Origin of the sequence: Pantoea sp. ARC270, assembly GCF_003236725.1 — a bacterium.
Taxonomy (GTDB): Bacteria; Pseudomonadota; Gammaproteobacteria; order Enterobacterales; family Enterobacteriaceae; genus Pantoea; species Pantoea anthophila.
On sequence record NZ_PUGA01000001.1, the window covers coordinates 170364 to 284373 of the forward strand.

Annotated in this window: 109 protein-coding genes and 1 riboswitch (2 of these 110 only partly in view); of the genes, 57 read left to right on the forward strand and 52 right to left on the reverse strand. The window is 55.9% G+C overall.

Going from position 1 to position 114010, the window contains the following annotated elements:
* A protein-coding gene (locus tag CKF42_RS00805) for a hypothetical protein (RefSeq protein WP_111207213.1) crosses the window boundary here: on the reverse strand, positions 1 to 267 show its 5' portion. Its footprint begins 72 nt before the window's first position; the window shows 267 of its 339 coding nt (coding positions 1–267); it begins with the start codon at positions 265 to 267; its stop codon lies off the left edge, out of view.
* A gap of 90 nt (positions 268 to 357) precedes the next feature.
* Between CKF42_RS00805 and zigA the strand changes: the two genes are divergently transcribed.
* On the forward strand, positions 358 to 1587 hold the full coding sequence (gene zigA / locus CKF42_RS00810) for a zinc metallochaperone GTPase ZigA (RefSeq protein ID WP_111207214.1): 1230 nt from the start codon (positions 358 to 360) through the stop codon (positions 1585 to 1587).
* Positions 1588 to 1680: 93 nt separating this feature from the next.
* Complete coding sequence (locus CKF42_RS00815) at positions 1681 to 2859, forward strand: FAD-binding oxidoreductase (RefSeq protein ID WP_111207215.1); 1179 nt, start codon at positions 1681 to 1683, stop codon at positions 2857 to 2859.
* Positions 2860 to 2862: 3 nt separating this feature from the next.
* Here the strand turns inward: CKF42_RS00815 and CKF42_RS00820 are convergent, their stop codons facing one another.
* Positions 2863 to 4233, reverse strand: coding sequence for an aldehyde dehydrogenase family protein (locus CKF42_RS00820; protein WP_111207216.1), 1371 nt, complete (start codon positions 4231 to 4233; stop codon positions 2863 to 2865).
* Positions 4234 to 4690: 457 nt separating this feature from the next.
* Between CKF42_RS00820 and CKF42_RS00825 the strand changes: the two genes are divergently transcribed.
* From CKF42_RS00825 to CKF42_RS00845, 5 genes are all read left to right on the forward strand, one after another.
* Complete coding sequence (locus CKF42_RS00825) at positions 4691 to 5620, forward strand: RepB family plasmid replication initiator protein (RefSeq protein WP_009092744.1); 930 nt, start codon at positions 4691 to 4693, stop codon at positions 5618 to 5620.
* 1526 nt (positions 5621 to 7146) lie between these two features.
* On the forward strand, positions 7147 to 8346 hold the full coding sequence (locus tag CKF42_RS00830; RefSeq protein ID WP_009092746.1) for an AAA family ATPase: 1200 nt from the start codon (positions 7147 to 7149) through the stop codon (positions 8344 to 8346).
* Between the two features lie 7 nt (positions 8347 to 8353).
* Positions 8354 to 9325: a ParB family protein gene (locus CKF42_RS00835; protein ID WP_111207217.1), complete on the forward strand. Its 972-nt coding sequence runs from the start codon at positions 8354 to 8356 to the stop codon at positions 9323 to 9325.
* Positions 9326 to 10554: 1229 nt separating this feature from the next.
* Positions 10555 to 12003 (forward strand): sugar porter family MFS transporter, encoded by a 1449-nt coding sequence (locus CKF42_RS00840; RefSeq protein WP_009092748.1) that lies wholly within the window; start codon positions 10555 to 10557, stop codon positions 12001 to 12003.
* Positions 12004 to 12479: 476 nt separating this feature from the next.
* Positions 12480 to 13979, forward strand: a complete 1500-nt coding sequence (locus tag CKF42_RS00845; RefSeq protein ID WP_111207218.1) for a carboxylesterase — start codon at positions 12480 to 12482, stop codon at positions 13977 to 13979.
* A 40-nt stretch (positions 13980 to 14019) separates the two neighbouring features.
* Here the strand turns inward: CKF42_RS00845 and CKF42_RS00850 are convergent, their stop codons facing one another.
* The 3 genes from CKF42_RS00850 to CKF42_RS00860 form a co-directional block, all read right to left on the reverse strand.
* A complete protein-coding gene (locus CKF42_RS00850; RefSeq protein WP_111207219.1) occupies positions 14020 to 14874 on the reverse strand; it encodes an aldo/keto reductase family oxidoreductase in 855 nt (284 codons plus the stop codon).
* Positions 14875 to 14934: 60 nt separating this feature from the next.
* Complete coding sequence (locus CKF42_RS00855) at positions 14935 to 19467, reverse strand: ATP-dependent helicase (RefSeq protein ID WP_111207318.1); 4533 nt, start codon at positions 19465 to 19467, stop codon at positions 14935 to 14937.
* 110 nt (positions 19468 to 19577) lie between these two features.
* Positions 19578 to 20771: an MFS transporter gene (locus tag CKF42_RS00860; protein WP_111207220.1), complete on the reverse strand. Its 1194-nt coding sequence runs from the start codon at positions 20769 to 20771 to the stop codon at positions 19578 to 19580.
* 214 nt (positions 20772 to 20985) lie between these two features.
* On the opposite strand from CKF42_RS00860, the gene CKF42_RS00865 reads away from it, so the two are divergent.
* Positions 20986 to 21378, forward strand: a complete 393-nt coding sequence (locus CKF42_RS00865) for a VOC family protein (RefSeq protein ID WP_111207221.1) — start codon at positions 20986 to 20988, stop codon at positions 21376 to 21378.
* Between the two features lie 68 nt (positions 21379 to 21446).
* Here CKF42_RS00865 and CKF42_RS00870 read toward each other — a convergent pair whose 3' ends face one another.
* Positions 21447 to 22064, reverse strand: a complete 618-nt coding sequence (locus tag CKF42_RS00870) for a pyridoxamine 5'-phosphate oxidase family protein (RefSeq protein ID WP_111207222.1) — start codon at positions 22062 to 22064, stop codon at positions 21447 to 21449.
* A 272-nt stretch (positions 22065 to 22336) separates the two neighbouring features.
* Here CKF42_RS00870 and CKF42_RS00875 point away from each other — a divergent pair, with 272 nt between their 5' ends.
* Both CKF42_RS00875 and CKF42_RS00880 read left to right on the forward strand, forming a co-directional pair.
* Positions 22337 to 22900 carry a GNAT family N-acetyltransferase gene (locus CKF42_RS00875; protein ID WP_111207223.1) on the forward strand — a complete coding sequence of 188 codons (564 nt, stop codon included), beginning with the start codon at positions 22337 to 22339 and terminating at the stop codon, positions 22898 to 22900.
* Positions 22901 to 22998: 98 nt separating this feature from the next.
* Complete coding sequence (locus CKF42_RS00880; protein ID WP_111207224.1) at positions 22999 to 23544, forward strand: TetR/AcrR family transcriptional regulator; 546 nt, start codon at positions 22999 to 23001, stop codon at positions 23542 to 23544.
* Between the two features lie 7 nt (positions 23545 to 23551).
* Here the strand turns inward: CKF42_RS00880 and CKF42_RS00885 are convergent, their stop codons facing one another.
* On the reverse strand, positions 23552 to 24433 hold the full coding sequence (locus CKF42_RS00885) for a LysR substrate-binding domain-containing protein (protein WP_058957262.1): 882 nt from the start codon (positions 24431 to 24433) through the stop codon (positions 23552 to 23554).
* Positions 24434 to 24529: 96 nt separating this feature from the next.
* On the opposite strand from CKF42_RS00885, the gene CKF42_RS00890 reads away from it, so the two are divergent.
* The 3 genes from CKF42_RS00890 to CKF42_RS00900 are packed head-to-tail and all read left to right on the forward strand — an operon-like array spanning position 24530 to position 25751.
* Positions 24530 to 24835: a carboxymuconolactone decarboxylase family protein gene (locus CKF42_RS00890; protein ID WP_046102826.1), complete on the forward strand. Its 306-nt coding sequence runs from the start codon at positions 24530 to 24532 to the stop codon at positions 24833 to 24835.
* Positions 24835 to 25227 (forward strand): tautomerase family protein, encoded by a 393-nt coding sequence (locus CKF42_RS00895; RefSeq protein WP_111207225.1) that lies wholly within the window; start codon positions 24835 to 24837, stop codon positions 25225 to 25227. Before CKF42_RS00890 ends, CKF42_RS00895 begins: the two co-directional genes overlap by 1 nt.
* The gene (locus CKF42_RS00900; RefSeq protein ID WP_111207226.1) at positions 25224 to 25751 is read left to right on the forward strand and encodes a DUF4865 family protein; all 528 of its coding nucleotides are present in this window, start codon (positions 25224 to 25226) and stop codon (positions 25749 to 25751) included. Before CKF42_RS00895 ends, CKF42_RS00900 begins: the two co-directional genes overlap by 4 nt.
* Before the next feature lie 13 nt (positions 25752 to 25764).
* Here the strand turns inward: CKF42_RS00900 and CKF42_RS00905 are convergent, their stop codons facing one another.
* Complete coding sequence (locus tag CKF42_RS00905; RefSeq protein ID WP_111207227.1) at positions 25765 to 26085, reverse strand: hypothetical protein; 321 nt, start codon at positions 26083 to 26085, stop codon at positions 25765 to 25767.
* Positions 26086 to 26270: 185 nt separating this feature from the next.
* Here CKF42_RS00905 and CKF42_RS00910 point away from each other — a divergent pair, with 185 nt between their 5' ends.
* The 3 genes from CKF42_RS00910 to CKF42_RS00920 all read left to right on the forward strand — a co-directional run bounded on the left by CKF42_RS00910 (position 26271) and on the right by CKF42_RS00920 (position 28239).
* On the forward strand, positions 26271 to 26963 hold the full coding sequence (locus tag CKF42_RS00910; RefSeq protein ID WP_111207228.1) for an aspartate/glutamate racemase family protein: 693 nt from the start codon (positions 26271 to 26273) through the stop codon (positions 26961 to 26963).
* A gap of 18 nt (positions 26964 to 26981) precedes the next feature.
* Complete coding sequence (locus CKF42_RS00915; protein WP_058957266.1) at positions 26982 to 27311, forward strand: DHCW motif cupin fold protein; 330 nt, start codon at positions 26982 to 26984, stop codon at positions 27309 to 27311.
* 187 nt (positions 27312 to 27498) lie between these two features.
* On the forward strand, positions 27499 to 28239 hold the full coding sequence (locus tag CKF42_RS00920; protein ID WP_009092765.1) for a YoaK family protein: 741 nt from the start codon (positions 27499 to 27501) through the stop codon (positions 28237 to 28239).
* Between the two features lie 46 nt (positions 28240 to 28285).
* On the opposite strand, the gene CKF42_RS00925 is transcribed toward CKF42_RS00920, so the two are convergent.
* Entirely contained in the window at positions 28286 to 29011 is a 726-nt protein-coding gene (locus tag CKF42_RS00925; protein ID WP_111207229.1) for an SDR family oxidoreductase, read from the reverse strand.
* Between the two features lie 99 nt (positions 29012 to 29110).
* Between CKF42_RS00925 and CKF42_RS00930 the strand changes: the two genes are divergently transcribed.
* Positions 29111 to 30022, forward strand: coding sequence for a LysR family transcriptional regulator (locus CKF42_RS00930; RefSeq protein ID WP_111207230.1), 912 nt, complete (start codon positions 29111 to 29113; stop codon positions 30020 to 30022).
* A 23-nt stretch (positions 30023 to 30045) separates the two neighbouring features.
* Here the strand turns inward: CKF42_RS00930 and CKF42_RS00935 are convergent, their stop codons facing one another.
* Positions 30046 to 31062, reverse strand: coding sequence for a substrate-binding domain-containing protein (locus tag CKF42_RS00935; RefSeq protein WP_111207319.1), 1017 nt, complete (start codon positions 31060 to 31062; stop codon positions 30046 to 30048).
* A 367-nt stretch (positions 31063 to 31429) separates the two neighbouring features.
* Here CKF42_RS00935 and CKF42_RS00940 point away from each other — a divergent pair, with 367 nt between their 5' ends.
* Positions 31430 to 31624, forward strand: coding sequence for a hypothetical protein (locus CKF42_RS00940; RefSeq protein WP_009092769.1), 195 nt, complete (start codon positions 31430 to 31432; stop codon positions 31622 to 31624).
* A 423-nt stretch (positions 31625 to 32047) separates the two neighbouring features.
* Here the strand turns inward: CKF42_RS00940 and CKF42_RS00945 are convergent, their stop codons facing one another.
* The 4 genes from CKF42_RS00945 to CKF42_RS00960 form a co-directional block, all read right to left on the reverse strand.
* Positions 32048 to 32302 (reverse strand): biofilm/acid-resistance regulator YmgB/AriR, encoded by a 255-nt coding sequence (locus tag CKF42_RS00945; protein WP_009092770.1) that lies wholly within the window; start codon positions 32300 to 32302, stop codon positions 32048 to 32050.
* Positions 32303 to 32464: 162 nt separating this feature from the next.
* Positions 32465 to 32761, reverse strand: coding sequence for a hypothetical protein (locus tag CKF42_RS00950; protein WP_009092771.1), 297 nt, complete (start codon positions 32759 to 32761; stop codon positions 32465 to 32467).
* Between the two features lie 176 nt (positions 32762 to 32937).
* Complete coding sequence (gene ycgZ / locus CKF42_RS00955; RefSeq protein ID WP_009092772.1) at positions 32938 to 33183, reverse strand: regulatory protein YcgZ; 246 nt, start codon at positions 33181 to 33183, stop codon at positions 32938 to 32940.
* 245 nt (positions 33184 to 33428) lie between these two features.
* Positions 33429 to 33722 carry a hypothetical protein gene (locus CKF42_RS00960; protein WP_111207231.1) on the reverse strand — a complete coding sequence of 98 codons (294 nt, stop codon included), beginning with the start codon at positions 33720 to 33722 and terminating at the stop codon, positions 33429 to 33431.
* 458 nt (positions 33723 to 34180) lie between these two features.
* On the opposite strand from CKF42_RS00960, the gene CKF42_RS00965 reads away from it, so the two are divergent.
* From CKF42_RS00965 to CKF42_RS00980, 4 genes are read left to right on the forward strand one after another with little or no spacing between them, the layout of a single operon-like run.
* On the forward strand, positions 34181 to 35095 hold the full coding sequence (locus tag CKF42_RS00965) for a metal ABC transporter substrate-binding protein (protein ID WP_111207232.1): 915 nt from the start codon (positions 34181 to 34183) through the stop codon (positions 35093 to 35095).
* Positions 35092 to 35907 (forward strand): manganese/iron ABC transporter ATP-binding protein, encoded by an 816-nt coding sequence (locus CKF42_RS00970; protein ID WP_111207233.1) that lies wholly within the window; start codon positions 35092 to 35094, stop codon positions 35905 to 35907. Before CKF42_RS00965 ends, CKF42_RS00970 begins: the two co-directional genes overlap by 4 nt.
* Positions 35908 to 35909: 2 nt before the next feature.
* Complete coding sequence (sitC, locus tag CKF42_RS00975) at positions 35910 to 36770, forward strand: iron/manganese ABC transporter permease subunit SitC (protein ID WP_111207234.1); 861 nt, start codon at positions 35910 to 35912, stop codon at positions 36768 to 36770.
* The gene (locus CKF42_RS00980; RefSeq protein WP_111207235.1) at positions 36770 to 37630 is read left to right on the forward strand and encodes a metal ABC transporter permease; all 861 of its coding nucleotides are present in this window, start codon (positions 36770 to 36772) and stop codon (positions 37628 to 37630) included. Before sitC ends, CKF42_RS00980 begins: the two co-directional genes overlap by 1 nt.
* A gap of 132 nt (positions 37631 to 37762) precedes the next feature.
* Here the strand turns inward: CKF42_RS00980 and CKF42_RS00985 are convergent, their stop codons facing one another.
* The 4 genes from CKF42_RS00985 to CKF42_RS01000 all read right to left on the reverse strand — a co-directional run bounded on the left by CKF42_RS00985 (position 37763) and on the right by CKF42_RS01000 (position 42485).
* Positions 37763 to 39061 (reverse strand): cytochrome c, encoded by a 1299-nt coding sequence (locus CKF42_RS00985; protein WP_111207236.1) that lies wholly within the window; start codon positions 39059 to 39061, stop codon positions 37763 to 37765.
* A gap of 12 nt (positions 39062 to 39073) precedes the next feature.
* Positions 39074 to 40849, reverse strand: a complete 1776-nt coding sequence (locus CKF42_RS00990) for a GMC family oxidoreductase (protein ID WP_111207237.1) — start codon at positions 40847 to 40849, stop codon at positions 39074 to 39076.
* Positions 40846 to 41550, reverse strand: a complete 705-nt coding sequence (locus CKF42_RS00995) for a gluconate 2-dehydrogenase subunit 3 family protein (RefSeq protein ID WP_111207238.1) — start codon at positions 41548 to 41550, stop codon at positions 40846 to 40848. The genes CKF42_RS00990 and CKF42_RS00995 overlap by 4 nt, the downstream gene beginning before the upstream one ends.
* A gap of 479 nt (positions 41551 to 42029) precedes the next feature.
* A complete protein-coding gene (locus CKF42_RS01000) occupies positions 42030 to 42485 on the reverse strand; it encodes a VOC family protein (RefSeq protein WP_111207239.1) in 456 nt (151 codons plus the stop codon).
* 412 nt (positions 42486 to 42897) lie between these two features.
* Here CKF42_RS01000 and CKF42_RS01005 point away from each other — a divergent pair, with 412 nt between their 5' ends.
* The gene (locus CKF42_RS01005; protein ID WP_233501008.1) at positions 42898 to 44052 is read left to right on the forward strand and encodes an MFS transporter; all 1155 of its coding nucleotides are present in this window, start codon (positions 42898 to 42900) and stop codon (positions 44050 to 44052) included.
* Between the two features lie 180 nt (positions 44053 to 44232).
* Here CKF42_RS01005 and CKF42_RS01010 read toward each other — a convergent pair whose 3' ends face one another.
* A complete protein-coding gene (locus tag CKF42_RS01010; protein ID WP_111207241.1) occupies positions 44233 to 44496 on the reverse strand; it encodes a hypothetical protein in 264 nt (87 codons plus the stop codon).
* A gap of 260 nt (positions 44497 to 44756) precedes the next feature.
* On the opposite strand from CKF42_RS01010, the gene CKF42_RS01015 reads away from it, so the two are divergent.
* Positions 44757 to 45269: a GNAT family N-acetyltransferase gene (locus CKF42_RS01015; protein ID WP_111207242.1), complete on the forward strand. Its 513-nt coding sequence runs from the start codon at positions 44757 to 44759 to the stop codon at positions 45267 to 45269.
* A gap of 395 nt (positions 45270 to 45664) precedes the next feature.
* Here the strand turns inward: CKF42_RS01015 and CKF42_RS01020 are convergent, their stop codons facing one another.
* On the reverse strand, positions 45665 to 46690 hold the full coding sequence (locus CKF42_RS01020) for an alpha/beta hydrolase (protein WP_111207243.1): 1026 nt from the start codon (positions 46688 to 46690) through the stop codon (positions 45665 to 45667).
* Between the two features lie 344 nt (positions 46691 to 47034).
* Between CKF42_RS01020 and CKF42_RS01025 the strand changes: the two genes are divergently transcribed.
* Positions 47035 to 47673, forward strand: a complete 639-nt coding sequence (locus tag CKF42_RS01025; RefSeq protein WP_111207244.1) for a LysE family translocator — start codon at positions 47035 to 47037, stop codon at positions 47671 to 47673.
* Here CKF42_RS01025 and CKF42_RS01030 read toward each other — a convergent pair.
* Both CKF42_RS01030 and CKF42_RS21455 read right to left on the reverse strand, forming a co-directional pair.
* Positions 47644 to 48462 (reverse strand): AraC family transcriptional regulator, encoded by an 819-nt coding sequence (locus CKF42_RS01030; protein ID WP_111207245.1) that lies wholly within the window; start codon positions 48460 to 48462, stop codon positions 47644 to 47646. The two genes, CKF42_RS01025 and CKF42_RS01030, sit on opposite strands and share 30 nt — an antisense overlap.
* Positions 48463 to 48729: 267 nt before the next feature.
* Positions 48730 to 48882: a hypothetical protein gene (locus tag CKF42_RS21455; RefSeq protein WP_158526764.1), complete on the reverse strand. Its 153-nt coding sequence runs from the start codon at positions 48880 to 48882 to the stop codon at positions 48730 to 48732.
* Positions 48883 to 49047: 165 nt separating this feature from the next.
* On the opposite strand from CKF42_RS21455, the gene CKF42_RS01035 reads away from it, so the two are divergent.
* From CKF42_RS01035 to CKF42_RS01050, 4 genes are all read left to right on the forward strand, one after another.
* On the forward strand, positions 49048 to 49368 hold the full coding sequence (locus tag CKF42_RS01035; RefSeq protein WP_046102799.1) for a transcriptional regulator: 321 nt from the start codon (positions 49048 to 49050) through the stop codon (positions 49366 to 49368).
* A 43-nt stretch (positions 49369 to 49411) separates the two neighbouring features.
* Complete coding sequence (locus tag CKF42_RS01040) at positions 49412 to 50701, forward strand: arsenic transporter (RefSeq protein ID WP_111207246.1); 1290 nt, start codon at positions 49412 to 49414, stop codon at positions 50699 to 50701.
* Positions 50702 to 50713: 12 nt separating this feature from the next.
* Positions 50714 to 51139, forward strand: coding sequence for a glutaredoxin-dependent arsenate reductase (gene arsC / locus CKF42_RS01045; protein ID WP_111207247.1), 426 nt, complete (start codon positions 50714 to 50716; stop codon positions 51137 to 51139).
* Between the two features lie 160 nt (positions 51140 to 51299).
* Positions 51300 to 51833 carry an N-acetyltransferase gene (locus CKF42_RS01050; RefSeq protein WP_111207248.1) on the forward strand — a complete coding sequence of 178 codons (534 nt, stop codon included), beginning with the start codon at positions 51300 to 51302 and terminating at the stop codon, positions 51831 to 51833.
* Positions 51834 to 51973: 140 nt separating this feature from the next.
* On the opposite strand, the gene CKF42_RS01055 is transcribed toward CKF42_RS01050, so the two are convergent.
* The 7 genes from CKF42_RS01055 to CKF42_RS01085 form a co-directional block, all read right to left on the reverse strand.
* Positions 51974 to 52270: a hypothetical protein gene (locus CKF42_RS01055; protein WP_046102796.1), complete on the reverse strand. Its 297-nt coding sequence runs from the start codon at positions 52268 to 52270 to the stop codon at positions 51974 to 51976.
* Between the two features lie 302 nt (positions 52271 to 52572).
* Positions 52573 to 52986: a hypothetical protein gene (locus CKF42_RS01060; protein ID WP_233501009.1), complete on the reverse strand. Its 414-nt coding sequence runs from the start codon at positions 52984 to 52986 to the stop codon at positions 52573 to 52575.
* 568 nt (positions 52987 to 53554) lie between these two features.
* Entirely contained in the window at positions 53555 to 54979 is a 1425-nt protein-coding gene (locus CKF42_RS01065; protein WP_111207320.1) for a trehalose-6-phosphate synthase, read from the reverse strand.
* A gap of 118 nt (positions 54980 to 55097) precedes the next feature.
* The gene (locus tag CKF42_RS01070) at positions 55098 to 55646 is read right to left on the reverse strand and encodes a GNAT family N-acetyltransferase (RefSeq protein ID WP_111207250.1); all 549 of its coding nucleotides are present in this window, start codon (positions 55644 to 55646) and stop codon (positions 55098 to 55100) included.
* A 180-nt stretch (positions 55647 to 55826) separates the two neighbouring features.
* The gene (locus CKF42_RS01075) at positions 55827 to 56513 is read right to left on the reverse strand and encodes an anti-sigma factor domain-containing protein (protein ID WP_111207251.1); all 687 of its coding nucleotides are present in this window, start codon (positions 56511 to 56513) and stop codon (positions 55827 to 55829) included.
* Entirely contained in the window at positions 56510 to 57058 is a 549-nt protein-coding gene (locus CKF42_RS01080) for a sigma-70 family RNA polymerase sigma factor (protein WP_111207252.1), read from the reverse strand. The genes CKF42_RS01075 and CKF42_RS01080 overlap by 4 nt, the downstream gene beginning before the upstream one ends.
* A gap of 61 nt (positions 57059 to 57119) precedes the next feature.
* On the reverse strand, positions 57120 to 57680 hold the full coding sequence (locus CKF42_RS01085; protein ID WP_111207253.1) for a fasciclin domain-containing protein: 561 nt from the start codon (positions 57678 to 57680) through the stop codon (positions 57120 to 57122).
* Positions 57681 to 58238: 558 nt separating this feature from the next.
* On the opposite strand from CKF42_RS01085, the gene CKF42_RS01090 reads away from it, so the two are divergent.
* From CKF42_RS01090 to CKF42_RS01110, 5 genes are all read left to right on the forward strand, one after another.
* Positions 58239 to 58703 carry a (2Fe-2S)-binding protein gene (locus tag CKF42_RS01090; RefSeq protein ID WP_009092803.1) on the forward strand — a complete coding sequence of 155 codons (465 nt, stop codon included), beginning with the start codon at positions 58239 to 58241 and terminating at the stop codon, positions 58701 to 58703.
* Complete coding sequence (locus tag CKF42_RS01095; protein ID WP_111207254.1) at positions 58700 to 59692, forward strand: xanthine dehydrogenase family protein subunit M; 993 nt, start codon at positions 58700 to 58702, stop codon at positions 59690 to 59692. Before CKF42_RS01090 ends, CKF42_RS01095 begins: the two co-directional genes overlap by 4 nt.
* Positions 59689 to 62073: a xanthine dehydrogenase family protein molybdopterin-binding subunit gene (locus CKF42_RS01100; protein WP_111207255.1), complete on the forward strand. Its 2385-nt coding sequence runs from the start codon at positions 59689 to 59691 to the stop codon at positions 62071 to 62073. Before CKF42_RS01095 ends, CKF42_RS01100 begins: the two co-directional genes overlap by 4 nt.
* Positions 62074 to 62164: 91 nt before the next feature.
* On the forward strand, positions 62165 to 62731 hold the full coding sequence (locus CKF42_RS01105) for an NTP transferase domain-containing protein (protein WP_111207256.1): 567 nt from the start codon (positions 62165 to 62167) through the stop codon (positions 62729 to 62731).
* Positions 62728 to 63711 (forward strand): XdhC family protein, encoded by a 984-nt coding sequence (locus CKF42_RS01110; protein WP_111207257.1) that lies wholly within the window; start codon positions 62728 to 62730, stop codon positions 63709 to 63711. Before CKF42_RS01105 ends, CKF42_RS01110 begins: the two co-directional genes overlap by 4 nt.
* Here the strand turns inward: CKF42_RS01110 and CKF42_RS01115 are convergent.
* Both CKF42_RS01115 and CKF42_RS01120 read right to left on the reverse strand, forming a co-directional pair.
* Positions 63700 to 64839 (reverse strand): ABC transporter substrate-binding protein, encoded by a 1140-nt coding sequence (locus CKF42_RS01115; protein WP_111207258.1) that lies wholly within the window; start codon positions 64837 to 64839, stop codon positions 63700 to 63702. The genes CKF42_RS01110 and CKF42_RS01115 overlap by 12 nt on opposite strands.
* Positions 64826 to 66949 carry a TonB-dependent siderophore receptor gene (locus CKF42_RS01120; RefSeq protein ID WP_111207259.1) on the reverse strand — a complete coding sequence of 708 codons (2124 nt, stop codon included), beginning with the start codon at positions 66947 to 66949 and terminating at the stop codon, positions 64826 to 64828. Before CKF42_RS01120 ends, CKF42_RS01115 begins: the two co-directional genes overlap by 14 nt.
* Positions 66950 to 67419: 470 nt before the next feature.
* Between CKF42_RS01120 and CKF42_RS01125 the strand changes: the two genes are divergently transcribed.
* Positions 67420 to 68310 carry a MurR/RpiR family transcriptional regulator gene (locus tag CKF42_RS01125; RefSeq protein ID WP_111207260.1) on the forward strand — a complete coding sequence of 297 codons (891 nt, stop codon included), beginning with the start codon at positions 67420 to 67422 and terminating at the stop codon, positions 68308 to 68310.
* A gap of 176 nt (positions 68311 to 68486) precedes the next feature.
* A complete protein-coding gene (locus tag CKF42_RS01130; protein WP_111207261.1) occupies positions 68487 to 70460 on the forward strand; it encodes an autotransporter outer membrane beta-barrel domain-containing protein in 1974 nt (657 codons plus the stop codon).
* 96 nt (positions 70461 to 70556) lie between these two features.
* Here the strand turns inward: CKF42_RS01130 and sfnG are convergent, their stop codons facing one another.
* Positions 70557 to 71645: a dimethylsulfone monooxygenase SfnG gene (gene sfnG / locus CKF42_RS01135; protein ID WP_111207262.1), complete on the reverse strand. Its 1089-nt coding sequence runs from the start codon at positions 71643 to 71645 to the stop codon at positions 70557 to 70559.
* Between the two features lie 268 nt (positions 71646 to 71913).
* Here sfnG and CKF42_RS01140 point away from each other — a divergent pair, with 268 nt between their 5' ends.
* Both CKF42_RS01140 and rluF read left to right on the forward strand, forming a co-directional pair.
* Positions 71914 to 72384: a GNAT family N-acetyltransferase gene (locus CKF42_RS01140; protein WP_111207263.1), complete on the forward strand. Its 471-nt coding sequence runs from the start codon at positions 71914 to 71916 to the stop codon at positions 72382 to 72384.
* A gap of 93 nt (positions 72385 to 72477) precedes the next feature.
* A complete protein-coding gene (gene rluF, locus CKF42_RS01145; RefSeq protein ID WP_111207264.1) occupies positions 72478 to 73356 on the forward strand; it encodes a 23S rRNA pseudouridine(2604) synthase RluF in 879 nt (292 codons plus the stop codon).
* Positions 73357 to 73416: 60 nt separating this feature from the next.
* Here the strand turns inward: rluF and CKF42_RS01150 are convergent, their stop codons facing one another.
* Entirely contained in the window at positions 73417 to 74469 is a 1053-nt protein-coding gene (locus CKF42_RS01150) for an SDR family oxidoreductase (protein WP_111207265.1), read from the reverse strand.
* A 103-nt stretch (positions 74470 to 74572) separates the two neighbouring features.
* Here CKF42_RS01150 and CKF42_RS01155 point away from each other — a divergent pair, with 103 nt between their 5' ends.
* From CKF42_RS01155 to CKF42_RS01170, 3 genes are all read left to right on the forward strand, one after another.
* A complete protein-coding gene (locus tag CKF42_RS01155; RefSeq protein WP_111207266.1) occupies positions 74573 to 75481 on the forward strand; it encodes a LysR family transcriptional regulator in 909 nt (302 codons plus the stop codon).
* 214 nt (positions 75482 to 75695) lie between these two features.
* A complete protein-coding gene (locus CKF42_RS01165) occupies positions 75696 to 76010 on the forward strand; it encodes a DNA-binding transcriptional regulator (protein WP_046102778.1) in 315 nt (104 codons plus the stop codon).
* Between the two features lie 203 nt (positions 76011 to 76213).
* Positions 76214 to 76885, forward strand: coding sequence for a hypothetical protein (locus CKF42_RS01170; RefSeq protein WP_111207267.1), 672 nt, complete (start codon positions 76214 to 76216; stop codon positions 76883 to 76885).
* Positions 76886 to 76937: 52 nt separating this feature from the next.
* On the opposite strand, the gene CKF42_RS01175 is transcribed toward CKF42_RS01170, so the two are convergent.
* A complete protein-coding gene (locus tag CKF42_RS01175; protein WP_111207268.1) occupies positions 76938 to 77789 on the reverse strand; it encodes a Vmh family MBL fold metallo-hydrolase in 852 nt (283 codons plus the stop codon).
* Between the two features lie 144 nt (positions 77790 to 77933).
* On the opposite strand from CKF42_RS01175, the gene CKF42_RS01180 reads away from it, so the two are divergent.
* The 3 genes from CKF42_RS01180 to CKF42_RS01190 all read left to right on the forward strand — a co-directional run bounded on the left by CKF42_RS01180 (position 77934) and on the right by CKF42_RS01190 (position 79939).
* Positions 77934 to 78818 carry a LysR family transcriptional regulator gene (locus CKF42_RS01180; protein ID WP_111207269.1) on the forward strand — a complete coding sequence of 295 codons (885 nt, stop codon included), beginning with the start codon at positions 77934 to 77936 and terminating at the stop codon, positions 78816 to 78818.
* Positions 78819 to 78851: 33 nt separating this feature from the next.
* The gene (locus CKF42_RS01185; protein WP_111207270.1) at positions 78852 to 79271 is read left to right on the forward strand and encodes a VOC family protein; all 420 of its coding nucleotides are present in this window, start codon (positions 78852 to 78854) and stop codon (positions 79269 to 79271) included.
* A 365-nt stretch (positions 79272 to 79636) separates the two neighbouring features.
* Positions 79637 to 79939, forward strand: coding sequence for a type 1 fimbrial protein (locus CKF42_RS01190; protein ID WP_111207271.1), 303 nt, complete (start codon positions 79637 to 79639; stop codon positions 79937 to 79939).
* Positions 79940 to 80217: 278 nt separating this feature from the next.
* On the opposite strand, the gene gabP is transcribed toward CKF42_RS01190, so the two are convergent.
* The gene (gabP, locus tag CKF42_RS01195; RefSeq protein WP_369974591.1) at positions 80218 to 81627 is read right to left on the reverse strand and encodes a GABA permease; all 1410 of its coding nucleotides are present in this window, start codon (positions 81625 to 81627) and stop codon (positions 80218 to 80220) included.
* An 84-nt stretch (positions 81628 to 81711) separates the two neighbouring features.
* Positions 81712 to 82998, reverse strand: coding sequence for a 4-aminobutyrate--2-oxoglutarate transaminase (gene gabT, locus CKF42_RS01200; RefSeq protein ID WP_111207273.1), 1287 nt, complete (start codon positions 82996 to 82998; stop codon positions 81712 to 81714).
* Positions 82999 to 83108: 110 nt separating this feature from the next.
* Here gabT and CKF42_RS01205 point away from each other — a divergent pair, with 110 nt between their 5' ends.
* Together CKF42_RS01205 and CKF42_RS01210 are read left to right on the forward strand one after the other, a co-directional pair.
* The gene (locus CKF42_RS01205; RefSeq protein ID WP_181161937.1) at positions 83109 to 84599 is read left to right on the forward strand and encodes a PLP-dependent aminotransferase family protein; all 1491 of its coding nucleotides are present in this window, start codon (positions 83109 to 83111) and stop codon (positions 84597 to 84599) included.
* Positions 84600 to 84639: 40 nt separating this feature from the next.
* Positions 84640 to 86016 carry a glycoside hydrolase family 10 protein gene (locus tag CKF42_RS01210; RefSeq protein WP_185185191.1) on the forward strand — a complete coding sequence of 459 codons (1377 nt, stop codon included), beginning with the start codon at positions 84640 to 84642 and terminating at the stop codon, positions 86014 to 86016.
* A gap of 287 nt (positions 86017 to 86303) precedes the next feature.
* Here CKF42_RS01210 and CKF42_RS01215 read toward each other — a convergent pair whose 3' ends face one another.
* Together CKF42_RS01215 and CKF42_RS01225 are read right to left on the reverse strand one after the other, a co-directional pair.
* Positions 86304 to 86783 carry a type VI secretion system tube protein Hcp gene (locus CKF42_RS01215; RefSeq protein ID WP_111207274.1) on the reverse strand — a complete coding sequence of 160 codons (480 nt, stop codon included), beginning with the start codon at positions 86781 to 86783 and terminating at the stop codon, positions 86304 to 86306.
* 233 nt (positions 86784 to 87016) lie between these two features.
* Positions 87017 to 87706 (reverse strand): hypothetical protein, encoded by a 690-nt coding sequence (locus CKF42_RS01225; protein ID WP_111207275.1) that lies wholly within the window; start codon positions 87704 to 87706, stop codon positions 87017 to 87019.
* Between the two features lie 353 nt (positions 87707 to 88059).
* On the opposite strand from CKF42_RS01225, the gene CKF42_RS01230 reads away from it, so the two are divergent.
* On the forward strand, positions 88060 to 88800 hold the full coding sequence (locus CKF42_RS01230) for a nitroreductase family protein (RefSeq protein WP_111207276.1): 741 nt from the start codon (positions 88060 to 88062) through the stop codon (positions 88798 to 88800).
* A 165-nt stretch (positions 88801 to 88965) separates the two neighbouring features.
* Positions 88966 to 90168 (forward strand): MFS transporter, encoded by a 1203-nt coding sequence (locus tag CKF42_RS01235; protein WP_009092830.1) that lies wholly within the window; start codon positions 88966 to 88968, stop codon positions 90166 to 90168.
* A gap of 62 nt (positions 90169 to 90230) precedes the next feature.
* Here the strand turns inward: CKF42_RS01235 and CKF42_RS01240 are convergent, their stop codons facing one another.
* Positions 90231 to 90446, reverse strand: coding sequence for a YdgH/BhsA/McbA-like domain containing protein (locus tag CKF42_RS01240; protein ID WP_009092831.1), 216 nt, complete (start codon positions 90444 to 90446; stop codon positions 90231 to 90233).
* Positions 90447 to 90812: 366 nt separating this feature from the next.
* On the opposite strand from CKF42_RS01240, the gene CKF42_RS01245 reads away from it, so the two are divergent.
* Positions 90813 to 91493, forward strand: coding sequence for a type 1 glutamine amidotransferase domain-containing protein (locus CKF42_RS01245; RefSeq protein WP_058957080.1), 681 nt, complete (start codon positions 90813 to 90815; stop codon positions 91491 to 91493).
* A gap of 917 nt (positions 91494 to 92410) precedes the next feature.
* The gene (locus CKF42_RS01250; protein ID WP_009092833.1) at positions 92411 to 92935 is read left to right on the forward strand and encodes a phenolic acid decarboxylase; all 525 of its coding nucleotides are present in this window, start codon (positions 92411 to 92413) and stop codon (positions 92933 to 92935) included.
* 76 nt (positions 92936 to 93011) lie between these two features.
* Here the strand turns inward: CKF42_RS01250 and clcA are convergent, their stop codons facing one another.
* Positions 93012 to 94400, reverse strand: a complete 1389-nt coding sequence (clcA, locus tag CKF42_RS01255) for a H(+)/Cl(-) exchange transporter ClcA (RefSeq protein WP_046102766.1) — start codon at positions 94398 to 94400, stop codon at positions 93012 to 93014.
* Between the two features lie 257 nt (positions 94401 to 94657).
* On the opposite strand from clcA, the gene CKF42_RS01260 reads away from it, so the two are divergent.
* Positions 94658 to 95884, forward strand: coding sequence for an FAD-dependent oxidoreductase (locus CKF42_RS01260; protein ID WP_111207277.1), 1227 nt, complete (start codon positions 94658 to 94660; stop codon positions 95882 to 95884).
* Between the two features lie 146 nt (positions 95885 to 96030).
* The gene (locus tag CKF42_RS01265; RefSeq protein WP_111207278.1) at positions 96031 to 97803 is read left to right on the forward strand and encodes an EAL domain-containing protein; all 1773 of its coding nucleotides are present in this window, start codon (positions 96031 to 96033) and stop codon (positions 97801 to 97803) included.
* 36 nt (positions 97804 to 97839) lie between these two features.
* Here the strand turns inward: CKF42_RS01265 and CKF42_RS01270 are convergent, their stop codons facing one another.
* From CKF42_RS01270 to ascF, 6 genes are all read right to left on the reverse strand, one after another.
* A complete protein-coding gene (locus CKF42_RS01270) occupies positions 97840 to 98775 on the reverse strand; it encodes an ABC transporter substrate-binding protein (RefSeq protein ID WP_111207279.1) in 936 nt (311 codons plus the stop codon).
* Positions 98776 to 98800: 25 nt separating this feature from the next.
* Entirely contained in the window at positions 98801 to 99559 is a 759-nt protein-coding gene (locus tag CKF42_RS01275) for an ABC transporter permease (RefSeq protein WP_111207280.1), read from the reverse strand.
* Positions 99556 to 100296, reverse strand: a complete 741-nt coding sequence (locus CKF42_RS01280; protein WP_058957086.1) for an ABC transporter ATP-binding protein — start codon at positions 100294 to 100296, stop codon at positions 99556 to 99558. The genes CKF42_RS01275 and CKF42_RS01280 overlap by 4 nt, the downstream gene beginning before the upstream one ends.
* Positions 100293 to 100994, reverse strand: coding sequence for a thiaminase II (gene tenA / locus CKF42_RS01285; RefSeq protein WP_111207281.1), 702 nt, complete (start codon positions 100992 to 100994; stop codon positions 100293 to 100295). The genes CKF42_RS01280 and tenA overlap by 4 nt, the downstream gene beginning before the upstream one ends.
* A gap of 70 nt (positions 100995 to 101064) precedes the next feature.
* Positions 101065 to 101167, reverse strand: a riboswitch (TPP riboswitch).
* 106 nt (positions 101168 to 101273) lie between these two features.
* Complete coding sequence (locus CKF42_RS01290) at positions 101274 to 102704, reverse strand: 6-phospho-beta-glucosidase (protein ID WP_111207282.1); 1431 nt, start codon at positions 102702 to 102704, stop codon at positions 101274 to 101276.
* 36 nt (positions 102705 to 102740) lie between these two features.
* Positions 102741 to 104186, reverse strand: coding sequence for a PTS cellobiose/arbutin/salicin transporter subunit IIBC (gene ascF, locus CKF42_RS01295; protein WP_111207283.1), 1446 nt, complete (start codon positions 104184 to 104186; stop codon positions 102741 to 102743).
* Positions 104187 to 104442: 256 nt separating this feature from the next.
* Here ascF and CKF42_RS01300 point away from each other — a divergent pair, with 256 nt between their 5' ends.
* A complete protein-coding gene (locus CKF42_RS01300; protein ID WP_111207284.1) occupies positions 104443 to 105459 on the forward strand; it encodes a LacI family DNA-binding transcriptional regulator in 1017 nt (338 codons plus the stop codon).
* Here CKF42_RS01300 and CKF42_RS01305 read toward each other — a convergent pair.
* The gene (locus tag CKF42_RS01305; protein ID WP_111207285.1) at positions 105456 to 106205 is read right to left on the reverse strand and encodes a DNA-binding transcriptional regulator YciT; all 750 of its coding nucleotides are present in this window, start codon (positions 106203 to 106205) and stop codon (positions 105456 to 105458) included. The genes CKF42_RS01300 and CKF42_RS01305 overlap by 4 nt on opposite strands.
* 74 nt (positions 106206 to 106279) lie before the next feature.
* Positions 106280 to 107542 carry a DUF1479 domain-containing protein gene (locus tag CKF42_RS01310; protein ID WP_111207286.1) on the reverse strand — a complete coding sequence of 421 codons (1263 nt, stop codon included), beginning with the start codon at positions 107540 to 107542 and terminating at the stop codon, positions 106280 to 106282.
* A gap of 253 nt (positions 107543 to 107795) precedes the next feature.
* Here CKF42_RS01310 and CKF42_RS01315 point away from each other — a divergent pair, with 253 nt between their 5' ends.
* The gene (locus CKF42_RS01315; protein ID WP_146239912.1) at positions 107796 to 108617 is read left to right on the forward strand and encodes a Cof-type HAD-IIB family hydrolase; all 822 of its coding nucleotides are present in this window, start codon (positions 107796 to 107798) and stop codon (positions 108615 to 108617) included.
* 35 nt (positions 108618 to 108652) lie between these two features.
* On the opposite strand, the gene CKF42_RS01320 is transcribed toward CKF42_RS01315, so the two are convergent.
* Positions 108653 to 109039, reverse strand: a complete 387-nt coding sequence (locus CKF42_RS01320) for a helix-turn-helix domain-containing protein (RefSeq protein ID WP_111207288.1) — start codon at positions 109037 to 109039, stop codon at positions 108653 to 108655.
* Positions 109040 to 109150: 111 nt separating this feature from the next.
* On the opposite strand from CKF42_RS01320, the gene CKF42_RS01325 reads away from it, so the two are divergent.
* Positions 109151 to 110200 (forward strand): NAD(P)-dependent alcohol dehydrogenase, encoded by a 1050-nt coding sequence (locus tag CKF42_RS01325; protein ID WP_111207289.1) that lies wholly within the window; start codon positions 109151 to 109153, stop codon positions 110198 to 110200.
* A gap of 199 nt (positions 110201 to 110399) precedes the next feature.
* On the opposite strand, the gene CKF42_RS01330 is transcribed toward CKF42_RS01325, so the two are convergent.
* A complete protein-coding gene (locus tag CKF42_RS01330) occupies positions 110400 to 111083 on the reverse strand; it encodes a hypothetical protein (protein WP_058957095.1) in 684 nt (227 codons plus the stop codon).
* A 178-nt stretch (positions 111084 to 111261) separates the two neighbouring features.
* Entirely contained in the window at positions 111262 to 111486 is a 225-nt protein-coding gene (locus tag CKF42_RS01335) for a hypothetical protein (protein WP_009092851.1), read from the reverse strand.
* A gap of 214 nt (positions 111487 to 111700) precedes the next feature.
* On the opposite strand from CKF42_RS01335, the gene CKF42_RS01340 reads away from it, so the two are divergent.
* Both CKF42_RS01340 and CKF42_RS01345 read left to right on the forward strand, forming a co-directional pair.
* Entirely contained in the window at positions 111701 to 112006 is a 306-nt protein-coding gene (locus tag CKF42_RS01340) for a hypothetical protein (protein ID WP_009092853.1), read from the forward strand.
* A 174-nt stretch (positions 112007 to 112180) separates the two neighbouring features.
* Positions 112181 to 113272 carry a diguanylate cyclase gene (locus tag CKF42_RS01345; protein WP_111207290.1) on the forward strand — a complete coding sequence of 364 codons (1092 nt, stop codon included), beginning with the start codon at positions 112181 to 112183 and terminating at the stop codon, positions 113270 to 113272.
* Positions 113273 to 113309: 37 nt separating this feature from the next.
* Here CKF42_RS01345 and map read toward each other — a convergent pair whose 3' ends face one another.
* Positions 113310 to 114010, reverse strand: partial view of a type I methionyl aminopeptidase gene (map, locus tag CKF42_RS01350; protein ID WP_009092855.1) — the 3' portion only. Its footprint extends 85 nt past the window's final position; the window shows 701 of its 786 coding nt (coding positions 86–786); the start codon falls outside the window, past its right edge; it ends in the stop codon at positions 113310 to 113312.

Here is a 114010-nt window from a genome sequence, read left to right on the forward strand (position 1 = left end):
CGTGATGGCCGGATAGTGCTCACGCATCCCCGCCAGCAGCACCGCATCCGGCCACTCTGCCTCCTTTCCCAGTGCGGCGGCGACATCGGATAACCGCAGGGTATCTATCCGCGTCACCCACACCACCACCGAGTCCGCCGCATTCTGCTGATTGACCAGCCTCAGCGGACCGGTGACGATCTCGCCCTCCTGCCAGCGCACCGTCGAGGTTTTTTCGCCACGCCTGACTTCAGGCATCAGACGCGGAACGAGCGTGAGTTGTTGCATGACGTCTCCTTTTTTTGCGTCCCGGTTGAAAACAGCGCCATAAATGTTATGTTATAACATATCTATTGGTCACTCGTTACAGGTAATACTATGCCACTTTCCAACCTGACATCAGAAGATCCGCGTCTCCCCGTTGCGGTTCTCTCCGGCTTTCTCGGTGCCGGTAAAACCACCCTGCTTAACCATATTCTCAACAACCGGGAAGGACGCCGCATCGCGGTCATCGTCAATGATATGTCTGAAGTGAATATTGACGCGGCCCTGGTGCGTAACGGCGGTGCGCAGCTGTCGCGCACCGATGAAAAACTGGTTGAAATGAGTAACGGCTGCATCTGCTGCACGCTGCGTGAAGATCTGCTGGTAGAGGTAAAAAGGCTGGCTCAGGCGGGACGTTTTGACCATCTTGTGATTGAATCCACCGGTATTTCGGAGCCGCTGCCCGTGGCGGAAACCTTTACGTTCGAGGATGAAGAGGGCGAAAGCCTCTCCGCCTATGCCCGGCTGGACAGTATGATCACCGTAGTGGATGGCTTTAACTTCCTGCGCGACTACCGTTCGGTGGACGATCTGCAGTCGCGCGGCGAGTCGCTGGGCGCGCAGGATGAGCGCGCGGTGGTGGATTTGCTGGTGGATCAGATCGAGTTCTGTGATCTGCTGGTGCTGAACAAAACGGATCTGCTCAGCCCGGCGGAGCTGCATCAGCTGCAGGGCATGCTGCGGGCCCTCAATCCCCATGCCCGCATCGTAAACAGCGAATTCGGGCAGGTTCCGCTGGCGACGCTGCTCAGCACCGGCCGGTTCGATTTCGACCGGGCCGCGCAGGCTCCCGGCTGGCTGCAGACGCTGCGCGGTGAGCATCAGCCGGAATCAGAAGAGTACGGTATTCGCAGTTTTGCCTGGCGCGCCCGTCGTCCTTTTCATCCGGCGCGCTTCTGGCAGGTGGTCAATCACCAGCTGGAGGGCGTGATCCGCTCTAAAGGGTATTTCTGGCTCGCCAGCCGGCCGGGTTATGCGGCGCTCTGGTCACAGGCGGGCGCGGTAGCGCGCCAGGGTTACGCCGGACGCTGGTGGGCCAGCGTGCCACGATCCGACTGGCCGCAGGATGCTGACACCCTTAACTTCATTGCTGAACAGTGGCAGGAAGGCGCCGGGGATGCACGTCAGGAGCTGGTCTTTATCGGTATTGAGATGGACGAGACACATATACGGGACGCGCTGGAACAGGCGCTGCTGACCCCTGAGGAGATGGCGATGGGACCGGAGCTGTGGGTCACCCTGCCCGATCCGGTGCCCGCCTGGTTTGATGAGGTGACGGCCTGACAGGAGAGTTGACGGCACTTCCAGGCTCCGTAATAGTGGACTGATCCGGCGGGCGACCCTCGCCCGCCGATCTTCATTCCGGGGAAGCCAACTATGCCACAACGTATTGCCGTTATCGGTGCCGGCGTGCTGGGTTTAGCCGTTGCGCAGTCGCTCTCCTGCCGCGGCGCGCAGGTGACGGTCTTTGATAAAAACCTTCCCGGCTGCGGCACCAGCCAGATCAGCTATGCCTGGGTTAACGCCAACGGCAAAGATCCCGCCCGTTACCATGAGCTTAATGCCGCTGCGATTGACGAACACAAGCGCTGGCAGGCTGCACACCCGTCATCGCCACAGTGGCTGCTGGAAACCGGTACGCTGGAGTGGGCGAGCGATGAAGCCACTCAGCGTCAGCTGGAGCAGCGAGCCGCGAAACTCTCTGCCCTGCACTATCCCGTCGAAACCCGCGATCGTGCCGCGCTGCTGAGCGCACTGCCGGAGCTTCGACTCGATCCCCGCGTTCAGCAGGGATGGTTTTTTCCTTCGGAATGCCTGCTCTATCCGAGCCTGTTTATCGCCTCTCTGATAGCCGACCTGCGGGCCAGTGGTGGCCAGCTGGTCTGCAACAATGAGGTGACCACGCTGACCGAATCAGACCGTGATGTTCAGCTGACCCTGGCCAGCGGTGAAACCTGGCAGGGGGATCAGCTGGTGCTGGCCTGCGGCCGCTGGGCCCCGGAACTGATGAGCCAGTGCGGGCTGCAACTGGCGATGACCGATGCGAACCGGGCCGATCCTGTTGCCTGCAGTTTTCTGGCACAGACGCAGCCGTTACCTGTCTCGCTCAACTGCAATCTGATTACGCCGGAACTGAATGTGCGCCCGGATGGTGCGGGTCGTCTGATGCTGCAGGCACTGGATCTGGATCAGCACGCCGATCCGGCCCGTCCGGCTTCTCCTGATGGGCTGATTGGAAAAGAGATGCTGCGACGCCTGCAGCGGCTTTTCAGGCAGTGTGAGGGCGCGAGGATTGAGCGGATAGAAACGGGACAGCGGTCGCGGCCGTCCGATGGACTGCCTGCGCTGGGGTATATCAGTGATGCTTCACGTGTCTACCTGATGGTCAGCCATAGCGGGATGACCCTTGCCCCGTTGCTGGGCAGACTGGTGGCAGAGGCGATGCTGAGCGGAACAGCTTCACCGATGCTGAGTGCTTTTGCTCCGCATCGGCTGCTGCGTCCGCTCAGAGCGGGTTCCAGACCCGCACCTGCCTATCTTCCGGCTGCACAGTAACGCTTAGCGGCGATTCTTCCACACGGTCTGGACGTTACAGAACTCATGTACGCCGAAATGTGACAGTTCACGGCCGTAGCCGCTTTTTTTCACGCCGCCGATGGTGACACGCGGATCGGATGCGCCGTTGCCATTCACAAAGACGGCCCCGACTTCCAGCTGCAGCGCCAGCTGATCGGCGATCGCTTCGTTACCGCTCCAGACGGTGGCGCTGAGGCCAAAGTCGCTGTCGTTGGCGATCTCCAGTGCATGTTGTGGATCGCGTGCGACCGCAATGGCGGCGACGGGGCCGAACAGCTCCTCTCTGAAAGCGGTCATGGCAGGCGTAACATCGGCAAGAATAGTCGGAGCATAATAATTCCCCTCCCCTGCTACCTTCTCGCCGCCCAGTACCAGACGGGCGCCTTCACGCAGTGTCGCCTTAACCTGACCATCCAGTTCATCGCGCAGATCGGCGCGTGCCATCGGGCCCAGGAACGTCTTTTCGTCCAGGGGATCGCCCATCGTCAGGGCCTGCACGGCTGCGGTGAAGCGTTTTTCAAACGCTTCTGCGATTGGCGCTTCCACAATAAAGCGCTTGGCAGCCATACAGACCTGTCCGGTGTTCTGGAAACGTCCGATGACGGCTGATTTCACGGCTTCATCAAGATCGGCGTCTGCCAGTACGATGAAGGGATCGGATCCGCCCAGTTCCAGCACGGTCTTTTTCAGTGCTGCGCCCGCCTGTGCGGCAATGGCGGCACCTGCCCGAACGCTGCCAGTCACCGCAACAGCGGCAATCCGGTCATCCTTGATGGCGACGGAGACCCCATCATTGTCGACGTTAATCAGGTTAAAGCCACCAGCAGGCAGATCGGTTGCTTCAAAGAGTTCCGCCATCAGCGTGGCGCTTCCCATGACGTTTGGCGCGTGTTTCAGCAGGTAGGTGTTCCCGGCCAGCAGCATGCTTACTGCACCGCGCAGAACCTGCCACAGCGGGAAATTCCACGGCATCACCGCCAGGATGACGCCCAGAGGTCGAAACCGCTGCCAGGCATCAGCAACCTGCGTTGGCTGATCGGCCAGCATGGCCGGGCCATGTTCAGCATACCAGTCGCATAAGTTTGCGCATTTCAGAACCTCTGCGCGCGCCTGGGCAATCGGTTTGCCCATCTCCAGGGTAATGGTGCGGGAGAGATCGTTTTCCCGCAGTCGGATCTGTTCGCCCAGCTGACGCAGGACACGAACGCGATCGTCCATGCTGCTGCGCTGCCACAGGGCAAAGGCAGAGGCGCTTTTTGTCAGTGCCTGTTCAAGTTCTGCAGGGCTCTGAAGAGGATAACGAGCCAGAATTTCGCCGGTTGCCGGATTGCGTGAGAGTACATATTCAGTCATGGTGCCCTTTCCTTATTCTTTCAGTGATGAAAAGACGATACGCGCTGAAGTTGATGATGAAAAATGAATAATAGTGAGGAAGTTGTTTATTTTTCGAGAATGCAGGTGGCAGGATTGCTGCGAACTGGCTTCCGGCGCGAAATGTGCAGAGAGACGAGATGCAGCCTGAACGCTTCTGAAGCATAAGCGAATGAGGAAGTTATCCACTTATACAGTGACCCGATCCTAAAAAACGATCCTTAATAGATCATATAGAGATCCTAAGAGATCCCCGATCGTCGCAGGCCGCACCCACCAAGGGCTGAAAGGGTGATCGCGTTCACTATAATCAGTAAAGTGTTCACTGTAATCAGTACTTTATTCACTGTACCAGGTAGCATGTTCACTGTAAACAGTGCTAATGTTCACTGTAGTCAGAAAACGATCCCTTTCATCCACAGAATGAAGATCCTACGCCATGGCAGATAAAGACAATGAAAACAAAGCGTTGCTAGAACCTTTTCTGTCAGTGACCAAAAACAGTGGTGAAGTTATTCAGCTTCATCCCAACAAGAATAATACCGTTCAGCCGGTCGCCTTAATGCGTCTGGGACTGTTCGTGCCGACCCTGAAATCGACGGCACGCGGTAAATCCGGTGCGATGGCCTCAACGGATGCGACTAAAGAGCTGAAGAACCTGACGCTGGTGAAAGCCGAAGGGTACGAAAAGATTACCATTACCGGCGCGCGGCTGGATATGGATAACGATTTCAAAACCTGGGCGGGCATCATTCAGTCGTTCTCCCGCTATCCCACCAAAGGCGATACCGTCACACTCCCCTTTATCGACTTTGTGAAGATGTGCGGCATTCCCTCGGCAAACTCTTCAGCCGCACTGCGTAAGCGCCTGGACGCGTCGTTACGCCGTATCGCGACCAATACCCTCTCCTTTGAAGGCAATGGCAAGGCGTATCACACCCACCTTGTTCAGTCTGCTTATTACGATCGCGAAAAAGATATCGTGCGTATTCAGGCTGACCCAAAGCTGTTCGAACTCTATAACTTTGACCATAAAGTCCTGCTTCAGCTGCGCGCGATATCCCGTCTGAAGCGCAAGGAGTCTGCTCAGGCGCTCTATACCTTCCTGGAGAGTCTGCCCACCAATCCTGCCCCTATCTCACTGGCACGCCTGCGCATGCGCCTGAATCTGGGCTCCAAGACCACGACGCAGAACCACGTGGTACGACGTGCGATGGAGCAGCTGAAAGAGATTGGTTATCTGGACTATTCAGAAGTAAAGCGTGGTCGCTCAGTCTTTTTCATTATCCACAGCCGTACGCCAAAGCTGGATGGCATCAGCAATCTGGAGAGTATCGACTCCCTGGATGACATCGAATTTGATGACTAACGGCTCGCGTTCACTGTAATCAGCAGACCGCGTGGCAGTGTCACTTTCCCGCTGCCTTTGGGAAGCGAGCCTATCCTGACCATTCACTGTAATCAGTCACCCCCACCCATTCACTGTATTCAGCAACGTTCACTGTAATCAGTAGCCTTTTACCTCTCAGAACGATAACAGCGATAATCCTTTTCCTGCAGAAGCTACCGTTTCAAGGCTTTAAACGAAAGTGTGTACTCACATACATTTCTCGTCATCTTCTCTGCGCTGACATTTACTGATTACAGTGAACGTTCCGGGCCGTCCTCTTATCCCCTGTTGCAGATTACAGTGAATGCAGCAATCTCTCCCTGCTTTAAAGCAGCGTGATGATGATGCACCGGTTCAGCGCGCTATGATCCTCTGCCGCCAGGGTCAGAACAGCGGGGTTGCGTTACTGATTACAGTGAACAGCTACAGGCTAAGGCTGTCGTCATACAGGGTTACGGATTGCTGCGTGACCGCTACTGATTACAGTGAATGTTTCTGACGCCTGCCTGAAACCTGCATGCTGATCAGGAGATGATCTTAAGCGTTGTACTGACTACAGTGAATGTTGTACTGATTACAGTGAATGCCTGGCCGTTAACGAACAATTGCTGCTCCTGTTTGCTGATTACAGTGAACGTTAGCAGGGAATCAGAGATACCCTGCAGGACGTTGTCAGTTACTGCGTCAGGCAGGGCGCTGATTAATCCTTACAGCGGCCAAACCGGATCGCGCAGAATTGACACTTTTTGCTGATTACAGTGAACGTCAGCCTGGACTTTGTTCACTTACCGACTACAGTGAATAGTAGCCCACAGTAGGCGCGACTGATTACAGTGAACGTTACCAGCCACACGCAGTTAGCTATCCGCCGCTGAAGTGACAGTTTCACCTTTTATCTGCTGTTCCGCGTCAGGTTTACCCTCCGTAAAGAAGGTCAGCAGACTATTGCTGATTACAGTGAATCTTTGCCCTGCCCTCTCTGCCTGACATGGCCTATAACCTCCCTTTGCTGATTACAGTGAACATCAGACAGGCCATCGTCAGCAAACTGAACGCTACTGATTACAGTGAACGTTTTGCTTTGTGCTGGCTGAGCCACGAAGCGACTCTTACCTCTGGATGCAGATATCTGCAGGTTGCACAATTCTGATCTGGCGCGCCATCCTGCCGATCGCTACCGGCATTGTGATTAGGCTGCTGCTGATTACAGTGAATGTTTTCCGCTTATCTTCCTGTGCCTGCTGTTTTTACCTCTTGTCTGTCATTGCAATCATCCACTGCTTACCCTCAATCGGTTCACTCATTACAGTGAACGTTATGCTGATTACAGTGAATGTTCCGGTTCTGAGCGCGCGATATCGTTCCGCTCTGCAGCAATAGTGTGATGAAGCTCACTATAACCCGTGCTGTTACATAAAAACGCAGATTGTGTTGAGAGGATAATTTATTGCCTCATGTGCAGGATTTCTGTATAAAGTCGTAAATCCTACATATCTGGAGCAACTATGGCTAACGACGACAAGCAGGTGATGAAAGTTGCACAGCGTTCAGAACGCATGCTGCTCAGCCTCACCGAGCAGATTCAGGCGCAGAAGCAGGAACTGCATGAAAATACCTATTATCAGGTCTACGCCAAGGCGGCGTTAGCCAAGTTGCCTAAACTGACCCGAGCCAGCGTCGATTATGCCGTTAATGAGATGGAAGAGAGTGGCTATCAGTTTGATAAACGCGCCGCAGGGACGTCTGTTAAGTACGCCATGTCGATCCAGAATATTATCGATATTTATCATCATCGTGGCGTGCCAAAGTATCGCGACCGCCATGGTGAAGCCTACACCCTCTTTGTCGGCAATCTGAAGGGCGGCGTTTCCAAAACCGTTTCTACCGTCTCCCTTGCGCACGCGCTGCGCGCCCACCCCCATCTGCTGTTTGAAGACTTGCGTATCCTGGTTATTGACCTCGATCCGCAGTCCTCAGCCACGATGTTTCTGAACCACGAGCGCTCAGTAGGGCTGGTGGAGGCGACGGCTGCTCAGGCGATGCTGCAGAATGTCTCGCGGGATGAGCTGGTTAATGAATTTATCGTTCCTTCAATCATTCCCGGTGTAGATGTGCTGCCAGCCTCGATTGACGATGCCTTTATCGCTTCGCGCTGGGATGAGCTCTGCGCTGAGCATCTGCCACAGCAGAACGTTCATGCCGTGCTGTATGACAACGTTATCGCTAAGCTGAAAAAAGATTATGACTTCATCTTTGTCGACAGCGGGCCGCATCTGGATGCGTTTCTGAAGAACGCCATCGCAGCTTCTGACCTGCTGATGACGCCGGTTCCTCCGGCCCAGGTTGACTTCCACTCAACGCTTAAGTATCTGACTCGCCTGCCAGAGCTGATCGCGATTATTGAAGATTCCGGCGCAACCTGCCGCTTACAGGGCAACATCGGCTTTATGTCCAAGCTCTCAAATAAAGCAGACCATAAACTCTGCCACAGCCTGGCAAAAGAGATTTTTGGTGGCGATATGCTTGATGCAGCCCTTCCCCGCCTGGATGGTTTCGAACGTTGTGGTGAATCCTTTGATACGGTCATTTCCGCGAACCCGTCGACCTACGTTGGCAGCAGCGAAGCCCTGAAAAATGCGCGCTCCGCCGCAGAGGATTTTGCAAAAGCCGTATTCGACCGTATCGAATTTATTCGCCTGAACTGAGGTTTGTATGAGCGCAAAAAGAATTACGATTGGCAGAACCTTCAGCCAGACACCACTGGAAAATGATGCACCTGACAGCCAGCACAGCCAGACTTTCGTGCTGGCCACCGGCAAGCGCGCGCAGTTTCGTTTTGAACGCATTGCCGCAGGCGATGTTGAAAGCAAAACCTTTGTCACGATGGAAACCAACGGACGCGATCAGGCAGGACTGACACCGGATTCCCTGCGTGACATTATCCGCACCATCAAACTGCAGCAGTTTTTCCCTGCGATTGGTGTGATGCGTGACGGACGCATTGAGATCCTTGACGGCTCACGTCGCCGTGCCGCTGCGCTTTACTGCAAGACCGGTCTGGATGTCCTGATAACCGAATCGCCTGTCACCGCCGATGAGGCGCGCAGACTGGCGCAGGATATTCAGACGGCCCGGGAGCATAACCTGCGTGAAGTGGGGATGCGTCTGCTGACGCTGAAGGATGGCGGATTATCACAAAAAGAGATTGCCGAAAATCAGGGGCTGTCTCAGGCAAAAGTCACGCGTGCGCTTCAGGCTGCCAGCGTCCCTGCCGATCTGATTTCCCTATTCCCTAATCATGCTGAACTCACTTATCCGGACTATAAAGCGTTATTACAGGCAGCGGAGAAGCTGAACGAGTCAGGACAAAGCACAGAGGCGCTGATTGAAGCCATCTCGATGGAAATTGATGTGGTGTGCGCCCGCGAAGGTCTGGCGGAGGATGAGATTAAAAATCACATCCTGCGTCTGATTCGTCAGGGGAGCCAGACGCTGATCAAGGAACCGGAAAAAGATAAAACGCACTCAGTGGCGCTCTGGTCATTTGCTGACAAAGATCGCTTTGCCCGCAAAAAGGTGCGTGGCCGGATGTTCAGCTATGAGTTTAACCGTCAGTCGAAAGAGTTGCAGGAAGAACTGGATAAAGTCATCGCCGAGACGCTAAAAAAATATCTCAACCGCTGAGTTCATGCTTTTCTCATCAGCCAGCCTTCAGGGCTGGCTTTTTTTATTAGGGTTATCCCTGCATACGCCGTCTGACAGACGACTTAAAGCCGAATTTCAGGCTGAAATCGCCATGATTTCAGCGTGTGGATAATGATTAACCTGTTGAATAGAATATATTTATTCATGAATTATCTGCTTTCAACCGTCATGAAATCGCCACGTCATCAGCCCTTTTAACGCACGCTTCGTCGCCGCCCGGTTTACGCTGAGGGCATAACCTCGCCTTTCTCTGCTTTACCTTCTTATTGCGCTGGATCGTGCCTCCTGGTCAGCGTAACGGCATACTGCTGTCGCTAAGGTGCTTCATTAGTGACCAGCCCCGCCAGACTGATTTTAAGTCGTCGTGCCTTAGCTCAGAATTATTCAGCGCTGCCCGGCGGACTTTAAGTAAAAGTGCGCATGTCTGCGTGGTGACTTTGACCTTAACCCGTTGTATTTAAAATTTATGTACTGAGAATTTCAGCCTGAAATCGCCATTTGCGCCACTACCCCGTCACCAGCGTGGTGTTTACAAATGAACAGAAAGGAGGAGAAACCAAGCCTGTCTGCTTCATAGCCGGGTGAAGGTCAGCCAGTATGAAAAGATACTCAGAAAATATCCCTCAGTTATCCACAGAAAAAGTGGATAACTTTTTTCTCCGGCAATAAGCCTGCTACTGTTTACAGTGAATCGGGAAGTCATCGGTTCCGGGTACTGCACCGACAGACTTTACGCCCTGCTTCCCACGGCTGTCCCTTTGCACTTACCACCACACTTCGCCCCTGGCCACTGGCATCGATAAGGTAGCGCAATCATCAGAGCTGTTTATAACGATAGTGCGTCGATATTCCACCTGCACTGTCCACTGCAATCAGTAAAAGGCCATTAAGCTGTCATCCCAGGTTGTCAGGATAAGATCGGAAAATGCACATTTCAGCCAGCCAGCCAGCCAGCCAGCCAGCTGACGCGGTATCCGCCGGACAGCATCACCACCAGCGATGTCATCACACCGGCAGAGGGTTAGTCAGTCAGTGCGACTATCACGCTGATTAACCTGTTTAAAAGTCGCGCTTTATAAAAAGTGCCTTGCCAGAGCTAACTCCAGAATACCGTCTACACTTCTTTACACAATTGGTGTGAATGTTCCATTTCTGGTCCGTATGAAATTTAATCAGGCGGGCCGCTTAACTTTTATGACAGGGATATGATGAGTATTAATACTTCAGACTCGGGTGATACAGGCGACCACGCGCCAGCCGATACGGTTCGCCAGCGTATTTTTCTGGTGGTGCTGGTGGCGACGATGGGTGCACTGGCTTTTGGTTACGACACCGGGATTATCTCAGGTGCATTACCTTATATGACGTCCCCGCCTGCTCAGGGCGGGCTGGGGCTTAACTCCTTCACCGAAGGACTGGTCGCCTCTTCGCTGGTGTTCGGGGCCGCGATCGGTTCTTTCCTCAGTGGTTTCTTCTCTGACCGCTTTGGCCGCCGTATTACGTTACGCTCACTGGCAGTGATTTTCGTGCTGGGTTCACTGGGAACTGCGCTGGCACCTTCGGTCAACGTCATGGTGGCAATGCGCTTCCTGCTGGGGATCGCTGTCGGCGGTGGCTCGTCGACTGTGCCGGTGTTTATCGCCGAGATTGCCGGACCGCGCCTGCGTGCGCCACTGGTCAGCCGTAACGAGCTGATGATCGTGACCGGGCAGCTGGTCGCCTACGTTGCCAGTACGCTGCTGAGCTATCTGCTGCATGATGAGCACCTGTGGCGTTATATGCTGGCGATTGCGATGGTACCGGGGCTTCTGCTGTTTATCGGCACCTTCTTTGTGCCTGCATCACCACACTGGCTGGTGGCGGAAGGTCGACTGAAAGAGGCGAAAAAGATCCTGAAGTACCTGCGCGAGACGCCGCGTGAGGTGCGCCATGAGATGGCGCAGATGAAGAAGCAGGCGAGGGCGGCAGAGCGGGGTCCGGACGCGAAAACCCTGATCCGCGAGAAATGGGTCATCCGGCTGATGATCATCGGCGTCGGTCTGGGCTTCGTCGCGCAGTTCACCGGCGTCAACGGGTTTATGTACTACACGCCTATTATCCTGAAGTCGACCGGTCTGGGCACCAGTGCCTCGATCGCTGCCACCATCGGTAATGGCGTGGTATCGGTACTGGCCACCTTTGTCGGCATCTGGGCTATCAGTCGCTTCCCGCGTCGCACCATGCTGATCACCGGTCTTTGCCTGGTTGTCACCGCGCAGATTCTGCTGGGGAGCGTGCTGACCTTTATGAGCACCAGCCTGATGCAGAGTTATCTGGCGCTGGCCTGTATTCTGCTGTTCCTGTTCTGCATGCAGATGTGCATCTCGCCGGTCTACTGGCTGATGATGTCGGAGCTGTTCCCGATGCAGCTGCGCGGCGTCCTGACGGGCGGGGCAGTGTCACTTCAGTGGATTTTCAATGCGGTAGTCGCGTTTGGCTTCCCGCCGATCATGGAATATGCCGGCAGCACCACCTTCTTTATCTTTGCTGCGATTAACGTCGGATCGCTTATCTTCGTGATGGCGATGGTGCCGGAAACGCGCGGAAAGAGTCTGGAAGAGATCGAATCACACATGAAAGAGAAGTTTGGCGAAAAGCAGAAAGCGGCTGAAGCCTGATAATCCCATCCCCGGATTCGGCACTCGCGCCGAATCCGGTTTTCCTCTCCGCATTCCCCTCAATCTGTCTTTTTCTTCCTCCGGCTGATGCGTCATCAGAATAAACGTTCACTGTAATCAGCTCAGAGGTGTGGTCTTTTTTTATACCGCTCTGGCGATTTCAGGCTGAAATCGCCAGAAAACAACGCATTACACTCCCGGTAGTTATTACAGAAACGGTCAGTCAGATGAAGCATGACCGCAGACAAAGATTGCCTGAGGCGCTGCGCTATACTCCCTTGTCATCTGCTCTGTATACCAAACCTAAGGGGTTCACCGTGCGGAGGGCTCAGAAAACGCTGCTGTTCTGGCTCGCTTTTATTCAGAGAGTCTCAGGTGCTGAACGGGCCGTTTACTCATACTCCCGGCCATCACAGTAACGGCAATGTGCCGTTCGCAGGGTTCGCTGTACATTCTGATTTTTCTGGAAAGGAACTATGACCCGGAAGCTGAAAACCATTTCCCGCAGGCTATGGCATGTCATCCTGGTGGCTGGGGGGCTGATACTTCTGTTACTGATTTTTCGTATCTATGAAGCAGAACGCGGACCTGAGCTACAGCGCTGGCATACCTGGGTTCCGCATGAGCTGACCGTTGAAGCGCTCGATAAGGCGAGCTATGCCGACTATCTCAGGGCAGAGAACCGGCTGTTCGATGAGATGAAGCAGCAGGTCACTGATCGGCTCAGCGATGATGAGAAAACCCCGCTCAACCGCTACTTTGCCGACAGCATGATCTATCCGGGCCATTTTGCTCAGGACTGGAACCGCTCCTATATTCTGCACCCGACCGGCAAACCCCGTGGAAGCGTTGTCCTGTTGCATGGGCTGACCGACAGTCCCTATAGCCTGCGGCACGTTGCAGAAGTGTATCGTCAGCAGGGCTATGTGGCGGTCGCGATAAGGTTACCGGGTCACGGTACGGTGCCCGCAGGGCTGACCGATGTTGACTGGCAGGACTGGATGGCTGCGACACGTCTGGCAGTAAGAGAGGCGACGCGGCTCGCAGGCTCGCAGACACCTCTGCATCTGGTGGGATTCTCGAACGGCGGGGCGCTGGCTGTAAAATATGCCCTCGACAGCCAGAATGATCCCACGCTGCGTCAGCCGCAGCAGCTGATTCTGTTATCGCCGATGATCGGCGTAACCCGTTTTGCCCGCTTCGCGGGCATGGCCGGTCTGCCCTCTGTATTGCCGGCCTTTTCGAAAACGGCCTGGCTGAACATCGTGCCGGAGTTTAACCCGTTTAAATATAACTCCTTCCCGATACACGCAGCCCGCCAGACCTGGCTGCTGACGCAGGCGCTGCAGAAGGAGATTCAGCAGAATGCCCGTGACCAGCGATTGTCAGATTTCCCGCCGGTGCTGACCTTTCAGTCCGTGATGGACTCGACCGTGAGTACGCCTTCGGTCATCCGATCGCTCTATCACTACCTGCCGGAAAATGGCAGTGAGCTGGTGCTGTTTGATATCAATCAGGCGGTCAGCGTCAGTCCGTTATTCCGCCGCTCCTCTTACACCGCGGTCAGTCAGCTGTTGCCAGAGGCGCGTCGGGATTACGCCACGACCCTCTTCACCAACGCATCACCCACCTCGCTCAAAATGGTGACCCGAAGCGTGCCTGCGGGAGAGACTAAGGAGAAGAGGGCGCCGCTGGCGATCGACTATCCTGCCGGCCTCTACTCTCTGTCACATGTCGCTATTCCGTTTCCGGCGGAGGATGGGCTTTATGGCAGTGCGCCTGAAAGGAAAAATGAATTCGGTATCAGTTTTGGCACGCTGTCGCTGCGCGGTGAGAGTGCCGTGCTGATCGTGGGGCTGGACTCGATTATGCGCGCGACCTCTAACCCGTTCTATCCTTACATGATCGCGCGCATCACGCATCACATTGACTGCAGTGACAGGCCCCCACTGGCAGCCTGCCTCAGTGACTTCTGAATGCAGCATCACAACCGGCCTGCAGCGTGCAGGCCGGGATTTATAGTGTGTTCAGTTTTGCCATCACCTCGTCTGACAGCACCAGGCTGCGGCTGGCGAGGTTCTCCTGCAGATGCGCGGGGGAGGAGGTGCCCGGTATCAGCAGAATATTGGGCGAACGTCGCAGCAGCCAGGCCAGGGCGACCTGCATAGGGGTGGCGTTCAGGGACGCAGCCACCTCATTAAGTTGCTCCGACTGCAGGGGAGAAAAACCGCCCAGCGGGAAGAAAGGCACCCAGGCGATGCCCTGCTGAGCAAGCTGATCCACCAGCTCATCATCCTGCCGATGCGCGAGGTTATACATGTTCTGTACGCAGACAATCGGCGTCATCGCCCTGGCCTCTGCGATCTGCGTAGCCGTGACATTACTCAGACCGATGTGGCGAATCAGCCCGCGTGCCTGCAACGCCAGCAGTGCCTCCAGTTGAGGGGCCAGAGAGCCCTCTTTGGGTTTAGCCGGATGCAGCATGCTGCGAAGATTCACCACCTCAAGAACGTCCAGGCCCAGGTGGCGGAGATTATCTTCTACGGCCTGGGTCAGCGCCTCCGGCTCCATCGCCGCCTGCCAGCCGCCTCTTGCATCACGACGTGCCCCCACTTTGGTGACAATACAGAGATCTTCCGGATAGGGATGGAGCGCCTTCCTGATTAATTTGTTGGTTTCGTGCGGACCATAAAAATCGCTGGTGTCGATATGGTTGACGCCAGCTTCAATGGCGTCACGTAAAACCTGTATCGCGCGCGCTTCATCTTTAACCGGGCCAAACACGTCAGGCCCGGCCAGTTGCATAGCGCCATAGCCAAGACGGTTAACTTCGCGATCGCCTAACTTGAAAGTCATGGTGGTATCTGACATGAAAACCTCCTGCGTGGATGTCGATTAAGTGTAATGGTGATTCAGCGATCCGGCAGGTGTTCAGCTATACCAGCTGAGACCCTGTGGCACCCGCGAAAAACCGGCGTGGCGTAAAGCGTTAAGCAGGGGAGACTGGGTTACCGGTTTGCCATCTGCCCGCTCCAGCGTAAACATGGATGAATTTTCCCGTTTCAGCGCCGCACCCAGTGCCGCCACCGCCGCCTGTTGCCGTGCGGGATCGTCAGTAAAGGTCAGTAACTCTTTACCGCCGGGGGGCAGGTAGAGCAGCAGTGCGCCACCGGCAATCACCACGCGTCCGCCCGGACGACGGGTGGGGCGTGTACCGCTGCCATGAACCGGCCAGCTCAGCATCGCGCCAAACGGATTAGCCGGATCGGGTGCTGCCAGTACGACGGCGTCAGCCTCAGCGAGCGGGTTCTCTGCCAGTTTGCGCAGTCGTTCAATCGTCTGCTGATCGGCAAACTGTGCACCGCCCGCACCGTCGACAAAACGTCCGCGTAACAGCCGACCGGCATCTTCCATACTGCGCAATACCGGCTGCAGAGCCGGAAACCCTCCCGGGATCTGTTCAGCAACCGCGCTGCCGCGGGTGATCACGCCATAACGGTCAAGCAGGTTCTCCGCCAGCGACAGGGCCAGTCGGGCAGGCGCAACCGGCTGACGCGGGAGCCGCGACCAGCGTCCGGCCAGAGTGTTGACCGCCGGTCTGCGGGCTGTCAGCGCGCCAGGTGTAAAGCGCTGGCCAAAACGCGTGCGCAGGGTACGTGCCGGACGCGCACGGGATGCACCCGGTGTCGTGAGCAGGCCCCGCACCGCAATCCAGCTGTCTGCGGTGACATAACCCTGCCACACCAGTTGCCACAGCGCCTCACAGAGGCTGTCAGACGGCAACTCTGCCTCCCCCTGCTGCGCCATGATCTCGTGAACGAACCAGGCGCCACCCCGGCTGAGTGCGTCAATAACCTGCTGCTGCAGCGGCGTGACAGGCTGGGTGGTGTCAATGACCGGCAGCGTCTCCGCGGCACATTCAGTCAGGTGCAGCGAGATCAGCCCATCGTTGTGGCCCAGCGCCTTATGACCACACCAGATCACCTCGCCACGGCTGAGCAGTTCATCAAGCATGGCGGGTTGATAGTCGGCCACTCTGGCGCGCAGGATCTGCGACTCCCAGAGCGAGGCGGGTAACGGCACGCCAGCGAGCTGCTCAATGACCCGTAACACGCCCTCGGCACCCTGCTGCTCCTGACGCCGTTCATTCAGCACGCCGTGGCGCTCAAGCAACAGAGTGACCCAGACAGCGGGCGGAACAGGGCGCGTGGCTTCACGTGCTGATTGCAGTGAACGCAGTCGCAGTCGCGAGAAGATATCGGCGGCGACCCACGCCGGTTCCGACTCGCCTGCTGCCGATCCCATATTTAGCAGGCTGCCCTGCTGAAGCAGGGTCAGCAGTACCTCATTCACCACGGCGACACCCAGACCATAGCGGGCTGCCAGCGACCGGGCGGTGAACAGCGTATGGGTGCGTGCATACTGGCCAATCAGATCATGCAGCGGGGCGGCGGGTGGTAACAGAAATGTTGCTGGCAGGTCATCAGGTAACGCTACCGCCAGCGCATCGCGCAGCCGGGCAGCATCTTCAATGACGGCCCAGCGATCTTCACCCGCGATGATGACCGGAATAATACGCCGCGCAGCCGCAAACTGCGTTAACGCCCCGGTGACCTGCTGTGCATCCCCGCTGAAGCGTGCCCGTACCTCCGTTACGGAGAGCGGACCAAGATCGCGCAGCAGATCGATGATGCCTTCGGCGTGCTGTGCCTGATAGCGGGGATCACGGCGCTGTAACGCCTGTTCAACCCCGACGATGACAGCGGGTTCCAGCAGGTCACGCTTGCGGGTCTGGCCAAGCAGTTCACCCAGCAGGTTGCTGTCGAGTGACAGCAGAGAGGCACGACGTTCCGCCTGAGGGGCATCGCTGGCATAGATAAATTCAGCGACATAACCAAACAGCAGCGGAGCGGCGAAAGGGGAGGGCTGTCCGGTGGTGACTTCGCTGAACTGCACCTCGCCCTGCGCAATCTGCTCCATTAAATGGTGCAGGGCAGGCAGGTCATAAACATCCTGCAGACATTCGCGTGCGGTCTCGATCAGGATCGGAAAGTCGTCATGCGCGCTGGCAACCGCCAGCAACTGACCGGCGCGCAGCCGCTGCTGCCAGAGCGGGGAACGCTTGCCCGGATTGCGCCTGGGCAGCAGTAGCGCGCGCGAGGCACACTCACGAAAGCGGGCGGCGAACAGCGCAGAGTGACCCACACTCTCTGTAACGATCTGCGTGAGCCTGTCACTATCGAAGACAAAGAGTTCCGCGCCCGGTGGCTCCTCCTCGCTGGCGGGGAAGCGGGCGACGATGCCATCATCGCTGGCCGCCACAGAGGCATCTATGCCCATCCGGTGCTCAATACGTGCGGCAATGGCCAGTGCCCAGGGAGCATTGACCCGCTTTCCCCACGGGGAATGGAGAATGACCCGCCAGTCACCCAGTTCATCACGGCAGCGTTCGATCAGCAGCGTACGGTCGTCCGGGATGACGCCGGTTGCGGTGCGTTGATCAGCCAGCAGGGCCAGCAGATTGGTCACTGCATGGGGATTCAAGCCCAGCGACAGCAGCTGTTTCTCCGCCTCAGCCGGGGAGACGTTATTCAGCTGGCGCAGAAACAGCCCGAGACTGGCTCCGGCATCGGCCGACCGGCCAACCCCTTCTCCCCGCCAGAAGGGCAAACGAGCCTGACGGCCCGGAGCAGGCACCACCACCACCTGGTCGTGCGTGATCTGCTGAATCCGCCAGGAGGAGGCGCCCAGGGTGATGATGTCATTGATGCGCGACTCATACACCATCTCTTCATCCAGCTCCCCGACGCGACGCGAGCCAGCCTGCTCTTCGCCTTCCGGCAGCATCACGCTGAACATGCCGCGATCGGGAATGGTGCCGCCACTGGTCACGGCCAGATGCTGAGCGCCGGGACGCGCGCTCAGCAGACCGCTCTCACGATCCCAGATCAGCTGGGGTCGTAGCTGCGCGAAACCCTCCGAGGGATATTTCCCGGCCAGCATATCCAGCGTGGCGTCAAACAGGCGGCGCGACAGCCCGCGAAACGGGTCGGCCCGGCAGACGAGGCAGTACCATGCATCAACCTGAAGGGAGTCCATGGCAACGGCTGCCAGCGTCTGCTGCGCCAGAATATCCAGCGGATTAGAGGGAGGGCTAAGCGCATCGAGCTGGCCGGCACGCATCGACTGTAAGGTGACAGCGGCATCCAGCAGATCGTGTCGCGTCCGGGGAAACAGGATGCCGGTTGACATGCCGCCAACCTGATGTCCGGCTCGCCCCACGCGCTGCAGAGCGCTGGCGACCGAGAGCGGAGCGCCTACCTGAATCACCAGATCCACCGGCCCCATATCGATGCCAAGTTCAAGGCTGGAGGTGGCGACCACGCAGCGCAGGCTGCCCTGCTTGAGTGCCGATTCGATCCCGGCGCGCTGCTCTTTGGAAACGGAACCGTGATGCGAGCGGGCGATAGGGTCAGCACGGCTGTCGCTGCTTGCGGTATCCGGATCTTCCGCCGCCGCCTGCCTTTCAAAAAAACGCGCATTGAGACGGGCAGTAAGTTTTTCAGCCAGCCCTCGCGAATTAACAAACACCAGCGTGGCGCGGTGGGCCATCACCTGCTGCAGAATGCGTGCTTCGATATGCGGCCAGATCGATCCGCTGGCTGACGGCGTTTCGCCGCTGAGGTCGCTGTCACTGGCGATGTCCGTCATATCTGGCACCGGCACCTCGATAGTCAGGTGCAGGGTGCGATCGGAGGAGGGGTTAACCACCTGGACGGGCTGGCAGCCACCCAGGAATGCAGCGATACGCTCAACCGGCCGCACCGTGGCGGAGAGTCCCACGCGCTGAGCGGGCCGCGGCAGCAGTGCATCCAGCCGCTCCAGACTCAGGGCGAGCTGAGAGCCGCGCTTCGAACCCGCTACAGCATGCACTTCATCAACAATAACCGTGGTGACACCCTGCAGCGTCGTGCGCGCTTTTGAGGTCAGCATCAGAAACAGCGATTCAGGGGTGGTGATCAGAATATCGGGTGGGCGGCGCAGCAGCCGGGCGCGCTCTGCAGCCGGCGTATCGCCGGAACGCATTCCGACAGTCAGGGTGATCGCGGGCTCATTCTGCGCCTGCCGCTCAGCACAGACACCGGCAAGCGGAAGCGTCAGGTTGCGCTGCACATCCGCCGCCAGCGCTTTGACCGGCGAAATGTAGAGCACGCGGGTCGTGGTTTCACGTGAGGGGGCGGGCTGCTCTGCCCGGAGCTGAAACAGGGCATCAATGGCGGTCAGAAAGGCGGCCAGCGTTTTTCCTGAGCCGGTAGGGGCAATCACCAGCGCATGCGCTCCGCTGGCGATGGCCTGCCATGCCGCCTGCTGTACCGGGGTTGGGGCTTTAAAGGCGGCAGAAAACCAGCGCCGGGTAGCAGGGGAAAAGCGGTCCAGGACCGGAAGGGATTGGGATTTCGGCATCATTCTCACGGTATCGCACAGCAACTGCACCAGACATTAATGCGTTGAGTGTAAGTGAAAATCGCCGATTGTGGATGACGCGGCTGCTAACCGGCCGCGTCATCCAGGGATCAGGAACCGGCAGCGCCCGCCAGCGCACGGCCTCTTACTGCCAGCAGCGACACCATCGCCAGCACCAGGATGGTCATCCCGTAGCACCAGGCCGTCCGGGTCAGTCCGAGATGCGGCGCGACAATACCGGCGGCAATTGCGGGCAGGGCAAACGCGAGATAACTTTTGATCAGAAAGGCGGAGAAGAGGCCCGCGCGTTCATGACTTTCCGCTAACTGCATGATGATTTTCAGCACGTTAGCGAAAATTGAACCAAACCCCTGGCCCGCAAGGGCGGTGCCGATATAAAGCCAGGCCACGCTATGCAGCGAAAGGCCGGTCAGCGTCACGCTCACGCCGGTCATCAGCATCAGCGTCCCGATGACCAGTGCGCGGGCGGGCGGTAGCGGACGAAAGAGAAAGACCGCTGCCGTTGCGCTCAGCATCAGCGTCGCAACAACCGATCCGCCGATGAAGGGCGAGGTGAGTCCGGTAGCGTTTGCCACCATCGTGGGCATCAGAGAGAGGTAGAAACCGCCGAGCATCCAGGTGGCGATATTCACCGGTGCCACTTTTAACAACGGGCCGAGCGCACGGCGCGGTATGCTGACCTGAGGGCGCAGAGCGGCCAGCACGCCCGGCTGAGGCGAAATGGTTTCAGGGATAAGCGGCAGCAGTGCCATGGCAATCAGCATCAGTAACAACAGGAGTGCGTACAGCGTTACGGTAGGATAGGGGGCCAGACTCACCAGAATGCCGCCCGCGAGGGTGCCCAGCGTCATCCCCAGAAAGGCGGTAAACGAGTTGAGCAGCGGCCCGCGTGTTTTGGTGGCATCCAGCAGGCTGGCACCGAATGTCGGTAACGCAACTCCCGTAGCAAACCCCTGCACCAGACGGGCTGCAATCAGGGTTGTCGCCGACCCGGCGGTCATAAAGATCACCAGGGCAATGGCGTTGAGCGCCAGCGCCAGCAACATCAGCGGACGTCGCCCGGTATAGTCGGACACTTTCCCTACCGTCAGTAGCGCCGCCAGCAGCGCGAAAGCATAGGCACCAAAAATCAGCGTCAGCATCGTCGGCGTCAGGTGAAAAAGCGTCCGGTAAAGGGGATAGAGCGGTGTGGGCGCACTGCTGGTGGCGGAGATCAGCGCGGCGCTGGTAAAGCTGAAGATCGTGGTGCGGGTTGCGGCCTGAGGCGTCAGAGCGTGGGTCATAATAAGTCCCTTAATGCAAAATATTAGCTTTAAAAGAGGTATGCGCTTGCTCAGGGCTTAATGCAATATCTTTGCTTTAACGAATCCTGCTGTCTGAATGACGCGCCTCTCCGGCGCGTTGACCATCTGACGCTGAGACGGCCAGAGGCGGGTGAAATGTCATTAAAACAGACTGAGTAAGAATCTAAGAAATCGGGTTTGAGGAGGCCTGAAGATGAAAATAGCGGAGATCGATCATATCCATTTGTACGTTGAAGATATTGCACAGGCCGTACAGTGGTATAACGCGGTGCTGGGCTTTTCACGCGATGTTTCACTCGGTTTCTGGGCTGAACAGGGTGGGCCGCGGGTTATCAGGAATAACAGAGCATCACTCTCTCTCTTCCTCAGAACCACCCAGCCTCCCGGCCATACGGTCGCGTTCAGCGTGGCCGCCCCGGCGTTCAGCACGCTGATTCCCGTCCTGAGAGAGAACAGCATCCCGTTCAGCATCAGTGACCATGAGGTGTCGATGTCGGTCTATTTCAACGACCCCAGCGAAAATAAGATTGAAGTCACCTCTTACGACTACAGCCAGGCAAAGAGCATTCTGGCGCGCTTCGCCTGACGCTAGCTTTTCCTGCTCTCAGCAATGAGCCTGCTGATCCCTGAAAAGCGATCGGCAGGCACAAAGGATCAATAGAGCGAATTCTTCAGGCGTTCTGGCAGCGCTTTGTCATAAGCGTCACCATCAATTTCCGCAATCTGCCGGAGAATGGAGCCGGTGCTTGGCAGGCTCTGCCGCGGGATCTGCGTTGTCACATCCCAGAGTCCGGCGCGGAGAATCGCCCGGCTGCACTGAAAGAAAACAGTGTCGACGGCGATACGCAGCACCGTTTTTGGCAGCTGGTTGTTGACGGCAAAACGTTCCAGCAGCACCGGATCGGTGCTGATTGCGGCAGTGCCGTTTACCCGCAACGTCTCGCCAATACCGGGGACCAGAAACAGCAGCGCCACCCGATTGTCATGCAGAATGTTGCGCAGACTGTCGATGCGGTTGTTGCCGCGCCTGTCTGGCAGCAGAAGTGTTCTGTCATCCTCAATGTCGATAAAGCCGGCCGGATCGCCGCGCGGTGACACATCCAGCCCGTCAGGTCCCGATGTGGCCAGGGCAACAAACGGCGAAGCGTCGATAAACGGACGATAGGCGGGGTGGATATGATCCGTCACCTTAGCGATCGACGGCCGGGCTACCGTGCCGTAAAGACGTTCAAGTTCAGTAAGTTCAGTAATGACGCTGCTCTGTTCCGTCATGTGGCTCCATCCTCCTCATCAGTCAGAATGTCCATGATGCCGTGGCGACACGCCAACGTCCGGGCGCGTCAGATGAAACAGAAATTTAACACTAATAACCGCAGCGTCAGAACAGCTATGTTGTCATTTGTGATACCGGCCCGTCTGTAAAGCGCTGAAGGCACTCCGCTGCTCTCTCCAGAGAGGAGGCTGACCTGCGCGGTGTTGGTTACCAAAGACATTGCTGATATAAAAGTAAGCCGCGGCGTATTCCGTCCCCACAAGGAGCAAAAATGTATTGGGAATCAGAGCGGTTGCTCTACAGATTTACCCGCCAGGAAGATATTGACGACCTCTTCAGAATCTACAGCGACCCTGAAACACACAGATTTAATCCGCGCGGCCCGTGGCCCGACAGATCTTGTGCTCTGCAGTCCATGGAGCGCATCCTGCAGGGGTATCGGGAACAGGGGTTTGGCGACTGGACGATATTTGAAAAAGCGAACCCGGAAAAAATTATCGGCTTTGGCGGCGTCTTCAGAAGCCAGTTCGATGGCCGTCAGACCAATAATCTCGGCTATCGTTTTGAGCCAGCCGCCTGGGGAAAAGGTTATGCCACCGAACTCTCCCGCCGGGCCATACGTTATGGCTTTGAAGAAGCTGAACTCAGCGTCATTACGGGTGTGGTGCGCGAAAATCATCTCGCTTCGCGACGGGTGCTGGAGAAGGCCGGATTAACCTTCCTGAAAAAGGTCAACGATCTGGAGGGCTTCTCGCCGAGCCTGATGTTTACCCTGACCCGCAGCGACTGGCTCAGAGCAGGCAACGCGCCTTCCTCTCCCGGTAGCACGCTTTAACGCCTGTAAAATTTCAGATGCGGTACACTGCGACAATCCGTTAATGCAATTTCGTTGCTTTAATTTTACATCTGAAGCTGATGAGACAGGAGGAAAAGATGGCGAGGGAGATGGTCCGACAGGGCGGGCGCAGTGCGCGTATTCAGGCGGAAGTGCACAACACCGTGAACCGGCTGCTTGAGACGCTTGACCGCTCCGAGATTACGGTGCCGATGATAGCCGAACAGGCAGGCGTGACGCCCTCTACGATTTACCGGCGCTGGGGCGACCTGACGCAGCTGCTGGCCGACGTGGCGGTGGCGCGGATGCGGCCCATTGCTGAACCGGAAGATACCGGGTCGATGACCGGCGATCTTACCCTGTTTATCCAGCAGTATGCGGAAGAGATGTCGTCAAAAGTCGGCCGCGACATGCTGGCCGACGTGATGAACAGTCATGCGGAGGAGGCCAGCCAGAAATGTTGCGGGTTTACCTATCAGCATCTTGAAACCCTGCACAACCGTGCTGTTGCGCGTGGCGAAGCGGGCTTTGACATCGATCGCGTCATGGATGTGGTGGTGGCGCCCGTCATGTACCATATTCTGTTCGGCGATCGCGACGTCTCTGCGGAGTACTGTGCTTCCCTGATTACGCGGGCATTCTGACGGCGGGTCAGCGCTGAACAAACGGCAGAGCAGCTTCAGCGATCAGCTGCTGCAACAGCGTGCGCGCCGGATCTTCGCCCCGATCTGCGCGGGCGAGCGCGATGCCCAGCGTGCCAGGCGGGGGCAGCCGCTGTGATTCCGTCACCAGCCTGTCGGGCATACCGGCGCGGGTGCGGAGCGTCACGCCAAGACCGGCCTGCAACGCTGCCCAGATCCCGCTAAGACTGTGACTGGTAAATACCACCCGCCACGGAATAGCGGCTGCGTCCAGCGCGTCGATGGCTCGCGAACGCATCACACACGGCGCATCAAACACCACCAGCGGCAAAGGCTCGCCGCGCTGTAACATGCCCGCCAGGTCAACGTCCGGATGGTAAATCCAGGCTAAAGGACACTGACCGATCAGCGGCGTGCCAGCCTGCGGTTCCGCCTGCCAGAGCAGGGCAAGATCCAGTTCATGACGCGCCAGCGCCGTAAGCAGTGGCAGATTTCTGTCGACGCGGGCGGTCAGCATCACCTCCGGGTGCTGCCGGTTAAAGGCGCCCAGAATCGCAGGCATCAGCGCCTCGCCAAAATCCTCCTGCATACCGATGCGTATTTCACCCTGCAATGCTTCGCCTCGCACGGCCCGCAAGGTTTCATCATTCAGTGACAGCAGGCGTCTGGCGTAGCTCATCAGCTGCTCACCGCTGCGGGTCAGCTGCAGGTGTCGCCCTTTTTTCATCACCAGTGCTGTTCCGCATTGCTGCTCCAGTTTTTTAAGCTGTGCGCTGATGGCGGACGTCGAACGGCACAGGTGCTGCGCCGCGGAGGCAAAACTGCCTGCGTCAATGCCCGCCACGAAACTGCGCAGCGCATCCATATCGAGACACTCGGGCACTTTATTCATGACTGTCCTGTTAACGTGGATGGTAGGTGCGGATTAATTTGATTTTCAGGATGATATCCTCAGGCGACACTCTCGCTGACAACACAGGAGAGCGCAATGAAAAATTCACTGGATCGGGAAACCCTGGCGCAGCGCGCGCCAAAACTGGCTGAACTGACGCAGCAGGTGCTGTTTGGGGATATCTGGCAGCGCGGCGTGCTGTCTCCGCGAGAGCGCAGCCTGCTGACGCTGGCCACACTGACGGCGCTGGGACGTGTGCAGCAGTTGCCCTGGCACCTCGATTTCGCCCGGCAAAACGGGCTGTCGCAGGAGGAACTGATTGAGAGCTTCACCCATCTGGCCTTTTATGCCGGCTGGCCCGCCGCGGTTACCGCCCTGAGCTATCTGGAGGAGAATGCCTGATGCCATTTACCCGGATTACCTTAGGTGAAAGTTACAGCGACACCGCGCTGAAGCAACTCTCCATCCTCCTTCAGCAGGCGCTGGTTGCAGAATTTGATGTGCCTGAACGTGACTGCTTTCAGGTGACAGAAAGGCTACCGGCCAGTCAGCGGGTCTTTGACCGGCACTACCTGAGCGGCGGGCGGAGTGACAGGTTTGTGCTGTTTCAGGTGTTGGCGGGCAGGCCACGCACCCGGCATCAGAAGCAGGGCTTTTATCGCGCGCTCTGCATGGCGCTTCAGGCGGAGATGGCCATCGACCCTGACGATGTGATGATCATTCTTCAGTTCAACAGCACCGAGGAGTGGAGCTTTAGCGGTGGCCGGATGCTGGCAGAGGAGGAGGCGCGATGATTGCGATGCACTACCGGTTTACCCTGCCAGCGGATTATGACATGGCGATCATCAAAGAGCGCATCAGACAGAATGGCGCCCGGCTGGAGGGATTTCCGGGGCTGGTGGCAAAGGCGTTTCTTTACAGCTGTCAGAGTGAAGGCACGCTGCATGAAAATCGCTATGCACCGCTCTATTTCTGGCAGGAGGCCAGTGCGATGCAGCGCTTCCTGCAAAGTCCCGGTTTTGCCACTCTGGTCAGTGACTTTGGCTGGCCGATCATCGAAAGCTGGCTGGCGTTAGAGGGGCACTCTGTGGTCAGGCATCTGACCGACGCGCGGTTTATGACGCTGAAGCGCTGGACGATCGCTCCCCACTCCGACCTGGCGGCACTGCCGGACAGGGAGGGCTTCAATGCCTGGGACATCAGCCGCTGGCAGGGCGTGGAGATCTCGGCCCGCGTTCAGCCACCAGCAGACGGGCAGGAGAGCTATCGCATTGGCTATCTCGCACGCGGTGCTGCCGCGGCAGAGATGTTGCTTTAGCGAGAAAGAGCGATCAGCGCTTTAATAATTCCTGACAGGCCGCGCTGTCTTCTGCGGCGCGCTGTTTTGCATCAGGCGTCAGCTGCTGCCAGCGACCGATCACGCTGCTGCCCAGCGCGGGTTTATAACTGTTTTTCTGCAGCGCATAGTCAGAATTACCGCCCTCGATTACCTTTTGCATCTGCGGCGCCAGCTGCTGTTCATCTTGATGACTGATGGCGCAGAACACGGCGATGTAATAGGCCGTCTCTTCATCACTCTCATGCGGCATCAGCCACCAGGCCGCGGCGGCCAGAATCAGCAGGAGGGGAAGAATGAATTTGAGTTTTGTCATGTCAGTCACGCGTTAGGTGAAAATCAGTCTGCCGGATAGGGCAGGACGCAGGCCGCGTATCCTGCCACAAAGTCTGCGCACGGGTCACGCCGTTTGGCAGAATTTATGCCTGGCCTGCTGATTATGATTGCTGAACCCCGCCGATCTGGCATGCTGAGAATTCATCCCTGAATCTGGAGAGCATCGTGAAAGTCATCGGTCTGTTAGGCGGTATGTCGTGGGAATCTACGGCGCTCTATTACCGCATACTCAATCAGCAGGTTAAAGAACGGCTGGGCGGCCTGCACTCGGCAGAGCTGGTGCTCTACAGCGTTGATTTTCAGCGCATTGAGCAGCTGCAGGCGGCGGGAGAATGGCAGCAGGCGGGTGAGATACTGGCCAACGCGGCGCGCAATCTGGAACGGGCCGGTGCGCAATTCATCGTACTCTGTACCAACACCATGCATAAAGTGGCCGCGCAAATCAGTGCGGCAACAACGATACCGCTGCTCCATATCGCCGACGCCACGGGACGCCGTATCCGGCAGGCGGGATTAAGTAAAGTCGGTTTACTGGCGACACGATTCACCATGGAGCAGGCGTTCTATCGCGGGCGGCTTCAGGAACAATTCGATCTGACGGTGATCACGCCGGATGAAGAGGATCGTCACTTTGTACATGAGGTCATTTACCACGAGCTCTGTCTGGGCGAGATCAATCCCGCTTCGCGTCGCCGTTACAGAGAGATCATGGCGCGGCTGGTCGGGCAGGGGGCGGAGGCCATTATTCTGGGCTGTACTGAAATCACCCTGCTGGTGGATGCCACCGATGCCAGCGTCCCGTTGTTCGATACTACGCTCATCCACGCCGAAGAGGCGGTCATTCAGGCACTGGCCTGACGTCAGAAAGGAAAACAGATGAAAATTGAAAATCTGCCCTTTGGTCTGACGCAGTGGGATCAGATTGAAGAGACGGTCCATCCCGGCGAGCAGGGGCATGCGACCTGGCGAACCGTGAAGTTCAACGATATCCGGGTGCGGATGGTGGACTATTCACCGGGCTATGTCGCCGATCACTGGTGCACCAAAGGCCATATTCTGCTCTGCCTGTCGGGTGAGCTGCACACCGAACTGGCCGATGGTCGCCGTTTCGTTCTGACGCCGGGTGTCAGTTATCAGGTGGCAGATGACGCTGAACCGCACCGTTCCTTTACGTCAGCTGGCGCGCAGCTCTTTATCGTAGACTGAGAATGCGCTCCGGTGTTTCATCGCGTCGTTGACACTTTTAAAAGTAAACTGAATCTGCTTTATAAAAATCAGCAAAATTAATGGCTTATTTCATCAGAGTTATCTGGTTCTGACAGGAATTATTCGTATCAGGCTGTATGCTTTAGGTTTTATGGATTTATTGCAATCACCTGATGTGGGGTAGCCTGTGCTGATAAAAAAGAAGAAAGTGCGTTCGCATACCGAAGATCGACTGCTGGCGCTGGTGCTTGCCACCACCGCCGGTATCCTTAATGCCATGGCGCTGGGGGCGTTTGGGTTTTTCCCCTCGCACATGAGCGGCAACACCTCGCAGATCTCTGCCGAAGTTACCACCAGCGATCTCCACACCATGCTGTTTCTGATGGCACTGATTATTGCCTTCGTTTTTGGCTGTACCGTTGCGCGGCTGGCAGTGGTGGTGGGGCATAAATACCGGTTACGCACTATTTTCTGTCTGATCATTCTGGCGGAGGGGCTGGCACTGACGGCGGCCTCGATCTTCGAGCTGATGTACTATCGGCCCAGTTATAACGGAGAGATCCTGATTGTGCTGGGCTTCCTGATGGGGATTCACAACGCCACCTCGACGCAGCTCTCCAACGGACGTGTCAGATCAACCCATATCACCGGGACGCTGACCGATGCGGGTATTGCGCTGGGTTCATGGATTTTTGCTCACACTTCACATGCTGTACATCTTGAGACGGACGACCGTCGCTTTTTCCAGAAGGTGCTGCATACCCATCTGACCACGGTCTTCTCCTTCTTAAGCGGCTGTATCGCCGGACTGCTGCTCTTCAAGGCCTATGGATTTAATGCCATGGTTGGCCTGGGGGTTTTCCTGATGCTGGTGGCGCTGACGGCGATCGCCGTCACCGTACAGCGTACTCGCAGGGTGCTCTACTGACAGAAAAAGCGCCGGCCCGGTGTCCTCTATGCATCGGGCCGGTTGCTTACTGCCGGGTTCGGGTTGGCCGCACCACAATTTCGTTCACATCCACCTCTTCCGGCTGCTCAATCGCATAACGCACGGCGCGACCAATGGCGTCCGGCTGCAGCGCGATGGCGCGATACTGCTGCATCGCCTCCGCCGCTACCGGATCGGTGATTGTTGATGCCAGCTCACTTTCGACCACGCCGGGGTGAACACAGGTGACGCGCAGCTCGCTGTTCTCCTGCCGCAACCCATCGGAAATCGCCCGCACTGCAAACTTCGTGGCACAGTAGACTGCCGCGGTGGGCGACACCGCCAGCGCGCCGATGGATGCGATGTTAATGATGTGACCACACTGGCGGGCCAGCATGGACGGCAGTACCGCCGCAATGCCATACAGCACGCCTTTGATATTGACGTCGATCATCTGATCCCACTCTTCCACCCGCAACGACGCCATCGGCGACAGCGGCATAATACCCGCGTTGTTGATCATCACATCCACCCGGCCCCATTTCTCCAGCGCATAGTCAACGAACTGCGTGACGTCATCGCGGCGTGTCACATCCAGTGCTTTGATTGCCACCTCAGAACCATTAAAGCGCAGCTCTTCCGCCAGGGCAGCCAGACGACTTTCACGACGTGCACCCAGCAGCAGAATGGCATCGCTCTTCGCCAGTTCGCGTGCAATGCCTGCACCGATACCGCTTGATGCACCGGTAATTGAAATCACTTTCTGCGTCATCTTTTTTCTCCACTCAGGTTGTGAGTGGCAATCTTACGACGGGTCGATTATAAAGATAATCCACCAACCGCTTTACAGACTGGTAACTGAAACTAACCAATGAACAGTGATAAAAATGCGCTCGAAATTTTTGTTATCGTGGCACAGACGCGCAACTTCCGGCTGGCGGCAGAACAGCTGGGCGTGACGCGTCCGGCCATCAGTCAGAGTCTGCGGCGGCTGGAGGACCGGCTCAATATCACGCTGATGCAGCGCACGACGCGGTCGGTTCAGCTGACGGAAGCGGGACAGCGACTCTATGCCGAGGTGGCACCGGCCATCAGCGCGCTGAATCGCGCCGTTAACGACATTGCTGAACTGGCGGCAGAGCCACGAGGACAGCTGAGGCTGGCGATCTCCTCCATCGCGGAACGCATGCTTGGGGGCGAGCTACTGGCGAGCTTCATCACCGCCTATCCACACGTTGAGCTGGACATCACCGTGACCGATGAAGAGTTTGATATTGTCGGGCAGGGTTATGATGCGGGGGTGCGACTGGGGGAGGTGATTGCTCAGGATATGATTGCGGTGCCGGTCTCGGTTGCTCAGCGTCAGGTTGCGGTGGCGTCACCGCACTATCTGGCGCGTGCAGGGACGCCGCAACATCCGCAGGAGCTGGTGCATCATCGCTGCATCGGCTGGCGCAAGGAACCGGGCCTGGCCCCATACCGCTGGGAGTTTGCTGAGCAGGGGCGCGAGTTTGATGTTGCCGTCAATCCGCAACTGACGACCAATGATATAGGCGTGATGATCCGCACCGCCTGCGCTGGCGGCGGCATCAGTTTTGGGATGGAGGAAACTTTCCGGCCCTACATCGATCGGGGCGAGCTGGTGACGTTACTCGACGAATGGCTGCCCACGTTTGCCGGTTTCTATCTCTACTTTCCGAGCCGCAAAAATCTGGCTCCCAAGCTGCGGGCGCTGATTGACCACGTCAGGCTGTCACCCCAGCCGGCCCCGGTTCAGCGCTGATTTTTCATCCGGAAGGAGGCTATTCAGGCCGTCATGTTGTAACGAGTGATGATGTTGATTCTGGAGTAGGGCGCGGGTGGCTCAGATGCCGGCAGGAATCCATGAAACGCCAGCAGGGTTCTGAAGGCGTGCAGCGCATCGAGCTGTAAATTATGCTCGATCAGGGCATCGATTTTACCCTGATGCAGTAGCGCACAGTTCTCGCGATCAAGATCGTGCCCGATGAAGGCGTTAAGCGTGCGCTTCTCTCCGGCAAAAGCGCGCAGAATGCCGGGATTCCCGCCGCCCACGGTATAGACCGCATCTGCATCCGGATGCTGCTGCAAAAAGCGCGTCACCGACTGATGCATCCGGTCATCAATCCCATATCCGCCAGCGACCACGCTCACCTGATGCTGAGGAGCAAACTGCGCTATTGCACGCTGAAAACCGTCGATTCGCTCCCTTTCGCCGATGAAGTCATGGCTGCCGGTCACTGCCAGGATGTGCGAACGGGTCACCCGCAGCCATTTTGACATCAGAAAGGCCGCCACCTTTCCGGCATCAAAATTATCCATACCGATGTAGCGCATGCGCGCGCTGCCGGGCAGATCGCTCATCATGGTGACCACCGGCACACGCTGTTTCAGCAGGGCTTCAAGGGTAGGGTAGAGCGCTTCAGCGCAGGCTGCTTTAAGAATGACCCCGTGACTGTGAAGCGCATTCTTATTCAGCAGCGCGTTAATCCCCTCTGTTGTGAGATTTGCCCCGAGGTGAAAACGCAGCTGAAGTTTAAACGCGGCAAAGCTGGCGATCTGGCTGCTGAGAGCCTCACGGATTAGAGGCTGGAACCGGTCAGGAGTATGCATGATGACGTCAAAATAGATCGTCCGCCCTCTGGCCAGTCCCGCTTTGTGCATCAGTTCCAGGTCGGCTATTGCCTGCTGAATGCGATGTTCTGTGCGGGCATGCACGTTGCCGCGCTGATGCAGCGCGCGATCGATGGTTGCCAGACTCAGTCCCGACTGGGCAGCGATCTGTTTCAGGGTGAATTTTGCCATGTGCCCGCCCGTTAGCCGGAGAATAAAGTCTGTTTTATCATACTGCATGATATTACCCGAATGGGTTAGGTTGAAGTATGAGAGGTGGTGCAGGCTGGCAGGGAAATGAATAAGCCGGAAACGTGTAAATAAGCTGTTCAGCCGGGGCTTTATCGCCTGAATATAAGCAAAGCGATAACCCTTGTGCCGCCTTTGCTATTCAAAACGCCGTTGTTATCTTAGCCGGAAATAATGCCCGGGAGGATTCCGGGGTTGGCTAAATAATAGACACCTTGCCGCTTCGCTTATATTTCCGCTGTAACGGCTTTTTTGTTTTTTACTTCTCGCTAATGATAGACTGTACATTCATACACCGTTGGGAGGTCGTGTGAAGTACGACAACGATAGTGAGATCCGTGCACTGGTTGGCGCGGTAGTCAGTGATTTAATCAAGGCGGGAGAGCCGGTTAATTTTCACGACATCACGGACGCGCTGTTTCGCCTGAGTGAAGAGACGCGTGACAGCCGGCTGAAAGCACTGTGTCTGGAAGCAATCAGTTTCTTCACCCGCAAAATGCATTAAGGCTGATGGCACCAGTCAGGGGTGCCATCTCCAGTCTCATTTCTATTCTGACCCCGCCACCTTCACCTGGCCTGAAAATATCCGGCAAAGTATTCAGCGTTAAAGCTGAAAGGGCAGTCTGACCGTTCTCGCCTGTTATTAGATATCTGATTATCACGCTGCGGTAACTTTTGCCTGAGAGAGGCTCTATTGCAGGCTACCTGTTCTCTGCATCATTATATTTGCAGCGCTCATAATCATTCATTCTGCCTTACCGGCTTCACAGGATAGGCGAAAGCGATACGATAATTAATATCAATTGTATTTTCATAAAGTCGTCCGCTCTGACATGCCGTCAAAGGGAGTAATAATGAAAAGCCAGAAACAATCAGCGAAGGGGGAGAATGAGATACCCTGCGCTACCGATGCAGCGCAGGGCGCCTGTCAGATGCCCGCATCGTCAGGTGTGCGGCCTACCACAATTTCCAGTGTCTTACGCAACACATCACCCCTGACTACGTCAGAAGTGCATTCCAGCTCTGCAATCAGATAGAGGATGATGGCTTTATTGGTGACGCGTCCCTGGTCAGCCACAATGTCGCGAATGATTGCGCCCAGCAGTTCAGTTTCCTGAGCAAGCAGATCGCCTTCACTACGGAAATACTCAATGATGGATGAATCTGTTGAAGAGTGTTGCATGGTTATTCTTTCTCTAAAGAAAAGGAGTCAGACGCAATGGTTGAAGTCAAAAACGAGTGTAGACGCTGTTTTCGTTTTGCCCAGCCGGCCTAAAATTTTTTTAATGTGGCTGCCGCTTCGCTTAAAGTCAGCCGCGCACATCAAATACGCAACATTTTTCAATCAGTGTTTTTTGGAGCCGTCAGGCGGCCCGTCACTGTTCATACGATGTGCAGTATTTTCACGTTCGGTAACGTCACCCTTCACACGTTTGCGTGCTGCAACCATACCGTTACGGACTTCAATGATGGCTTTGCGAATAATCGAAACCTTCGCGGCATCATCATTGGCAGCAGCGGCCATCACTTCAAGCTGTGCGATCAGGGCATTGCTGGATACCGGTTTGTCTGACTTGAGTAATGTCAGAACGGCTTCGCCGATCATGACATCTGTCAGTTTCTCGTCTTCACTTCTGTACATACTGGCTTCTCTGATTACGAATCAATGGCCATGCTGCGGGCCCGTATCCGTCAGGAGGTGCGATTGCGGGCACCTGATACGGGGAGGCAGTGCTGGGCTTCTTAACTAAACTGAATCTTCCTGAACGAGGGCTGAAAGCAGACGTCCTGAGTTACTCTGCGTGCCGTGGTAGGGCATTAATCTTCGCGGCGAAAAAGCATCGCGATCAATTCATGCAAATGATTCTCTTGTTCTGGTGTAGCGGCGAACTCGAGGCGGCGCAGAAGCTTGCTACAGATCGCTTTGCGACTGAGGCTTTGGCCTGCGCGCAGAATTTCAACCACAACCGATCCCAGCGTCTCCTGTTGGGAAGGTGAGCTGGCCTGATTGAAGTAACGGGCAATATCGCTGATCGTTTCCGGGCTTTGACCGTTCTGACGCATGTTGATGTCCTCGAGTGATTAAAAATACCACGCTCTGGATATGCAAATTATACACCTTTCCAAAACTTGTACAGAATTTTGAATTTTTGGCGTTAATTTTTTTGTGCAAAAAATGCTATCGCTTTTAAAACAGCATGTTACGAGGATGTCAGGCGAGGTAAAAATTGTACCAGAATTTTGTATCGATATCACCCCCGGACGCTCCGACCTGTACAAGCAGGTCGGCAGGGAGATAAGTACGATGCTCAGTGTTTAATGACGATGTCATCCGCCGGGGCGGGAATGGCTGACTCTTTACCGAACGATCGGGAAAGCCAGTTTGCCGCGGCATTGCCGCGCGAACCGATGGTTTTAAAGCCCATCAGCCACTGACGCGCACATTTCAGTTTTTCAAGGCGAATCTCATTAACTTCCGAGTTAGCCATGACCTGTAGCTCATTTATCAGCAGTTCAACGTTGACTTCCTGACCGGCAGTAAACAGGTTCATTGCAGCTTCGCCAATGATGACATTTGCTTTTTCATCGCTGGAAAAATACACAATATCCTCCTGGGTGATTGCGGTAAGTAACTTTAACTGTAGCAAAAAAAATTAAGAAACTTAATCAATTCAGCCTATCGATAAGATAATATTAATTGTCCATTTCCTGAACGGATAACGCGTTCTGACGCTCGTGTCATGACGGGCGATATCCGGCTGAATCGCCTTTTCCGAATCAACTTATTTTTGCCGATTCGCTTATCCCGCTCTCCATTTAAAGCGAAACGGCATAAACAGCCTGTTTTCTGCCCGCTTCATTCTCGCTGACTGACCCCGGGGTGAAGAAATAAAGCATTGTGTTTCATTATCTTAATCATGGTATTTACATAACTTCACATCTGACACCCGCCGCTGAAGAAACTTCACACAGGTGAGCTTTCGCACAGGTATAGCCTGTGCTATAAAAAATAGCTCAGGCTATTTATGTTCTGTTTTTCACCACCTCCGGAGAGTGCCGTATGGCCCCATTTAAAAAAATCACCGCGATATTACTGAGTGCGCTGCTGACCACACTGATGGCCACCAGCAGTAATGCTGCAGAAAAATTTAAGGTCGTGACGACGTTCACCGTCATCGCGGATATGGCGAAGAACGTGGCGGGTGAGGCTGCGGAGGTGACCTCGATTACTAAACCGGGGGCTGAGATACATGAGTATCAGCCAACCCCGGGCGATATAAAACGCGCGCAGGGCGCACAGCTCATCATGGCGAACGGCCTCAATCTGGAGCGCTGGTTTGAGCGGTTTTATCAGCACCTGGAGGCGGTGCCGGAGGTGATTGTTTCTGCCGGCATCACGCCAATCGGGATCGGCGAGGGGCCCTATAACGGCAAACCGAATCCACACGCCTGGATGTCACCGGACAATGCGCTGATTTACGTCGATAACATTCGCGATGCGCTGATGAAATATGATCCGGCGAACGCGGAAACCTATCGCCAGAATGCCGACGCCTATAAGCAGAAAATCAGTGCTGCGATCGCGCCTCTGCGCCAGCAGATAGCCGGGATCCCGGAGAACAAACGCTGGATGGTGACCAGCGAAGGGGCCTTTTCTTACCTGGCTCGCGATCTGGGGATGAAAGAGCTCTACCTGTGGCCGGTCAATTCTGACCAGCAGGGGACGCCGCAGCAGGTCAGAAAAGTGATCGATCAGGTCAGGAAGCAGGGCATCCCCGCAGTGTTCAGTGAGAGTACCGTCTCCGACAAGCCTGCCCGTCAGGTCGCCAGAGAAACCGGCGCACATTATGGTGGGGTGCTTTACGTTGACTCCCTGAGTCAGGCTCAGGGTCCGGTGCCAACCTATCTGGATCTGCTCAGCGTGACGACGGAGACGCTGGTGAAGGGCCTCAAAGCCGGGGAGTCCGCGCAATGAAAGAGGCTATCGTGGTGTCCGATGTTACCGTCACCTGGCGCAACGGCCATACCGCGCTGCGGGATGCCAGCTTCAGCGTGCCGGGTGGATCGATTGCGGCGCTGGTGGGTGTGAATGGCTCGGGGAAATCCACCCTGTTTAAAGCGCTGATGGGATTTGTCCGGCTCGCCAGCGGCAGCATCTCGATTCTGGGCATGCCTACCCGCCAGGCGCTGCGTCAGAGTCTGGTGGCCTATGTGCCGCAGTCGGAAGAGGTGGACTGGTCTTTTCCGGTGCTGGTAGAGGATGTGGTGATGATGGGGCGTTACGGTCATATGGGTCTGCTGCGTCGCCCCAAAGCGCACGACCGGCATAGTGTGACGGAGGCGCTGGCGCGGGTGGATATGCTCGAATACCGGCATCGCCAGATTGGTGAACTTTCCGGTGGCCAGAAGAAGCGGGTCTTTCTGGCGCGTGCCATAGCCCAGCAGGGCAGTGTGATCCTTCTGGACGAGCCTTTTACCGGCGTGGATGTTCAGACCGAGGCCAGAATCATCAGCCTGCTGGGCGAACTGCGCGATGAAGGTAAGACCATGCTGGTTTCCACGCATAATCTGGGGTCGGTGACCGCATTCTGCGACTACACCGTGATGGTAAAAGGCACCATTCTGGCCAGCGGCCCGACGGAGACGACGTTCACGGCTGTTAACCTCGAACACGCATTCAGCGGCGTGCTGCGTCACGTTATGGTGAAAGGGCTGGATGATCAGATCATCACCGACGATGAGCGTCCCTTTATTGCGCCGCACGGTGCACACCAGGAGGGGCGCTGACCATGGAACTGTTGCTGGAGCCCTTCAGTTACCACTATATGCTCAATGCGATGTGGGTCTCCGCCATGGTCGGGGGACTCTGCGCTTTTCTCTCCTGTTATCTGATGCTGAAAGGCTGGTCGCTGATCGGTGATGCGCTGTCACACTCCATCGTCCCTGGCGTGGCGGGCGCCTATATGCTGGGCCTGCCCTTCGCACTGGGGGCGTTTCTCTCCGGTGGCCTGGCGGCGGGCAGCATGCTGTTGCTGAATCAGCGCACCCGCCTGAAGGAGGATGCGATCATCGGTCTGATCTTCTCCTCCTTTTTTGGTCTTGGCCTGTTTATGGTGTCGCTCAATCCGACAGCGGTAAACATTCAGACCATTGTGCTGGGCAATATTCTGTCCATTGCGCCTGCGGATATCCTGCAGCTGGCGCTGATTGGCGGCATCTCGATCGCGGTTCTGCTGGTTAAATGGAAGGATCTGATGGTGACCTTCTTTGATGAGCAGCACGCCCGGGCGATTGGTCTGCAGCCTGAACGGCTGAAAATCCTTTTCTTTATCCTGCTGGCGGTCTCAACCGTGGCGGCACTGCAGACGGTCGGCGCGTTTCTGGTGATCTGTCTGGTGGTGACGCCGGGTGCGACGGCCTGGCTGCTGACCGACCGCTTTCCGCGTCTGCTGGTCATTGCGGTGGCGATTGGCAGCCTCACCAGTTTTCTCGGCGCATGGGCGAGTTACTACCTGGATGGCGCGACGGGCGGCATCATTGTGGTCGCCCAGACGCTGCTCTTTCTGCTGGCATTCATCTTTGCACCGCGACATGGTCTGCTGGCTAACCGGCGTCGTGGCCGGCATCAGGCTAAAAAGGAGGCAGGCTGATGTGGATAGCTGAACCTTTTCAGTTCGCATTTATGAACAATGCGCTGCTCATCGCGCTGGTAGTGTCCATACCCTGTGCGTTGCTGTCGGTATTTCTGGTGCTGAAAGGCTGGGCGCTGATGGGTGATGCCATGAGTCATGCGGTCTTTCCCGGCATTGTGCTGGCCTGGATGGTGGGGGCACCGCTGGCGGCAGGCGCGTTTGTGGCGGGGCTGTTCTGTGCTGTCGCCAGCGGCTTTTTGCAGGATAACAGTCGCATAAAGCAGGATACGGTGCTGGGGATTGTATTCTCAGGCATGTTTGCGGTGGGGCTGATTCTTTATGTCGCGGTGAAACCAGAGGTGCATCTCGACCATATTCTGTTCGGGGACATGCTCGGTATTAACGGAGCGGACCTCATTCAGACGCTGATTATCGCCGTGCTTATCGTGCTGGTGATTGTGGTGAAATGGCGTGATTTTATGCTGTTCAGCTTCGACCCGCAGCAGGCACAGGTAAGCGGTCTGCCCGCGCGCTGGCTCCATTACGGCTTACTGTGTATGGTCTCGCTGACCATCGTCGCTACCCTGAAAGCGGTGGGGATTATTCTGTCGATCTCGCTGTTGATTGCGCCCGGCGCGATCGCGATTCTGCTGACCCGGCGCTTTTCACATGCCCTGCTGGTGGCAACCGGGGTATCCGTGCTGGTGTCGCTGAGCGGGGTTTATCTCTCGTTCTTCATCGACAGCGCGCCCGCGCCGACCATTGTGGTGCTGTTTGCCGCGGTATTTATCGTGGCGATGGTCGTGACAGGCCGAAAAACACGGCAGCGCGAGCGTCTTAAAGGTCATCATCACGGCAGCGATGCGGAAACGGGCTGATGCTAAACCGGCTATCATCCGGGCGCGAATCTGTTCGGGAGCGTTGTCGGTTGCAGACGGCAGCAGATCAGTGCAGGTGCCTGTAAACAAAAACGTCGCGCCCGGAGGGGACGCGACGTTTTTTATTGCTGCTTACTGATTCCGGTTTTCAGAGGTGGGCTTTGCCGGTTCAGGCAACTCTTTGCGTAATTTTTCGACCTGTTCCGCTTTCACCGGTGGAGCCTGATTACCCCAGCTATTGCGGACAAACGTCACCAGGTCAGCCACCTCCTGGTCGCTGAGACGCCAGGCAAAATCTGGCATCGCCAGCCCGGTCACCGCATCCTTTGTAACCGCCATTTTGCCTCCTCGCAGCACAATGCTGATAACCGACGAAGGGTCATCACTCAGGACCGCAGAGTTACCGGCAAGGGAAGGGAAGGTTTTTGCATACCCCTTGCCATCGAGGCGGTGGCAACCAGAACAGTTATCCATATAGAGTCTGGAACCCGGCATGCTGACATCGCCCCTGATGAGTGCGGCGGTTGTCGCATCTTTGCGGGGTGCAGGAGGCGTTTCAGACGCCGATGAGCCGATTGATTTCAGATAGGTTGCGACCGCATTGAGATCGGACTGGCTCCAGTATTGCGTACTGTGCTCAATCACGTCGGTCATCGAACCAAAAGCTGCCGAGGTATTGGTGCGACCTGTTCTCAGGAATAGCGCGATATCCTCGTTCGACCAGCCGCCCAGTCCCGACTTAACATTCCCCGTCAGGTCGGGCGCGTGCCAGCCTTCCAGTGTTCCGCCGGTCAGATAACTTTTTCCCTGCTGATCCAGCGATTTTTCCTGAAAAGCAATGCCGCGCGGCGTATGGCAGGTGCCACAGTGACCCAATCCCTGAACAAGGTAGGCACCCCGGTTCCACGCGTCGCTTTTCGTGGTGTCTGGGGCGTAAACCTTATCGTCGTGAAAAACGCTGTTCCATATGGCCAGAGGCCAGCGCATATTCAGCGGCCAGGGAATGTCGCTTTTTATGTTCTGCTGGTGAACGGGTTTAACGCCATGCATCATATAGTCATATAACGCATGCATATCCTCATCATTAATTCTGGCATAGGCCGTGTAGGGCATCGCCGGATAAAGATGACGTCCATCTTTCGCAATGCCCTCGCGTAAGGCTTTGGCAAAATCGTCGTAGGAATAGTCACCGATGCCGGTCTCTTTATCGGGGGTGATATTGGTTGAGTAGATCGCGCCAATTGGCGTCGACATCTTCAGCCCCCCGGTAAAGCTCGCCCTGCCCGCAATGGAGTGACAGGCAACGCAGTCGCCCGCTGTAGCAATATATTTTCCCTTGCTGATGTTATCCGGCGCAGTCTCTTCCGCAGCAGAGGCGAAGCTAAACAATAAAGTTAAAAAGGGCAGTAACTTTACACAGGTTATCTTCATCGTCTTATTCCTTTAAGCCTGAACCATCGGGCCGGGGTTCTTCAGGTAGATCGTTTTTATGGCGTTCGCTGAAAAGAGCGTGGTCGCGCCGACGATTCCGGTTGGGTTATAGGCATGGTTTTGCGGGAAGCAGCTTGCGCCGGCCACGAACACGTTGGAAACGTCCCAGCACTGAAGATATTTATTCACCACGCTGGTCGCCGGGCTGTCTCCCATGATCGCGCCGCCTGTGGTGTGAGTGGACTGATAAGGGCGAACGTCGTAGTGCGCAGAGAGGGACTTGAACCCCATATCGTAAGCGTCAGGTCCGATCGCTTTGACGATATTTTCCGTTTTGCCCGCCATGAACTGGGTCATCCTGAGTTCATTCTGCTGCCAGTCAAAGGTCATCCTTAACAGCGGCAGTCCGTAACCATCTTTGTAGGTCGGATCGAGGTCGAGATAACACTGTTTATAGGGCATGACGGAGGAGCTGACGCCAATGCTCATGTTATGTAGATAGCTGTCACGGATGGCTTTTTTCCAGCCCGTTCCCCATTTGGGCGCGCTCTTCGGCGTGACCGTCTGTTCAATCGGTCGGCAACCCGTTACATGGGCAGAGACGGTGCTGCCGCCGATAAAGCCCACTCCGGCGTGATCGAAGTTTTCACTGTTGTAATTGTCTATATAGGCCCCTGAGGCACCGGTAGCGGCAAAGTGGTTAAACCACGTCTTTTCATTGAAGAAGAGTTTGGCGCCACCCAGCATCTGATAGGCATAATTCTTTCCAACCACGCCTTCGCCGGTTTCCGGATTGTAAGGTTGGCCAATCTTAGAGAGCAAAAGCAGCCGGACATTATGGAGCTGGAAGGCGCTGAGAATGACAACGGACGCGGGCTGCTCGACCTCACGGCCATTTTCATCGATATAGGTGACGCCGGTGGCCAGTTTTCCCGAACTGTCTTTGTTGACGCGTAACACATGGGATTTACAGCGCAGCTCAAAGTTGTCGTACTGCCTGAGCGCCGGAATAATCGTGGTTTGCGGTGACGCTTTTGAATAGTTGTAGCAGCCAAATTTTTCACAAAAACCGCAATAGTTGCAGACGCCAAGTGCGACACCATAGGGGTTGGTGTAGGCTTCGGTGCATATCGCCGCCGGGCCGGGAAAGGGGTTATATCCCATCTCTTTCGCAGTTTTTTCAAACAGCATGGCGGAGTACTGATAAAGCAGCGGTTTAGTCGGGAAAGGATTCGCACGCTGCGCTTCGAACGGGTTACCGCCGTCAATGCGCTCTCCATTAAGATTTCCGGCCTGGCCTGAAGCCCCGCAGATCCGCTCAAACTTATCGAAATAGGGTTCCATTTCACTGTAGGTGAAAGGGTAATCCTGAAGGGTCATATCCCCCGGAATAAAGCTGGCACCATATTTCTCAGTGACGACCGTTTTCAGTCTGAGATCGGCTTCCAGAGGACGCCACAATAATCCATTCCAGTGAACGCCCGCTCCGCCGACACCATCGCCCGGCAGGAAAGAGCCCATACGGCGATAGGGCAGAGCCGTATCTTTAGTGGTATGCCTGACCGTGACACTCTCTTTTGAGATGTTCTGAAAGAGTTTAAGTCTTACGCCGTAGGTTAATTCATCAACGATGCGCGGATAGGCGAAATCAGGATAAGTGTCCCGTTGCTCACCCCGTTCAAGCGCGACAATCTTCAGTCCCGTTGACGCCAGTTCCATCGCCATCAGCGAGCCCGCCCAGCCAAAGCCAACAATGACTACATCAACCGGTTCTTTTTTAATCGTCATTTTAATGCACCATACTTACCAGAAATACTGACCGGACCTAAGGGATAAGGTTTGTCCGGATTCTCCATCACCTGAATAAAATCCGCGCGTGCGCCCGGAAAACCGATCAGTTTCCAGGATGCCATAGTCTGATTACCGCCATGCACGGGATCGGCTAAATAGCCCTCTTTGGTGTTTTGTAATAACTGAGAGAAAAAGAGTTTTCCGGAGAGAGCGTCGAGGCTTAATTTGCCGGCATCCAGGTCATGTAAAATGGCTTCCTGTTTGTCTCTGGCTAAATCGGCAAAATTATGCTGGAAATTATCGCGGCAATATTTATTCAGGCTGGCGATCCCTCTGCGGTAAATATCGCGCGGCACCAGATTAGTCTGGTAGCCCATTTCCGGAATCGACTCCTGGAAAGGGGGGCTCATATACCAGAGGTAGCCATGACCGTAGGGGAGTTCCATCTGTCTGTCGATGTAGACCGGGACACCTTCACTTACCGCACCGGGGCCGAACTCATCCTCAGGGATCAGCAGGTCGGTAGCCGCTAAAATGAACCGCCACTCGTCGTTATTAAAAAATACCGGGACGTAATGAAACGTTTCCCCTTTTTCTTTGGCCGATGCGACCGCGCTGACTGCTGTTGTTCCCGCGACCGCGGCAATGGGAATGAGTGAAAATGTTTTCCGAAGAAATGATCGTCTGGATGACTTCATCTGGCGCTCTTTTAAAATTTAACCCGATTCTTCCTGAGCACAGAGATATTCCTTTCTGTACCCGTTTCCTTTGCTCGCCCTTATCTGAAAAAGGACATAATTAATAACGTTGCGTAATTTTTGTTGTGCAATCATCAACTTCAGAGTGTGTCTGAGCCTTCCTGGCGGACATAAAAATGAATCCCTGCTGTTTCCATTGATTTTATCCAGTAAAACACCGTTTCGCCTAGTGAAACAGGTGAGTTTTGTTATACACAAGTTTAACAAAGATGTTTTTTTGTTATTAATGTTGTCATTTTGTTGCGGAGGCTTGACGGCAGGCGTGATTTTTCACAACACCATCAGCCGCCTGACAGCAAAAGGCCAGGGCAGTAAATCCACCCTGGCCTCTTGGAACATGAACCCAATCCTTATCAACTGTTCTCTCCCACAAGGGCAGATTTGAATGATCGTCATCGCTTACTGATGCTGAGTGATAGTCACTGCCAGTTATTTTGACTATGATATGGCTGACTTTTTTCTGCGTGTTTATCTTCTTCAGGAGAATAGTGCTGATAAACGCATGCCAGCTTATGTCCGTCAGGATCGCGCAGATAGGCAACATAGAAATCGGGTCCGTACGCGGTTCGTGTTCCTGGCTCGCCTTCATCCTTTCCTCCCGCAAGGAGGCCAGCGGCATGAAACCGTCTGACAATGTCGGCATTATCGGCGCTGAAAGCGAACATTGTTCCGTTTCCCGCCGTTGCGGGCTGACCGTCAAAGGGAGGACAGAGGCAGAAGCTGAATCCTTCATCCGGATTATTTCCTTTTCCCCACATTGCCCAGCCTTCTGTCCAGGCAGGCTGCCGTTCATAGCCCAGGACGTCGAACAGAGCGTTATAAAAGTCAACGGAGCGCTGAAAGTTATTGGTTCCTGTCGTGATATAAGCCAGCATTTTCTTGCCTCCTGTTACCGGTTGTGAGCAGACCTTTTACCTTTCAGAGTAGCAACCAATAATTTCCCCTGATATGCCTGTTAACGGTTTGGGGTGAGGGCTGCCCTGATATCAGCAGTAATGTCGGCTTTCTGTTATCTGCTTTGCGCATTCCCTTACATTGCTCTCAGATAAAGAGTCTTTCCCTTATAAGATGGCGAATAAAACCTTTCTTTAACATTTGTATTGCACGACATGTGAAATAATTTTATTACTATTTAATCACTTATGCGCTGCTGCGCGCGGGATGCATTCATAAAACAGAATAAGGAGATTTATGACAACTAAACCCGTCGCAGAGGAGGGAGCGGCGCCAGGATTAATTCAGACGCTGAAATCTTTTCCGGCAACAGTTCATGCGCTGCTGTTTTTTATGCTGGTCATCCGCTTCAGCTATTTCATGGCCTGGCCTTTTATCTCCGTGATCATGGCACAGCATTATCATATGTCACCGATTGCGATTGGCGTGGCGATGACCAGCAGCGCACTGTTTTCAGTGGTGCTGGGTATGTATGGCGGGCAGATCTCAGACAGGCTGGGTCGACGCGTCATTCTCCTCATGGGCTGTGGTTTTTCTGCGCTGGGCTATATCATTCTTGCTCAGGCCGCAGGCATCGGACTGTTTTTCATTGGCCTGATGATCATCGGCATTTCCTTTGCCTGGGTTGACCCTCCTCTGCGTGCACTCATGAGTGATTTGCTGGTGGACCGCCGCCGCAGAGCGCTTGCCCTGCAAATGCGCTACTACCTTATCAACGTCGCCGCGGTATTTGGTCCGCTGGCCGGAATTGCGTTCGGGCTTACCTCTCAGAAGGGCACATTCCTGATTACGGGTTTGTCGTATATTCCTTTTTTCGTTTACGTCCTGCTATTTGTGCCCGCGGGTAAATTGCTGAAAGCGTCACAGGCTGCCAGTGAGGTTTCGTTAAAACTGCATCAGGTTGTACGTATTATTGCCAGGGACAAAATCTATATTGCCGCGCTGCTGTGCAGCATTTTGTGCAGTATTGTATTCATCCATTACGAAGCCATCCTGCCCCAGTACCTCCTTATACTGGATGGTGACGCCGCCATAAAACTGGTTACTCTGATACTGGTAACGAATGCCTGCACCGTGCTGCTCTTTCAGACGTTTATCATGCGGTTTCTGGCACCGGTTTCCCTGCCAAAACGCATTCTTCTGGGCGGGTTAATTTTCGCACTTTCGCAAATCTGCTTTTTTTGTACGCGTTCGACGGAGATCTGGCTCTGGCTTACGGTAACCAGTTTGTTCAGTATCGGAGAAGCGATCCTGATGCCGAACCTGAACATCCTGCTTGATCAACTGGCACCGGCAGCGCATCGGGGAGCTTATCTGGGTGCCTCAATGCTGTCGTCTCTGGGAATTTCTGTCGGGCCGTTAATCGGTGGGGTAATGCTGGCGATGACTGGCGCGGGTGTCTTTATCGGCACGGCTTTGCTTAGCCTGCTGATATGCGCAATTATTTATACTTACAGAGGCAAAATGCTGGCGCGTCTGACGGAGTGATCTCAACAGGCTTTGCGGCCCGGGGGGCGCCCGGGTTATGCAAAAGCGCAGTGGGGCGGTATCTTCTTATCAGAGTAGAATAACCGGCCACGTTCGGCATCGGGTGAGGTTTTTTATTGCTGACAGGCGCGGTTACAGGCGGGGTGGTGCGGTAAACAAATTCCCCGCCTGAGGTTATTCTTAGTGGAGGTTTCCTTTCACTTCGGCACAGGCCGGGGGACGCTGAGAATAGAGGTACTCGTATAAGAGCAGCATTCCCACCGGATTATCATCCAGATTTACGAAATCCACATGAAGCTTATCCAGAAGATACTTCCTGAGATCGTCCGGGGTCATGTTTTTATGGGCAGCCAGTGCCCGGCACAACTGGGTCACGATCTCGCACTTCACTGTGTACGGCACATCAGGATTATAAATTTCCGGAACGGAGTGGGTCTGATTCATTTCGATACCCCCTATAAACGCATGGTCTGACTGAGAGGACAGGGTGCCCGCTGATTTGAGATAAGATATAGCAAGGATAAGACCTGGTGTAAATTGAGAACCCTATTGCGGTTATGCACGGGGATTCGGGTTCAGGCAGGTTGCAGAGGACAGCCTGACAGCAATTTTATGTTAAACCCAACGTACAGAACCTGACATATTCCAAAATGCTCCCGCAGTTCAGGGATTTAAGAGCAAACGTTAAACAGGGGATTTAATTCATGATATTTAACATACGGGATGCGGATCTGACGAATTCAGGAATATTGAATGAGCTCGGCTACAACATTTATCGCTCTCATTTTAGCCACATGTGGGTTTCAGAATCCGAAATGAATGTATTTCTAGATGCTGAGTACTCGTATCCTGCGCTTGAAAAAAGTCTGCAAGATCCCAGCACATCGTGGTATCTGGCAGAAGCACATCACCCTATCGGCTTTGCAAAGATCACCTGGGAAAGCTGTATACCAGAGACTTCTATTTCAGGTGTCTTACTTAATAAGCTATATCTGATACCCACAGAGACGGGTAAAAACTACGGAAAGATGATGTTTGAAAGATTCATAGCAATTGCGCAAAACCGTGGAAAAAAGTACCTGTGGTTGGAAGTACTTGAGCAGAATGAGCGTGCTTACAGATTCTATGAAAAACAGGGGATGCTACATGTCAAAGACACAGTTCTCAGCACAGCTTCCCAACAGAGCACGCTAAAGATAATGGGGATGCCTATCTGAGTTCGCAGCCGGGTTGTAATCTTTCAATGTGGTGGTAATAATCTGACGTCGAGTTTATGACGTTCGCTTTTCACTTATAGCGGACCTTCAACCTATAAGAATGCCATTTTGTGCCAGAAGCGGACTTCTTAATATATTTCTTAAGCGAGATTCCTCGAGTAGCCGCTAACGCGCATGTGTACTCGCATTTATTCCATTGAACCAGCGCGATGACAGTGACAACCGGGCTATTCTGGGCATTAACCCTTACACGACTACAAAGCCAGAGTATGCCGCTTATTCAGGTTGCACAGAGACGAGTCATAAGTCGCTGATGCCTGACTGCATTGAAGCCTGAGAAGTCAGCCGGCGCTGGCCGGCTGATTCGCCCTTTTACAACGCATGAATCACGGCGTTTACTTAAGGTGTTCCTTCAGCTCTGCTGACGCCTGGCTAATCGCCGTTCGCACTGTTGGCTCTTTACTCAGAGCATTCAGCAAACCAAAGTCATGGATCATGCCGTTGTAGCGCGTGACGGTTACCGGCACACCAGCAGCATCCAGTTTTCGGCCAAATGCTTCCCCTTCATCACGCAGTACATCCAGCTCGGCAGTCTGAATCAGCGTTGGCGGTAAACCCGCCAGCTCGGCTTTGGTTGCGCGCAGCGGCGAGGCCAGAATGTTACTCCTCTCCTTTTCTGAGGTGGTGTAGTTGTCCCAGAACCACTTCATCATGTTTCGCGTCAGAAAATAGCCGTTGGCAAATTGCTGGTAAGAGGCATCATCAAAATGAGCATCGGTAACAGGCCACAGCATCACGTCATAGCGAATTGCCGGTGATTTATGTTGTTTTGCCTGTAACGCGACGGCAGCAACCATATTTCCGCCCACGCTGTTCCCCACCAGTGCCAGACGCTTACCGTCCACGCCAATTTCACTGCCATGTTCGGCCACCCATTTTGTTGCCTCGTAAGCCTGGGTAATCGCAACCGGATAACGGGCTTCAGGTGAAGGTGTGTAGTTCACAAATACCGCCGCAGCACCGGACTCATTAACGAGATCGCGAACCAGACGCTCGTGTGTAGGAAAATCACCCAGTACCCAGCCACCGCCGTGGAAAAACATGAACACCGGTAACTCGCCAGAGGCACTGGCAGGTTTCACTATCGTCAGCGTCAGCGTCAGCGGTTTGCCCATTACCGTGATGGTTTTTTCGGCGATTCGGGCGGGCGGCAGTGGGGCCCCTTTCTGCGCTCCGGTCAGTACTGCGCGGGCCTCTTCAGGGGATAAGGTCTCCATGGGCTTTCCGCCACTGCTGTTCAGTGCGTTGAGGAACGTCGCCACGCCAGCGGTAGGTTGCGGCACGTTTTCAGCAGAATCTGCCCAGGCTGACGTCATCTGACTGGCTAACAATAAAGCACCTGCGGTAATTTTCACTTTCATGACGGCTTTCCTTATGCTTGCTATTAAGTAGTGTGCTATTTAGTTTGATTACATTGACATCAAATGGCCTTGTTGTAAACTATTAAATAGCGAGCGATGTAAATGGCGATGTTATCGAGACAGAAGGAACACTTCGGACTGATTCCCGTCCGGACAAGACAGAAGAGGGGGGCGACCAGACGTGCGAACCGATTAAACATTACGGCTTAGCTAAGTCGTTGATGAAGAATACGATGTGTCCTTCGATCTGACTCTTCGCGCAATTTCTTCCAATACGAATTACCGATCGGCTGCTTAACTGGTCGGGTAAACGGAGATGTTAAGACGATTAGAGGCTTTACATTATGATCGAGTTTTCGAATGGCTTCTTACTGAGCCTTTCATTGTGTCTTGATATCGGGATTGCCAATATTGCGATGATCACCCTTGCCATGCAACGCGGATATTTTCATGGTTTCTGGCTGGGAATGGGGACGTGTGTGGGTGATCTGGCATATGCATTACTGGCGCTGGCGGGCATGGCCGTACTGCTTCAGTATGAAGTCGTTCGCTGGATACTGTGGATCGGGGGTGGCGCGATGCTTCTCTGGTTCGCAGGCAAAATGCTGATAGCTGCTTTCAGAAACGCTTCGGAGCCTGACGTGAGCGAAACGCATCACTCCCGTCCGCTCATACGTGAATTTGGGCGTGGTGTGGTGCTCGCCATGTCGTCTCCCTCGGCCATTCTCTGGTTTGCGACCGTGGGCGGTGCGCTGATCTCCCGGATGGGTCCGCACAATGTTGCCGCTACCTCCTTGTTTCTGGGAGGATTTTTCATCGCGGGCATGTTCTGGACGTGTGTCCTGTGCCTGGTTGGAAGTTTTGGCGGCAAACTGCTGGGTCAACGCCTGCTTAAATATTCCTTTATCGCCTCGGCGATCATATTCAGCTATTTTGCGCTTTACGTGATTGTCTCAGGGTACCGGGAATTTATAGTGGCCTGATCTGACCTGCGAAGCATAGTGATGGGGGGTAATTCCCATCACTTTGCGAAATGCATTAATGAAATGACTCTGATCGTAAAATCCCAGCACGAGAGCTGCATCAAGCGGATGCACATTTCTGCGAAGCAGGTCACGGGCATGGTGCAGACGAAGCTGCATGTGATATTGCAGAGGCGGCATACCTGTGTGCCGGGTGAAGACGCGAACAAGATGATATTTACTCATCCCTGCCAGCTGAGCGAGCATCTCCAGCTGCGGTCGTACGCTAAGGTGCTCCCGCAGGTAGCCGATAATAAGGTTGATTTTCTGCTCATCCCCCTGCTGAAGCAGAGCTGGCGACTCAAGCAGTTCACCACAAAGTAAAATCAGTTCCTGCTCCTCATCCATGCCCCGATCAAGCCGGGCCGATGATGCAAAACGGGTCAGCGCGTCAAACAGGCGGGTGTTATTGATTATGCCTTCGCGCAGAACCGGGGCTTCGTGAGCGCTATTGAGATTCTCCTCCTCAGCCAGCTTTTTTATCAGAGCCTGAGGTATGTGTACGCTGATAAATTCAACTGCATGAGTATCAAAACGTGAAGCCTGAATCGTTCCCGGATTGTATAAGGTAACCTGCCCACTTTTGACATAAGCGGTTTTTCCCGCCAGCCAGATTTCCTCTACCCCCGTCAGGTTTGCACTGATGACATATTCATCGTGGAGATGTTTCGGAAAGCCAGAGTTACGGGCTCTGACCCGTGAACACTCTATGCCATTCCGGCTAAACCACTCTGCGGATTCTAATGACAATGCTTATGGCCTTATTCAGCAATCATGAATAGTTATTGATAAAACCATTTACTGAGTACCTTAGCAACGGGTGTAATGCCAGTAAAACATTTCCTTCAGGCACGGTCCGCTGGTGTCAGGAGATTGTCAGCTCTGGACGACTGCCCAGAATTAGATACGTCTGTCGATAGTCAGTCCGGGATGGAAGAATGTTTAATGCATCGACGAAGCGGTCATGCCATGAAGAAGGTCTCATTCGTCCTTTTTTGTCGATCTTTTGCCACGCTTTTACCACCTGACCAGACTGCGCATCCCGGTAACGTTGTGATGCGATTCCGGCGCATCATCAGGCAGCGGTAAATCAGAGGGATTCAGGATTTCCACCACCGCGCCCATGCCGTCAGCAGACGACCGGCTTACTCTGCGGCATAGCTGAGCCATAAAAGATCAGGATTGATGGTGGCTCCCGCTTCAGCAATGCGCTGATCAAAGCATTCAGTGTCCAGGCTGGAAATTGTTCCATTTTCTTCTGCGGAGTAATTGGGTGATTTTAAACTCAACACATATGAACTAACATATATGTTTTCGAAGGCGGGGGAGTGGAAAATGCTACAGCCTGTTCAGCTTTTTAAAATCCTGTCGGATGAAACACGGCTCGCCATCGTGATGCTTCTGCGGGAATCCGGAGAACTGTGTGTATGCGATATCTGTGCAGCCACGTCCGAATCACAGCCCAAAATATCACGCCATATGGCGCTTCTTCGCGAGGCGAAGCTTGTGCTTGATCGTCGGGAAGGTAAGTGGGTCCACTATCGTCTGTCACCGCATATACCGGCGTGGGCCGCTGAGACAATCACGACGTCCTGGCAGTGCCTGCGGGAGGAGGTGCGAGAATGGCTGGCAAAATCGGCCTGCACCTCCTGCTGAGGCTGGAAACATATTTACGTAATCATATGTAATGGAGTCTGAAATGTTACTGGCTGGAGGGATATTTCTACTGACGCTGATATTGGTGATCTGGCAACCCAGAGGGCTGAGTATTGGCTGGAGCGCAAGTATCGGAGCTGCGCTGGCGCTCGGAACCGGCGTCATCCATATCGCTGATATTCCCGTTGTCTGGAATATCGTCTGGAATGCGACAGCGGCATTCATTGCGGTCATCATCATCAGCCTGCTGCTCGATGAGTCCGGCTTCTTTGAATGGGCCGCTCTGCATGTCTCCCGCTGGGGTAACGGACGTGGCCGCCTTTTATTTACCTGGATAGTCCTGCTGGGTGCCGCTGTTGCTGCATTGTTTGCCAATGACGGTGCCGCGCTGATCCTGACGCCAATTGTTATTGCGATGCTGCTCGCGCTGGGATTCAGCCAGGGCACAACACTGGCCTTTATCATGGCGGCAGGATTTATTGCAGATACGGCCAGTCTGCCGCTCATTGTTTCTAACCTGGTCAATATCGTCTCGGCAGACTTCTTTGACCTGGGCTTTACGCAGTACGCCGCCGTTATGGTGCCCGTGAATCTGGCAGCGATTGTGGCCACGCTGGTCATGCTGCATCTCTTCTTCCGCAGGGATATTCCGGCGACCTATGACGTTTCGCTGCTGAAGACGCCAGCCAGTGCGATAAAAGATCTGGCAACCTTCAGGGCGGGCTGGATCGTCCTGTTATTGTTGCTTGTCGGTTTCTTTGTTCTGGAACCGTTGGGGATCCCGGTCAGTGCGATAGCAGCGGCTGGCGCAGCAGTGCTGTTTGTGGTGGCGAAAAGAGGTCATGCCATTAACACCGGGAAAGTCCTGCGCGGTGCACCCTGGGAGATCGTTATTTTCTCGCTTGGCATGTATCTGGTCGTCTATGGCCTGCGCAATGCAGGGCTTACGGAGACCCTGTCTGGCGTGCTGGATCTGCTGGCAGACAAGGGTTTATGGACAGCGGCGTTCGGTACCGGCTTCCTGACGGCGTTTCTCTCATCAGTGATGAACAATATGCCGACAGTTCTGATTGGCGCGCTGTCGATTGATAGCAGTACGGCGACCGGTGTCGTCAAAGAGGCAATGATTTATGCCAACGTGATTGGCTGCGATTTAGGGCCGAAAATCACCCCGATTGGCAGTCTGGCTACCCTGCTGTGGCTGCACGTGCTTGCCCGGAAAAATATCACGATTACCTGGGGTTATTACGTGCGAACCGGCATTGTCATGACTGTGCCCGTTCTGTTTGTCACTCTGGCGGCGCTGGCGTGGCGGCTCTCTGTCACTTTGTAATGAGATACTGATATGAGCAACATAACCATCTATCACAACCCGGCCTGTGGCACCTCACGCAACACGCTGGAAATGATCCGCAACAGCGGCAACGAACCTGCAATAATTTATTATCTCGACACGCCCCCGACCCGTGATGAGCTGATCAAACTTATTGCAGATATGAGGATTACGGTGCGCGCCTTGCTGCGTAAAAACGTTGAGCCTTATGAACATCTGGGTCTTGATGAAGAGACATTCAGTGATGAGCAGTTGATTAATTTCATGCTTCAATATCCGATTCTGATTAATCGACCGATAGTGGTTTCGCCGCTGGGCACTCGTCTTTGCCGCCCTTCAGAGATCGTGCTGGATATTCTGCCGGAAGGTCAGAAAGGCGCGTTTACAAAAGAGGATGGCGAGAAGGTTATTGACGAAACGGGGAAGCGGGTAAAGTAATCCGTCCACTTCAGGTGAACGGACGCCTGGTGACGCTTTAGGGCGTCCGCTTTTCGCTCAAGGCTAAGCTCACTTATATATGGGGCCAATGAGTCAGGGGCTGTGGTTGGGCTAAACCCCGGCTCGACTGTGGCATTTTTTTCAGTGACAGGGAGTAAACATGGAAGTAACAGTAGAAATATGTCCGCCAGATGAATGGGAATCCATGGTGAAAATTTTTATCGAGATGGAAGAGCACTACTATGGTAAGGGCATTATTCAGGAAGCACTGTTGAAGCACTATCTCAGTAACCGACTCTTCAGTCCGCTCTCCGCTACGCTGGTGCTCAGGGCGCGTCGCGATGCTGAAATCACTGGGCTGGCGTGTTGCACTATTCTCTATCCCTCGCCGAGGTACAGTGGCGAAATGCACATTAAAGAGCTCTATGTCTCCCGGCGTGAGAGAGGTAAGGGCACGGGTAAATGCCTCATGCGTTTTATGGCGAAACTCGCTCTCAAGAATGAGTGTCGTAACCTCAGCTGGAATGCCGAGAAATCAAACGCTGAAGCAAACGGTTTTTATCAGTCATTAGGGGGCAAAATAAATAGCGATATCGTGAATTATTATCTTCATGGTCACCTCCTCAGTGAACTGGCTTCCGGCAGTCCGGCACTGTCTGGCGACTCTGCCGGTCAGGCTGTCGCACCGATTTAGCCTGCGAGCAGGGCAGAGGGACCTGCGGAATAGTGATGTCGGGTCCGGAGTGTCAGAAGCGGGCCAGTCACCTGCACGCTGCCTGAGTAAGCATTCACGGCCAGGGGTGTGTATGTATGCTGGCTGAGAAAATCGCGAAGTCAGAAAAGGGCTTCTTTAATGCTGATTTCCTCTACCCGGAGGATTGAGGACATGTCGAAACCTTTCATGTCAGACCTGAAGGCCTCGCTGGTCATATACTCCTGATTTATAGCCTGTATGTCGGCTCCCTCCTGATAGGTCACGGTAGCAATGACCTGACACTCATCACTCAGATAGACATGATTGACATATATATTAAAAGCGGGAAGAGAAATCATATGCCGGGGCCAGTGTGTACGGAAATAAATTTCTGCTGACTGTCTGTCTTTGAGTGTGTAAATCCTGACCTGTTTCATCTCATCCATCCTGTTGTGGTAGTTTTCATTAAAACGACCCGCCAAAGCATACTCACTTTATTTTTTAGTAAATTAGCAAAAGACCACTTTTCGCCAGGATATGACATTTATATCGAGGTTTTATTAAAATCGCGGATGACGTTTCTTCTCTGAGCACTTCTGAAATAACACTCAGTACGAATTTAAGATGCTGACAAGGCCGGCGTAAATGATGAAGGCAGGCGAAGGGGCCGAAGGCAGAATGTTTTATCTGTTGCACATTAGTGCAGACACCTCTGCAGGGCGTCTGCACTTTTCAGATGCTATGCGTCGCCATCTCCGCAACCCACACCCAGTGACGGATCGTCACAGCTTTTGTTAATCTCCAGATGGTGATGCCAGGCGGCCAGTTTTACCGCGCTTGCATCAACAGAAGCCCCTGGTTTTTTTACAGACACGCTTCCGGCTGAAGCTGAATCAGGGATTATCTGAGAAGGCTGCTCTTTGGCAAACGAAGCGCCCTGTAAACCGGCCATGACGACTGCTGCTAAAGCTGTCGTTTTAAGCGCGTTTTTAATCACAGATGCCGACATAATAAATCCTCTTAGCTTGAGTAATGGGACGCTGTCAGCTCTGAGTTGAGCGCAGCGCGTGGGAAAAAAATCATAAATCTGAGCGCAGAACACGCGATATAAGCCATAATCAGGCAGGCCTCTGTCAATAAGCATTTCTGCCATAAAATTTTATTACGTCATTTACGATGTACGGTTATTCAGATTATATGACTGGCGCGGCGCGGTCAGGGTCATCACTGACAAAGCGGGCACCTTCCTTTTTCAGAATAATCCCGAACGCATTAACAGAATCGGAAACGCATTGCGTAAAGCAGGTATTAAGTCGTTGCGACTTAAACTACCGTAAGTCACGTCTGGAAATATACTCATAAAAGCTGAGTTTGATGTTTCATTCTTTTTTATAGCGTGTAGTGTTATTTCAGGGTGTTACATGAAACACAACCATGATGATTAAATGACAGCCAGCGACTAAATCAGCGGTAAAAAACAAAGTCTCATATAAATAATCTGATAATAATTAGCCGCTTAATCTTTAAAAAAGATATTCTCCGTGCGGCATTTATAATTCATCATGTACAAACAACCGCGAAGCTGTCACATAAGCTCATTCTGGTTTCAGGGGCCAACCCGTGAAGAGCTGGAAAACGTTGCGCGGAAAAGCGGTTAAAAGCCTGCTGACAGGCGTTGATGCATACAGGTGCATCATCCCGGAGGTGAAGATAGCGCTGATTCAGTACCTCGCCCGGCTGCTGCTCAGGCGTGGAAAAACCGTTGGTGGCGGCAGTGACGCCGGTTCATCCGGCACGTTAATCAGCATGCGCAAAAAGGACCCGGCCCAGGCATGGCTGTTGTGTATATGCAGGATGTTCATCAGACGGGCATGCAGATTTCGCCGTTCGCGTAACGGCATCTGCAATGCAGTATGTACCGCACTGGCCATGCCGTCAGGATCGTAAGGGTTAACGGTGATGGCCCCCTCCAGCTGCTCGGCTGCACCGGCAAACTGGGAGAGGATCAGCACGCCGGGATTATTCGGGTCCTGCAGAGCGACATACATTTTGGCCATCAGGCTCATGCCCGCCATCAATGGCGTCACCAGCGCCACGCGTGAGGCACGATTGATCCCGGCCTGTTCCTCGCGGCTGTAGGCCTGCGTCAGATAGTTCACCGGATACCAGTTCATGGCGCCATGTACCCCGTTAAACTCTCCGCAGCGCGCCTCCAGTGCCTGGCCCACAGCGGAGGCATCATGTTCGTGTCCGGCTGCCGGTGAGGCCAGCTGCAGCAGCGTAATGTTTTTCTGATAGCAGTCATGTCTGCGCAGCAACACTTCAAGAGTGCTGATTCGGTAAGGCAGGCCTGAACTCTCATCAAGATGGCCGCCGCTGAGCACCCTGTTTTCCGGCAGGCTGTCGCGGCACTGCATCTCCATAAAGGCACAGCTGTTGCTCTCGCGCAGAGCCTGGACATCATCCAGGTCAATCCCCACCGGAAATACGCCTACCCTGATAATCCGGCCGTGAACACGAAAACAGTGCGACTCCAGGCGTTCAGTCCGGAATTCCCCCTCCAGCCAGACGATAAAGTTATTCATATCCTGCACGGTCTGAAAGCCAATGAGATCGCAACACAACAGCGACTCCGTCAGCCAGCGCCATTCAGGAATGGTTTCAAATATCCTGCCCGCGGGGAAAGGCTGATGCAGGAAAAAACCCACGGGCTGGGTCAGTCCCTCTTCACGGAGAAAAGCGGCACAGCCAAGCAGGTGATAATCCTGAATCCAGATAACATCATCGGGCGTGATGTTTTCACAAATCGCGCGCGCAAAGGCTTTGTTAAGACTTTTATAGGCCTGGAAGCCGCTGGCGGAAAACCGGGCCATGTCGGGGCGCTGATGAAAAACGGGCCAGAGCCCTTTGTGAATATAATGGCGATACCCTTCATTCAGCTCGCCCGGCGTCATCGGGAAGGTAACGGTTTCATACTGGCCTGTCTGCTGCACGGCGCAGGGTCTTGGTGCATCGTCAGGGATGACGCTGCTTTTGCCATCCCAGCTAATCCAGAGTCCTCCCTGTCGGGAAAGAATGCCGTCATAGATAGCTGTAAGCGTCGAACGTTGACACTGATTATGAGAAACAAGGATCAGGCCTGACATGATGTATTCCTTAAGGGCCGGCTGCAGGCAGGCAAAAGCGCCGCGCAGCCTGTCGCTGTTAATCGGAGGTCGGAGAATAAACTGAAGAAAACCGCTCATGCGTGTGCGCCCCGACGGCTTAATGCCTGCTGGCGCTGTTTGTGCAAAACGGGGTGTGATTCCCGTCATGCAGCGTCGTCACGTAGAGGCCGGGTAATGAGGGAAAAGCCATAAATCCGTTGCGTTCGAAAAAGTCCGGAACGGGCTCGCCCATGGCGATGATATTACGGCAGCCTCTGGCACCGGGATGCGACAGGCAACAGTGCAGCAGCCATGAGCCGAGCCCGACGAAACGATACTCGGGCGAAATGAAGAGATTCCTGATCACCCAGGTTTCCACCATGTCGGTCACGACCCGGGCAAAACCGATTTGCCGGCCATTGCGGTAAAGACCAAAACAGAGGCTGCTGTTCAGCGCCAGCGTCAGTGAGCGGGCATCCGGGAGGGTTGCGCCCAGCCACTGCGCAATCAGGCGCGTGTTCAGCAGCGCCGGATCCGTATTGACCTCAATGGCATCTCTGAACCATTTGCGGGGTGAGATAAGACGCAGGCGCTGTTGTTCAGCAAGCTCAGCCACGGCAGCATCGCTGCCTCCCGCTATGGAATAGGGCTTAGTAAAACATTTCATCCACGACTTCCCTGAACATGGGCGCAGAGGCGCCCGGAGTCGCTAATTAAAACGTTCAGCCCGTAAAAAAGGCGTAAAAAGAACCGGATGAAGTGTAAAAACGCTGCAAATCAGTCATCAGACTTTAAGGAATCGAAAATCGGGCGTGCAGCAGCGACCTCTGATCCTGGCCTTGTCACCTCATGCGCCTGGCGACGAACGCCGCGTGACCTTGCCCTGGAAAATGACCGGCCCGGACGGTCCGCTTAACGTTGATCCCCCAACCGGTTCCAGGCTTATCGCCAGGACCGTCTGATGATCTAACGTACCAGGAGGAAGCGGGAAAACGTTATGGTCAGGGTGCGTGATGAGGCCCAGCGATCGCGGCGGGGCACTGCCTCTGATCAGCCACAGCTGCAGGCTTTTGTTTTGCGGCAGCGTAATGTTAAGCGCAGAAAGCTGAAGGTGCGAAGCGGCCCTGTCCAGCGTCACCACAAATTGTGCATCAGGCTGCGTGCCACTGAGAACCGCAATCGGCTCCTGCGCCTCGGGGATTTCCGGCTTGTTCAGGTAAGTAAAAAGGAGCAGACCCGAGAGTGCCGCGGCAAGGCCCCAGCCCAGCCAGAAGCCGGGATGGCGGAGCGGCAGTTTTGTGGTGGCAGCGTGCCGGTTTATATCCCGCTCAATCTGCCGCCAGACAGCCGCGCGAGGCGTGGCCTCCGGGGTGATCAGATCGATACCGCTGAACGCTTTCTGCCAGTGCAGCACCTCCGCGGCAAAGGCGTCATCTTCATTCAGGCGTTTATCCAGCCTGAGACGGGTTTCCGGGTCGCTGAGTCCCAGGACATATTCTGCAGCCATCAGATCGTCGTGTTCGGGACCATTCATAGGCCTATGCACTCCCGAAGGTGAGTTAACGCGCGCCGGATCCAGCTTTTTACCGTTCCTTCAGGCTGCCTCATGGAGAGGGCTATCTCACTCTGGGACAGGCCACGGTAGTAGGCGAGCGAGAGGCTTTGTCGCTCTTCAGCAGGTAAGTGTGCCATACAGTGCTGAAGCCGCCGCGCCTCTGCATGACTCTCATCGGCGGGAAGAGATGTCTGAAAACCCGCTTCCGCTTCGCCGATCTCTTCTATGGAGCAGCACCGGTTCTCATGTTTACGCAGGAAATCGATTGCCCGATTACGGGCAATGTGACTCAGCCAGATGTGCGGTTCACTGCGCCGCTCATCGTAATAGGTTGCTGACTGCCAGATTTGAATAAAGGTATCGTGCAGGATCTCTTCTGCCCAGTCCCGCCGTCTGACCATCCGCAGAATAATGCCGTAAAGTCGGGGCGAGAGGACGCGGTAAAGCTGCGCGAGTGCCGCTTTGTCGCCGCAGGCTATCCGGTTCATTAAGTCGGCCTGAATCGGGGGCACATTTTTTGTCATCGGCTTCCCTGTGAAAGGTGTGGTCACCGTGCTGGTGGCCACACTCAGTATAGGTAATGCGTTATGGCATCAGCACGGTGTCGATGACATCAATAACGCCGTTACTCTGGTTGACATCATACGTTGTAATGCTGGCAATATTGCCCTGCGCATCTTTGAGCTGGATATTATGCGGGCCATTTGCCATCACCCACAGCGACGCACCATTCACCGTTTTCAGCTCGGCCTTGCCGCCACCCGCTTTGATCTTCTTCTCCAGTGCTTGCATATCCAGTTTTCCTGAGACCACATGGTAGGTCAGGATGCTGGTGAGTTTCTGTTTGTTCTCAGGTTTCAGCAGAGAGTCGACCGTGGCCTGCGGCAGTTTTTCAAACGCCTCATTGGTGGGTGCAAAAACAGTGAACGGGCCTTTGCCTTCGAGCGTCGGGACCAGCCCGGCGGCTTTAACGGCGGCCACCAGCGTGGTGTGGTCCTTTGAGTTAACGGCATTCTCTACGATATTTTTTGACGGGTACATGGCGGCACCGCCGACCATCACCGTGTCGCTGCTCATGCTCGCCGCGTAAGTGGCACTGCTGAAAACTAAAGCTGAAAAAATCAGAGTTGGCAGGAATGCTTTCATTTTCACTTCCCTCATTGAGTTTGCAGACAGGGCCAGAGTGCCCCTGCCTGTTAATACGAATGAGCAGGGAAAACGGATGAAAGAAATTTAAAATATTTTTCTGTCATCCCATCTGCCTGAACCCAAAGCCAGCCCCACACAGGCAGATTGTCCAGGTGGGGTGCAACGTCGCTTTGCAGCCTGCCACTACACCTGAAAATCGCCGCGGGATAGTTGTTACCGGAAAATCTTAGCGAAAAAGTCACACAGGCCGCCGTTAGGGTTGTATTCAAAAGACGTCCTGATAAAAACCTATAAATCAATTATTTATAGGATTTTAAGCCACGCGGCTATGCCCGTTTCTCTCGCTCAGCGCTTCGGATAACGCTGACTTTCCCCAATCCTTACGCCAGATTGCGAAAAAGCTGCTAAACCTTAAGTCAGAGATACGCGCGTAAAGATTAGGGTTATCACGCTATTCCCCGATTCAGATCCCGTCAGCAGTAAGCCAATAAAAACTATATCTTTCAACCCGCCAACAATGGGAAGCAGACAATGTCGGAAAAAATATCGCTAACAATGCAGGTCAATGGCCAGCCGCAACAGATGCAGGTTGACCCGCGGGTCACGCTACTCGACGCACTGCGCGAGCATCTTAATCTGACCGGCACGAAAAAAGGGTGCGACCAGGGACAGTGCGGAGCCTGCACGGTGCTGATAAATGGTGAAAGGGTGCTGAGTTGTCTGACCCTGGCGGTTCAGGCGAACAACGCTCAGGTGACCAGCATCGAAGGGCTGGCCTCCGCCGAAGGTGAACTGCATCCAGTGCAGCGCTGCTTTATGGAAAATGATGCCTTTCAGTGTGGCTACTGCACGCCGGGCCAGATTATGTCTGCCGTCGCCTGTATTAAAGAGGGCCATGCCGGGTCAGAGGATGAGATCCGTGAATATATGAGCGGCAACCTCTGCCGCTGCGGCGCCTATCCCCACATCGTGGATGCGATTAAACAGGCCGCCGCCGAAATGGCGAAGGAGTCGGCATGAATGAATTCAGCTGGAAAGTAGCGCAGTCGCCTGAAGACGCCGCTGCACTGAAACAGCAGGCTGGCAGCCAGTTGCTGGCGGGGGGCACCACGCAGCTCGATCTGATGAAATGTGGGGTTTTCACGCCACCGCAGCTAATTGGCATCACCGGACTGACCACGCTTAAAACCCTGCAGTTTGATGAAAATCGCATCACGGCGGGTGCGCTGGTCACCATGAGCCAGCTGGCCGATCATGCTGAGTGTCAGCAGAGGGCACCAGCCATCTACGGCAGCCTCTGGCAGGCCGCATCGCCGCAGATCCGCAACATGGCGACGCTGGGAGGCAATCTGCGTCAGCGCACCCGCTGCGCCTACTACCGCGACCCGGCGACCTTCTCTGCCTGTAATAAGCGCAACCCCGGCTCCGGCTGTGCCGCACGGGATGGCGTCAACAGCAACCACGCTATTCTGGGTGCCAGTGACAGCTGTATTGCCGTCTATCCGGGCGATCTGGCGGTTGCGCTGGTGGCGTTTGACGCCATTGTGGTGGTGCAGAATCAGCAGGGTGAGACCCGCCGCATCGCGATTGATGACTTCTTCCTGCTGCCCGGCGATTCGCCCGATCGTGAGCACGACCTGCGCGAGGATGAGATCATTGTGGCGATTGAAGTGCCGCAGACCACGTCCCTTCGTCACTCACACTACCTGAAAGTCCGGGATCGCAGCTCCTACGAATTTGCCGCCGCCAGTGCCGCCGCGGGCTTTACGCTGGAGAATGGGGTCATGCGCCAGGTGCATATTGCGCTGGGTGGCGTGGCGACCAAACCCTGGCGGGTGAGGTCGGTTGAGCAGGCGCTGGAGGGACAGCCGTTCAATGAAGAGACGGTGTTCCAGGCCGCAGAGCTGATTACGCAGGAGACGCAGGCGCTGGCTCACAACGCCTATAAAGTAAAACTGGCGCCGCGGGTCATTGCCCGCGCGCTGATGGCAGCAGGAGAAACCGCATGAGTGACGTGAATGACAAGGTGCGTCGGGATTTATTAAAGGCCACGGCGGCGATCTCAGCGGCCGGCAGCCTGGGGCTGCACATGCAGAGTGTCAGCGCCAGCGACAGCGCCACGGCTATGCCAGAAACGGCCAGTCCGGTTCAGGGATTAGGCGCAGCACGCTCCCGGGGTGATGGCAAAGTGAAAGTCACCGGTGAAGCGCGCTACGCGGTCGAGCATCAGCCGGAAAATCCGCTGTATGGTGTGGTCATCCAGTCCACCGTCGCCAGCGGTCGTATCAGCCGGATGTCCGTGGAAAAAGCGCAGCAGGCCACAGGCGTGCTGGCGGTCTACACCCACCTGAACCCCCTGAAGATTAACAAGCCCACCGCCATCGCAGACGGTGGCGCAGCGCAGTCAACCTACACCCCGATTCAGGACGATAAGATCATTCACAATGGTCAGAACATCGGGCTGGTGGTGGCAGAAACCTTTGAACAGGCTACCTGGGCCGCCTCGCTGGTTGAGATTGAGTATGAAACCTCCAGAGGCCTGATTTTCGCCACCGATGAGGGCGTGGAGCCGAAACCGGTGTCGAAGCAGGATATCGATATGGGTGACGCAGAGCAGGCGATGCAGCAGGCCGACGTGCGTCTGAGCGAGCGTTACACCACCCCGCGCGAATACAACATGCCGATGGAGCCGCACGCCTGCGTGGCACACTGGCAGGAGGGCAGGATCACCGTCTGGGAGCCCAGTCAGTGGGTGGCGGGCGCGCAGGTGGAGATCGGCGAGTGGATGGGCATTGACACCGAAGCCGTGCGGATTATCTCGCCTTACGTCGGCGGCGGCTTTGGTTCAAAACCGGTGCCTTACACCCACGTTGCACTGGCGTGCGTGGCGTCACGCGCGCTGAAGCGCCCGATCAAAGTGTCGCTGACCCGCCCGCAGACCTTTACCGGCCTGGGCGGTCGTCCGGCTACCTCGCAGCAGCTGGAGCTGGGCGCATCGCGTGACGGTAAAATTCAGGCGATTATCCAGCGCAGCTTCAGTGAAACGTCAATGATTGACGTCTTCGCCGAGAACTGCAGCAAGGTGACCGCCCGCATGTATGCGGTCGAGAACGTATCCGCTCAGCATCAGGTGCGCCCGATCAATACCGTCACGCCTGGCTGGATGCGCGCGCCGGGTGAAAATCCCAGCGCCTTTGGCCTTGAAGTGGCTATGGATGAGATGGCCTATGCTCTGAACATCGACCCGCTGGAACTGCGGCTGCGCAACTGGGCCGATAAAGATTACCAGCTGGATCTCCCCTGGAGTTCGCGCCGTCTGAAAGAGGCGTATCAGAAAGGAGCAGAGGCGTTTGGCTGGGACAGACGGATTATGACGCCGCGCTCAATGCGGGAAGGACGCGAACTGATTGGCTGGGGCATGGCCTCCGGCACCTATCCGGTCAACAAACTGCCGGCGGAGGCGAAAATCATCCTGACGCCGCAGGGCCGGTTTGTGGTGCAGTGTGCAGGCGCAGATATCGGTACCGGCACCTACACGATTCTGGCGCAGACCGCCGCCGACATTCTGGGCGTCGACTCCACCACCATTGAGGTTGAGCTGGGTGACACCCGCTTACCGCGCGCCGGCGTCGCGGGCGGTTCGCAGCTGGCAGGTAACGTCACCGCCGCAGTGAATGACACCGCTAAAAGAATGCGCGCGCAGCTGCTGAAGCTGGCCAGCGAGCTGCCACAGTCGCCGCTCAATGGCACCCCCGCCTCTCAGCTCACGCTGAAAGGCGACGCCGTGCAGCACACTCTGCGCAGCGGGCTGGCGGTTTCACTGGCACAGCTGGCGACGCTGGCACCGGCAGAGAGCCTTACGGTCACTGGCGGCACCTTCCCGGATGACATGTCGCAAAGCGAGCGCGACAAGATGGTGCGCAACCTGAACGACATGAGCCGTCCCGAAGCGTTTTCGGCGCACAGCTGGAGCGCGCAGTTTGTGGAAGTGCGGGTTGATGAGGATTTCGGCACCATCCGGGTAAAACGCATGGTGGCCGCGCTCGACAGTGGCCGTCTCTACAATCCGAAACTGGCACGCAGCCAGTGGATTGGCGGGATGATCATGGGGGTCGGTCAGGCGCTGATGGAAGAGGGCATTATCGATCCGCGCAATGGCCGGGTGATCAATAACAACCTGGCGGACTACCTGGTGCCGGTCAACGGCGACATCCCGAGCATTACCACGATCAACGTCGGGGAGCCCGATTTTGAGGCGACCACGATGGGCGGGAAAGCCGTCGGTGAGCTGGGGATTGTCGGCGTGGCGGCGGCGATCAGTAATGCCGTGTTCCACGCGACCGGCAAGCGCGTGCGCGATCTGCCGATTACGCTCGACAAGATCATCTGAGACGGTTCCTGACCTGCTCCGGCAGGCCGGACAGAGGTCAGGCGGGCGCAGGCTGAAGGCTGCGCCCGTTTTTACGCTGCAGGGAGAGAAAGTGAAGATAGCGTTAATTGTGCTGGCTGCCGGACTGAGCCGCCGTTTTCGTCAGCAGGCGGGCGAGCATAAGTTACTGGCCCGCCTTGATGGCAAACCGCTGCTGCAACATACGCTGGAGCAGGCCGCGGCCAGTGGACTTGACCTGTTCGTGGTGACGCGTCCCGACGCCGCTGCGCTTCAAGCGCTCTGCACCTCCGCGACGCTGGTATTGTGTGACAGCGGCGGACTGGGGGAGTCTATCGCGGCAGGCGTTAACGCCACGCGCGACTATGACGGCTGGCTGATTGCGCTGGGGGATATGCCGTTTGTGTCAGCCGCGAGTTACCGCGCCGTCAGCACGGCGCTGGCAGACGCGCCTGTCGTCCGACCCTGGGTGACGGGCAGGCCGGGGCATCCGGTGGGCTTTCAGCGTCACTGTTATCCGGTCCTGAGCAGCCTGCAGGGCGATAGCGGGCCGCAGGCGCTGGTGAACGCCGCCGCCGTCCGCCTGCCGCTGCACGATCGCGGCTGTCTGTGTGACATCGATTTTCCTGCCGATCTGCAGTTAATAAAGGAATTTTCATGATAACGCTGGATCAACGCGTCATTAATGCCGCCCTCAGCCATTCTCAGGCGGGGCGGGCGGTGTGGCTCTGCACGGTGTTGCGCACCTACGGCTCCTCCCCGCGCGCACCGGGGACACTCATGACGGTCAGTGAGACCGGAGAGAGTTGCGGCTCGCTGTCGGGCGGCTGCATCGAAGAGGATTTTCTGGCGCAGCTGGCTACCGGGGCTTACCGCGACAGCAGTCAGCGGGTGCGTTACGGCGAAGGCGGGATGCGGCCTGATGTCAGCCTGCCCTGTGGCGGCAGTCTGGAGATCGTTATTGAGTTTCTGCCGCCCGATGAGGCCACGCTGGCCCTGCTGACGGCGATGCAGCGGGCGCTGAGCGGTCAGCAGCCGCTGGTAAAAATGATACGCCCCGGTGAACGGGCGCAGTGGGAGGCGATCGCCGCCAGTCGGGTGTTACCCGCACTGGATGCCAGCGAGCAGCAGATCGTGCTGCCGGTGGGGGCGATTCCGGAACTGCTGGTCGCGGGCTATTCCAGCGTGGCCTATGAGTGCATCCGCCTCGGCCAGATTCTGGGTTTTCATGTGCGGGTCTGTGAGCACCGTCCGGAGATGCTGACGGAGCTGGAGAGCCATTTCGGCGGCGCGGACAACGTGACGCTGGTGTCACAGCATCCGGCGCGCTGGCTGGAACTGAACGGGGCGCATGCGGCGGTGGCGATTGTGGCACTGACCCACGATCCGCGCATCGACGATTTGACCATGATGGAGGCGATCGCCACCCCTGCCTTCTACATCGGCATCATGGGCTCAGCCAAAAACAGTGAGAAGCGGCGGGCGCGTCTGCAACAGATCGCCGGTATGGATCGTGCCGAACTGGATCGCATCCATGCGCCCATCGGTCTGCCTATCGGCAGCAAAACCCCGGCAGAGATTGCGCTGTCGGTGATGGCCGATATTGTCCGCATCAAAAACGGCGGCCAGTCAGCTGCCTGACCGCGGCGCCGTGTCCGGTGCCAGCCGGTAGAGGTAAGTGCCGGAGAAGGGGATCGGCAGAAATCTCTGGAACAGTTCACGCAACGTCTGCTCCGGGTCAACATCGATGAACAGCTGCGGATAGAGCGTGGTGGCAAAGAACTCGGTTGCCACCACGTGCCACGGACTGAGGTAAAAGTTGTGCCAGATCGCCCCGGTGTGGCCGTCCCGCAGTGCGGTCAGCTGCTTCAGGGCGTGCTGCTGACCGGTCAGTGCCAGCAGGCTCTGCCGGGTCTGCGTGGCGGAGACGTCGGGCCCGAGTTGAAGTGCCCCGGCCTCATCCGCGCTGCCGGTGCCGGTGGCAAAGTAGAAGTCGGGCCGGGCGGCGATGACGCTCTCCTCGCTCAGTCGCCCGAACACCCCGTTGACCTGCTGGCTGGCAATATTATCCCCGCCGGCAAAGCGCAGCAGGTCGCCCAGATTACCCTTTACCGAAGTCACGCAGCATTCATTTCGTCGGCCAAGATGCAGCTGCAACAGCACGCGGGGCCGGGGGCCATGATAATCAGCCAGCCGCGTTTCAATGCGCTGCATATGGGTGCGGTAAAAATGATTAAACTCAGCAGCCCGCTGCGGCTGATTCAGCACGTCCCCCAGCAGCGTCATGCTGCGTTCCGTATTGTTCAGCAGGTCAACCCGCAGGTCGATCTTCACCACCGGGATATGCGCCGCGCTGAGCATCTTCTCCAGCAGGGCGCCGTTTTCACCGTCACGCGCCAGCTGCGGCAGGACAACCACGTCGGGTCTGAGTGCAATTACCTGTTCAGGGTTCATGTCATTGACCCCATCCAGCCCCAGTGGCGTAATCTCGCGCATCTGCGGAAACTGGCGGGCAAAAGCCTGCCAGGTCTGAGGATCATACTTTTTCAGGTCGAGCGGCCACCCCACAATATGCTGCAGCGGATTGCCTGAGGTCAGCAGCGCGACGCTGTAGAGCATCCGGCTTTCACCCAGCACGATGCGTTGCGGATGATCGGGCAGCGTCACCTGGCGACCGGTGATGTCGGTCAGCGTCCGCGCGCCTGCGCCGACGCTGATGCACAGCAGGCCAAGCAGCAGCCCGGTACGCAGCGATTTAAAATTCCACACGGGCCTGTACCATCAGGTTACGGGTTTCACCTTCACGGACGCGCAGATTGCCGCCGCTTGAACTGTAGTAGTGCTGGTTGAACAGGTTATTCAGATTCAGACGCAGCTGGGTTTTTTCACCAAACAGGCGATTGTTCCACGCCACAAAGGTGTCTGCTACCACATAGTCGGGCAGGGTAAAGCTGTTATCAGGATCGCCTGCACGGGTGCCGACATAGCGGGCACCGCCGCCGAGTCGCAGTGAGCCTGGCAGCCCGCTGACCTGCATCTCATGACTCAGATAGAGCGCACCAGACTGGCGCGGCGCATTCTGCAGCCGGTTGCCGTTGTTGTCGGGATTGACCCGGTCGCTGACGATCTCCGCCTGGTCATAGCTGTAGCTGGCGCTGAGATCCCAGCCGGGAGAAATCTCGCCGTTCAGCTCAAACTCCGCGCCGGTAGATCGCGCCTTATCGATCGCCCGCGTGCTGCCATTGATGTTCAGCGACATCGCCTTTTCATCAATGCGATAGAGAGCCACGGTCGCCAGGAGTGTCGGCGACAGCTGCCATTTACTGCCGACCTCCCAGCTGGTGCCCTGTTCCGGCTTGCCGACGTTGCCATTGTCATCCACGTCGGTGGAAGGGGTAAACGACTTGCTGACGCTGGTGTAGAACGAGAGGTCGGGCGTCAGTTTGTAGATCAACCCTGCCTGCGGCAGAAATTTATTTCCCTCATCGTTCAGGGTTTCCACCTGCGGATTCACACCGCGTGAGGCCCGCTGTTCGTAGTGCTGATAGCGGCCGCCCAGCACCACAATCCAGTCGGATGAGAGCGAAATGCTGTCCTTGAGATAGAGTGAACGGCTGTGAATGCGGTTCAGGTTATTGGCCGCGGTTCTGTTTTCCGTGCTGGCATCGGTCACCGGAGAGAGCATGTCATAGTCGGGACTGAAGTAGCTGAACTGACGGTTGACCCTGCCCTGATACTGATGCGCGCGGTAGGTCTGGTTCATCTCATAATCTGTCCCGGCCACCAGCGCGTGCGACATGCCGAAGATTTCTGTATTCCCCAGCAGATCCCAGCTGACATATTTGGTTTTATGGTTAAAACCACGATTGGCATCGGCACGGCGCGTGACCACGCCGCTGCTGGCATTCACCGCCGTCACCCGCACTTCATTATTGTCATAGCGCCGCTGGTTCCAGCCCAGGGTCAGACGGGTTGTCCACTCGTCGTTAAACTGCCAGTCGTAGTGCGCGTTCAGGGTTTTGTTATGTCCCCAGGCGTGATTGGCTTTGTCATCCAGACGATCTTTATAGCCGATATCAATCGGCCGGCCATTGATAAAGGCGGTGCCGCGATCGTAAGGGATATCATAACGGTAGTCGGCATAGCTGATCAGAAAGCTGGCCTGCTCACCAAACCATTGCAGTGAGGGGGCCACCAGCGTGTGCTCCTCACGGCCGAAGTTGCGCCAGTAATCCTGATTCTGTTTCTCGGCAATCAGCCGGAAGGCGAAACCCTTGCCCAGCGGCCCGGTGACGTCCAGCGTGCCTGCTCCGCCGCCTTCGCTGGCGTAGCGCCCGCTGACGCTGGAGTGCCAGTTGTACTGCGGCTTTTTGCTGACCACATTGATGATGCCGCCCGGATTCTGAATGCCATAAAGCAGGGAGGAGGAGCCTTTCAGCACCTCCACCCGCTCCGTGGTGGCATCGACGTTAAGGCCCTGACTGCTGCGGATCCCATCACGGTAGATCGACCCGTCGGCATTGCTGCCGAAGCCGCGTCGCACAAAGCCATCCTCGGTGCCGGCCAGGGTGTTCGCTTCGCTCACCCCGCTGACAAAACGCATCGCTTCTGCCAGCGAGCTGACCTGATAATCCTCCAGCTGCTGCTGTGTCACCACGCTGACCGACTGCGCTTCATCAAGCCGGGCAGTGGGCATTTTGCTGGCAACGCTGCTCTGGCTGGCGCTGTAATTTCCCTCCGGATTCGCCTCTGCGGTGACGGTGATATCCGGTGCGCTGTCGGTTGCTGCTTCTGCCTGCGGCAGCAGGATGCTGCCGCAGATCGCCACGACCAGAGCAGAGTGCCGGGCCGGATAACGGGAGTCTGAACTGTTTTTCATTTTTCTTTTCGTTTCTGAAGCTGAGGTCAATATCGCCCGGCATGACCTTCTGTCGGTCACACAGGGCTTCCCTGGAGGTCTTCTGCAACATGCAGTGTGTTAAACAGCGAAGCGTTAAGCCGGAAGGGGGGGAAGAACCTCTCACCGCCCCGACGACAATGCTTCTCATCTGTAATTGAGAATCATTCAATCATCAGCCGGTGTAGTAGTAAATATAATTTAATCGTAAAATACTACATTTCGCCTGAGGCAAATTTTCAGCGGAAGGCTAAGCGAAGCTCTGTTTATCTATCTGTAATATAATTAAATTATTTATTTTTAGCCTGAATGGTGACGCTTAATCCACAGCGTTATCAGGTGAATAATCAGACGCTCCGACTCTTTCACTACATCTTTTTCGCCGATCGGGTCGTGAAAATGAGAGCATGAGTGAGAGACGAAAAATTAATTTCCCCTCAATCAGGTGAAGCATGAAATCGATCCGGACAGTAAAGAACAGAACCGATGTGCTGGCAGAACGCCTGCGCGCCAGGGAAAAGCAGCTCTCGCCGCGTCTGCTTGCCGTAGCCCGTTACCTCGATCAACAGCGCGAAACGGTGCTGGAGAGCACGGCGATGGAGATCGCCCAGGCAAATCAGACCTCAGATGCCACCGTCATCCGCGCGATTCAGGCCCTGGGTTTTAGCGGCCTGCGCGACCTGAAAGAGACGCTGAAAGTCTGGTTCGGCCCGGCGCTGACCTCCGAAGATAAGATGGTGACGACCGTCAGTGAGGTGACCAGCGACGTGAGCAGCGCCATCGACTTTGTGCTGTCGGGCCACCGCCACGCCTGTGAGGTGCTCTTTCAGCCGCAGAACCGCGTGGCGGTCGTGGATGCGGTCACACTGCTGAGCGAAGCGCGCGCCGTCGCGATTTTTGGCATCAACGCATCGGGCATTCTGGCGGACTATAGCGTGCGGCTGCTTAACCGCATCGGCCTGCCAGCCTTTTCACTGAACCGTTCTGGTGTGGCGCTGGCTGAACAGATGCTGGCGATGCAGCGGGGCGATGTGCTGGTGATGATGGCGCAGCAGTCGGCGCACCGGGAGGGGACAACGGTCGTGCGTGAGGCGAAACGGCTCGGCATTCCGCTTGTGCTGCTGACCAACGCCAGCGACTCCTTTTTTGCCCGCGAAGCCGATGTGGTGATCAACGTGCCTCGCGGCGGTGAAAAAGGGCGCATTCCGCTGCATGGCACCATCATGGTCTGTCTGGAGATGCTGATCCTGTCGGTGGCTTCTGCGATGCCGCAGCGCACGGTCAAAACCATGAAACGTCTGCAGGATTTCTATCGTGGCCTGAAACCCGCCACTAAAAAGTAGCCGCGCTGACACCGCTGCAACTGGTGCGGCCGCAGACCGCTTTCACGCCAGATTTTTCCCGCTTTGCGAGCCAGATCTCGCCTTTTTTTCAGCCTCTTTCGCCGGACGACTACGCTTACTGCTAACCGTGCCATCGGGTGCGGTTCGTCCTCCTTTACCCCTGTGCGGAGCTGCTGATGAAACCCCTTCACGCGCAAACCCTTTTCTGCTGTTCGATCCTGAGTCTGCTGTCACCGTTGCCCGCCGCGGCATGGAGCCACCTCACCGTCTTTGGCGACAGCCTGAGCGATGGCGGGAACGTAGGGCGCTTTACCTATGATGGCGCAACCCACCCGCTCTATGACGAGATCGTCGCGCAGTCGCTGGGCGATACCTTACGTCCTTCATCGCAGGGCGGAAACAACTATGCCGAGGGCGGCGCCGTCGCGGTACCGGCGATCAATCCCCTGTTTAATACCCAGGATCAGCTGCAAAGTTATCTGGCATCCCGCGGCGGGCGGGCCGATCCCGGTGGCCTCTATATCCACTGGATCGGCGGCAATGACTTAGCGGCGGCGGCGCTCTCCCCCCTGACTGCCCGGCAACTGGTCGATAACAGCGCCGGTGCGGCGGCCTCACAGGTTAGCCGGTTGCTGGATGCCGGTGCCGGAACGGTGATTGTGCCGACGGTGCCCAACGTGGGGGCCACCCCCGCGTTGTTGCAGGCGATTCTGCAGACGCTCGGACCCGCCACGCAACCGGCCACGGCGGCGCTGTTTCAGTCGCTGAGCACCCGCACCACGCCAGACCGGGCCGCGCGCGAGCAGGCGATTGAAACAGCTCTGGGTGAGGCGGCGGGGCAGCTTTCTGCGATTCCGCCGATCCGTGAGGCGCTCGCGCAGCAGCTGATCGCTGCCTGGCGGTTGCTGAGTGAGGCCGCCTCGGCGCTGACCGACCGTTACAATCAGGCCGAAGAGGAGGGGCTGCTGGCGGTCCGCGGCAACATCGCACGGGTAGATATCAATGGCCTGTTTAATGAGGTGATCGATAATCCGTTCCGCTATGGACTCACCAACACCGCCGGCATGGCCTGCCCGCCCGGCGTGTCGTCAATGGACTGCACCACTTCCACGCCGGGATTTTCATCCTCGAAGCAGTATCTGTTTGCCGACCGGCTGCATCCCAGCCCGGCAGTCCATGCGCTGATCGCCGATTACATTCAGTCAGTGCTGAACGCACCGCTGCAGGTGGCGGCGCTGAGCCGTGCCCCCTCAATGCTGGTGAGCGATGCGCAGAATACGCTGGATGGGTATCTGCAGCAGCAGCGTCAGCAGCCCGCCGAGGCGGGCACGTTAACCGTTTTTGGCGGTTACGCCGGGCAGCAGCGGGATTTTCGTGGCGACAGTCTGCTGGATGGGGATGCCACCAGCGCCACCGGCACCGTGGGGGTGGGCTATCAGCTGACCGATGCGTGGCAGGCCGGCGCGATGCTCTCCACCACCTCGCAGCGCCAGCAGCCCTCGTCGCGCTTCGATTACCGCCTGCGCGGTAATCTGGTGGCGATCTGGAGCCAGCTGAACTACCTCGACCACGGCTGGATAAACGCGGACGCCCACTATGCCGACCTGGATTTCGACGATATTAAACGCCAGGTGAAACTGGGGCCTGCGACCCGTACCGAACAGGGTAACAGTGGCGGGAAAGTGCTCGGGATGCGGGTGCAGACCGGCTGGGATCTTCCCGTTAGCCGTTACGTCACGACCGGGCCGGTGGCGAGCTATGCGCTCGACTATACGCGGGTCGGCGGCTATCAGGAAGAGGGCAACAGCAGCACCTCTATGCGCTTTGGCGACCAGACGCTGCACGCCCAGGTCGGCTCCCTGGGCTGGCGTATCGACAGCAAAGATTTGCCGGTCAATCCCTGGGCGCAGATCAGTTACAACCATCAGTTTGGTGACAGTGATTCTGCGGTAACGGCCGGACTGAAATCGACCCGCACCGCCTTTACCCGCAGCAGTGATGGCAGGGATGACAACTGGATCAACATGGCCGTGGGAGCCAGCGTGCCGCTGGGTGCCGCAGTGAATGCTTTTGCGGGCGTTTCGGCCGTGGCGGGTAACAGTGAGACGCATCAGGTGACGTGGAACGTGGGAGTGAATGCCCGTTTTTAACCGGGCAGATCAACGGCGCTGACGTCCTGAACCTGCCGCCCGCCAACGCGGAGCGGCAGGTAACCTGCAGCACAGCCAGCAAAAAAAAGGCGGCAGCTATGCGCGGACCAGCGCTTCCTGCGCCTCCAGCTCACGCACCCGGGGTATGACCTCACGTCCGAAGAATTCCACTTCTTCATGAAAGTGCAGAAACGCCAGCAGCAGCAGATCCACACCGGCCCGCTTCAGCGCGATAATCCGTTCGGCAATCTGCTGCGGTGTTCCGATCAGGTTGGTTTTAAAGCCATCGTTATACTGCACCAGATCCTCAAACGACGATTTCGCCCAGTTTCCCTCGCCCTCCGGTGATGCACTGCCCGCATTTCTGACCTCATGCTGAAAGCCTTTGACCGCATCCGGATTAGCTTTGCGGATGATCTCCTGCAGCACCGCCTGCGCCTCCTGCTCACTGTCACGGGCAATCACAAAACCGTTCAGGCCGATCCGCACCTTGTGCTGGTTGACGCTGGCTTTCGCCCTGATGTCGGCCACCTGCTGACGCACCCCCTCCGGGGTATTGCCGTTGGTGAAGTACCAGTCTGACACCCGGGCGGCCATATCCCGCGCCGCCCGTGAACTGCCGCCCTGAAAAATTTCCGGCAGCGGTGACAGCGGTTTCGGTTTCATGGCGTAGCCACGGAAGCGATAAAAATCCCCGGCGAAGGTGAAGCTCTCTTCGCGCCAGATACCGCGCAGGCAGCGGATAAACTCTTCCGAGCGCAGATAGCGCTCTTCATGATCGAGCCAGGGCTCGCCGATCGCCTTAAATTCGCCCCGGAACCAGCCGCTGACAATGTTCACGGCGATGCGCGGCCCATAGAGATGACTGATGGTGGCGATCTGCTTCGCCGCGAGCACCGGATTCCACGGGCCGGGCAGCAGAGCCGCAATCACTTTCAATCGCGACGTCTGGCTGAGCAGATCCTGAGAAAAGGTGACCGACTCATGCTGATTGTCCGCGCCGTAACTGGCGGTAAAACGGATCTGCGTCAGCGCGTAGTCAAAGCCCGCCTCTTCGGCAATCTGTGCCAGTTTCCGGTTATATCCGGCATCCCAGCGGGTACGCTGCTCTATCTGACTGATCACCAATCCGCCTGAGACATTCGGCACCCAGTAGGCGAACTGCAGGGGTTGAGTTTCTGACATCGTTGCTCTCCTGATATAGCTGAATCACTGGTAACGTAAATTTATCCAAACTTTCAGATATAAAAGAAAAGGCTAAGCAGTAACCATGCCAGTCAGTAAGCCGCTGTTTTAACAACAGTGAATCCGGATTGACGCCGCCGGTGCTGTTGCAGATGCAGCAGGATGAAAACAGCCGGTTTGCCAATGCAACAGCCCTGTTCAGTCGCTAGCCGAGTGCGCCACAACGTGGTGTGATAGCGAACCGGGTATTCAGCAAAAGGAGGGCAGTATGATAGTCAGAGAAGCCTCGCCTGAAGAGGCGCATCGTTTATGGGAGATCAGAAATCGGGCGATCCGCCACGGCTGCCAGCATGTCTATCCGCCAGAGGTGCTGACCGCCTGGACGCCAGATCGGATGCCCGCCAGCTTTCCGGCGATGATCCGCGAGAACCCCTTTTTTGTGATTGATGGCCCGGACGGCGAGCCGGTTGCGACCGGATTGCTGGATCTCAGCGCGGCCAGCGTGGAGGCGATTTTTACGCTGCCTGAATTTACCGGACAGGGCCTGGCGGGCCGGATTATCGACAGAATCAAAGCGGAGGCGCTGCAGCGTGGCTATCACCGTCTGACGCTGGCTTCGACGCCCAACGCCTCCGGCTTTTATCAGCAGCATGGCTTCCGGGTTCTGGGCGAAAGCCTCTATCCTTCGAAGCTGGCGGGCTGTGCGTTACGCTGTGTGGAGATGGCGATTACCCTCTGACGCTCTGCTGCGCGGGGCGTGCCACAAGTTTCCCGCGCAAAGACTTCGCAAGCTCACGCCGGTAAGGTATAGTCCGCGTTTTTTGGAGGAACCATGCTGACTGACTCATCAACTCGTCTCAATAAATACATCAGCGAGAGCGGTATCTGCTCCCGCCGCGACGCCGATCGATACATCGAGCAGGGCAACGTTTTCATTAACGGCAAACGCGCCACTGTGGGCGCGCAGGTATTTGCAGGCGATGTGGTGAAGGTGAATGGTCAGCTGATCGAGCCGCGTGATGAAGAGGATCTGGTGCTGATCGCGCTGAACAAACCGGTGGGGATTATCACCACGATGGAAGAGGGCGAGCGCGATAACATCAGCGACTTCGTTAATCACAGTAAGCGCGTCTTCCCGATTGGTCGTCTCGATAAAGATTCACAGGGCCTGATTTTCCTGACCAACCACGGCGATCTGGTCAACAAAATCCTGCGCGCCGGTAACAACCACGAGAAAGAGTATGTGGTGACCGTCGACAAACCGATCACCGATGAGTTTATTGCCGGTATGGGCGCGGGCGTGCCCATGCTCGGCACCGTCACCAAAAAGTGCAAAGTGAAAAAGGAAGCGCCGTTTGTCTTCCGTATCACGCTGGTGCAGGGGCTGAATCGCCAGATCCGCCGTATGTGTAAGCACTTTGGCTATGAAGTGACGAAGCTTGAGCGTACCCGCATCATGAACGTCAATCTCAAAGGTATACCGCTGGGCGAGTGGCGCGATCTGACTGACGACGAACTCATTGAGCTGTTTAAACTGCTGGAAAATTCTTCGTCTGAAGAAAAACCCGCAAAGAAAGCCAAAACGCCTGCTAAACCTGCGGCGGGAAAAAAAGCGCAGAAAGGCCCGGCGAAACCGGCTGAAAAAGCGGATGCCGGTGGTGCCTCACGCAAGCGCTTTACCCAGCCGGGCCGCAAGAAGAAAGGGCGCTGAGGCCTTGCCCTCGCAGAGCGCCACCCCTGCGCGCTCTGCCTCACGTCTCTGATCCGGGCTTCACGGAATGAGGCGGGCCGCTCTGAAGCGACTGAACAGATCGCAAAACATCTGATCCGTCGCGCGATAGTGGTGAAACCCCGCCCGCCGCAGCTTGCTGCCATCACCAAACATGTCGTAATCCCAGCCAAAGACAAAATCCGCAAACGTTCCATCACTCAGGGCCAGAATGTCGGGCTGCACCAGGGCGTTCTCTTCCGCAATCTCCCGCCAGAGCCCACGGTAATCCTGAAAAAGCTGCCGGAAGGAGAGAGCAACTGGCGGCGCGATCGCCAGTTCAAACCAGGCGGCGATGACCGGCCACAGTTCACTCCAGCGCCAGAGATCGCCATTGTTGATATTAAAGGCCTGGTTGGCCGCCGCGGGCGCACGTGCGGCCCAGAGCGTCGCATCGGCAAGCAGTGAGGCGTCGGTAAAGTCGACCATACTGTGCCAGGTTGCCAGCGAACCCGGAAAGCGTAACGGCAGCCGCGCCGCCCGGCAGAGTGAAGCGTACAGCGCCAGACTCAGGGCCAGATTCATGCTGTTGCCCGGCCTGTCGCTGCCCACTACACCGGGCCGCAGAGCGCTCCAGTGCCAGGCTTTACCCTGCTGCTGTGCGCTCAGCCAGGCCAGCTGTGCGGCGTTAAATTCGGCACCCGGCACACCGGGATCGCTCTCCCGCGCCGGGGTTTTGAACCGGCCCAGATGCGCGCCGTAGACTTTGTATCCCTGCATCAGGCTGACATGCTCAAGCGGCGCGATAGCCTCAATGACCCGCACCAGATTCTGCAGCATCGCCAGATTAGGCTCCACCATCGCCTGCCAGTCAGCGGCGCTGAGCCAGGCACTGTAGAAGAGATGCGTGACGTCAGTCAGCGAAGCGAGCTGCTGCGCACTCTGCTCTGGATCCCGCAAATCGACCCGGAAGGTTTCAATCCCGCTCCCGGCAGCGGCAGCGCGGTGGGTCAGCGCCCTGACCTGCCAGTGATTGTCAGCCAGCGCCTGGCAGAGTTGCTGCCCGACAATCCCGCTGGCGCCTGCCACTAATGCCACCCTGTTTTTCTGCGTCATGCTTACCTCCACTCTCTTGTTGAGTAACGGAACGCATTCTCACCTGCCAAAGATTCTGATTAAATCCCACCAGCCGGATATCACTTATCAGGAAAATCATTAAATGCAGAACAAACTCAACGCCATTTGGACCTTCATCCGGGTGGCGGAAGCGGGCTCCTTCTCGGCGGCGGCACGACAGAACGGCATGAGACAATCGGCCGTGAGTCAGCAGATTGCAGCGCTTGAGGAGGCGCTGGGCGTCGTGCTGCTGCACCGCACTACCCGCAGCATGGCGCTGACGGAGCAGGGGCAGCGTTATCTGCAGCAGGTCAGACACCTGCTCAATGCGATGGAGGAGCTGGAGCAGCAACTGCGGCCCGACTCGCAACCGCTGAGCGGGAGGGTGCACATCCAGTTACCGAGCGGCATCGGCCAGCGGTTGATGCCGTCTCTGATTGCGTTCCAGCAGGCGCATCCGGCCCTGCAGTTAACCCTTGCGCTGGAAGATCGTCTGTCAGACCTGATTGCGGAGGGCGTTGACCTGGCAATTCGCCTGAGTGAGTCGCCGCCCCCCACGCTGGCGGCCCGGGTACTGACCACCGTTGAAACCGTGCTGGTGGCGTCCCCTGACTGGATTGCCCGTCACGGTACTCTCCAGACACCGGCTGAGCTGGCGCATCATCCCCATGTCCGTTTCAGCGGCGTTTCCCCGGACGCCCCGCTGCAGTTGCTCTCGGCGACAGATAGGATCTCTGTTCCGGTGAAAAGCGTGTTTCGCGCCAATAACAGCGATGCCCTGCGGCAGGCTCTGGAGGCCGGGCTGGGGATTGGCGGATTGCAGACCCTGATTGGCGCGGAGGCGCTGGCATCCGGCAGGCTGGTACGGCTGTTACCTGACTGGCGGCTTCCTGACCGCTATCTCTACGCCATTTTCCCTGATGCCCGTTTTATTCCTCACCGGGTACGCGCGCTGGTGGCGCGGTTGAGTGAAGTGCTGGAGGCGGGAGACCAGACAGGAAGGACGGCATGATTGAATTTTAGCCGATGCAGGGATAAACTATCCCCTGATTGGGGACAGGGAATGACATGGACGCACTCTTCATCGAACTTTCCAGCTTTCAGAAATACCGGCCTGATTATCTGAGTGATGACCATTTACGACGAAGATCAACGCGATGACCTCACTAAGGCGCAGCGAGATGCGCTGGCGACGGCACTGCAGGTGATCAAAAAAGGGCTAAGGCATGTCTGAACGCGATATTTTCAGTGAACTCATGACGGGGATGCAGGAACTCCAGGATCACCAGGAGGGAAAGATCACGCTGAAGCATCACAAGGTGACAAAACGCGCGCCTGTTACCCTTACGCCGCAGGAGTTGCGCGACGTCCGTGAAAAACTCAATCTCTCTCAGGCTGTATTTGCTCATTACCTTCACACAGGTGAAACCACTTATCAGAACTGGGAGCAGGGCAGAGCCAGACCTAATGCACAGGCAGTTTTATTGATTCGTATGGTCCAGCAGAATCCTGAAACACTCAAAACCCTCGCGCAGTTGTGATCTCATAAGCCGGACATCGCGCGTCATCAGGACGCGCCTCTCAGCTGCCTGCTCTGTGCGGTGAAAGATCCTGAACCTCCCCGGTCGTTCTGCCGGACCCCATCCGCGTCACGGCCATAAAGCGGTCACATTCAGAACAGCGACACTTTTCACTCTGATCAGAGCGTGGCAGGATAAGCGCAAACTATCATGGAGTGAGCCTGATGTTACTGAAAGGTATGAACGATCCGCTGCTGAAAGCGTATCAGCATCCGAAGTCACGGATGATGATCAGCCGTTTCAGGGGACTGGCGGGCGATCGACGCATCAGTGACTGGCAGGCGTTCACTATTCTGGTGACAGGCTTTACCAACTACTGGTTTGTGCAGGCCGGTCACTACTCAATTAATGTCACCCTGACCAAAACCCGCCAGTTCGATTTTCTGCAGGACTTTCTGCATTTTACCGTGACGCTGGATGGCCTGATTGCAGATGAGCATTTTCGCAGCCCGGACTTTGTGCTGCCCCATTACGACGTGCCCTACGAATTCTGCCGCTGGCGCAACAAACGCGGCTACGACGCCTTAACCACCTATGTCAGTAAACAGGGCGTGAAATCCCACAAGGGGATCTTTACCGTCTCGGAAGGCCTCTCCCCGGAGGAGCAGGTGATGAAATGGGAAGGGGTGGTAAACGTCTACGACAAAACCTTTTTCAGCGTGACGAACTTCAACACCACGCAGGAATTTCTGATCAAAGATATCAGCCGATCGATTCAGGAAGGTCTGCTGAAACACCTGAGTTTTTACCGCGAGCTGTTTCACTACATCTTCCCCACACCCGCTGAGGCGCGATTGCAGGCGCGGGATGACAGACGCTATCTGGCTAAAAAATAGCGCCCTGATGCACCCCGCGTTGTGCCGCAAAGTCAGCCGTTTCTCTGCGGGTTTACCACTTCATCTCGCCGGTGTTCACTTTCGCGCTGAGCTCCAGCGAACCCGGCTCGGCCAGTCCTGGCCAGGCGGCCGTCATGGCGTCAATCACCTCTGCTGAGGTTTTGTGCTGCGACAGCGCCTGCTCAAAGGACTTCAGGTAGTTGAGGGTAAAATCCACGGCCTGCGATCCGGCGGGGCGCGCACCCAGATAGTGACCCGGGATGACGTTCTGCGGATGCAGCGTCTGCATCTCTGTCAGGATATGACGCCACGCCGCACGGCTTTCAGGGGTCTGGGTATCTGCTGTCCAGACATGAATGCCGGAAGAGAGGGCCGTCCCACCCAGAATGGTGCTGGCGGAGGGGATCCAGACGTAAGCGGCATACTGATCCGGATGACGCAGCTCCAGCACTTCACCGTCTACGCTAAACCGTGTCTCATGCGTCACCTCTGGCACGGTCAGCGCGTCAGGCGCGCCCTGTTTCATCTGCGGACCCCAGTACTTCAGCTTCGCCTCATGGGTCTCCTGAATATGTTTCACCACAGCGGGTGAGGCCACCACCTTCACATCCGGCCAGGCTTTAACAATCGGTTCCAGGCCAAAATAGAAGTCGGGATCGCCGGAGGTTATCACGATTTCTTTCAGTTTTTTGCCGCTCTGTTTAATCATCGCCACCAGCTTCTCACCATCCTGCGTGCTGAACTGCGCATCAAACAGAATGGCTTCGGTGGGGCCGGAGACCAGCGTAGATGAAACGGCAAACAGGCCCTTTTCCTGCGGATTATAGGTTTCAAGTTTCAGGGTCGTGGCGCTGGCAGAGGCTGAAGCCAGCATCATAATTAAAGCGTGAGCGGCAATTTTCATGTTTATCCTCAGAGGGTAATCGCCACACAGGGCGGCGCAAATGATCATGTTTTGTGTCAGTGGCGCTATTTTACGCATTCTGACATCTGTTAAAATTCCCGAAATCAGAGATGCTGAGTTTCATAATCCGAACAGGTAAAACAGATGGACAGAGTGACTGCGGCGGCCGTTTTTAACCGGATCTGTGAGCTGGGAAGCCTGAGTGCGGCATCACGCGCACTGGGGATCTCCCGTCCCATGGTGAGCCGTTATCTGGAAGAGATGGAGAGCTGGGCCGGAACGCGTCTGCTGCATCGCTCGTCACGTCGTCTGACGATCACTCCTGCAGGCGAGGCGATTCTGGAAAAGACCCGCCAGCTGGCACGCCTTTCGGAGGAGATCCGCCAGGAGACCCCGCAGGGAATACCCGCCGGGACATTGCGCATCGCCTGCGCGCACTTCACGGCTGTCCACCTTGTCGGTCCGGTGATCCCCGACTTTCTGGCGCGCTATCCGGCCCTGCGCATCGAGCTGGAGATCAATAATCAGCCTGTCAGCCTGATTGGTGAACGGATCGATCTCGCCATCCGCATTACTGATACGCCGGAGCCGGGCACTATCGCCCGCCGCCTGGGTGACTGCTGCTCTGTCCTCTGCGCCTCACCGGCCTATCTGCAGCAGCACGGGATGCCGCAAACGCCTGACGATCTGGCGCACCATAACTGCCTCTGTTACAGCCATTTCGCCGGACAGAGCTGGCACTTTACCTCCCCGCAGGGAGAGAAAATGGCGGTGGCGGTCAAAGGAAATTTCAGCGCCGGGATCTCCTCCCTGTTGTGTGATGCGGCCAGTGCAGACTGTGGAATTGCGATGGTGCCCGAGCAGGAGGCGCGTCATGCTCTGGAAAGCGGGAAACTGGTCACCTTACTGCCCGATTATGAGCCGGGACGCATTGGCATCTGGGGACTTTACCTGTCGCGGGAACATCAGCCTGCAGCACTGCGGCTGATACTCGATGAACTGCAGCGCAACCTTTTGAGTCATGCCTGAGCCAGCCTCACAACAGACAACATGGAAGAAGAAATGAGTGACAATCAACCCCTTTACTGGAACCGCATGGTGCCAGAACTCACCGTAACTGATTTTGCCGCCTCACTGCATTTTTACACGACGGTACTGGGATTCAGCGTGAGAATACAGCGGCAGCAGCCGGACTTCGCTTACCTGTGCTATGGCGAGGCGCAACTGATGATTGAGCAGTTTCATCCTCAGGGCTGGAACACGGCAGAGCTTCACTGGCCGCTGGGACGGGGCATCAATTTTCAGATTGAAGTGGATGATATCCAGGTCGTACTGGCTCGGGTGCAAAAGCAGGGTATTCCGCTCTATCGCCCGCTGCGGGATACGGTGTATGACACCGGCGGGACAACCGCCTGTCAGCGCGAGTTTCTTCTGCAGGATCCGGATGGTTATCTGCTGCGGTTCAGCCAGTATCTGGAATGAGCTGAAAACATTTTGGGTGAATTTCGCCGGGCAGCGCGGATATATCTCATCCCGGAATGCCTGACTGATATTTATGTTGATCAGGCAGTCAGAATAAAAATCAGCATGCCCATTTCTGTCACTGCAGAAAATGCCTCAGCTTATTTAAGCTCTTCACTTATACGCCTTTGCGTTTGAGTTTTGCTCTCCTTTATTCATGTCATTTATACCTCTAACTTAAAAAAGTCTATTTCTGCTATGGATGTTAAAAATCCTGGCAGCTGAAAAGTCGGGTTGCCAAAGATTTACATTTATTCCTCCTTTTAGCGCTGAATCTTTTGCGCTCTGCGCCGATAACCCTTTACACACATTCAGGAGGACGCAAAATGAAATCATTTTTACTTACCGGCTTTACCACTTTACTGATGACCATTGCCGGGACAGCTAATGCAGGCTCAGAATCCGGCACGATTACCTTTCGCGGTGCTGTAACTAACGGTTCATGTAATATGAATATGGGACAACGTTCTGTCGTAGCAAATTGTTTTGACCCCAGCAGCGGTAAAAATATTGTCACAAGCGCGGAATTGAAGAACGTCCAATCTCTGAACGCGTTACCTGTTCAGACAGAAATGCACTGGTTGAATGATGCAAAAACCATAGGGATACTTTACGTCAGCTACATTTGATGAGTTACCTCTGACCTTAAAATGAAAGTTTATTTAGCCAGTATTGCGGCCAGAAAAAGTAATCACAGTAAGCCAGCATCAAAAGTGGTAAATAACAAGAAATAATTTTGGCAAGCTCCGTTTATCAACATCAGGGAACCTGACTCACCCAAAGCACCTGCGCCAGGTACTGAATCTCTCTTCATTCAGGAAGAGAATGTTGTCCTGCGTTACAGGTAAAAAAAGCCCACCTTATGAAAGGTGGGCTTTTTAATGTTTAAAACGCGACGGAGTGGTAATCAGGACGGGTCAGAGGAGCGCTGCACAAAATAGCGCGTGCTTTTCTGTTCTGCCTTTTTGCGGCGCAGCAGCAGGCTGGTCGCAATAATAACCAGCGTTAAACCGCCCGTCGCCACTAATTCTGTCTGGTGTTTAGGATCAAACAGCATGATCACCAGCACCGTGACGATAAACAGAATCGTGACCCAGGTCAGACCGGGAAACAGCCACATGCGGTAAGTCAGGACTTCACCTGCCTGCTCGCGTTTTTTGCGCAGCACCAGATGGGATGCGGCAATCACAAGGTAGACCAGCAGCGCAATGGCACCCGAGGTGGCGAGTAAAAATTCGAAGACCGCGCTGGGCGCCAGGTAGTTGGCGATTACCGCCAGAAACGCCGCCGCAGTCGAGAGCAGCACCGCAACCCAGGGTGTGCCGCTGCGATTGGTGCGTGAGGCCGCAGCGGGCGCATCCTTGCGGCGTGACAGCGAGTAGAGCATGCGCGAGGAGGTGTAGAGCGCCGAATTCAGACAGCTGCACACCGCCATCAGCACCACCAGATCGACGATCAGCCGGGCATGAGGAATGCTCATCGCCTGCAGAGCGGTCTGCCAGGAACCCTGTTCAACCAGGCCTGGCGTATTCCACGGAACCAGCGCCACCACGAAGAAAATCGACAGCAGGTAGAACAGCGCGATACGCCAGATCACCGAGTTGGTGGCTTTCGTAATCTGCCGGCCGGGATTTTTCGACTCTGCGGCGGCGATAGTGACAATCTCGGTGCCCATAAAAGAGAACATCGTGGTCAGGATAGCCGCGACCACCGCGCCGAGGCCATTTGGCATGAAGCCGTTGGTGTCATAAAGATGCGACAGGCCGCTGGTGTGACTGTCAGGCAGCAGACCAAACACGGCGGCACCTGCGACGGCCAGGAACAGGATGATCGCCACGACCTTGATCAGGGCAAACCAGAATTCAAACTCACCGTAGTTTTTCACGCTCAGCAGGTTGGTAATGGTCAGTAAGAGTGTGATGGCAAAGGTGAACTGCCAGATGGCCACCTCGGGGAACCAGGCGTGCAGGATCGTGCCTGCCGCATTGGCTTCCAGCGGGATCACCAGCACCCAGAACCACCAGTAGAGCCAGCCGATGGTAAACCCGGCCCAGCGTCCCAGCGCTTTCTCCGCATAGGTGGAGAATGACCCGGAATCGGGTGAGGCCACCGCCATCTCCGCCAGCATCCGCATGATCAGCACAACCAGCAACCCGGCGGCTGCATAGGAGATCAGCACGGCGGGGCCCGCTTCAGAAATAGCATGGCCGGAGCCAACAAACAGCCCGGCGCCAATTACGCCGGCAATCGAGAGCATGCGCACGTGGCGCGGTTTCAGGTTCTGAGCCAGCGAATCTTCATTCGCACTCTGAGTCATCGTCATGTCAACGTCTCCGGGGAACGCCCGGCCATGCTGGCCGGACGAACAGGAAAGGGGCTTGTGATTAACGAGCCAGTTAAATCATGCCGGGACGACAGGGTGTCCGGCAGAGGCAACACAGCGATCGATCACCGTGGAGAGAAGGGTCAGCGCCTGGCTGAACTGGGCATCCGGAATGGTAAGCGGGTAGAGGAAGCGGATAACGTTGCCTTTCGCGCCGCAGGTCAGCAGCAGCAGGCCCTGTTCCATCGCCATCTTCTGAACGGCCTGCGCGGTGCTGGCCTGATAGAACTCCATTGCCACCATCGAACCCAGCGCCCGCACTTCGGCGATATCAGGGTGTTTGCGCTGCTGCGCCTCCAGTTCAGCGACAAGCCGGCCACCGAGATCCACGGCGCGCTGACAGAGCTGCTCCTCCTCGATCACATCCAGCACCGCGTGAGCCGCCGCGATAGCTAACGGATTTCCGGCATAGGTACCGCCCAGTCCGCCAGGGGCAGGCGCGTCCATCACCTCGGCGCGACCGGCCACGGCGGAGAGGGGCATCCCGCCCGCCAGGCTTTTCGCCATGGTGATGATGTCGGCTTTCACCGGGTAGTGTTCCATGGCAAACAGCCTGCCGGTGCGGGCAAATCCGCTCTGTACTTCATCTGCAATCAGCAGGATGCCGTGACGGTCAGCCAGTTCACGCAGCTGAACCATAAATTCTGCCGGAGCCGCATGGAATCCGCCTTCACCCTGCACCGGTTCCAGTACGATTGCCGCAACATCATGGGGCGCAATGTCCTGTGTGAAAATCTCATCCAGGCTGGTCAGTGCCGCCTCAACGCTGATCCCCTGCACCGCGCTGGGGTAGCGGGCGTGGAAAACGGAAGGGGGCATCGGGCCGAAATCGCGCTTGTAGGGGGCGACTTTGCCGGTCATGGCCATGGTCATAAAGGTGCGGCCATGAAACGCGTTGCCAAAGGTGATGATGCCGTGACGACGGGTATAGGCACGCGCCACTTTAACCGCATTTTCTACCGCTTCGGCACCGGTGGTAAAGAAGGCGGTTTTCGCTGCACCGGCAATCGGCACCCGCTGATTGATGCGTTCAGCCAGTACGATATAGCTTTCGTAAGGGGTGATCTGGAACGCCGTATGGGTAAACTTTGTTAACTGTTCGGCCACCGCCTGCTCGATGCGTGGATGACGATGACCGGTGTTCAGCACGGCGATGCCGCCTGCGAAGTCGATCCAGCTGTTACCAGCCTGATCCCATAAGGTGGCGTTTTCTGCCCGGGCAACGTACCAGTCGCACAGCGTACCGATGCCCTTAGGCAGAGCCTGTGCTTTACGTTCCTGCATCAGGTTATTTTTTTCGCTCATTTGATCCACCTCATTGATATGCGTGTTTACAATTCCCGACAAACACGTTTATTTATGCCTGAGGCGTGGTGAGTTGCCAGAGCCAATTATCAGAGGAAGGATGGAGCCAATTGCGACTCTTGTACGCCGATCATCTATTAGCACGGTTACAGTTTATGAAAACCGGTTCCCTGCATCAGCGACTGCTCAACTGTATGCAGGCCGCGATCACGGAAGCGGTCTTTCCGCGCGGCAGTCGTTTGCCGCCCACCCGCGATCTGGCGCGTGAGCTCGGCGTGTCGCGAAACACGGTCATGCATGTGTATGAAAGTCTGATGGCGCAGGGCTACGTGACCGCGCGCACCGGCAGCGGAACGTGGATTGCCGAGACGCTGCCGGAGAGTTCGCTGCAGAGTGATGCGATTGCCGACCTGGCCGCCGTGAAGGCGCAGCGACCGGCCACCCTGTCGAAGCGCGGTGCCACACTGCTGGGGCACGCCACCGCATCCCCTTATCAGTGGGGAGCATTTGTGCCTGGCGCGCCCGACGTGACCGAATTTCCCCATAAGCTGTTCAGTCAGATTCAGGCGCGCCTGAACCGGGAGCCTGACGTCCATCGGCTGGTTTACAGCAGCGGCGGCGGCTGCCCCGATCTGCGTCATGCGCTGGTCGATTATCTGCGGGTGGCGCGTTCCGTGCAGGCCGATGCGGATCAGATTCTGATCACCGAGGGCGTTCATCAGGCGGTCGATCTGGTCACGCGGGTATTGTGCGACCCAGGCGATCGGGTCTGGATGGAAGAGCCGGGCTACTGGGGAACCCGCAATCTGCTGCGGATGAATGGCCTGAAAATCCGGGCCATGCCGGTGGATGAGCAGGGCCTGGTGCCCGACAGCGGGCCGCCACCCAAAATGGTGTTTGTCACACCTTCCCATCAGTACCCGCTGGGGGTGCATCTGAGCCTGGCACGTCGTCAGGCGTTGCTCACACTGGCGCGCCGTCATCAGAGCTGGATTGTCGAAGATGACTACGACAGCGAATTTCGTTTCTCCGGACAGCCGCATCCCTCGCTGCAGGGGCTGGAAGCCGATGCGCCGGTGATTTACATGGGCACGTTCAGTAAAACGCTCTATCCCGCCCTGCGCATTGGCTATCTGGTGGTGCCAAAACCGCTGGCTCAGCCGATGCGCATCGCGGCAGCGGAACTCTATCGCGGCGGACATCTGCTGATTCAGCGGGCGCTGGCGGAGTTCATCCGGCTGGGTCATTACATGGAGCATATCCGGCGGATGCGGCTGCTCTATCGACAGCGGCGGCAGTTTCTCTGTCGGCTGATCGAGCGCTATCTGGGGCCCGCCTTCTTACCGGCTTTTAACCATGAAGCCGGTCTGCATCTGGTGATGCCGCTGCCGGCAGGCAGTGATGATGTCGCCATTGCCGCCGAGGCGCTGAAGCGCGGCGTCAAGGTGCGGCCACTTTCACAATATTATATGCATCCTCAGGAGACGCGAGGCCTGCTGCTGGGGTATGCCTGCGTTAATGAACGGCAGTGTCAGGATGCCTTTGGCACCCTCAAAGCCTGTCTGGCGGCGGCTGGTATTGTATTCAGTCCCCAGCGCTAACGCATTGACATTTAATCAGAGTCACCGAGAATACTCCTCTTTGCGTCCCGACCAGATAAAACTGGAGTTTATCATCGCACTGAATCTTATTCCTGCCGCAGCCAGCGTGGCGTTAAGGCGCGGGGCCGCACTGGCTGCGGCACTGTTGCTCGTCAGCTGCGCCTCTGAGCCGCCGCGGTCGCTGGTGACGCCTTTTCCACCGGTCACGAAACAGCCGTTACCGCCAGCCAGCCAGCCGGTGCAGCCTCAGGTCCGGCAACCGATGCGCGGCGTCTGGTTAGCTACCGTGTCCCGTCTTGACTGGCCTCCCGTCGCATCGGTCAATGGTGCCAGCCCGGCAGAGCGCATCCGGATGCAGCAGCAGTCGCTTATCGACAAGCTGGATAAACTGAAAAGCCTGGGGATTAACACGGTCTTTTTCCAAGTGAAGCCCGATGCCACGGCGCTCTGGTCCTCTAAAATTCTGCCCTGGTCCGATATGCTGACCGGCAGAATCGGCGAAGATCCCGGTTACGATCCGCTGCAGTTTATGCTGGATGAGGCGCATAAACGCGGTATGAAAGTCCACGCGTGGTTCAACCCCTATCGGGTTTCGGTCAACATCAAACCCTCTACCGCCAGTGAGCTGAACCGCACGCTCTCTCTTCATCCGGCCAGTGTATTTGTGCTGCACCGTGACTGGATTCGTACCGCGGGCGACCGCTACGTGCTTGATCCTGGCATCCCGGAGGCACGCGACTGGATCACCAGTATTGTGGCCGAGGTGGTGGCGCACTATCCGATCGACGGTGTGCAGTTCGATGACTATTTCTACGCGGAATCGGCAAGCTCCCTGCTCAACGACAGTCAGACCTTCAGCCGTTACGGGCAGGGCTTCGCCAGCAAAGCGGACTGGCGGCGTCACAATACGCAACAGCTTATTGAGCAGGTCTCCCGTACCATTAAACAGCTGAAGCCGGAGGTGGAATTTGGTGTCAGCCCGGCGGGTGTCTGGCGCAACCTGTCGCACGATCCGGCGGGTTCAGATACCCGAGGCGCAGCGGCCTACGATGAAGCCTATGCGGATACCCGTCGCTGGGTTCAGCAGGGTCTGCTGGATTATATCGCGCCACAGCTCTACTGGCCGTTCTCCCGTCAGGCTGCCCGTTATGACGTGCTGGCAAAGTGGTGGGCAGAGGTGGTGAAGCCGACCAGAACCCGGCTTTACATCGGTCTGGCGCTCTACAAGGTGGGCGAGCCTTCGCGGATTGAGCCTGACTGGACGCTGCAGGGCGGAGTGCCGGAGCTGAGAAAGCAGCTCGACCTCAATGAGTCCTGGCCCCATATCGATGGCACCATTCTTTTCAGAGAGAACTATCTCAATCAGCCGCAGACTCAGCAGGCGGTGAGTTATCTGAAAAGTCGCTGGGGCGGCTGACATCGACACGGCAGCATAGTTATGGCTTCTGCGCTCAACGCATACCCGACGAAACGAATGTCGGTGAAGCTGGCGTGATGCATGCTCGCGGTTGCTGCCTTCTCCCTGCGACAGGTGTAACGGTAACGGACTCTCCATTTCGTTACACCTGCTCACAGGACGGCAGTAATGCAACAGCAGCAGATAACCGGATTGGAAATATTCCGAGGTGACAAAAATTCGCGGGGTGACTTAACTGTGTTATCTATTAATTTCAGAAGTTGATTGGTGAAGTCAGTCAGGAGCACTTATGATCTCGCGTAGTTATTCCACTTATCACGATATACGATATTGCCATCCGTATATTTCCATGTGATTGCCTCATAGCGTAATTCCAGCGTTTCGAGATGCGTACTGCTCATCCCGCCAGGGGCAAGGTAGGGTGCGACTGTCGTAAATTTGACATTTTCCAGAATGATATTGAAATATTCGGCTTCGATTCCGGATTCCAGAATGCGATCCATTCGGATAGTGCCTTTCTTCATTATCCGGCCTTCACAGACTGCTCTGTAGAGTAGCGGCGTTGTTTGATCAAATTCTTTGACTATCGTTACAGGGCTATGGACCCGCGTTCCCGTGAGCTTTCCCCAGCTGGGATCGACAGGTATGGTTACGCCGTGAGAGAACGATTTTAATTCGATGGAGCCCAACCGCAGTGGCATCTGACAGCTGCCTGTGACGGGAGAACCGTTTTCATCTTCAAGCCATAAATGGGCGGGTGTAGACATAATTTTTTCAATTCCTTATGAGGTTAAAAAACTAATGGCACTTCACCACTTCACATAGCGACTAAATATATATATCACTATCAGGGCAAATATTGGCACAAACCAGAGTGGGGCTGAAGGAAATAGTATTATCTGGAATAAGGCATAGGCAATTATTATAGCCTGTGGAGCATATAACCCTATCAGGGAAGTGAAAATCCGCTTCAGAAGTCGTTTAATAATATTGAGCAGCATTATCTTATCATCCTGGTGATGATGTTTGCTATATTTTCGTCTGACGCTACGTGCTGAAATACCTCAGCACGTTTAAATAGTGGTTCTATTAAAAAATACATCATTTCAAGCTCATGCGTGTATAAAGCCTGATAATAGGCGGGAGATTCAATATGTAAGCTTTGAGCACTATCAGCGGCTTTTTGCACTATGCCATAAAAACCCGTTGCCATTACAATGCCCCCTCCCATACGTCCTGCAAGAGCTGCTATGTTTTGATGAATATTTAAACCTAATGAAACTGCAGTTGCCGTCGCTGATGCAAACCCTAAATTAGTCAATGAACTTGCTGCGATATGAATATTTGTTGCCATAAGCAAATGCTTAATATGTTGTAGTTGCTCAGATGTTTTATAGCGCAATATCTCATTAAAATAGATATTAAGCATTTCATAAATAATATCTTCATGTCGCAATAGGTGGTAAATACCTTTCGCAAAGCGAATATCTTCGGTCTTTTGCTGCTGGCAAACATCTTTATATTCATCGGTAAAGCAGGAGGTGTAATAGAGCAAGCGCCTGGCGCCAGCGCCTGTCATCTCAATCTGATTTAATACGGCTTCCTTTACGCCTGAGACAGCGTGATCGAGTTGATTAGCTAAAATTTTATTTTGCTGTAAATATCTTATCACCTGATGGCTGTATGACATTGCTCATTCCCTCGAACCATTCATCCCTGTTTTATGTCTCACATTATCTGGCCGTTCTTTTTATGTAAATATGGTTAACGCTTCAGTAATGCGCTTGATCAATATAATCTGAAAGATGTCCCGCAATTGTGTGATCGGTTTATTCACAAAGCGCTTAAAAGATGTCCGGTAACGGGACTGACTAAATAGCGCACCGGCGGTGAGTGATTCGGTGACTTTAACTCCGGCGTTTTAAACGTGTACACAGACGCAGACGTGTTCAAAAACGGTTACAAAAGGGTGCTCAAAAACCCTCGAAATACCAAGCATGCGAATACGTTACTGTTATAGTTGCTTTTTGAATGGGAGGAACTATGAGCGATCTGATTGATATTTTCACAAGTCACAAAAGTGAACGCAGTTTCACTGAGCAACCCGTTGATGAGGCTGTACTGGATCGGATTATCAGTACCGCTTACCGTGCGCCAACATCGGTCAACTCGCAGCAGGTTTCTGTTGTTATCACGCGTGATGCAGGCCGTCGCGCGGAGATCGCCGCGATTGCGGGTGGTCAGCCGTGGATTGCTAAAGCACCGGTGTTCATCACCTTTGTACTTGATATGCATAAATCTGCCGTAGCGATGTCTGCGGTTGATCAGCAGCAAATCGCGCATCAGAGCATCGAAAGCATCGTCTCTGGCTCAACCGATATCGGTATTGCGCTGGGCTCTGTGATGGCTGCCGCGCGCGCAGAAGGATTAGGCATTGTGCCAATTGGCGGGATCCGTCGCGATCCACAGGCGATGATTTCATTGCTGGATCTGCCGCCGCTGACGTTCCCTGTGGCAGGTGTGGTCATTGGTCATGTTGATGAACCCGCTCATCAGAAACCCCGTCTGCCGCTGGCGACCTTCCGCCATGACGAGACCTATAAAACCCAGGGGCTGGAGCAGCAGATTGCCGCTTATAATGATGAGATGGTGCAGCACTGGAAAAACATCGGCCGCGAGGATGGCGAAAGCTGGAGTGCAAGCGTCGGTGGTTATTACAAAAACATCTACTTCCCGGCTGTGCTGCCTGCACTGCTGAAGCAGGGTTTCGGCACCGATAAATAAGCCGCGCATTTAACGCGAAACACGTCCGGGCCACCCGTATCCAGATACGGGTGGCCTTTTTCATTTTGTTACTATAACGAAATGTGACTTTCCTCGTTGTAACACATAATTTCCTTTTTAACCGAAGCGCAATTGCCTTTAACACTTACCTTCCAGGGAAATAACATGTCACAGCGTTCTCTCTACGCGCTCTGTTTAATGAGCTTTTTTCTGGCCGATGTTCGCGATGGGCTGGGGCCATTTCTGGGCATCTTTCTGACGGAGCGACACTGGCGTCCCGACGAAATCGGTCTGGTCATGACCTGCGGCGGCATCGCCGGGTTACTGGCCACGCTGCCTGCCGGGATCGCGGCCGACGCCACCCGACACAAGAAAATGATTGTGCTGCTGGGTTGTCTGGTGATCACGGTCGCCACGCTGTTGCTCTGGTACAGCAATCAGACCTGGACCGCCATGGTCTCACAAATCGTAGCGGGAATAGCGGCGGCCTTTATCGGCCCGACCGTGGCGGGCATTACCCTGGGACTGACCGGCCAGCGCGGCTTTAACCATCAGATGGGTCGCAATGAGGCCTTTAACCACGGCGGGAATACCATCGCCGCACTGCTGGCGGGATTTTCAGCCTGGTACTGGGGAATGGGCGCGGTGTTTATTCTGATGACGGTGATGGCGCTCTTCGCTGCTGTTGCCACAATAGCGATCCGCGGCGATGAGATCGATAACGACGTTGCCCGCGGTTACGAACAGAATGAAGAGCGTGAACCCGCGCCGCGCTTATCGATGTTGATACGCAAACCGGCCCTGCTGGTGGCCGGTGTGACGCTGCTGCTGTTTCATCTTGCCAATGCCGCGCTGCTGCCGATGCTGAGCATGCGCGTCGCCTCTGCAGGCGGTCAGGCGGCGGTCAGCCCTGGCCTCTTTGCTGCGGCAACGGTGGTGATCTCGCAGCTGGTGATGATTCCGGTGGCGCTATGGGTCTCTAAACGGGTCGAAACGCACGGCTACCGACTCTTTATTATGATCGCCCTGATGATCTTACCGCTGCGCGCGGTAATTGCGGCGGGCTTTGCCGCTCCACTCTTTGTTATACCGGTTCAGGTACTGGATGGGGTGGCAGCCGGGATCCTGGGGGTGGCGGTGCCGGGTTATATCGTCTCTCTGCTGCGTGGCTCCGGCCATGTTAACGCCGGGCAAAGCGTGATTATGCTGATGCAGGGAGCGGGCGCTGCGCTGAGCCCGGCCATGACGGGCATGATCGCCGCGCGTTACTCCTACAGCACCGCCTTTGCTGTTCTGGGCGTGATCGCCCTGGCGGCGCTGATTTTATGGTGGCGCACCGGCAGCGCACCAGCCGCACGCCTCGCCTGACCGACACAAAAAAGGCTGCCCGTTGGGCTGCCTCTTCTGGCAATTCCGTTTGCGACCATCCGTTATTTATACAGTTCTGCGGTCATATGAACACGGTTGTTGGTGTTCGCTTCGGTGATTTTGTATTGCGCGCCCTGTTCCTGTGCCTGAGCAGCGATTTTTGACTCTGCGCCATCCAGTGTTGAGGAGGTCACAGACACGCTCTGTGCGAAGCTGCCAAATGAGATCAGTGAAAGGGTGGCGAGAGCGGCAATTGAAAGTGCTTTTACGTTTTTCATGGTCATATTCCTGTTTATCAATGAGGAGGATGTGTGCCTCCGATGGGAATAATAATAACCATAGTTACCATATCTATATTAACTATTAGTGCGGTAATCGTGATCATGCTAACTAGTTGTGTCGGGTTGTGCTCATCTCAGGCTGGTGAGAGAACCTTTCCAGAAAGTCAGACACGCCTGTCCGGCAGAAAAACGAAAAGAATAGTGATGAACTATAATGGGTTGCGGATCACCGAATATTAAGCGGTAAATTTCAGTGATTCCTCAGAGTCCGTCACGACTGACGGACAAAACAGAAGAAGGCGCGATTAACATCGGGAATGACGCGCCTGAACTCTTAACCTGCAACGCTTACAGGGAGCGGACATGAAGATTCTGATGGTTTTGACCTCACATGATGAGCTGGGTAATACCGGTAAGAAAACCGGTTTCTGGCTGGAAGAGTTTGCCGCACCTTACTATGCCTTTCTTGACGCGGGTGCAGACGTAACCCTGGCATCCCCACAGGGAGGACAACCTCCGCTCGATCCTAAAAGTGATGAAGCTGACTCTCAGACCGCGGATACCCGTCGTTTCCATAGCGATTCGGCTGCGCAGGCGGTGCTGGCTTCTACCCACAAACTGGACAGCGTGAGCCCGAATGCCTTTGACGCTGTGTTCTATCCGGGCGGCCATGGCCCGCTATGGGATCTGGCAAATGACAAACACTCCATTGCACTGATTGAGCAGACCCTGCAGGCTGGCAAACCGGTAGCACTGGTCTGCCATGCACCAGGCGTATTGCGCGATGTGAAAAATCCGGATGGCACGCCTCTGGTTAAGGGGAAGAAAGTCACGGGATTCACTAACAGTGAAGAGGAGGGCGTTGGCCTGACCGACATCGTGCCATTCCTCGTGGAAGACGCGCTGAAACAGAATGGCGGTCTCTATTCACGGGGAGAGGACTGGCAGTCCTATACTGTCCAGGATGGTCTGCTCATTACCGGGCAGAACCCGGGCTCCTCTTCTGAGACCGCGAAGGTTCTGCTGGCGAGTCTGAAAAAATAGAGTCGGGTCTTTCACAGGGGCGTCTGTCGGCGCCCTTGTAATCGCCTTTTAATCCTCTCTGTCAAAATAGTTACCTGCCGAATTATTCAGGATCAATATATCGATTATTACTCCCTGCATAATTTCCGGAGCACTGAAGATATAAACATGGGTTAAATTCCAGTGTTGACATTATTTATATCAGAGGTAGATTAAGAATTATCAGCGGCATGAAAGTGCCCTGACACACCGGGAATTAACGGTGTTATCGGTGTCGATGGACTTATTCGCTTAAGCTGTCGGCGGTTCTGTTAAACATTGTTGTCATGAGCTCTTTTGAGTTAATCACAATCCTGTTAAATCGAGTCGTAGTAACGCACTGAGAAATAAGCAGTATTGCATCGCGATGATGTAAGGCCTCGTAGTTCTGAACGTGACTTTACGACGGTTACGGTTGCGGATTACACGTCGTAATGAATGTAAGGCAACGCATCAAAGAGTATATATCGCGATGGGGGTGTGCAGATTTATACGGGCCTGACCTGTCTTTGTCTCACGAAAGACTCTCAGGTGGTTGAGACCGTTAATAATAGTGACATTCTGTAACCGTGTTCATTATTATCCGCAGAATCTGTTCATAAATAGCTGTACCAAAGTTGTTCCTGTTAATTAAGTTAGTTAATGTTAAATGTTAAATCAGTAGTAACCTAAAAGCCCTGGCTGTCTTAGTCAGGGCTTTTATCTTTCTTTCAGGCATTTAATCGACTCTTCCTCAGTGACCCTTCTCTGTCAATGTGACCGTTCCGGCTCTGTGACAGTCCGATGACAATTTCCGGCTATGGATGGCAATTCAGCCAGTCTGGTCCATAGTGAGTATTTGCCGGCTGGTTTATACATTTATCTGCGCCCGGTTCGGGTGCCTGTCCAGAGAGGGTAACATGTCTGCAGAATCTCCAGAGGATATTGCCAGCGATCTGTCTCAGTTCGTGGGTACGCACTTTGTCTATACCTATGATAATGGCTGGAAATATGAGTGGTACGCGCGTAACGAAACGACCTGTGACTACCGCATTCATCAGGGGCTGGTGGGCGGCCGCTGGGTGACCAACCAGAAGATGCACGCGGTTCAGTTTGCTCCGGGCATCTACAAAGTAGACTGGCATGAGCCGACCGGAACCTGCGTCAGCCTGCTGTTCGATCTTAATCGCACTCTGCTGCACGGGACCATCTTCTTCCCGCAGTGGATCGCCGGAGAAGGTCAGCATCCTGAAAAAACTATCTGCTATCAGAATGACTTCATTGAGGATATGCATCGCTTCCGCGACGAAGGTCCCGCTTACCCCTACGTGATTATTCCTGAGTTCGCTAAGGTCACCTACATGAAAAATGAGGGGCCGGATAATGATGAAGTGATCAATCTGGCACCCGGCCAGATGCCTGCTGACTATTTTGATGACAAGTAAGTGACCGGGCTACCCGCCCTGAGAGGCGGGTAGCCGGTTGGGATAAGAACCTTTATCCCGCGGCGTGAATGTCCGCTTAAGGAGGCGTCACGGCCGACTGCCGGGCCAGCGTGCGGGCCAGAATAGATGAATAGAGCGGTTTGCCCCCCAGGAATTGCGCCAGCAGCGTCGCGCCCAGACAGGTAATAATCATCGGTAAAATCAACTGATAGTTGTCGGTCATCTCCAGCACCAGCACGATGCCGGTGAGAGGGGCTCTGACCGAGGCCGCAAACAGTGCACCCATCCCTGCGATAGCGAACGTACCGGGCTCCAGCTGATAGAACGGAAAGAGATCGGTCATCGCCACACCAAACGCGGTACCCAGCAGGGTTCCCAGCGCCAGCATCGGCGCAAAAATACCGCCCGGCGCACCTGAACTGAAACAGAGCAGGGTGGTAATCAGCCTGACCAGAAAGATCAGCAGCAGCAGCGCGAAGGGGAAGACGCCATGCACAGCCTGGGGGATCAGTTCTGAACCGCCACCCGCTCCTGGGGCGAACAGCAGCGCCAGAATGCCACAGCCGCCCCCTAACAAGCCCCCCGCCAGTACAACCCGTGCGGTTTTACCGGCGTAGAAGCGGGCAAACATATCCTGGGTCAAAAAAATCAGGCGATTAAACAGTACACCAACCATCCCGATAATCATGCCCAGCACCAGGTAGAGCCACAGCGTCTGCACCGGCGCATCCGCCAGTTTGCCTACGGAGATGACCGCCTGTTCGCCGTTAAAGCAGCGAAAGACGATGCTGGCCATAATTACGCCGGTAAATACGGCCTTAATGGATATCAGGTTATAGCGGAATTGCGGACGCATCTCTTCAATAATGAACAGAATGCCCGCCAGCGGCGCGTTAAACGCCGCTGCCAGACCGGCCGCCGCACCGGTTGCCAGCAGCGTATGCCGCGCCTCATTGCTGCGCATGCCGAGAATATCAATCACCATCCGGCCGATATTGCCGCCCAGCTGCACCGTCGGGCCTTCCCGGCCAAGTACCATTCCGGCACCCAGCGTGCCCATACCACCAAAAAATTTTACCGGAATCACCCGCCACCAGCGCACCGGCCTCAGCTCCTCCAGTGCCCCTTCAATTTCCGGAATACCGGAGCCACCGGCTTCGGGGGCGAAGCGTCTGACCAGAAAATAGCCGACCATCGCCAGTAACGCCGAGATGGCAAAGGCGGCCACATAGAGTGTCCAGCCCTGAAAGTGGGCGGGTATCAGTGTGTCGGCGCGCCATTGCTGAATAGCCTCAACGGCGCGGGCAAAGGCTACCCCGGCCAGGCCAACCAGCGAACCGACCAGCGCAGCGCAAAACAGCATCGCCAGCGGCGTCTTATCACGGTGGAGCAGGGCGCGGAACATCCGGCTGCGTGCCGCGATGGAGCGGGGAACATAAACCGGTTGCGGTATTTCTTCATTCATTGAGAGGGATTCTTGTTCAACCAGACCAGCGCTCCAGTGTACTGAGAGATAAGGTGAAAACAAACGTCAGGATCAATTTCAGCTGAGGAAAGCGGCTATTTCACCTGCGGTGGACAAACCACTTGCGCCATGCGTTCGCGGTAGGCTGGCGTATCCTGATTTTTCAGTGTCTGAGCCACGCACTATCGACCGACTGTGGCGTTGTCGCCACGGTTGACGCAATAATCATAGCAATACTGGCGTGACAGGGAGCCGACATGCAGCCACATTCTACTGAAATCCTTACCGCTGACTGTTGTATTGTCGGGGGCGGCCCGGCTGGCCTGATGCTGGGTTATCTGCTCGCCCGGGCAGGAGTGCGCGTGGTAGTCATCGAAAAGCACGCCGATTTTCTGCACGATTTTCGTGGTGACACCATTCACCCCTCTACGCTGGAAACGATGCACCAGCTCGGCCTGCTGGAGGCATTTCTCACGCTGCCGCATCAGCGGGTCGAAAAGCTGGAGGCGGAGATTGCCGGCCAGAAAGTCACCATGGCCGACTTTTCCCGCCTGCCGGTTCAGTGCCGCTTTATCGCTTTTATGCCGCAGTGGGATTTCCTGAATTTTATTGCCGATCACAGCGCCCGATATCCGGGCTACACTCTCCTGCGGTCAACCGCCTTTGAGTCGCTTAATGAGGAAAATGGCACGGTCAGTGGCGTCACGGCTCTGCGCGGAAATCAGCGCATTCATGTCCGCTGCAAAGTGGTGGTGGGTGCGGATGGCCGACATTCTCAGGTACGCGCAGCGGCAGGGTTGACCAGTCAGGCTTTTGGCGCGGCACGGGATGTCATCTGGTTCCGTCTCAGCAGGCAGCCGCACGACCCTGATATGGGCGTGGGGCACACGGGACCGCGACGAAACTTTATCGTTATCGATCGCGGTGACTACTGGCAGTGCGGGCTGACTATCCCCAAGGGGGAGTTTGACGCGAAACAGGCCGCCGGACTTGATGCGTTTAAAGCGGAGATCGCGGCCCTGTCACCTTTTGAAGCCGCGCGAATGGCGGAAATCGAGGACTGGACGGCGTTTAAGCTGCTCTCTATCCGCATTGACCGGCTCGATAAGTGGGCGAAGCCTGGCGTGCTCTGCATTGGCGATGCGGCGCATGCAATGTCGCCCATAGGCGGGGTGGGTGTAAATCTGGCGATCCAGGATGCGGTGGCGACGGCGAATATTCTGACTGCGCCGCTTAAAGCCGGTGAGCTGCAGCTGCGCGACCTGGAAAAAGTGCAGAAGCGCCGTCAGTTTCCTACCGTTGCCACGCAGTTTTTGCAGATCAAAATGAGCCGCAAAAAGAGCAAAAAGAAAACCGGTGGCAGCAGTCGCATCCCCGGGATGATCGGTCGGCTGCCCTTTCTGAAGTTTATGGCCGGTCGCCTCATCGGACTCGGGTTCCGGCCGGAATCGCCGCAGGTTGCAAGTGGCAAGGACAATAAATGATTTCGACAGCGTTCAGATATCGTGCGACACTGTTTCGCTGTGGAATTACTGTCAGATTGAGCCGCTATTTATCTGATAATTGGGCGCTAATTGAGCATTAAGCAGCGAAATTATTTCGAATTTTGCGCCTGCATAGGAGAGGTTTCGTGCATAACGAGCAAAATGGCAGTGACGTAAAACGACTGAGTGCTATTAAGGCACTGCTGTCACCGGATGAAACCCGGGATGAGGTGCTGGAGAGATTTGTGAATCTTGCCAGTGAGGTCCTGGGTATCTCAGGCAGCTTCATTTCGATTATTGACGACCATAATCAGTATATTAAAGCCTCTCGCAACTTCAATCTTCAGCAATCGACGCGGGATGAGTCACTTTGCCGTCATGTGATTGATGGCGAAGGCCATCTGGTGGTGGTGGACACCCTGCTGGATGAGCGCTTCGTCACCCACCCGTTTGTAAAGGGCGATCCGCATATCCGTTTCTACGCCGGCGTCTCGCTGCAGAATCTTGAAGGTTCGGTACTGGGAACGCTCTGCGTCACGGATACCCAGCCCCACCCCTTTACCGACGAGAAACTGACGGTTCTGCGCTCACTGGCAACGCTGGTTACCTCGTTTCTGGATGCCTGGAACAATGCGGGCTTTGCCGATGTCATCACGCATCTGCCGAATCGTCCCCGCCTGCTGCGCGATATACAGCAGCTGACCCTGACCGCACCCCACAGCCGCTTTCGTCTGATCTTAATCGACTGCATCGACATTATACGCGCGTATGAGCTTTCACGTGCCGTCGGGATCGCCCCGATGGAGAAACTGCTGAAGCAGATGGCGGAAGATGTCGCTCACCGACTCAATCTGGCAGAAAACGAAACACTCTACAGCTTTGCACCGGGCCGCTTTGCCATTATTCAGCCCTGGTCTGGTCGCTACACTGCGCAGAATATGATTGACCTGTTCACAGGCCTGAAGGCCGATCTGGCCGAGAACATTACGCTCGATCTGGATGTTCACACCGGCGAAACCGAGTTTGTGCCGTCGCAGATGGATGCCAATGAAACGGTGCGTCAGGCGGTAAGCGCGCTGCACGAAGCGATTGATGAGAACATCAGCGCGATGGTGTTTGATGAGAGCTACGATACACGTCGCACCGATGACTTTATGATCATGAACGATTTGGCGCAGGCGCTGCATAAAGATGAAGAGCTTTATCTCGCCTGGCAGCCCAAAGTCTGCCTGAGAACCGGCAAAACCGTCGGGCTGGAGGCACTCATCCGCTGGAATCACCCTGAGCGGGGCGAACTTTTCCCTTCAGAATTTATTCCGTTAGCGGGTAAAACGAATCTGATTTCCGACCTCACTAACTGGGTCATCGATCACACGATAGAGCAACTGGCGCGCTGGAATCGCGAATACGATCTGATTCCGGTCTCCATTAACGTCAGTGAACGTGATTTCTCAAAAGCAGATTTTGCCGACAACCTGCTGGCGAAATTGACGGCCGCGCAGCTTCCCGCCTCAATTATGGGTATTGAATGTCTGGAGAATGAACTGATCACCAAAAGCGATGTGGGGATCAAGGGGCTGGAGGCACTGAAATCGCACGGCTTTGTCATTTCACTGGATGATTTCGGCGTAGGCTACAGCAACATCAGCTACCTGCAGGATATCCCGCTGGATGTGATCAAAATCGATCGCTCCCTGATCTCGCGCATGGGTGAGGATGAGGCGTCTAAAATCATCGTCAGGTGCATTATTCAGATGCTGAAAGAGCTCAACTACACCGTACTGGCGGAAGGGGTGGAGACCGAGTCGACGCTGGCACTGCTGAAAAGTTACGGCTGTGACGAAATTCAGGGTTACTTCTTCTCAAAACCGCTGCCCGCCAGTGACATCGAACACTGGCTCTATCAGAAGGTCCGCTAGGAAATCGGCCCGCAGCGCACACTGCGGGCCGGTCTCTTATTCGCTGTCAGTGGCGTAGCGATCAACCGGGGTCATGCGTTTAATCAGCTGGTTATCGAAGAGAAATTGTTCATAAGCCTGATAGCGTGCGCGATCCAGTTTTGCCAGATCGGCAGCGAACAGCGGCAGCGTCGCCATCCATGACTGGTGATTCAAAGGCGTATTCAGTTCCGGATGGGCACGGGCAAACTCTTGCCAGCTCGCTTCAGGCTGGGCCTGTAACGTCGCATTTCCCTTCTTCAGTGCCCGCAGAAATTTTTTGATCTTTTCTGAATGCGCCTCATCGCGATGGGCCACGATAATCAGCTCGTCATAAGCCGGAACGCCATAATCTTCAACGTTAAACACCAGCGGATCTTTCCCCTGATCTTTCATCTCCAGCGCTTCGATGTTGCGATAGCCACCGATCACCGCATCCACTTTTCCGGTCAGCAGGGCGCTGGTGAGCTGAAAGTTGACGTTAATCAGCGTTACCTGATCGGCCTTTACTCCCTCATGGCTCAGCATGGTCGCCAGCGTCGCCTGCTCAATACCGCTGACGGAATAGCCGATGCGTTTGCCTTTTAACGCCCCCGGACTCTTCATCGATCTGTCGAGTGTGATCAGCGTATTCAGCGGCGTATTGATCAGGGTGCCGACCCGCATCAGGGGCAGGCCCTGGTCGGCGAAGAAATGCAGCTGAGGCTGGTAAGTGATGGCTAAGTCTGCCTGCTTTGCGGCCACCAGGCGCGGCGGCAGCGCCGGGTCGGAAGGGGGAATAATGTTGACCTCCAGACCCTCTGCGGCAAAGGCGCCGGTCTGTTGTGCCACCACGATCGGCGCGAGATCGGGATTGATATACCAGTCGAGCACCAGCGTCAGTTTTTCCATTGCCTGAAGGGGGATGGCGAAGGCGGCACCCAGCAGCAGGGTAAAGAGCGGTATTTTCGTCATACTTTTTTCTCGTCAGTTAAGGTCATTAATCCGTTTCGGGGGCCCAGCTAATCAGGCGACGGAGCAGGAAATCGATGAACAGCCACAGCAGCAGCGTCATCAGCACCAGAATGAACAGGGCGGCAAAGCAGAGATCACTCTGCATCCGGGCATTGGCATTCAGCATGACGTAGCCCAGTCCTTCCGCTGAACCGACCCACTCTCCGATAATGGCGCCAATCGGGGCCACCGCGGCCGCCATCCGTAAACCGGATCCCAGCGCGGGCAGTGCCGCCAGCAGCCGGACATGACGCAGCTGAGCCGCGCGGGAGGCGCCCAGCGTGCGGGCCAGATCGAGATAGCCGGGCGGGACGCGACGCAGGCCATCAAAAAAGGCGGAGGTCACCGGGAAAAAGATCACCAGCACCGCCATCGCGACTTTGGCGCTCATCCCGAAGCCGAACCAGAGCACCAGCAGGGGCGCCAGCGCAAACACCGGGATCGCCTGGCTGGTAATCACCAGCGGCATCATCCAGCGCTGCAACCGCGGCGAAAAGGACATCCCCAGCGCGAGCAGGGCGCCCAGCAGCACGCCCAGCGCCATGCCGCTGAGGATCTCCGTCAGGGTGATAAGGCTGTGCTGGCTGAGATAGCGGGCGTTCTGCCAGAGCGCGGTGGCGACCGCCGGGGGTGAGGGCAGCAAAAAAGCAGGGACGGAAAGGGAAACGAGCCACCACAATCCGATGAGGCCCGTAAAAAGCGTCCCACCCCGGCGTAGTCCGCCAGATCGTTGTCCTGACGTCATCCAGCTAACCTGCTCAGCTGATTCAGCAGGGCAGCCTGACTCCGGATGACGCTGACATCCTCTGCCGCCCGTGGAGGCTGCCCCTGGAGGGAGGGAGAGGCTTCGATACCCGTCGGGCCGATTACCAGCAGATGATGACTCAATCGACAGGCTTCTGCGGCATCATGCGTTATCAGCAACACGGTGTGCCCGGCCAGCACTTCCGCGGCCAGCGTCTGAATCTGACTGCGGGTCAGGGCATCCAGCGCAGAGAAGGGTTCATCCATCAGCACCACGGGCTGGCGGGTATAGAGGGTGCGAGCCAGTGCGGCGCGCTGACGCATCCCGCCGGAGAGCGTCGCGGGCCGTGCGGTGGCATAACGACTCAGACCGACACGCGCCAGCAGGTGCTGTGCCCGCTCACGATCCGGCTTCTCCCCGTTCAGGCGGCTGGCCAGACAAACGTTCTGCTCCACTGTCAGCCACGGATAGAGCAAGTCCTGTTGTCCCATCCAGGCGATGCGTCCGGTCAGCGGCAGGCCATCGCTGCCGCTGACCTGGCCGGAGGAAGGCGGTAACAGACCGGCAATCACCCGCATCAGACTGCTTTTACCCACGCCGCTCGCCCCCAGCAACGCTGTAAACTGGCCACCCGCGATCTCCAGAGTGAGCTGGCTGAAGAGCTGCTGCTGACCCAACCTGAGTGACAGCTGACGGATTGCGATACCAGGCGGCGCCGAACAGGCTGACGCAATCATGGGCGGACCTGCAGACTGGCCGCATGATTCAGTCCCATCTGCCAGAACGCGGATTCCAGCCGTGTGGCGGTAGTAAAAATCTGCGCCAGAGAGGCAAAACGCTGCTCAGCTGCACGCTCGCCCGCCAGGGTTTCAAACAGCGAAAGGGCGTTGCGAACGCCGTTCAGATAGGACTCATCGCCGTAGTTTTCTATCCACGCCGCATAAGGATTATCGCTGAAGCGGGTTGCAGGATCCTGTAGCAGGGTCAGACCCGTTTCAGCGTACCCGGCGACACAGGGCATCAGCGCGGTCAGCAGCTCCAGCGCATCGCCGCTGTGACCCACATCCAGCACATAGCGGGTGTAGTTGAGCGTTTCCACCGCCTCCGGTTCGCTCGCCATTGCCGCTTCGCTGATGCCCCACTGCTGGCAATAGTCCAGATGCAGCGGCAGTTCGCTGACGATGGCGTTGAGCGACGCCGTCGCGCTGCGCAGGGCATCCGGCGCGGAGAGCTTGCTTATCAGCAGGCCCCATGCGCGGGCGAAGTGCAGCAGAAACAGATAATCCTGAGTGAGATAATGGCGAAACGCGGCAGGTGGCAGCGTACCCTGACCGAGCTGCTGCACAAAGTCATGTGCCACATAGGCGTGCCAGTGAGGGCCAGCCTGCTGACGCAGACGACCGTAAAAGCCGGTTTCAAAAAGCGGATGTGTCATCAGATCTCCCGTCACAATGGAGATCCGGGCATACGGGCTGGAACAGGGAGTGATGCAGGAGATGACGCAGAAATATCTGCCGACCCGTCCCTTCGCTGGCATGACCCAGATCAGGTTCAAAGGGTTCGGCTTACGCCATCTCAGCCCATGACAGGACACCCCTCGGAGACATCGGTTATACGATAATTACCGGCAGAGTACAACGGCAGGTTGCGTGCATACCTGCGGCGTCGCTGACAGGCGTATCACCGCAGACATATTAATCAATAAGTGACGTTGTCACTCAAGATCGGCTCCGTTGCTGGCAATGACCTTCTTATACCACCAGAATGACTTCTTACGCGTGCGGGCCAGCGTACCACGCCCGAGATCGTCGCGGTCAACATAGACAAAACCGTAGCGCTTACTCATCTCACCGGTTGAGGCCGCCACCAGATCGATGCAGCCCCAGCTGGTGTAGCCCATGACCGGCACGCCATCTTCAATCGCGTCACCCATAGCGCGGATGTGTTCACGCAGATAGCTGATGCGGTAGTCATCATGGATTTCGCCACTGGCATCGGGTTCATCGCGTGCGCCCAGACCATTTTCGACCAGGAAAAGCGGCTTCTGATAGCGGTCATACATCATGTTCATGGTGATCCGTAATCCGAGTGGATCGATGCCCCAGCCCCATTCACTGCGCGGCACATGGGGATTCGTCAGAGACTTCACCACATTGGCGGCGCTGCTGTTCTGCTCGTTCATCTCCGCCGAGGCGCAGCGTGAGGCGTAGTAGCTGAACGAAACAAAATCGATGCTGTTTTTCAGAATCTCTGCGTCACCCTCCTCGATCTTCAGCGTTACGCCTTTCTCCCGAAACAGCCGGGCCGCGTAGGCGGGATAGGCGCCGCGTGCCTGCACATCAATAAAGAAGAGGTTTTCGCGATCTTTCTCCAGCGCGGCCCAGACATCCTCCGGTTTACTCGACCAGGGGTAGAAGTTGCCGCCCGCCAGCATGCAGCCAACCTGGTTAGCCGGATTGACCTCATGCGCAATGCGGGTCACCTGCGCGCTGGCGACCAGTTCATGATGCGCCGCCTGATATTTCACCTGCTCCGGATTTTCGTCGGGTTCAAACACCAGTCCGGCACCGGAGAAGGGGCTGTGGAGCAGGATATTAATCTCGTTAAAGGTCAGCCAGTATTTCACCAGACCATCAAACGCCTCGAAACAGCTGCGGGCATAGCGGGCAAAAAAGTCGATCATTTTGCGGTTACGCCACGAGCCATACTCCGTCACCAGATGCATCGGCACATCGAAATGGCAGAGGGTGACCAGCGGTTCGATCTGATGTTTCCGGCACTCTTCAAACACTGAACGGTAAAAAGCAATGCCTTCCGGGCAAGGTGTCAGCTCATCGCCGTTGGGATAGAGACGGCTCCAGGCAATTGAGGTGCGGAACACGCTGAAACCCATCTCCGCCATCAGCGCGATGTCCTCCCGGTAGCGATGATAAAAATCGATCGCATTATGGCTGGGGTAGAACTCGTCGTCGCGAAGCGCAAACCGTTTTTCAAGACCGAGTTTGACCGGCATCCGGTGCGGGCCATGCGGGATCATATCGACGGTGGTTAACCCTTTTCCGCCTTCGCGAAAACCGCCTTCGCTCTGGTTGGCGGCCAGTGCACCGCCCCATAAAAACCCTTGCGGAAACCTTGATTCAGACATGCATTCCTCTTTTCCGGGTCGGTAAGACCCTTTCCTTTAGTGACTGTTAATGGCGTTAACGCGTTCGGGTACGGCTGCCGGTTGTGCCGCGGTGGTGGCGTCGGTTTCGGGGATATCTTCAAAGCCTAACAGCAGCGTCAGCACAAACGACAGCACCACAGACAACACCATCACCGCGCCGACCCAGACAATACTCATCGGGTTGGTGGGATCAAAAAACTGCACGCTGGTAAACAGGCCAGGCGACGCCATCGAGTGGCTGGCCAGCCCGCCAATGCCTGCTACCGCGCCGCAGATAAAACCGCTGATCAGACAGGCGACCAGCGGGCGTTTCAGGCGGACGGCCACACCATACAGCGCAGGTTCTGAAATGCCGGCAACGATAGCGGAGGCCGCCGCCGCGAGCGCGGTCTGACGCAGTTCCCGGTTTTTGGTGCGGAAGGCTACCGCCAGAGACGATCCCCCCAGCGAAAGGTTGGCACCAATCTCGGAGGGCATCACCATGCCCTCTTTGCCGGTTTCAGCAATGGTCTGAATGATGGTCGGGGTAAACACCCGGTGCATACCGGTCATCACCAGCAGGGGCCAGATCGCGCCCATAATCGCGACCGAGAGCCAGCCGAGATAGCCATGGACGGTGTAGACCAGCGCAGAGATGCCGCTGCCGATCCAGATGCCAATCGGACCAATCAGCACGATCGCGATGGGTGCGGCAATCAGCACAATCAGCATCGGTTTCAGAAAGTTTTTGGTGACGGCCGGGGTAATGCGGTCCACGCCGCGCTCAATGTGTGACAGGATCCAGGTCATCACCAGCGCCGGAATCACCGTGTAGGTATATTTCACCGCCGTGACCGGAATGAAGGCAAATTCCACGGCCTGACCCTGCGCCGCTTTCGCCATCAGATCGATAAAGTTAGGGTGCACCAGCACGCCAGCAATGGCGATCGCCAGCGACATATTGGTTTTAAACTTCAGCGCGGCAGAGGCGGCTACCATCACCGGCAGGAAGAAAAAGGCCCCGTCACCAATTACGTTGAGGATCACCAGCGTAGAGGAGCCTTTTTCAAACACACCGGCCATATCCAGTATCATCGCCAGCAGCTTAACCATCGACCCGCCGATAATGGCCGGGATCAGCGGTGACATCGTGCCGACCAGCGCATCCAGAATGCCTGCGCCGATGCTTTTCAGCGTGATTTTGCGTTTTACCGGCGTGGATGAGGCGGCAGGGGAACCCATCGCCTGCAGCGCCTGAAAGGCCTGAGAGACGTTATTGCCAATGATCACCTGACACTGGGTGTCGTTGTGAACCACGCCCATCACGCCATCGATCGCTTTCAGCCGGGGATAGTCCACCCGGGTTTCATCTTTCACCACAAACCGTAGTCGGGTCATGCAGTGCGTTACGGCTTCGATATTGTTGAGGCCGCCTAGCGCATCGACGATGGCGCGTGACACCTCGGCATAGTTTCTGGGCATGATCGCTCTTCTCTGTAGGGTAAATCGGTCAATGTTGTTATGTTTTTGCGCCTGCCTGCAGGCAGATAGGAAACCGGTTTCACAAAATCATGAAGGGCTTTTATGAGCGGGACAAGCCTAAAAATCAGCCAGATTTTCGTTTTGTGACCGGCGTCACCTGCCATTGGCGCAAAGGCCGGCTGAGCGCGAGGGTAAATATTTCCAATATTGAGAGGCTTAGGTAGACTGCAGAACGACGCAGTAAAGGAGCATCAGCATGGCAACGATTCAGGAAGTGGCGAACAGGGCGGGCGTCTCAAAAGCGACAGTGTCACGCGTGCTCTCCGGCAACGGGTATGTCGGTCAGGAAAAGCGTCAGAGAGTTCTCGACGCGATTGCCGAAACCGGCTACCGCCCTAATCTGCTGGCGCGCAATCTGGCAACGAAAAGCTCTCAGACTATCGGGCTGGTGATCACCAACACCCTCTACAGCGGAAGCTACTTCACGGAACTGATGGCGCACTCGGCGCGCATACTGGAGCAGCAGGGCCGCCAGCTGATTCTGGCCGATGGCAAACATACGGCGGAGCAGGAGCAGGCGGCGATTCAGTTTCTGCTCGATCTGCGTTGCGACGGCATCATCATCTACCCGCGCTTTCTGTCCATTGATGCGCTGGATGCCATTATCTCCCGTCACAAACAGCCGATCCTGGTCATTAACCGGCGGCTGCGTGTCAATCAAAGCTACTGCATCTACAGCGATCAGCACGCCGGCAGCGTCACGGCGGTGAGTCATCTGCTGAATCAGGGGCATCGCGACATCGCCTTTATTACCGGCTCGCTCGATTCCCCGACCGGGGTGGAACGCCTCTCCGGCTATCGTGCCGCGCTGGCAGCACAGGGTATCGACGCCGATCCGGCGCGTATTGTGTCAGGCCGCTGGACGGCTCAGAGCGGGATGGAGGCCGTGGATACGCTGCTGGCACGTGGGGTCGCCTTCAGCGCGCTGGTGGCGAGTAATGATGAGATGGCGATCGGGGCGATCAAACGGCTTACAGCGTGCCGGATAGCGGTGCCGGATCAGGTTTCAGTGATCGGTTTCGATGATATCCCGCTGGCACCCTACATCACGCCGTCATTATCCAGCATGAAACTACCGGTGACGGAGATGATCAATGAGACGATTCATCGCCTGCTGACCATGCTGGATGGCGGTGACTGGTCTGCTCATCCCCCCTTTACCGCCAGCCTGATGCTGCGCGATTCGGTCACGCAGGGACCAGGCGCGGTTTAACCCCTGGCGACCGTTATCACGTTAACTGCGCGCGCCTTAAGCTGCTCTGCCGTGACGGCATCCAGCGTTTCATCGGTAATCACATGCCCGACCTGATAACCGGATGAGAGCGGATAGGGATGGATCTGGCCAAATTTAGAGGCGTCGGTCAGGGCGTAGTTTTCCGCCCCTTTTGCCAGAACGGCATCCACCACATCACAGCGCAGCATGTTGCGTCCGGTAAAGCCGGTTTCCGGATGCCAGCCATCCACGCCGACAAATGCCCGGTGAAAGTGAACCTGCTGAATGGAGTAGCGGGTCAGCGGGCCGACGACCGACTCACTGCTTTTCTGCAGCATCCCACCCAGCACAATCACTTCGCAGGCCGCCTCACGCAGAAGCTGGGCAATGTAGTGGCTGACGGTAATCAGGGTCAGATCGGCACGGTCGGCCAGCGCGCGCGCCAGCAGGGCGTTGGTGCTGCCGCCTTCAATAAATACGGACTCCCCCGGCTCAACCAGACGGGCTGCATGATGCGCCAGCGCCTGCTTGATGGGATAGCGGGTGTTCAGGCGGGTACCGACATTATCGCTGTCCAGCGCCAGCGCAGAGCCGTGAACCCGCCGCAGCAGACGGTCACGCTCCAGCAGCGTGAGATCCTGACGCACGGTAACTTCAGAAACCCCGGTGAGCTGTGCCAGTTCACTGACCGTCACGCTGCCCCGGCTGTTAACCAGTTGAATAATCTGATGATGTCGCGGATTCATAATGGGATGTCGCAGAAAAACAGGAGTGGCAGTGTATCAGGGTTTTCCCCGCGCCGGTGCAGCGCGGGGGCAGATCAGGCTAAATCCAGCGAGCGACGTCCGTTAAGATTGAGATCTTCCGGCCTGAAACGTTGATCCCACGCCGCTTCATAATGCTCCGGGGGAAAATCGCCTGGCGAATGGCCCTGCGCCAGCGCCTGTGCGACATGGCGGGCATAGAGGCGGTTTTTTTCACACAGCGGGGCGGCCGGAATGTACATCACATTGCTCCAGCCCTGCTGATCCCTGACCGGCGCTACGGCGTGAATCACATCACAGTGCCACCACACCGAATCCCCTGCCTCTAAGGCCGGTATCGGACAGAGTCCGGCCATCAGGTGCGGATGCCACTGCTCGTTAACCGGCAAGACCCGGCCTGGGGCAACGCCGCAGAGCTCATCTTCCGGTACATCCGAAAGCAGTGGACGCAGCAGCACATAAGCCATCGCCTGCGGCACCGGCACGACGTGCAGCAGGCCCTGACCGGGGATCATATCAGAGAGGGCAGTCCAGCCCTGAAAGGTGCGGAACACAGAACATTTGGTGGTGCCAGGCAGATCATACTCATCCACTTCAGTGCGGTGTGCCGCGTCCCAGGGGTCATAAGCGGCAAAGTCACCGTGAAACAGCTTACTGAAAACCTGCTGATAAGCCGGGAGCAGCCAGCGTTCCAGCGCGCCGGAATCGGTATGAGCCCCTAATCCGCCGGAGGTGGTGCCAGGCAGGCGACGGCGAATGCGATCGGGATAGATGATGCTGACATCCGGGTCAAACCACTCTTTGCCCTGTGAATCAAAGGTCCATAACCTGTTCAGGAAAGATTGTGCGTGCGCCATTGCCGGGCTTTGTCGCGCCTGCATTTGCGCCTGCGACCAGTAAACAGGATAAATTTCAGGACGCGAGGCGGCCAGCGTGCCAAAAAAATCATCGCCCGGCCCGCGATACTGTTCGTCAAACCGGTTGAGCTCCAGATAGTCGAGCATTGACTTATCCCAGGCCAGTGCCTGGTCCCGGGGAAAGTGCTGCTTAATCACGACACAGCCGCGCCGTTTAATCCGCGCCCGGGTTTCATCTGAAACCTGTCCCTCTGCAATATCCTGCATCGGCACCACTGGCCAGGCGCTGCCCGTCCACTCCTCATCCGCTTTTGCCTCCGTAATCGCCGCCTCGATGTTGTCACACACCTGCCGGAACAGGCCTTCAACATCACCTATCTGCTGCCGCAACTGCTGTTTCACTGCGCGTATTGCCGCTTTGACGTCTTCCGGTAATGGGGTCGATCGGGTCTCATCACGCATCTCATGCTCCTCACTATTCGGGTTGAGTTACGAATGTAATTAAAATAACCTTCATTCGTAATTTATGGCTGAGATTAACATCTTTTTAACGCTCCGAAACGTGCGTGATAACACAACTCCGGAACCGGAAGGCTCCGAAAGCCGTTAGCAACGTCACTATTTGCATTCTCATTAATCCACACAGCGAGTAAGCTTTATGAATCAAATCAATCAGCCGAAAGGACAGAACGGCGACTCTATAGGGGCAGGTGAGATGGCGGTTAAGATGATTGCGGTGGATATGGATGGCACCTTTCTGGACGACAACAAAGCGTACAACGTTCAGCGGTTCTCACGGCAGTATGCGCTGCTGAAGCAGAAGGGCATCCGTTTTGTGGTCGCCAGCGGAAACCAGTATTACCAGTTACAGCGCTATTTTCCCGACATCAAAGATGAGATTGCGTTCGTCGCAGAGAATGGCGCGTGGGTTTCAGACTGCAACGAAGAGATCTTCTGTGGCGAGCTGGCCCGCGAGAAGGTGCACAAGATTCTGGATATCCTGGCGCATGAACCCGATATTGCGGTGGTGGTGTGCGGGCGTAGTGGCGCTTACATGCACGCATCTGCTTCTGACGAGGTGATGGCAAAGCTCTCAAATCACTATCACCGGCTGGAAAAACGCGATGACCTCTATGCCATTGACGATACAATTTTTAAGTTCTCGCTGAATCTGGAGCATGAAGGGGTGGATGCCCTGCTGCAACGGCTGCATGCCAGACTCGGCGAGCTGGAAAACATCATGCATCCGGTCTCCAGCGGGTTTGGCTTTATCGACCTGATCATTCCTGGCTGCCACAAGGCGCATGGCATTGCGCTGCTGCAGGAGAAGTGGGGCATCAGCGACTGCGAAGTGCTGGCCATCGGTGACAGCGCTAATGATATTGAGATGCTGCGTCAGGCCTGTTTCAGTTTCTCAATGGCGAATGCCGCCGCTTCTGTCGCCGCCGTGGCGCGATATCAGACGCAAAGCAACAATGAAGAGGGGGCGCTGAATGTGATCTCCCGCGTGCTGGCGCGCGAATTTCCCTTTGAGTGAGGCCGGGCCGGGCTGACAGGCCCACCTGGTCCTCCTCACGCCTCCTGGTGGCTGCGCGCGTGATCCTCCATTTCATCCAGCGCAGCCTGATTTTCCAGGCCCCACTGATACATCTGCTCAATCGGCCCAGCAAATGTCATGCCCAGCGCGGTCAGGCTGTACTCCACTTTCGGCGGCACCACCTGCCAGACATGGCGTGCAACCAGCCCGCGCTGCTCCAGCTCGCGCAGCGTCTGAATCAGCATCTTCTTTGAAATTCCCTGCAGGCTCCGCTCCAGTTCACCCGTGCGCGCACGGTGTTCCGGCCAGTGATAAAGCGCATGCAGCACCATCGTGCTCCACTTGACGGAAAAGAGTTCCAGCAGGCGGCGCGGCGGTGAATCCGCATAAAACAAAAGTTTTCCATCAACCCAGGCGGGCATCATTGCCTCCTTCGCAGGGTGGTAACCAAAAGGTAACTACTACCAAAACCGATCCCATGTGTCTATAGTGTGCCGCTTTCTTTACGACCATCAGGTGAGAAGAGGCAACAGATGAAGATTAATGCACTGGTCGCCAGTCAGGCAGATCAACCGCTGCGAGCGGGTCAGGTGGAGTTACGCGAGCTTCAGGCTGACGATGTTAAACTCGAGATCCTTTACTGCGGCGTCTGTCACTCCGATTTGCATATGGCGCGCAATGAGTGGGGCGTAAGCCGCTATCCGCTGGTGCCGGGTCACGAAATTGTCGGCCGGGTGGTGGCAGTGGGTGAGAACGTCACTCAGTTTGCGGTCGGAGAGATCGCCGGGGTCGGTGTGATGGTTGACGCCTGTCGCGAGTGCCATTTCTGCCAGCAGCATGAAGAGCAGTATTGTGAGGCAGGCTTTACGCCGACCTACAACGGAACCGATAAGTACACCGGTAACACGACCTTTGGCGGCTATGCCCAGCATGTGATTGCCGATCACCATTTTGTCGTGCGGGTGCCTGATAACCTGGCGCTGAACGCGGTGGCACCGCTGCTCTGCGCGGGCGTCACCGTCTGGTCACCGCTGCGCCACTTTAATGTTAAAGCGGGGGATCGCGTCGGGGTAGTAGGCCTGGGCGGCCTGGGCCATATGGCGGTTAAGCTGGCCAGTGCGCTGGGCGCAGAGGTCACCTTGTTTACTACCTCGCCAGAGAAAGGGGCGGATGCCCGCCGGCTGGGCGCTAAAAACGTGGTGGTTTCCCGTGACGCGGCCCAGATGGCGGCCTGTCAGGCATCGCTGGATATCATTCTGGACTGCGTGGCTGCGCCACACGATCTCGATCCCTATCTGAATACGCTGAAAACCAACGGTCAGCTGGTGCTGGTGGGTATCCCCGATCAGCCTCATCCGTCACCAAATGTGACACCGATGGTGTTCCGCCGTCTGAGTATTACCGGCACCTCAATTGGCAGTATTCAGGAGACGCAGGAGATGCTCGACTTCTGTGGGCAGCACAACATCACGGCGGATGTTGAGATGATTACCGGTGAAGAGGTCGAAACGGCCTTTGAACGTATGCTGACCAGCGATGTGAAATATCGGTTTGTGATTGATATGCAGAAAACGCGCTGGTAACGCAGGGGGCACGCTGTGAAGCGTGCCCGGCACGATGCCCGCGTTTCTGAGTGAGCGATGATAGTTACAACATACTTTGCATTTCTGAATCAGGTTTCAGATAGCCGGGTGCGAAAAGGCTTTACAGCCAGACCGGGCCTGTTGCAGCAAAAAATACCCGGCTTGCGGGCCGGGTATCCTCTCGATTCTGGCGTTTTAGTTACGCCTGCGCGTCATCCGCTTTATCCTTCGCCGCTTCCTCTTTCTCTGCAGCATGAGTGAAAGGTTTGAGCAGCTGTATATCCAGAATCACATAGACCATGGTGCTGATGAACAGCGAAATCACACTACCGAAGACGCCGCTGGTGGTGAAGGTCAGATAGTTATAGGTGACCAGCCAGGTCAGACAGATAAACAGCGCGAGAGAAATGTAGAGATTGGGCACGGAGTAGTTACTGGTGCCGCCCCCCTGGGTATGGGTAGCTTTAAACAGATTGCCGATGGAATATTTTTCCAGCACCAGGATGGCATTTTCCCAGTTACGCTGTTTACGCGCGCTGGCGCGTGTCAGAAACAGATAGAGAATAGAGACAAAAAAACCGGAGAAGGCGATCAGCACCGGAATCGCCTCCAGGGCATATTCGATGCTCTTATGACCGGTGGTGGTGCTGAGATCCAGCGTCAGCGAGGCACCGAGCGCAGCATATAAAAACAGGAACAGCAGCATAAATGTCAGAGTGCGTTTCCAGTCACCGTCGATCTCTGCTTCTTTTTGCTGGATAGCCAGCTGAAGCGATTGCTGAATCTGTCGTGCCTGAGGTGAATCTGTGTCGAGCGTGTCGCAGGGCGCAGCAAAGAAGTTATGCATAAACAGCGCATCTTCTTTCTGAATAGTGATTTTCATCATAAACCTGTGTGCGGAAAAATTTCCTTTATTCTAATCGGCACGACATGAATTAACAGTCACTTTGCCTTTTAAGCCCGCATTAATGGGAAATATACCTTCTCCCGCTTGTCCTTATGGGTGAGATTAACGGCCAGGATTTCACGGCTTTTCTGAAGCACGCAGTAATCGGGCATGACTATTTCTCCACAGGTGTGTCGAGCGCCTTAAACTGCTTGATGGCGTCATGAATGTTATTGGTTTCCACGGTCGCAATGCAGCGGTCACCGTTGAAAACATCATAACGGGCATTGCGCAGCTGAAACAGCAGATCGCGTCCCCGAAAGTGGATGCGTTTCTGTCTGACGCCAATGCCATGCCGCCGTAACAGTGCCTGTGACAGGCGATCGGTCTCTTTAGTCATTCCGTTAGCCTCCCGGCAGTACGTGGTCACTGCCAGTAAACCTGATAAACATTAGTTTTATATTAAGAGACAACCCTGTTTTTCGCATGGCCATCCGATGAAGCGGGACGAATGCCCTGCAAAGTGAAGAAGATGCGGGACAGAGGCGGTTTCTGACTTAATAAACCGTAAATGCGGTACACTCATCTCACCCTTCGCCACGAGACAGACTGCTATGAACGACAAGAAGATGATTTCCATTGATCAGTTCAACGCTGATGAACGACTGGCCGTCGAACAGACCGTTAAAGGGCTGATGGAAAAGTATCGTCAGCGCACCGGTAAAGAGCCGGATAGTAAAAAAGAAAAAGAATTCAGCAGTGAAGCGCGTCGGATCGTTATGACGGCAAAGCAGGAAAAAGAGAAAGCGCAGGCGCTGAAGGCGAAAAAACCCCTCCGCAAAAAGAAACCCTCCTCACTGACAGCCAGTGAAGTCAGCGACTTCAGCTGGTCCGCCTCGGTTGCTAAGGGCCGAAGATAAAAACTTCCCCATCGCGCTGACAGGCGACAGCAGTCATCTGTCAGCCGAACAATATCGGCTTTTAATGCGTAGTCGATCATTCTTAATCCGGCAATAAGAATATTCTGCAAACATATTACTTTTATTCACCAGTTTGGATAAACTGACGTAACCTTTCGCTGCTTCAGTCTGCATATGAACTATTACACACCTGACGATGCTCAACTGAGGCGGCGCGCCAGCCGATTCGTGCGCCGTATGTTTATGATGCGTCAGCTCGGTACGCTGCTCTGCTTTTTGCCCATCCTGTCAGTGCTGATGGAGCGGGGGAAATGCGCGGAACTCTGCCTGCTGCTGTTCGTCAACGCGTTTGTCTGGCCCTATGCCGCCTACAGGCTGGCCTTACGATCGCGCGACCCCACAGGATTTGAACGCAAGAGTCTGACGCTGGATGCGGCTTTTGGCGGCGTCTGGGTGGGGATGATGGCGCTGAGTCCTTTCCCCTCACTGGTTATCATGGCCGTACTGATTTCTGACCGCTATTCCGCGGGCGGCTGGGTACAGCTGAAATCTGCGCTGCAGGCCTTTTTGCTCACTTTTGTGCTGGTATGGTCAGTCGCGGGTGCACCGATCATGCTGAACTTCTCTACCCGTACCGCCTGGCTGACTCTGCCACTGGCCAGCGTTTATCTGCTGGCGCTCAGCGTGGTTTCGCACAATCTGACGCTGAGCCTGCGTAAGAAGAATCGCGAGCTGGAGCGCATCGCGCTGATGGACCCCGGCCTGAAAATCCCGAACCGTCGTCTGTTTGAGCAGCGACTGGAAAGCGAATTTCTGCGAACTCAGCGAGGCGAGGGCAACGCCTGGCTCATGCTGCTGGATGTGGATCACTTCAAACAGGTTAATGACACGTTTGGCCATGAGGCGGGCGACTTTCTGCTGACAGAGATTTCGGCACTGTTACGCAACAGCGTCGGTCTGAAGGATATTCCCGCCCGATTTGGCGGGGATGAGCTGTGCGTCATTGTGCGTGAGGCCGATGAAGCCAGCATCCTGCGATTGGCTAAAAAGATCCAGGAAGGCATTACCTTGCTGCGGTTGCCTGCTTCGCCCACTTTTCAGAGTTCGGTGAGTATCGGGATTGCTTCAGCGCGCGAAGCGGCTTCGATTCATGAATGGCTGCGACGCGCTGATGAGGCGCTTTATCAGGTGAAGCGCGCCGGACGCAATGATGTGCATGTCTGGCGGGCTTCCTCCCTCAACACACTCAGTGAAGTACGCGACTGAAAAAGTCCAGAGCCTGAGACACTCTCAGGCCACTGGATTAAATTGCCGGGTAATCACCGGTGCCTTCCGGCCAGGGCGTCAGCAGATCGAAGCCGCTTTCCGTCACGGCGACCGTGTGCTCCCACTGCGCCGAGAGTGAACGATCTTTCGTCACCACCGTCCAGCCATCAGACAGCACGCTGGTGCCCGCTTTACCGGCATTGATCATCGGTTCGATGGTGAAGATCATGCCCGCCTTGAGTGGCATTCCCTGGCCCGGTGTGCCGTAGTGCAGCACCTGCGGTTCGGTGTGGTAAATCTCACCCACCCCGTGACCGCAATATTCACGCACCACGGAGAAACCGGCCGCTTCTGCCACACGCTGTATTGCGGCGCCGATATCGCCCAGCGTTGCGCCCGGACGGACCGTTTTGATCCCGGCCACCAGCGACTGATAGGTGATCTCAACCAGCCGTTTCGCCCGGACTGATGGCGTGCCGACGAAGTACATGCGGCTGGTGTCGCCGTACCAGCCATCCTTGATGACCGCTACATCGATATTAACGATATCGCCATCCTTGAGCTTTTTCCCGGCCGGGATACCGTGGCAGACCACATGATTGACCGAGGTGCAGGTAGTGCGGGTATAGCCTTGATAGCCGATGTTGGCTGGCGTCACCTTCAGTTCGTTCACAATAAAGTCGTGACAGATATCATCCAGCTCTTCGGTGGTGATGCCCGGCCGGACGTGTGGCGTGA

Coding starts and splice junctions, on each gene's coding strand:
- zigA (WP_111207214.1), top strand. CDS start 358: ATGCCACTTTCCAACCTGACATCAGAAGATCCGCGTCTCCCCGTTGCG.
- CKF42_RS00815 (WP_111207215.1), top strand. CDS start 1,681: ATGCCACAACGTATTGCCGTTATCGGTGCCGGCGTGCTGGGTTTAGCC.
- CKF42_RS00820 (WP_111207216.1), bottom strand. CDS start 4,233: ATGACTGAATATGTACTCTCACGCAATCCGGCAACCGGCGAAATTCTG.
- CKF42_RS00825 (WP_009092744.1), top strand. CDS start 4,691: ATGGCAGATAAAGACAATGAAAACAAAGCGTTGCTAGAACCTTTTCTG.
- CKF42_RS00830 (WP_009092746.1), top strand. CDS start 7,147: ATGGCTAACGACGACAAGCAGGTGATGAAAGTTGCACAGCGTTCAGAA.
- CKF42_RS00835 (WP_111207217.1), top strand. CDS start 8,354: ATGAGCGCAAAAAGAATTACGATTGGCAGAACCTTCAGCCAGACACCA.
- CKF42_RS00840 (WP_009092748.1), top strand. CDS start 10,555: ATGAGTATTAATACTTCAGACTCGGGTGATACAGGCGACCACGCGCCA.
- CKF42_RS00845 (WP_111207218.1), top strand. CDS start 12,480: ATGACCCGGAAGCTGAAAACCATTTCCCGCAGGCTATGGCATGTCATC.
- CKF42_RS00850 (WP_111207219.1), bottom strand. CDS start 14,874: ATGTCAGATACCACCATGACTTTCAAGTTAGGCGATCGCGAAGTTAAC.
- CKF42_RS00855 (WP_111207318.1), bottom strand. CDS start 19,467: ATGCCGAAATCCCAATCCCTTCCGGTCCTGGACCGCTTTTCCCCTGCT.
- CKF42_RS00860 (WP_111207220.1), bottom strand. CDS start 20,771: ATGACCCACGCTCTGACGCCTCAGGCCGCAACCCGCACCACGATCTTC.
- CKF42_RS00865 (WP_111207221.1), top strand. CDS start 20,986: ATGAAAATAGCGGAGATCGATCATATCCATTTGTACGTTGAAGATATT.
- CKF42_RS00870 (WP_111207222.1), bottom strand. CDS start 22,064: ATGACGGAACAGAGCAGCGTCATTACTGAACTTACTGAACTTGAACGT.
- CKF42_RS00875 (WP_111207223.1), top strand. CDS start 22,337: ATGTATTGGGAATCAGAGCGGTTGCTCTACAGATTTACCCGCCAGGAA.
- CKF42_RS00880 (WP_111207224.1), top strand. CDS start 22,999: ATGGCGAGGGAGATGGTCCGACAGGGCGGGCGCAGTGCGCGTATTCAG.
- CKF42_RS00885 (WP_058957262.1), bottom strand. CDS start 24,433: ATGAATAAAGTGCCCGAGTGTCTCGATATGGATGCGCTGCGCAGTTTC.
- CKF42_RS00890 (WP_046102826.1), top strand. CDS start 24,530: ATGAAAAATTCACTGGATCGGGAAACCCTGGCGCAGCGCGCGCCAAAA.
- CKF42_RS00895 (WP_111207225.1), top strand. CDS start 24,835: ATGCCATTTACCCGGATTACCTTAGGTGAAAGTTACAGCGACACCGCG.
- CKF42_RS00900 (WP_111207226.1), top strand. CDS start 25,224: ATGATTGCGATGCACTACCGGTTTACCCTGCCAGCGGATTATGACATG.
- CKF42_RS00905 (WP_111207227.1), bottom strand. CDS start 26,085: ATGACAAAACTCAAATTCATTCTTCCCCTCCTGCTGATTCTGGCCGCC.
- CKF42_RS00915 (WP_058957266.1), top strand. CDS start 26,982: ATGAAAATTGAAAATCTGCCCTTTGGTCTGACGCAGTGGGATCAGATT.
- CKF42_RS00925 (WP_111207229.1), bottom strand. CDS start 29,011: ATGACGCAGAAAGTGATTTCAATTACCGGTGCATCAAGCGGTATCGGT.
- CKF42_RS00930 (WP_111207230.1), top strand. CDS start 29,111: ATGAACAGTGATAAAAATGCGCTCGAAATTTTTGTTATCGTGGCACAG.
- CKF42_RS00935 (WP_111207319.1), bottom strand. CDS start 31,062: ATGGCAAAATTCACCCTGAAACAGATCGCTGCCCAGTCGGGACTGAGT.
- CKF42_RS00945 (WP_009092770.1), bottom strand. CDS start 32,302: ATGCAACACTCTTCAACAGATTCATCCATCATTGAGTATTTCCGTAGT.
- CKF42_RS00950 (WP_009092771.1), bottom strand. CDS start 32,761: ATGTACAGAAGTGAAGACGAGAAACTGACAGATGTCATGATCGGCGAA.
- ycgZ (WP_009092772.1), bottom strand. CDS start 33,183: ATGCGTCAGAACGGTCAAAGCCCGGAAACGATCAGCGATATTGCCCGT.
- CKF42_RS00965 (WP_111207232.1), top strand. CDS start 34,181: ATGGCCCCATTTAAAAAAATCACCGCGATATTACTGAGTGCGCTGCTG.
- CKF42_RS00970 (WP_111207233.1), top strand. CDS start 35,092: ATGAAAGAGGCTATCGTGGTGTCCGATGTTACCGTCACCTGGCGCAAC.
- sitC (WP_111207234.1), top strand. CDS start 35,910: ATGGAACTGTTGCTGGAGCCCTTCAGTTACCACTATATGCTCAATGCG.
- CKF42_RS00980 (WP_111207235.1), top strand. CDS start 36,770: ATGTGGATAGCTGAACCTTTTCAGTTCGCATTTATGAACAATGCGCTG.
- CKF42_RS00985 (WP_111207236.1), bottom strand. CDS start 39,061: ATGAAGATAACCTGTGTAAAGTTACTGCCCTTTTTAACTTTATTGTTT.
- CKF42_RS00990 (WP_111207237.1), bottom strand. CDS start 40,849: ATGACGATTAAAAAAGAACCGGTTGATGTAGTCATTGTTGGCTTTGGC.
- CKF42_RS00995 (WP_111207238.1), bottom strand. CDS start 41,550: ATGAAGTCATCCAGACGATCATTTCTTCGGAAAACATTTTCACTCATT.
- CKF42_RS01000 (WP_111207239.1), bottom strand. CDS start 42,485: ATGCTGGCTTATATCACGACAGGAACCAATAACTTTCAGCGCTCCGTT.
- CKF42_RS01005 (WP_233501008.1), top strand. CDS start 42,898: ATGCTGGTCATCCGCTTCAGCTATTTCATGGCCTGGCCTTTTATCTCC.
- CKF42_RS01010 (WP_111207241.1), bottom strand. CDS start 44,496: ATGAATCAGACCCACTCCGTTCCGGAAATTTATAATCCTGATGTGCCG.
- CKF42_RS01015 (WP_111207242.1), top strand. CDS start 44,757: ATGATATTTAACATACGGGATGCGGATCTGACGAATTCAGGAATATTG.
- CKF42_RS01020 (WP_111207243.1), bottom strand. CDS start 46,690: ATGAAAGTGAAAATTACCGCAGGTGCTTTATTGTTAGCCAGTCAGATG.
- CKF42_RS01025 (WP_111207244.1), top strand. CDS start 47,035: ATGATCGAGTTTTCGAATGGCTTCTTACTGAGCCTTTCATTGTGTCTT.
- CKF42_RS21455 (WP_158526764.1), bottom strand. CDS start 48,882: ATGGCTCAGCTATGCCGCAGAGTAAGCCGGTCGTCTGCTGACGGCATG.
- CKF42_RS01035 (WP_046102799.1), top strand. CDS start 49,048: ATGCTACAGCCTGTTCAGCTTTTTAAAATCCTGTCGGATGAAACACGG.
- CKF42_RS01040 (WP_111207246.1), top strand. CDS start 49,412: ATGTTACTGGCTGGAGGGATATTTCTACTGACGCTGATATTGGTGATC.
- arsC (WP_111207247.1), top strand. CDS start 50,714: ATGAGCAACATAACCATCTATCACAACCCGGCCTGTGGCACCTCACGC.
- CKF42_RS01050 (WP_111207248.1), top strand. CDS start 51,300: ATGGAAGTAACAGTAGAAATATGTCCGCCAGATGAATGGGAATCCATG.
- CKF42_RS01055 (WP_046102796.1), bottom strand. CDS start 52,270: ATGAAACAGGTCAGGATTTACACACTCAAAGACAGACAGTCAGCAGAA.
- CKF42_RS01060 (WP_233501009.1), bottom strand. CDS start 52,986: ATGGCAGAAATGCTTATTGACAGAGGCCTGCCTGATTATGGCTTATAT.
- CKF42_RS01065 (WP_111207320.1), bottom strand. CDS start 54,979: ATGTCAGGCCTGATCCTTGTTTCTCATAATCAGTGTCAACGTTCGACG.
- CKF42_RS01070 (WP_111207250.1), bottom strand. CDS start 55,646: ATGAAATGTTTTACTAAGCCCTATTCCATAGCGGGAGGCAGCGATGCT.
- CKF42_RS01075 (WP_111207251.1), bottom strand. CDS start 56,513: ATGAATGGTCCCGAACACGACGATCTGATGGCTGCAGAATATGTCCTG.
- CKF42_RS01080 (WP_111207252.1), bottom strand. CDS start 57,058: ATGACAAAAAATGTGCCCCCGATTCAGGCCGACTTAATGAACCGGATA.
- CKF42_RS01085 (WP_111207253.1), bottom strand. CDS start 57,680: ATGAAAGCATTCCTGCCAACTCTGATTTTTTCAGCTTTAGTTTTCAGC.
- CKF42_RS01090 (WP_009092803.1), top strand. CDS start 58,239: ATGCAGGTCAATGGCCAGCCGCAACAGATGCAGGTTGACCCGCGGGTC.
- CKF42_RS01095 (WP_111207254.1), top strand. CDS start 58,700: ATGAATGAATTCAGCTGGAAAGTAGCGCAGTCGCCTGAAGACGCCGCT.
- CKF42_RS01100 (WP_111207255.1), top strand. CDS start 59,689: ATGAGTGACGTGAATGACAAGGTGCGTCGGGATTTATTAAAGGCCACG.
- CKF42_RS01110 (WP_111207257.1), top strand. CDS start 62,728: ATGATAACGCTGGATCAACGCGTCATTAATGCCGCCCTCAGCCATTCT.
- CKF42_RS01120 (WP_111207259.1), bottom strand. CDS start 66,949: ATGAAAAACAGTTCAGACTCCCGTTATCCGGCCCGGCACTCTGCTCTG.
- CKF42_RS01125 (WP_111207260.1), top strand. CDS start 67,420: ATGAAATCGATCCGGACAGTAAAGAACAGAACCGATGTGCTGGCAGAA.
- CKF42_RS01130 (WP_111207261.1), top strand. CDS start 68,487: ATGAAACCCCTTCACGCGCAAACCCTTTTCTGCTGTTCGATCCTGAGT.
- sfnG (WP_111207262.1), bottom strand. CDS start 71,645: ATGTCAGAAACTCAACCCCTGCAGTTCGCCTACTGGGTGCCGAATGTC.
- CKF42_RS01140 (WP_111207263.1), top strand. CDS start 71,914: ATGATAGTCAGAGAAGCCTCGCCTGAAGAGGCGCATCGTTTATGGGAG.
- rluF (WP_111207264.1), top strand. CDS start 72,478: ATGCTGACTGACTCATCAACTCGTCTCAATAAATACATCAGCGAGAGC.
- CKF42_RS01150 (WP_111207265.1), bottom strand. CDS start 74,469: ATGACGCAGAAAAACAGGGTGGCATTAGTGGCAGGCGCCAGCGGGATT.
- CKF42_RS01155 (WP_111207266.1), top strand. CDS start 74,573: ATGCAGAACAAACTCAACGCCATTTGGACCTTCATCCGGGTGGCGGAA.
- CKF42_RS01165 (WP_046102778.1), top strand. CDS start 75,696: ATGTCTGAACGCGATATTTTCAGTGAACTCATGACGGGGATGCAGGAA.
- CKF42_RS01170 (WP_111207267.1), top strand. CDS start 76,214: ATGTTACTGAAAGGTATGAACGATCCGCTGCTGAAAGCGTATCAGCAT.
- CKF42_RS01175 (WP_111207268.1), bottom strand. CDS start 77,789: ATGAAAATTGCCGCTCACGCTTTAATTATGATGCTGGCTTCAGCCTCT.
- CKF42_RS01180 (WP_111207269.1), top strand. CDS start 77,934: ATGGACAGAGTGACTGCGGCGGCCGTTTTTAACCGGATCTGTGAGCTG.
- CKF42_RS01185 (WP_111207270.1), top strand. CDS start 78,852: ATGAGTGACAATCAACCCCTTTACTGGAACCGCATGGTGCCAGAACTC.
- CKF42_RS01190 (WP_111207271.1), top strand. CDS start 79,637: ATGAAATCATTTTTACTTACCGGCTTTACCACTTTACTGATGACCATT.
- gabP (WP_369974591.1), bottom strand. CDS start 81,627: ATGACTCAGAGTGCGAATGAAGATTCGCTGGCTCAGAACCTGAAACCG.
- gabT (WP_111207273.1), bottom strand. CDS start 82,998: ATGAGCGAAAAAAATAACCTGATGCAGGAACGTAAAGCACAGGCTCTG.
- CKF42_RS01215 (WP_111207274.1), bottom strand. CDS start 86,783: ATGTCTACACCCGCCCATTTATGGCTTGAAGATGAAAACGGTTCTCCC.
- CKF42_RS01225 (WP_111207275.1), bottom strand. CDS start 87,706: ATGTCATACAGCCATCAGGTGATAAGATATTTACAGCAAAATAAAATT.
- CKF42_RS01230 (WP_111207276.1), top strand. CDS start 88,060: ATGAGCGATCTGATTGATATTTTCACAAGTCACAAAAGTGAACGCAGT.
- CKF42_RS01235 (WP_009092830.1), top strand. CDS start 88,966: ATGTCACAGCGTTCTCTCTACGCGCTCTGTTTAATGAGCTTTTTTCTG.
- CKF42_RS01240 (WP_009092831.1), bottom strand. CDS start 90,446: ATGAAAAACGTAAAAGCACTTTCAATTGCCGCTCTCGCCACCCTTTCA.
- CKF42_RS01245 (WP_058957080.1), top strand. CDS start 90,813: ATGAAGATTCTGATGGTTTTGACCTCACATGATGAGCTGGGTAATACC.
- CKF42_RS01250 (WP_009092833.1), top strand. CDS start 92,411: ATGTCTGCAGAATCTCCAGAGGATATTGCCAGCGATCTGTCTCAGTTC.
- clcA (WP_046102766.1), bottom strand. CDS start 94,400: ATGAATGAAGAAATACCGCAACCGGTTTATGTTCCCCGCTCCATCGCG.
- CKF42_RS01260 (WP_111207277.1), top strand. CDS start 94,658: ATGCAGCCACATTCTACTGAAATCCTTACCGCTGACTGTTGTATTGTC.
- CKF42_RS01270 (WP_111207279.1), bottom strand. CDS start 98,775: ATGACGAAAATACCGCTCTTTACCCTGCTGCTGGGTGCCGCCTTCGCC.
- CKF42_RS01275 (WP_111207280.1), bottom strand. CDS start 99,559: ATGACGTCAGGACAACGATCTGGCGGACTACGCCGGGGTGGGACGCTT.
- CKF42_RS01280 (WP_058957086.1), bottom strand. CDS start 100,296: ATGATTGCGTCAGCCTGTTCGGCGCCGCCTGGTATCGCAATCCGTCAG.
- tenA (WP_111207281.1), bottom strand. CDS start 100,994: ATGACACATCCGCTTTTTGAAACCGGCTTTTACGGTCGTCTGCGTCAG.
- CKF42_RS01290 (WP_111207282.1), bottom strand. CDS start 102,704: ATGTCTGAATCAAGGTTTCCGCAAGGGTTTTTATGGGGCGGTGCACTG.
- ascF (WP_111207283.1), bottom strand. CDS start 104,186: ATGCCCAGAAACTATGCCGAGGTGTCACGCGCCATCGTCGATGCGCTA.
- CKF42_RS01300 (WP_111207284.1), top strand. CDS start 104,443: ATGGCAACGATTCAGGAAGTGGCGAACAGGGCGGGCGTCTCAAAAGCG.
- CKF42_RS01305 (WP_111207285.1), bottom strand. CDS start 106,205: ATGAATCCGCGACATCATCAGATTATTCAACTGGTTAACAGCCGGGGC.
- CKF42_RS01310 (WP_111207286.1), bottom strand. CDS start 107,542: ATGCGTGATGAGACCCGATCGACCCCATTACCGGAAGACGTCAAAGCG.
- CKF42_RS01315 (WP_146239912.1), top strand. CDS start 107,796: ATGGCGGTTAAGATGATTGCGGTGGATATGGATGGCACCTTTCTGGAC.
- CKF42_RS01320 (WP_111207288.1), bottom strand. CDS start 109,039: ATGCCCGCCTGGGTTGATGGAAAACTTTTGTTTTATGCGGATTCACCG.
- CKF42_RS01325 (WP_111207289.1), top strand. CDS start 109,151: ATGAAGATTAATGCACTGGTCGCCAGTCAGGCAGATCAACCGCTGCGA.
- CKF42_RS01330 (WP_058957095.1), bottom strand. CDS start 111,083: ATGAAAATCACTATTCAGAAAGAAGATGCGCTGTTTATGCATAACTTC.
- CKF42_RS01335 (WP_009092851.1), bottom strand. CDS start 111,486: ATGACTAAAGAGACCGATCGCCTGTCACAGGCACTGTTACGGCGGCAT.
- CKF42_RS01340 (WP_009092853.1), top strand. CDS start 111,701: ATGAACGACAAGAAGATGATTTCCATTGATCAGTTCAACGCTGATGAA.
- CKF42_RS01345 (WP_111207290.1), top strand. CDS start 112,181: ATGAACTATTACACACCTGACGATGCTCAACTGAGGCGGCGCGCCAGC.